The sequence below is a fragment of the Streptomyces katrae genome (assembly GCF_000717655.1).
Taxonomy (GTDB): domain Bacteria; phylum Actinomycetota; class Actinomycetes; order Streptomycetales; family Streptomycetaceae; genus Streptomyces; species Streptomyces katrae_B.
In genome coordinates this window covers 1-81,877 of record NZ_JNZY01000033.1, presented here as the reverse complement: position 1 = coordinate 81,877, position 81,877 = coordinate 1, and the positions used below count along the sequence as shown (strand labels likewise).

Genomic DNA, 81,877 nt, shown 5'->3' with positions numbered 1-81,877 from the left:
GGCGGGGTCTGCGTGCTCGGGGTCGGGAGGGTGGACCGGGGGGACGGGGGCGGGGTCTGCGTGCTCGGTGTCCGGAGAGTGGACCGGGGGGACGGGGGCGGGGTCTGCGTGAGCGGCGTCGGTGTGTGTCCGGGGGCGTCCCGCCAGTCCACTGTCCTTCCGTGTCGTGCCGGCCCCTCAAGGGCGCTCCTCCTTCGTCGTCGCGTCGCTTCGCGATGGCCTGCGGCCACCCTTGACCGACCGACCCGCCCCGGAAAGACAACAGACTGCCGGGAAGCCCCCGAAGGAATGGCCGGGGGGTTCATGTTCCGATTGACCCAGATCAGAGATGCTGACCGGCGGCCCCTGTCCATCCGCACCCAGGCCACCAGGACCACCGACCCCCGGCCGGTGCCGGGCCGCGGGGAGGGGAACGCCTCCCGCAAGGGCCCATAGGCACCCTTTCCGGGGCTGGGTGGGGTCAACCTGCACCGGACAGCGTTCAGATGGCCATGTCGGTAGTGGGCCCGCGAACGCAGCAAATCGCTACGCGCTCCGCCCGGTTTGGCGTCCGGCGGCCGTCTGGGGCTTGGCATAGGCCGCCCACGACCGGCAGGAGCCGGCCTGGGATGCGACTGCGGGTTGTTTGTCCCCTTTTGGTGGCTGGTTGAGACGTGAACGGGTCCGTCTGGCCCGCTTTTCGCCCCCAGCAGCGTGCAGACGCCCGAAAACCCGCCCCCGGAGGCGTCTGGGCGGCCTATGTCCAGCCCCAGACGGCCGTCGGACGCCGAGAGATGGGAGCGCGTAGCGATTTGGGGCGCCCGCGGGCCCACTCCTACCGGCCTGGTCATCTGGTCGCTGTCTCGTGCAGGTTGACCCTGCCCGGGCCCGGAAAGTGCTTCCTATGGGCCCTTCAGGGGACCGTGGCCTCCCTGTGGCCCCATCCTGCTCCGGCTCGGTGGTCCTGGGGACTGGCTCCGGACGACAGGGGCCGGGCGGCATCTCTGATCTGGGCTGGTCGGAATCCGAACCCCCTGAAGGCCATCGCGAAGCGACGCGACGACGAAGGAGGAGCGCCCTTGACGGACCGGCACGACACGGAAGGACAGTGGACTGACGGGACGCCCCCGGACACTCCTTCGACACCCTCACACATACCCCGCCCCCTATATCCCGGCTCGCCTTGCCGACGCTGAGCACACAGACCCCGCTCCCAAACTCCGCCCGCCCCACCCCAACGCCGAGCACACGGATTCCGCCTCCTGATCCCCGGCCACCCCTCCCGCCCCCCTCCGCCACACCACCCCCACCCCCGACAACCCGTTGAAAGATCCCCGGTCTCCTGTAAGTTTCTCTTGGGAACTAACTGTCGGCGAGCATGACAGCGAAGGGGAGCGGGAGCACATATGGCTCAGCAACAGCAGACGTGGACCGCCGTCGACGACTACTTCGGCGGGCTGCTCGTCGAGGAGGACGAGGCGTTGGCCGCCGCGAACGTCGACTCCGGTGCCGCGGGGCTGCCCGCGCATCAAGTGGCTCCGAATCAGGGGAAACTGCTCAACCTCCTCGCGCGCATCCACGGCGCCCGCACCATCCTCGAGATCGGCACGCTCGGCGGCTACAGCACGATCTGGCTGGCGCGGGCCCTGCCCGCCGGCGGGCGGCTCGTCACGCTCGAGGTCGACGAGCACTGCGCCGACGTCGCCGCCGCGAACATCGCCCGGGCGGGGCTGGACGGGGTCGTCGACATCCGGCGCGGCCGGGCCGTCGACCTGCTGCCCGGGCTCCATGACCAGGCCCCGTTCGACCTCGTCTTCATCGACGCCGACAAGCCGTCGAACCCGGACTACCTCAAGTGGGCCCTCGAACTCACCCGCCCCGGCAGCATCATCGTCGGCGACAACGTCGTCCGCGACGGCGCCGTCGCCGACCCCGACAGCACCGACCCGCGCGTGCAGGGCGTCCGCCGGTTCACCGAACTCATCGCCGAGCACCCGAGGCTGACGGCCACCGCCCTCCAGACCGTCGGCAGCAAGGGCTACGACGGCTTCGTCCTGGCCCTGGTCACCGGCTGACCTGCACCCCTTCGTATGCTCGCGTCGACCAACGACCCACGGGGGAACGACATGAGCACGATCGCGGAAGACAACAAGCGGACCGTTCTCGGCTTCTTCGAGGCCGTCAGCGAGCGCCGGCCGGATGATCTGGCGAAGTTCATGGCCGCTGACGTCATCGACCACAACAAGATCATCCACGGCGAGGCCGACGAACCCGGCGCCGCCTTCGACGGCATCCGCAGCCAGCTTGCCGCCTTCGACCCGCTCGTCGTCGACGTGGAGGAACTCGTCGGCGAGGACGACCGCGTCGTCGCGCGCGTCACCCAGCGCGGCACCCACAAGGGCACCCATCCGCGGATGCCTGAGCCGACCGGCCGCGAGTTCGAGGTGGAGGCCGTCTGGATCTTCACGCTCGCCGAAGGGAAGATCGCCCAGCTCCGGGCGGTCAGCGACCGCCTCGGGCTCTTCCTCCAGCTGGGCTGGGACTGGCCGCAGGCCGACTGACGGGCGCTGCCGCGCCGAGGGGCCTCGAGCCAGTAACCTCACCCGAATGACGGCACTTTCCCACCACGGTTCCGACCCCATCGAGCAGCCCGGGCGCGGCGGGGCCACCGCCACCGCCGAGGCCGATCCGCATGCCATCGGGCCGGTGCGCACCGAGTACGCGCCCGACAAGGACGGTGACCCTGACCCGGGCGAGATCGTCTGGACCTGGGTCCCCTACGAGGAGAACGACGGCCGCGGCAAGGACCGCCCGGTGCTGGTCGTCGCCCGGGAGGCGGGCGGGCGGACGCTGCTGGCCGTACAGCTGTCCAGCAAGCGGCACGACAACGACCGGGAGTGGGTGCCGATCGGGACCGGGCCGTGGGACGGTGCCGGGCGGGAGTCCTGGGTCGACGTGGACCGGGTGCTGCGCGTGCACGAGGCGGGCATGCGGCGCGAGGCGTGCGCCCTGGACCGGGGCCGGTTCCAGCTGGTCGTGAACCGGCTCCGCGAGCGCTACGGCTGGCGGTAGCCGGCCGGCCGGCCGCAGTGGCTGCCACGGCCTCGGATCAGCCGCCGAGGCCGGTCAGCCCGGTCTCGGCGTAGTGCGGCCAGGTGCCGGCCTGTGCAGCGGGCAGGGCGACCCAGTCGTTGAAGGGGCGTCCCGCCCCGGAGGGGTCGAAGAGTTCGGCGCCGGGCAGGGACAGCGCTTCGGTGTGCGCGGGGGTGCCCACGCCGAGTTTCACGGCGAGGGCATCGCCGTTGAGGCAGGCGAAGACCTTCCCGTGGGCCTTGAGGGCGCGCGCGCCGAACAGGGCACCCGCGGTGACGCCGCGCGGCGCGAGGTCGGCGGCGATGTGGTCGAACAACGTGTCGGGGTCGGTCACACGGCGAGTATGGCGGCCTCACAGACATCAGCCCGGCAGGACCCGGCCCGGCCCCGCCAGACCCTGCCCGCCCTCCCCCGCCGTCCCCTTCACCCACTCGACCGAGCCCGCCCCTACGCCCCGAACCCCGCGAAAGCCCGCTCGAACGCCTCCCGGGGTCCCGGATTGCGGTCCAGCACCCCGAACACCACCCGTTCGAAGACCCCCGCGAAGCGCCCCGCCAGCAGGGCCCGGAAGGCCTCCGCGACCTCCGCGGGGTCGTTCTGGAACACCCCGCATCCCCACGCCCCCAGCACCAGCCGCGGATACCCGTGCAGCGTCGCCGTCTCCAGGACGCGCTCCGCGCGCCGGGCCAGCGCCGCCGGGATCTCGGCGGCGCGCTCCGGCTCCTGGCGGCGGATGGTGCCCGCGTTCGGTGCCGGGGAGGTGAGGAAGCCCGCCCGGAAGGGGGTGTCGAGCAGTTCGCCGCGGTCGTCGCGGAAGACGGGCACCCCGGGCGAGTGAATCACCCGGTCGGTGTAGAAGGTGCTGATCCCCGCCCGGTGGATCTCGTAGTACTGCGGGGCCTCCAGCAGCGTCTCGTACAGGGCCGAGGCGCGGCACAGCGCCTCCTCCTGGGCCTTGGCCCCCCGGACGTAGCCGCCCCCGGGATTACGGGCCGAGGCGAAGTTCAGGACGGCCACCGCAGCCCCGCAGACCGTCGCCGGAGCGTCCGCCGCGAGCCTACGGGCTGCGACCGTGCTGCTCTCCCCGGTGACCTCGACGGCCGTTTCACCGCGCTCGACGGGGAGGTCCTTGTCTGGAATGACCTGGTTTGGCCCATATATTCTGGTTCCGGCCCTGGCTTCCGCCAGGGCGGCGGCGAGGGAGACCTGCCGCCCCGACCGCGTCCGGTACCCGCCGGCCGCCAGGATGGTCGCGTTTTCCCGCGCGATCTCGCGCAATCTGCTGCTCACGTCGCCATCATCGGCAGTGCGGTTCACCCGCGGCCAGAGATTTTCCGCGCAGTGGCCCGCTCCCACCTTTCAGGCCGACAAGGACGGGTAGGCATGGTCAAGTCACACCACTGGACAGGAGACCCGTCCATGCCTCAGGACTCACCTGCACCACCGGCCCCCCTGACAGCAGACGCTTCAACCGCGCTCAGCGAGACCGCCGCCGAGGATCTGATCCACGGCATCTGTTTCAAGACCGGCCCGCCCCGCACCCTCGGTGCCGAGCTCGAATGGCTCGTACTGGATGCCGAGCGGCCCGGTCGGACATTGCCGCCTGAGCGGCTGACCGCCGCGCACGACGCGGCCCGCGCCCTGCCCCTGAATTCCCGGCTCAGCATCGAGCCCGGCGGCCAGCTGGAGCTCAGCTCGGCCCCCGCCCCCACCCTCTCCGGCTGCCTGGACGGCCTGCAGGCCGATCTGACCGCCGTACGGTCCGCCCTGAGATCCCAGGGCCTGATCCTCCACGGGACCGGCCGGGATCCGCGTCTGCCACTGCACCGGCTGTTGTCCAGCCCGCGCTACGACGCGATGGAGACCCACTTCGACCGCACCGGCCCGGCCGGCCGCGCCATGATGTGTTCCTCCGCCTCCGTGCAGGTCTGCGTGGACGCGGGGTACGAGGAACCGGGCCCCCTCGGGTACGGCAGGCGCTGGCGGCTGGCCCATCTGCTGGGCGCCGTGTTCGTGGCGGCCTTCGCCAACTCCCCCGCGCACGAGGGCCCGTACGCCGGCTGGCGGTGCGCCCGCCAGGGGATCTGGCGCGACATCGACGCCCGGCGGGCGCTCGCCCCGCCGCCGGACGCCGAACCGCGGGCCGGGTGGACCCGGCACGCGCTGGACACCGACGTGATGTGCGTACGGTCGCACGACGGCGGGCCCTGGACGGCACCGCGCGGGCTGACCTTCCGCGAGTGGATCCGGGCCGGCGCGGGCGCCGACGGCGCCCGCGGCCCGAACGGCACCCGCGGCCCGAACGGCACCCGGAACACGGACGGCCTGCGGTCGCCCACCGCCGAGGACCTGGAGTACCACCTGACCACCCTGTTCCCGCCGGTGCGCCCGCGCGGCCACCTGGAGTTCCGGATGATCGACGCCCAGCCCGGCGACGACGGCTGGCTGGTCCCGGTGGCGGTCGTGCACGCCCTGTTCGACGACCCGGAGGCCGCCGAGAGCGCGTACCGGGTGGCGAAGGCACTGGCCGACACGCACGGTTCGTGGCCCGCTCCGCGCAACCCGCTGTGGCAGTCCGCCGCGCAGCACGGCCTGGCCGATCCGGAGCTGCGCACGGCCGCGGCCGCCTGTTTCCGGGCCGCTGCCGAGGCGCTGCCGCGGCTCGGCGCGAGCCGGCACGTCCAGGACGTGGTCGGCGCGTTCACGGAACGCTTCGTACTCCGCGGCCGCTGCCCGGCCGACGACGGATTCCTGCAGCTCACCGGGACGGGGGCCCGCTCATGACCGCATCACCTTCCGCCGGTTCCGCGGATCGGACACACAGGGGCCCGGCGCCCGCGGACACGACGCCCGCGGACCTGCGCGAGCGCGCCTTCGCGGCCCTCACAGCCGCCCGCGCCCGTACGGCGCTGCTCACCGATGCGGTGAGCGACCGGGACCTCACCGAACAGCACTCCCCGCTGATGTCCCCGCTGGTGTGGGACCTGGCACACATCGGGAACCAGGAGGAGCTCTGGCTGCTGCGCAACGTGGCCGGGCACGAGTCCCTGCACCCGGAGATCGACCCCCTCTACGACGCCTTCCGGCATCCGCGCTCGGAGCGGCCGAAGCTGCCCCTGCTGGGCCCTGCCGAGGCCCGGCGCTACACGGCCGAGGTGCGCGACCGGGTCTTCCACCTGCTGGAGCGCACTGCGCTGGAGGGCTCCGTACTGCTGGACGACGGCTTCGCCTTCGGGATGATCGCCCAGCACGAACAGCAGCACGACGAGACCATGCTGATCACCCATCAGCTGCGCCGGGGCGGGCCGGTGCTCACAGCCCCGGATCCGGATCCGCCCCAGGGCGCGGCCCCGCCCGCACCCGAAGTCCTGGTCCCCGGCGGCCCGTTCACGATGGGCACGTCGGCCGAGCCGTGGTCGCTGGACAACGAGCGGCCCGCACACACCCGGGACACCGGGCCGTTCTGGATCGACACGGTGCCGGTGACCAATGCCGCGTACCAGGTGTTCATCGCGGACGGCGGCTACCGGGACGACCGCTGGTGGGCCGCCGAAGGCTGGGACCAGATACGCCGGCACGGGATCGAGGCGCCGCTGTTCTGGCGCCGGGAGGCCGGCCAGTGGCTGCGCCGCCGCTTCGGCGTGAGCGAGCCGGTGCCCGCCGACGAGCCCGTGCTGCACGTCAGCTGGTACGAGGCGGACGCGTACGCCCGGTGGGCGGGGCGGCGGCTGCCCACGGAGGCGGAGTGGGAGAAGGCCGCCCGGCACGACCCCGCCACCGGCCGCTCCACCCGCTACCCCTGGGGCGACGAGGACCCGACCCCCGCGCACGCCAACCTCGGGCAGCGGCATCTGCGTCCGGCGCCGGCGGGCAGCTACCCGGCCGGGGCGTCCCCGCTCGGGGTGCGCCAGCTGATCGGCGACGTGTGGGAGTGGACCTCTTCCGACTTCCTGCCGTACCCGGGGTTCCGGGCCTTCCCGTACCGCGAGTACTCGGAGGTGTTCTTCGGCCCGGAGCACAAGGTGCTGCGCGGGGGCTCGTTCGCCGTGGACCCGGTGGCCTGCCGGGGTACCTTCCGCAACTGGGACCTGCCGGTGCGCCGGCAGATCTTCTCCGGCTTCCGGACCGCGAGGGACGTCTGATGTGCCGCCATATCGCGTTCCTGGGGCCGGAGGCGCCCCTGGCCCGGCTGCTGAGCGAGCCGGAGCACTCCCTCGTACGGCAGTCCTGGGAGCCGCGCCGGCAGCGCCACGGCACGGTCAACGCCGACGGCTTCGGCGTCGGCTGGTACGCGGAGGGCGACCCGGTCCCCGCCCGCTACCGGCGGGCCGGGCCGATCTGGGGCGACCTGAACTTCGCCGATCTGGCCCGCGTGGTACGGGCTCGGGCCGCGCTGGCAGCCGTACGGGACGCCACCGTGTTCGGCGCGGACGGGGAGGCCGCGGCGGCGCCGTTCGCATCCGGGCCGTGGCTGTTCAGCCACAACGGTGCGGTGCGCGGCTGGCCCGAGGCGGCGGCGCCGCTCACGGCCGTCCTGGGGCCCGAGGAGCTGCTGTCGCTGGCCGCGGGCACGGACTCCGCGCTGATCTGGGCGCTGGTGCTGCGCCGGCTGCAGCGGGGGGACGACCTCGGCACGGCGCTCGCCGAGCCGGCGCGGGAGGTCGCGGCGGCCTCGCCCGACTCCCGGCTCAACCTGCTGCTGACCGACGGCACCGGCATCGCCGCGACGGCCTGGGGCGATTCGCTCTGGTACCTGGCCGACACGGTGCATCCGGCCGACGGGGCGCGTCCCGGCGGTGCGCCGCGTCCGACCGACACGGCGCATCCCCCCGACACCACGGCGGAGCGCATCGTGGTGGCGTCCGAGCCGTACGACGACGACCCCCGCTGGTGCGAAGTACCCGACCGGACCCTGCTGACCACCCATGGCACACGCGTCGTCCTGACCCCGCTGAAGGAGACCTCCCAGTGAGCGACTTCCAGTTGACCCGCACCCTCGACGAGCACGCCGCCGAGACCGCGCTGCGCGCGGACGTCCAGCACGGACTGACGGTGTCCCCCAAGGTGCTGCCGCCCAAGTGGTTCTACGACGCCCGCGGCAGTGAACTCTTCGAGGAGATAACCCGGTTGCCGGAGTACTATCCGACGCGCGCGGAGCGGGAGATCCTGCTGGCACGGGCCGGGGAGATCGCCTCGGCGAGCGGGGCGCGCACGCTGGTGGAGCTGGGCTCCGGCTCCTCGGAGAAGACCCGGCACCTGATCGAGGCGATGCCCGCGCTGGACACGTACATCCCGGTGGACGTGAGCGGGAGCGCCCTGGAGGGGGCGGCCGAGACCCTGCTGGCGGAGCACCCGGGACTGCGGGTGCACGCGCTGGTGGCCGACTTCACGAAGCCGCTGCAGCTCCCGCCGTCTCCCGGGCCGCGGCTGGTGGTGTTCCTGGGCGGCACGATCGGCAATCTGCTGCCGCCGGAGCGTGCCGCGTTCCTGGCCTCCGTACGGGCGATGCTGTCGCCCGGGGACGCCCTGCTGGTGGGGACGGACCTGGTGAAGGACGAGGCGGTCCTGGTGGCGGCGTACGACGACGCTCAGGGGGTGACGGCCGCGTTCAACAAGAACGTCCTGGCCGTCGTCAACCGGGAGTTGGGCGCGGATTTCCACATCGACGACTTCGCGCACGTCGCGGTGTGGAATCGGGAGCACGAGTGGATCGAGATGCGGCTGCGGGCCCGGTCCGAACTGGTGGTGAAGGTCCGGGCGCTGGATCTGGTGGTGCCGTTCGCGGCGGGTGAGGAGATCCTGACGGAGGTCTCCGCGAAGTTCCGTCAGGAAGGCGTACGCAAGGAACTCGCCGAGGCCGGGCTGGAGTTGACGCAGTGGTGGACGGACGCCGAGGGCCGCTTCGCGCTGTCCCTGGCGGTGGCCGACGGCGAGGCCGGCTGGGCCGGCAGCCCTGCGAGCAGTGAGGAGGCGGGGACGGAGTCGGAGGCGAGCGCCGCCTGAGCCGCGGCCGCGAGTTCCCGCCGGTCCGTGTGACGGCCCGGCGGGATCCGCGGCAGCAGCCGGACCTCGGCCCGCACCCCGCGGGCCTTGGCGATCCGCCACAGGGAGGCGGTCAGCGTGTCGTCTCCGACGAAGGCGGGCGCAGCGGCGAGGCTCCCGTCCGGCAGCCGGTACGCGAGCCGGACGGGCTGTACGGGCACCCGGGCGTCCAGGGAGGACTGGAAGGCGGCCCGCCGGAAGGGGCCGTGGGCGCGCCCGCACCAGGTGCTGCCCTCGGGGAAGACGGTGACGCGGTCGCCGGCCAGCAGGGCGCGGGTGATGGTCTCGACGGTGTCGGGGAGGGCGCGGAGCCGGTCCCGCTCGATGAACAGGGTTCCGCTCTGCCGGGAGAGCGGGCCGAGCACCGGCCAGTCGCGGATGTCGCTCTTGGCCAGCATCCGGCAGGGAATGGCGGCGGCGACGAGCGGTATGTCCAGCCAGGAGATGTGGTTGGCGACGATCAGGCGGCCGCCGTCCGGGCCGGGACTTCCGTGCACGGTGACCCGTATGCCGAAGGCCCGGACCAGGGCGGTCGCCCAAGCCCGCACCAGCGCGTGGCGGGGGCGGGCGGGAAGCAGCCGGACCGGCGGGGCACTCAGGATGCCGAGCAGGATCAGGGCGATGGCGGCGGTGAGCCGGAGCACCGCGCGGGCAGCGCTCGCACTTTTCCCCTCGTGGCCGGCGCATGCCTCGGGGGTACAGGGCGAGGTGGGCAGCCAGACGCTCATGCGGCCGGGGCGAGCGAGAGGAAGTGCTTGAGGTAGCGCGGGTTGGTGCGCCGCAGGGAGAGCAGGACGTAGAGGTCGGCGCAGCCGAACTCGGCGTCGAGGGCGGGCTCGCCGCAGACCCAGGCGCCCAGGCGCAGGTAGCCGCGCAGCAGCGGGGGCAGCTCCGTGCGCGCCGGGAAGGTGATGCCCTCCGGGTTCCAGGGGAGGTGGGGGGTGACCCGGTACTCCTCGGGGGCGAGGTTGCGGGTGAGGACGTTCGCGCGGGTGGCTGCGGCCAGGACCCCGCCGTCGGCGAGCGGTATCGAGCAGCAGCCGGCGAGCCAGTTGTGGCCGGAGTGGTCCATGTAGCGGGCGAGGCCGGCCCAGATCAGGGCGATGACGGCGCCGTTGCGGTGGTCGGGGTGGACGCAGGAGCGGCCGACCTCGACGAGGTCGGGGCGGACCGGGGCGAGGGCGGAGAGGTCGAACTCGCTCTCGGAATAGAGCCGGCCGGCGACGGCGGCGCGCTCCGGGGGCAGCAGCCGGTAGGTGCCGACGACCTGCTCGGTCTCCTCCTCGACGACGAGGAGGTGGTCGCAGTACGCGTCGAAGGCGTCGGAGTCCAGGCCGGGCACGGGTCCGTCGAGGCGGGCGCCGAGCTCGCCGGCGAAGACCTGGTGGCGCAGCCGCTGGGCGGCGCGCACCTCGTCCTCGTTGCGGGCGAGGCGGACGGCGTAGCGGGGGGTGGCGGGGAGGTCGGCGGGTGCCGCGACGGGCGCGGGCGGGGCGACGGCGGCGGGGACGGCCGCGGCGGTGACGGTGGGCGTCACGGTGGGGGGAAGGGTGGACGGGGACAGGGGGGCGATGGTCATGGCGGCTCCTGATCCGGGCACGGAAGCCAGGCCGGCAGGTGTGGTGGCCTGGCTCCCTTACTTCTTCCGTGACCGGCTGGATTCGACATGACCGCTCAGCGGCACTTGGATGTGCGAACGCTGAACTCGGCGGGCTCAGCGGTCGGCGTTGAGGACCTTGGTGATCGCGTCCGAGGCCGCGTCGGCGGCCCGCCGGGGGTCCTGGCCGGTGAGTACGGCCGTCATGTAGGGCTTGATCGGGTTCTGGGCCTCGACCTGGGCCCAGAGGGCGGACTTCGGGGTGGCCCGGCCCTGGGCGGCCCCGGGCGCCATGCTCGCGGCGCCCTCGTTGCCGTCGACCACGTGCGCGAGGGTGGTCTTGTTCGGTACGTAGCTCATCGTGCGGGCGAGCTCGGTCTGCCAGGTTTCGCTGACCAGCGCGGTGATCACGTCGACGGCGTGGGCCCGCTGCTTCGTCCGTTCCGGGATGATCAGGTCGGAGCCGCCGGTGAAGACGGCGCCGGGCTTGTCGGAGGTCTTTCCGGGGATCGGGAAGAAGCCGAGCTTGCCCTTGAGCGCAGGGTTGGCGGCTTCGATCGCGCCGGCCTGGCCGGGCGGGGCGATGATCTGGGCGACCTGGCCGCGGGCGAAGACCTCGGACTGCGGGGGCGTCTCCTCGTCGGCGTCCTTGGGCCCGTCGCCGAGGGCCTGCAGCTGCTTGTAGAACTCCATGCCTGCCAGGGCCTTCTCGTCGCCGAGGGTGCCGGCCCACTGTCCGCTGGTCTCGACGGCGAGGTCGCCGCCCTCGTCCCAGATGAACCCGGAGAGGACGTACCAGTTCTGCCCGGCCAGGTAGATGCCCTGCTGGTCGCCCTTGTCGAGCTTCTGGGTGGCCTGGATCCAGTCCTGCCGGTTCCTGGGCGGGGTCTTGATCCCGGCGTTCGCGAAGAGGTCCTTGTTGTAGATCACCACCCGGTTGGCGGCGTACCAGGGGATTCCGTACTGGGCCCCGTTGATGCTTCCCGGGTCGGAGAGGCCCTTGAGCCAGTCCGTGTTGCCCCACTCGCGCAGCCCCTCGAGGGTCAGTTCGGACAGGCCGCCGGCCTCGATGTACTGGGCGACCTGCGTGTTGCCGACCTCGATGACGTCGGCGCCCTCGCTGCTCCTGCCGGCGAGCACGGCGTTGACCTTCTCGCCGATGCCCGTCCATTCCTGGATCTTGACGTCGAGGTCGACGCCGGGGTGGTCCTTCTCGAAGGAGGCGGTGAACTTCGTGATGAAGTCCTGCGACGCGCTGCCCTTCATCAGCCATAGCGTCACCTTCTGCGTCCCTTCGGCCGATCCTTCGAGCCGGCTGCATCCGGTGAGGGCGGTCGCGGCGACGAGGGTGGTGCACACGGCGAGGAGGCGCATCTTCACGAGGGGTCACCTTCTGGGGATCGATCTCAGACGGATCTCAGATGGCTTGAAATTGGCATAGACCAATGGGCGGGTCAAGGCCTTTCGCCCGGGACTGTTCACGCAAAGTTCGCGGAGACGGACTTACTGGGGCACCGTAGAACGAGGCACAAGCACCCACCGTCGGGAGACTCCATGTCCAACCACACCTACCGGGTGACCGAGATCGTCGGCACCTCCCCCGAGGGCATCGACCAGGCCATCCGCAACGGGATCACCCGGGCGGGCCAGACGCTGCGCAATCTGGACTGGTTCGAGGTCACACAGGTACGCGGCCACATCGAGAACGGCGCGGTGGCCCACTACCAGGTAGGCCTGAAGGTCGGCTTCCGCCTGGACGGCGAGGACTGAGCGCGGCGGAAACGCAATAGCCCGGGGGCCGGCGCCCCTGAGCGGCCGGCGACGCAGCACCGCCCTAACGCGGGGTGGTCTCGTCGCCCTTGAACGGCTCGCCGTGGCCGGGCACGATCAGGTCCGCCGCGGCCAGCACCCGCAGCCGGGAGGCGCGCAGCACCTCGCGGTCCGGGGCCACCGGATCGTCCGCCGGGCCGTTCGCGTGCCACCACAGGTCGCCGGCGAAGGCCACCACGCCCGAGTCCGTGCCCGCCAGCAGCGTGATGTCCTCGTGGCTGTGGCCTGGGGTGCGGATCAGCCGTAGCGACGGGGTGAGTTCGTAGCCCTCCGCGTCGCGGTTCGTCCACTGGTCACCCTGGTACTCCACCTTGTGGTCGTGCACCCGGGCACGGCCGAAGAGTCCCACGTTCATGGTGTTGTCCGGGTGGTGGTGGCTGAGCACCACGTCGGTGATGTCCTCGGGCCCGAGGCCCAGTTCCGCCAGCGGGGCAAGGATGTCGTCGTGGCTCGCCACCATGCCCGGGTCGAAGATCACGTGCCGTCCTGCATCGTGTACGTAGGACACGGTCGCAGCCACTCCCGGGCCGGTGGAGCCCACGTAGCCGGTGGTCAGGACCTTGTATGCGGCGCTGCGGCCGAGCGGTGCGTCTGTCATGGCCTCAATCCTGCCGAGCGTCGCGGGCGTTCACGAGTGGCACTGCTGCCAGCGATCGCAGGATTCGTGCCAGCGGTGTGCCACACTGCGACCGTGCCGCCTTTCAAGACCGTTGCCGCGTACGTCCCTCCCGGTGTCGGCATGCTCGCCGTCGGCATCGTCACCGAGGTGTTCGGTGCCCACGGAGCGGCGCTGCCCGGTTTCGACCTCGCCCTGTGCGCCGACCGGCCCGGCCCGGTGCCCACGGACTGCGGCGTCCCGGTCTCCATCACGCACGGACTGGACCGGCTCGCGGGCGCCGATCTGCTGATCGCCCTGCCCGGGGCGGAATTCCGTACCCCACCCGGTCCCGCCGTACTCGACGCACTGAGGGCCGCACACGGGCGCGGCGCCGTGGTCGCGGCCCACTGCGTCGGCACCTTCGCGCTCGCCGCCGCGGGACTGCTCGACGGCCGGAGGGCGACCACGCACTGGCGGTTCGCCGAACTCCTCGCCGACCGCCACCCGGAGATCACCGTGGAACCCGACGCGCTGTACATCGACGAAGGCAGCATCGTCACGGGCGCGGGAGCCGCCGCGGGCTTCGACCTGTGCCTGCACCTGCTGCGGCGGGAGCACGGCGCCGCGCTGGCCAACGGCGTCGCCCGGGACATGGTGCTGCCGTCCCACCGCGACGGCGGGCAGGCCCAGTACCTGGCCGCGCCGGTCCCCGAGAACGGCCAGGACGAACAGCTCGCCGCAGTCCTCGGCTGGGTCCGCGAACACCTCCACGAGCCCCTGCCCGTCACGGAACTGGCCCGCCGCGCGATGATGAGCAAACGCTCCTTCGCCCGCCGCTTCAACGCCGCGACCGGAACCACCCCGCACGCCTGGCTGCGGACCCTGCGACTGAGCAGAGCCGAGGAACTTCTCGAGACCACCGACCTCCCGGTCGAGGAGATCGCCCGCCAGGTCGGATACGGGAGCGCCGCGGTGCTGCGCGAACAATTCGTACGCCGCCGCGGTGTCCCGCCCCGCGCCTACCGCCGCGCCTTCGCCCGTACGGCGTAGGAACCGGTTCTCCGCCCGGCCGGGAGACCGGCCATCAGCTCCCTGGGGCCTTGCGGCTCAGAACACCCATCGCGTATGGCTGTACACGCCGTTGTCCCGGCCGAAGCCGTACGCCGTGGCCGGGGTCACCGCGAAGACCACCGCGTCGCCCTTCCGGAACGCATCCCCGATCCCGTGGAACGCGCCCTCGGGCGAGGTGATGTGGGCCCCGTACTTCGCCTCGTACGCCGCGATCACCTCCTCCAGCACCGCCGGATCGGCGACCGGCCCGGCCGTGCCCTCGACCACGAGGTCGAGCCCTTCGGTGAGGGAGTTTCCCCCGGTGGTCAGCGCACAGTGCCCGTCATGTGCGAGGTTCTTCGCCTTCTGCTCCCCCGCGCCGGTCGAGAAGTACAGCACTCCGTCGTGCCAGGCGGCGATCACGGGGGTGACGTGCAGTCGGCCGTCGGGTCGTACCGTGGACACCCAGAAGATCTCGGCGGCCTCCAACTGCCGCTGTGCCTCGGCCCATTGCGTCGCGGTGACGTCCGCGGCACCCGGGCGGGGATTGAGTGCGGAGCTGTAGCGGGCGTCGAGCTCGGCCGTGGGGTGCTTCGCAGGTCCCTGTGCTGGCATGCCGGACCTCCTTCCTCTCCCCATAACGACCGGCTGGCGACACGGAAACCGTCAACACGCCCGTTTGCGCGCGTCAGGCTCCGGGACCGACGCCGGTCCAACCCCGCTCGAGGAGGTCGAAGGCGCGGGCCACCCTTTCGCGGTCGTCGGCGCGTCCGCGGGCCGTGCGGGGGGCTTCCAGGACGAAGTGGGCGAGCGCCGCGCAGTGCGGATCGTCGGCGGGGGCTCCGGCCACCTCGGCGATGGCGTGCGCGAGCGCGGTTTCGTGGCGCAGCCACATGCGCTGGGCGTAGTCCCGCAAGGCCGGGGTGCTCTCCACGAGTTCGAGGAAGGCGGCGAAGTCCGCGTCGCCGTCCCGGGCACCGACCCGGTAGCGCAGTGCATGCTCGCGCAGGGCCGCGAGTACGGACTGGCCCTGGGGCCTTTCGCGTACGGCGGCCAGCAGCCGGGCTTCCTGGTCGGCGTCCTCGTCGAAGACGAGGGCCTCTTTCACGGGGAAGTGCTTGAAGAGGGTGGTGGTGGACACGTCTGCCGCGTCGGCGATGTCGCGAATGCCGACCTGGTCGTACCCGCGCTCGAGGAAGAGGCGCAGAGCGGCATCGGCCAGGGATTGCCGGGTGGCCGCCTTCTTGCGTTCGCGGCGCCCCGGCGGCGTGTGGTGCGTGGTCGTCTCGCTCATGCCTCGAGCCTACACCTTTAGTTGAGCAGCTTCAAAAGTTGAGTTGTTGCACTTTTGGACCGAGCGTGCTCTTCTGGGACGGCGCGGCCGCGTGGCACTGCCCGGTCGCAGCGCCTCTTCTTCCTGCCTGCCGAGCCCTCCCAGAACGGAGCACCACCATGAACAGCACCACCACACCCCGCATCGCGGTCATCGGTGCCGGACCCGGCGGCCTGACCTGCGCCCGGATCCTCCAGCAGCACGGCATGGCCGTCACCGTCCACGAACGGGACACCTCCCGCACCGCCCGCGACCAGGGCGGCACCCTCGACATGCACCCCGGCTCCGGCCAGGCTGCCCTGCGCGAAGCCGGCCTGCTGGAAGACTTCCTGGCACTGGCCCGGCCCGAAGGCCGGCAGATGCGCCTGGTCGGCCGTGACGGACGCGTCCTGCTCGACGTCATACCGCCCGAGGCCGAAGCCGGCACCTGTGCCGAAGGCGGCAACCCCGAAATCGACCGCGGCCAGCTCCGCGGCCTGCTGCTGGACTCACTCGATCCCGGCACCGTGCGCTGGAACCACAAGCTCGCACACGCCGAACCCCTGACGGGAGGCACCCACCGGCTGCACTTCGCCGACGGCACCGCCACCGAGGCCGACCTCGTCGTCGGAGCCGACGGCGCCCGGTCGCAAGTCCGCCGCCTGCTCTCCGGCGCAACACCGGTCTACACCGGCGTCACTTTCGTCGAAACCGGACTCGACGACGCCGACACCCGCCACCCCGCACTCGCCTCCCTCACCGGCGACGGCACCATGATGGCTCTCGACGACAACCGGGGCTTCGTCGCCCAGCGCAACAGCCACCGGCACATCCGCGTCTACATCGGCATGCGCACGGAAGAGGGCTGGTACCGGAAGGCCGATCTCGACCTGGCCGACGAAAGCGCCGTACGCGGAGCGCTGCTCGAGGAGTTCACCGGCTGGAGCCCTGACCTGCTCGGCTTCATCACCGACACCGACACCGGGTACGTCAACCGGCCGCTGTACGCACTGCCCGTCCCGCACACCTGGCAGCACACTCCCGGCCTCACCCTCCTCGGCGACGCCGCCCACCTCATGTCGCCGTTCTCCGGCATGGGCGCCAACCTCGCCATGCTCGACGGCGCCGACCTCGCCCGTGCCCTCATCGACAACGCCGCCGTCGACGACGCCGTCCGCGCCTACGAGGACCTTCTGCTGCCCCGCTCGAGGGAAGCGGCCGAAGGCGCCGCCGAGGGGATCGACAGTGCCTTCGCGCCCGACAGTGCCGCCCAGGTCCTCGCCCACATGTCCCGGAGCCACTGACGGCAGCCACGAACCGGCTCGGAGCAGGAACTCGGTAGCGAACTCCCGCCGTCGCAGCCGATCATGCAATCCATGAGCAACCAACCCGCGCGATGGACCCAGGCCACCGTCTACCCCGACATGTGGGCCGACCCGGACGACGACCTGCGCAACAACGAGGACAGCCCGGAGGGCGAACTCGCCACGCTGCAGGACTTCCTGACGAACTACCGCATCACCCTGCGGATGAAGTGCGAGGGTCTGGACACGGAGCAACTGGCCCGCCGGTCGGTCCCGCCGTCGACGATGTCGCTCCTCGGCCTGATCCGGCACCTCGCCGAAGTGGAACGGGACTGGCGCAACTGGATCAGTGACGGTGACCCGCTGCCGAAGCTGTACGGCGAGAAGGACGCGGACTTCCACGGGGCGGTCGCCGATCAGGCCGTCGTCGACGCCGCGTACGCCGACCTGGAGCGCGAGCAGGCCGCCACCGACGCCGCCCTGGCCGGGCATCCGGACCTGGGCCGGCGTGTGGGCAAGGACGGGATCGCGGTCCGGGAGCTGATGGTGCACCGGATCGAGGAGTACGCCCGTCACTCCGGGCACGCCGACCTGTTGCGCGAGTGCGTCGACGGAAGGGTGGGCCAGTGAGGCCGTCCTCGCGCCGCGAACCGCCTCAGGTGCGGCGGAGCCCGTCGCTTTGAGGTCCTCCCCCTGCGGCCGCGGGCCGGCGGATGGGGGGCTCGTCAGCGGACGACGTCGAAGACGTTCTTCTGCAGGCCGTTGGCGTAGGCCTCGTGCTCGACCAGCTTCAGCTTCTGGGCGTCCTTGTCCGTGGCGCTGAACAGACGCTTGCCCGCGCCGAGCAGGAGCGGGAAGACGAGCAGGTGGTAGCGGTCGATCAGGCCGGCGTCCGAAAGGCTCCGGTTCAGGGAGGCACTGCCGTGCACGATGATCGGGCCGCCATCGGTCTCCTTCAGCGCGGCGACCTCGTCGAGCGAGCGCAGGATCGTGGTCTCGCCCCAGTTCGTCACCAGGTCCTCCTCGGTGAGCGTGGTGGAGACGACGTACTTGGGCATTGCCTTGTAGTCGGCGAAGTCCGCCATGTCGGGCCACACCGGGCTGAAGGCCTCGTAGCTGGTCCGGCCCAGCATCATCGCGGTGGCTTCCTTCTGCTCCCGGCCCTTGATCTCGAACGCCTCGGGCAGGAACTCGATGTCCTTGAAGGTCCACCCGGAGTTCCGGTATCCGGGCTCGCCGCCCGGGGCCTCCACGACGCCGTCGAGCGAGATGAAGGCGGTGCTGATCAGGGTACGCATCTCAGGTTCCTCAGTGTCTCGTGTCTGGTTCTCAGCAGGTCACATCGGGTGCAGGCTGCGACCGCAGTCGCGGCTCCAGCGCACCATCCATGATCTATGACTGCGGATCGCGGAGAAACTCATCGGTCCCGATGACGGACGTTCCCTGATGAACGTTCAGGGGCTGCCGGGACGGGGGCCTGGGGGTGACTTCGTGCGCGTGGAGTGATCCGGCTCACACCCTGTCACAGCGATCGACCGCGCGGTGTCTTGATGCCGAAGCCAAGAAACGAAGGAGACACCGTGACCGGGACCGGGAACACCGAAGTGATCGTGATCGGCGGCGGGTACGCCGGGGTCATGGCGGCCAATCGACTGACGCAGCGCGACGACGTGAGCGTCACTCTGATCAACCCGCGCCCGAGCTTCGTCGAGCGGATCCGCCTGCACCAGGTGGTGGGCGGGTCCCACGACGCGGTCGTCGACTACCGGGAGGTGCTGGCCGAGGGCATCGGTCTGGTGGTGGACACCGTGACGCGGATCGACGCGGCCGGGCGCCGTGTGACCCTGGCGAGCGGCGGTGCGGTCGGCTACGACTACCTCATCTACGCGGTGGGCAGCGGCAGCGCCGACCCGCACGTGCCCGGAGCGGCCGAGTTCGCCCACCCCCTTGCCGACCTCGAGGAAGCACGGCAGCTGCGGCAGATCGTCGACGCCGCTCCCGCCACGGCTCCGGTGACCGTCGTCGGAGCCGGTCCGACGGGCATCGAGACCGCCGCCGAGCTGGCGGAGGCGGGCCGGACCGTGACCCTGGTCTGCGGCGACGTGCTGGGCCCCTACCTGCACCCGCGGGGCCGGCGCTCGGTCGCCGAGCGGCTGGCCGCACTCGGTGTGACCGTGATCGAAGGCCCCGGCGCGAAGGTGACGGCGGTGACGCGTGATGCCGTGGAACTCGCCGACGGCCGCAGGCTCCCTAGCACGGTGACCATCTGGACCGCCGGGTTCGGCGTGCCGGACCTGGCCGCGCGCAGCGGGCTGAGCACCGACGCCGTGGGCCGCCTGCTCACGGACGAGACCCTGACGAGCGTGGACGACGTACGCATCGTCGCGGCCGGTGATTCGGCGGCGCCGTCGGACCTGCCGTTCCGGATGAGCTGCCAGGCCGCCGGGCCGCTGGGCGGACACGCCGCCGACACCGTGCTCAACCGGATCGCGGGTGAGCAGCCCGCGCCGCTCGCCCTGGGGTTCGTCGGCCAGTGCATCAGCCTGGGCCGCCGGACCGGCATCTTCCAGGTCGCACGCAGGAACGACCGCGCGATGAGGCTCCACCTCGACGGTCGCCCTGCCGCGAAGCTCAAGGAGCTGATCTGCCGGGGCACCGTCAAGCAGCTGGCCAACGAGGCGAGCAACCCCGGTTCGTTCAAGTGGGCCTGGGCCAAGGACGCCAAGCGTCAGCCTGTGCTGGAAGCCAGGCGCAGCGAGGCACTGACCACCCGCTGACCGGACAGATGATCAGATCGAACCCCTACCCACGAACGAGAGGGCGAGACATGAGCGACCACGCCACCGACCCGGCGACCGAGACGTTCGTCGCCCACCGCAACCTGCTCTTCACCGTCGCCTACGAGATGCTCGGATCGGCGGCCGACGCGGAAGACGTCCTCCAGGAGACCTGGCTGCGGTGGGTCGAGGTCGACTTGGAGCAGGTGCGCGACCAGCGCGCGTACCTGGTCCGGATCACGACCCGGCAGGCGCTCAACCGGCTGCGTACGATGAGCCGCCGCAAGGAGGCGTACGTCGGCCCCTGGCTGCCCGAGCCGCTGCTCACCGCTCCGGACGTGGCCGAGGACGCCGAGCTCGCCGAGAGCGTGTCGATGGCGATGATGCTCGTCCTCGAGACGTTGTCGCCGACGGAGCGCGCCGTCTTCGTGCTGCGCGAGGCCTTCGACGTCAGCTACGAGGAGATCGCGGCGGCCGTCGACAAGAGCCCGGCGGCCGTCCGCCAGATCGCGCACCGCGCCCGCCGGCACGTCGATGCCCGCCGCCCTCGCGAGGTGGTCTCCCCGAGCCAGACCCGGGCGGTCCTGGAGTCGTTCCGGCGTGCGCTCGACACCGGGGACCTGCAGGGCCTCCTCGACGTGCTCGCCCCCGAGGCCGTCCTGGTGAGCGACGGCGGCGGCATCAAGCAGGCCGCGCCGCGGCCGATCATCAGCGCGGACAAGGTGGCCCGCTTCATCATCGGCGGCGCCGGCAAGAACGGAGGCGCGCTCACCAGCGACCCCACCGTGGTCAACGGCAACCCGGCACTCGTCCTGCGTCTGAACGGCGAGATCGACGGCATCCTGGCGATCCGTGTCGAGGACGCACGCATCACGGGCCTGTACTACGTCCGCAATCCGGAGAAGCTGTCCCGCGTCGAATCCGAGACCCCGCTCACCCTGCGGTGAGCTCTTGCTCCCACCGGCAAGCCGACCGCCCCGCGTGGGCTGCGGACCCCCGTCCCCCAGCCCACGGCCGGGGCGGTCCAGCTCCCGGGGCATCGCGCCCCCGGCAAGGGGGCGCGACGGCGGCTCAGTGAGCTAGACGTGAAGCGTCGAGCGTTGAGCCCCGTTGCATCTAGCGCACTAGATGGCTGGATGAACATACGTCGTCCCTCATACGCCCTGTCAAGCGACTGGCGAGGTGCGCGTGCACCGACGTGGCGTGGGTCACTTTCACCGGTGTCCGCTAGCCGGGTAGACGGACTTCGTTGCACTGTGTGGCGAGATCCATCTAGGCCGGTAGATAATGAGGGTGGTGGTCCAGCAGTGGACCAGGGGACCCAGCAGTAGACGGGAGCAGTGACGGTGATGGGTGAGGAGACCCCCACCGGCCGGCGAGACACCATGGGCGACCGCCTCGGTTTCTTGATCGAGACGATCCACCCGGCGGGCCGCGGTCCGTACACGTACCAAGAGATCGCCGACGGAACGAAGCAGATGCCCGGCCCCTCCGTCTCGCACGGCACGGTCCAGACCATCCGCTTGAACAACAATCCGAACCCCGGCATCGACTCGATCCGCGCGATCGCCAACTTCTTCGGCGTCACCGTCGGATACCTCGCCGACGGCGAGAACGCCGACGCGATCGAGCAGCGGATCGAGGAGAGGATCTCGCGGCTTCGGGAGGAGATGGGCAAGGCCGCCGCGGCCGACGAGTTCGCCCAGGTCCTGGAGGACGAGCAGGTCAAGGCCGCGGCCTTCCGCCTCAGTGGGCTGTCCGCCGGGTCCATGAGGTCCGTCACCGGCTTGATCAAGCAGCTCCGGAAGGCCGAAGGGCTGCCGGACGTGAAGCCCCGCCGTCGCCGCCCCAAGGAATCGTGAGACGCGATTCAGCCACACGACCCGCGTAAACAAGCGTGTTTCGGTCTGTCGATACGCCCTTTTTCCGCCACCGCACGCTTCCGGCTACCCTCGAGCCGATCAGGAGTGCGAAGCAAGCGAACGGCATGGAGCAGTTGAGCTCCACGCCGGAGAGAGCTGACGGGCGGGGAGTGCGGCTATGCGGCGGTGGTGGAAGCGCGCCGATGCGGAGTGCACCGCCGTTGCCGACCAACTCGTCATCCCCCAACCGTTCGACCTCGAGGTCTTCTGCGCGGGCATAGCCGAGCAGCGCGGCCGGCCGCTGATCCTGCTGCCTCTCGACGGGCCTCCCGACCCGGCCCTGCCCTGCGGGATCTGGCTCGGCCTGGAGGTCGCGGACCTCGTCTTCTACGACGCCGTCGCGGCGGAGATCCTCAAGGTGCAGATCGTCCTCCACGAGATCTCCCACATGCTGCTCGGTCACGTCGCTCCCGAACTCGACCTGCCGGCACAGCCGTCCGAGGACGAGATCGCCCGCGCCTCCGAGCACTTCCACCACCTGCTGGCGCGCACCCAGACGACCGTCTCCGGTCTCGACCGCCCCGACCTCCCCGTGGCTTCCATCATCCGCGCCGAGGCGGCCCGGATCAGGAGCGTGGCCCGCATGACCGAATCGATCGACGAGGAACTCGGCCTCGACATCGACCGCCTGGCGCACCTCATGGGGCGGAGCAAGTTCGCGAGCCCGCAGGAGCGACAGGCAGAGACCCTGGCCACGCTCATCCACGAGCGGGCCGGCCGCTACACGACGCACTCGACCTCCAGCGAGGCCGAGGACCGTCTCGTACGCCTCCATGACGCCCTCGGGCACCCCGTTCGAAACACGTGGTCGTGAAGTGAAGCACCTCGAAATCGCCGTCTTGGGCATGCTCTGGGCGGTGACGGCCTGGCGGGTCCCCTCAGCCGTCCGCACCGTCAAGCAACGAGCTCTGTGGATGGCGTTCGCCGCCCTGACCCTCTCCATGACGCTCCGTCTCCCCGGGCTGATGCACGCCTTGGACGACCGGGCGGGAGTCAACAACCTGTCCACCCTCGTCAAGCACTGGCTGGGCGTGATCGCGGCCGGCGCGGTCGTCGACTTCGTCGTCGCCATCGCCCGGCCGGAGACCGGCCGTCGGCTGCGAGCCCGCCACTACGTCGCCCTGACCGCGATGACGGCCATGGCGGTGCTCTTCGTCTTCTTCGTGCCGCGGCCCCACGAGATGACCGACTTCTTCGAGGAGAGCGCGGGCAACGGCTGGGCCACGGCTTACTACCTCGTCTTCGTCACCTACCTCGGCATCGCGATGGCCACCGCCACCTGGCTCTTCTGGGGCAGCGCGCGGCACGCCAGTGCCCGGTGGCTGCGGACCGGCGTACGCCTCATGGGCATCGGAACCGCCGTCGGCGTCCTCTACACCCTGGTGCGGTCCGGGTACATGACGAGCCGTGTCGCCGGCCTCACGGACAGCACCGGCGACATCGCGGTCGACAACGCCACCGATGCCCTGAAGTACGTCGCGATCGGCTTCATCCTCGTCGGAAGCAGCATCCCCGCGTTCGGCGTGGCCTGGCGCACCGTCCAGGACGGCCGGCACCACCGGCAGCTCCAGCCGCTGTGGCAGGACCTGACCGCGGTCACTCCCGACATCGTCCTCAGGACCGGGCTCCTGCGCAGCCCCCGCCTGCGGCTGTACCGGCGGGTGATCGAGATACGCGACGCCGCCCTGGCCCTCGACGCCTACGCCGACGACGACGTACGCGAGCGGGCGCAGCGCGCCGCGCGGCAGGCAGGGTTCGACCCGGCGACGAGTCCGGCGGCCGAAGCCCTCTGGATGCGAGCAGCACGCGAGGGCAAGGCCCGCGGCGCCCTGCCCGCCGGAAGCACCCAGGAGCCGGGCCCCGTCGGAATCGACGAACTCGACTTCGCCACAGAGGTTTCGCGGCTCATGCAGCTCGCCCGGGTCTACCACTCCCCCGTGGCCGACGCGTTCCTCACCACGACCAGCAAGGAGACGACGGCGTGACGACCACGATCACCCCGGTCACCCGGCCCGACGAGTCCCGCGCCGCGCGCCTGGTCACCGACGGTCTCGATCCCAAGACGTGGATCATCGCCGACACCGTCCTCATCGGCTGGCACACCGGCCGCTTCGCCGGGATCGGATGGGGGCTCCTCGGCTGCCTGTTCGCCGCGGTCATTCCGCTGGCCTTCATCAAGTACGGCATCCGCCGCGGCCGCTGGGCCGACCGGCACGTCGGCCAGCGGCAGCAGCGCATCATCGTGATGACCTTCATCATCGGCTCGGTCGCCACCGGTATCGCGTTGCTGGGTGCCTTCAGCGCACCCCGGACCATGATTGCGCTGATCGCGGCCATGCTGGTCACCCTGGCGGCCCTCCTCGCCGTGACCCCTGCCTGGAAGATCAGCGTGCATGCCGCCGTCTCCTCCGGAAGCGTCGCGATGCTCACCATGACGTACGGGCCCTGGGTGCTCCTCGCCTACGCGGTGGTCGCCGTCGTCGGCTGGTCCCGGGTCGAGCTCAAGGACCACACCCTGGCCCAGGTCCTCGTGGGCGCTGCCGTGGGCGGGGCCGTCGCAGCCGCTACCTTCGCGCTGGTCCGGTAGGCGGCGGGCACCGGCCCGCGGGCAGGGCCGTGGCCGACGAGGCGCGGCCCGCCACCGAGGAAGAGCGGAAAGACCGCGAGCGCCGGCGTCAGGTGCGGCCTTCGCCCTCCTGGGCGGACTCGAGCTCCGGCGCCTCCGCAGCCCAGTCCGCCAGGACCACCTTGAAGCCCGCGGCGCGCGCCGCCTGGCAGACGAGCTCGTCGTCGTCCACGAGCATCCGCACCTCGCGGCCCCGGGCGATCCGCCGCAGCACCTCCAGCTTGGTGGTCCGGGCCGGCCTGCGGTCCTGGTTCCCGCGCATCCACACCCGCCCCTCGGGCAGCCCGTGCCGGTCCAGCCACTCCTCCGTGTCCGCGCGGCACCGCTCCGGGCGCCCGGTCAGGTACACGACCTCGCAGTCGGCCGCCTGCCCGACCGCCAGCGCCACCCCGCGCGCGAGCGGCGGGTCGGCCGGGGCCGCGCCGAAGAAGCCGTCCCAGTCCCGGGGACGGCGCTCCAGGAAGTGCTGGCGGTGGTCGGTGTCGGCCAGGGTGTTGTCGATGTCGAAGACGGCCAGCGGCGGACGGTGGTTGCTGTCACTCATGCAGGCCAGAGTAGGCAGGGAATCGTTTCGGCGCGTGTGCGTTACAGCCTTGTGTGATCCGGAAACTCTCCATCCTCGACCGGTCCCGCACCCGCGAGGGGCACCCCGCCCCGCAGGCCCTGCGCGACACCGTGGAGCTCGCCCGTGCGGCGGAGCGGCTCGGCTACCACCGTTTCTGGGTGTCCGAGCACCACAGCGTCCCCGGAGTAGCGGGCTCCGCGCCCGCCGTCCTGGCCGCGGCCGTCGCCGGGGCCACCCGACGGATCCGGGTCGGCACCGGCGGGGTGATGCTGCCCAACCACCAACCGCTGGTGGTCGCCGAGCAGTTCGGGGTCCTGGAGTCGCTGTTCCCGGGCCGGATCGACATGGGGCTCGGCCGCTCGGTCGGCTTCACCGGCGGGATCCGCCGGGCGCTGGGCCGGGACACCGGGGACGCCGACCGGTTCGAGGAGCAGCTGGCGGAGCTCCTGGGCTGGCTCGACGGCACCCAGCAGACGCACCCCCAGGTGCACGCCCGCCCCGCGGAGGGGCTGCGGATACCGGCGTACGTGCTGGCCACCGGCGAGGGCGCCGGGATCGCGGCCCGGGCCGGACTGCCGCTGGTGGTGGGCGACCTGCGGGCCCGGGGCCGGGTCACGGAGGTCATCGGGCGCTACCGTGAGGAGTTCCGCCCCTCGGCCGGCGGCTCGGAGCCGTACGTGATGATCTCCGGGACGGTGGCCGTGGCGCCGACCCCGCAGGAGGCCCGGCGCATCCTGGTCCCGGAGGCGTGGTCCCTCGCGTACTCCCGCACCCGGGGCAGCTTCCCGGCGCTGCGCCCGGCGGAGGAGGTCGAGGCCCTCGCCATGACCCCGAAGGAGCGGGAGCTGTACGAGGGCGGCCTCGCCGGGCACGTCCACGGCACCGAGGAGCAGGTCGCGGCGCAACTCGCCGAGGTGGCCGAGCTGACCGGCGCGGACGAGCTGCTGGTCACCACGTCCACGTACGACCGCGTGGCGCTGCTGGACTCGTTCGAGCGGCTGGCCCGGGTGGCGGGGCTGTGATCCGGGGCGGACCGTCGACGCGGCCCGTACACGCCACCCGTGCGGGGGCCCCGTAAACTGGGGCGAATGCACCACTCCACCGCCACCGCACCCCAGGCCCACCACGACTCCTTCGTACGGGTGAGGGGTGCCCGGGAGCACAACCTGCGCGGCGTCGACGTGGACATTCCGCGCGACGCGCTGACCGTGTTCACCGGGGTCTCCGGCTCCGGCAAGAGCTCGCTCGCCTTCGGCACGCTCTACGCCGAGGCCCAGCGCCGGTACTTCGAGTCGGTGGCCCCGTACGCCCGCCGCCTGATCCACCAGATCGGCGCCCCGAAGGTGGATTCCGTCACCGGGCTGCCGCCCGCCGTCTCGCTGGAGCAGCGGCGCTCCTCCCCCGGCTCGCGGTCCTCGGTCGGGACGGTGACCCTGCTGTCCAACTCCCTGCGCATGCTGTACTCCCGCGCCGGGACCTATCCTCCGGGTGCCGAACGGCTCGACTCCGACGCCTTCTCCCCCAACACCGCCGCCGGGGCCTGCCCGTCCTGCCACGGCCTCGGCAGCATCCACCGCACCAGCGAGGACCTCCTCGTTCCGGACCCGGCGCTGTCGATCCGCCAGGGTGCGATCGCGGCCTGGCCCGGCGCCTGGCAGGGCAAGAACCTCCGGGACATCCTGGAGGCGCTCGGGTACGACGTGGACGCGCCCTGGCGGGAGCTGACGGCGAAGGACCGCGAGTGGATCCTGTTCACCGAGGAGCAGCCGGTGGTCACGGTGCACCCGGTGCGGGAGGCGGACCGGATCCAGCGGCCCTACCAGGGCACGTACATGAGCGCCCACCGCTATGTGATGCGGACCTTCTCGGACAGCAAGAGCGCCACGCTGCGCGCCCGCGCCGAGCGGTTCCTCGCCGATTCCCCGTGCCCGGTGTGCGCGGGGCGGCGGCTGCGGCCCGAGGCACTGGCCGTGACGTTCGCGGGCCGCACCATCGCGGAGCTGGCGGCGCTGCCGCTGACCGCCCTGGACGGCGTACTGGCCGGCGCGGCCCCGGACGGCGAAGCGTCCCGGGTGCTCGCCGAGGACCTGCGGTCCCGCATCGGGCCCGTCGTGGAGCTCGGGCTCGGCTACCTGAGCCTGGACCGCACCGCGCCCACCCTGTCGGCGGGCGAGCTGCAGCGGCTGAGGCTGGCGACGCAGCTGCGGTCCGGGCTGTTCGGGGTGGTGTACGTACTGGACGAGCCGTCGGCGGGGCTGCACCCGGCCGACACGGAGGCGCTGCTCGGCGTGCTGGACCGGCTCAAGGCGGCGGGGAACACCGTGTTCGTGGTGGAGCACCATCTGGATGTGGTGCGGCATGCGGACTGGCTGGTGGACGTGGGTCCGCTGGCCGGGGAGCACGGCGGGCAGGTGCTGTACAGCGGGCCGCCGCAGGAGCTGGCCGGTGTGGCGGCGTCGGCGACGGCCCGCCATCTGTTCGCCGAGCCGGGGGCAGGGCCGGTGCGGGAGGTTCGGGAGGTTCGGGAGGTTCGGGAGGCGACCGGTTCGGTCCGGCTCACCGGTGCCGACCGGCACAACCTGCAGGGCGTGGACGCGGAGTTCCCGCTCGGGGTGTTCACCGCCGTGACGGGCGTGTCGGGGTCGGGCAAGTCCACACTGGTGGGCCAGGTGCTCGCCCGGGAGGTCGGCGAGCGGCTCACCGACCCGGGGTATCCGGTGCGGCGGCTGGTGGAGGTGGACCAGAAGCCGATCGGCCGGACGCCGCGCTCCAACCTGGCGACGTACACGGGGCTGTTCGACGTGGTGCGCAAGCTGTTCACGGCGGCTCCGCAGGCACGGGCGCGCGGCTGGAAGGCGGGCCGGTTCTCCTTCAACGTGCCGGGCGGCCGGTGCGAGACCTGCACGGGCGAGGGATTCGTCTCGGTGGAGCTGCTGTTCCTGCCGAGTACGTACGCGCCATGCCCGGATTGCGCCGGGGCCCGCTACAACACCGAGACCCTGGAAGTGCGGTACGAGGGGCTCAGCATCGCGGAGGTGCTGGCGCTGACGGTGGAGTCCGCGGCCTCGTTCTTCGCGCAGGTCCCGGCGGCGGCGCGCAGCCTGCGGGCGCTGGAGGACATCGGGCTGGGCTATCTGCGACTGGGGCAGCCGGCCACGGAGCTGTCGGGCGGCGAGGCGCAGCGGATCAAGCTGGCCACGGAGCTCCAGCGGCAGCGCCGCGACCACACCCTGTACGTACTGGACGAGCCGACGACGGGGCTGCATCCGGCCGATGTGCAGGTGCTGCTGCGGCAGTTGCACGGGCTGGTGGAGGCCGGGCACTCGGTGGTGGTCGTCGAGCACGACATGGAGGTGGTGGCGGGCGCGGACTGGGTGATCGACCTGGGCCCGGGCGGCGGCGCCGACGGCGGCCGGATCGTCGCGTCGGGCCCGCCCGCTCGGGTGGCCCGCACGGCGGCGAGCCGCACAGCCCCTTACCTGGCCCGCGCGCTGGAGCGGGGATCCAGGTAGGACCGCCCGGATCCGGGGAGCAGGCCGAAGACGGCGATGCACGCGGCCCACACCACGGCCAGTCCGACCAGCACGAGCAGCAGCCACGGCCAGCCGCCCCGGACCTGTTCCAGCTCCCAGGCCCGCAGCTGCACCCTGCAGTGCGCGTTCACCGCGTCGTCGGTCATGCCGCACAGCGGCTCGGGTTCGGCCGCGGGGAGGACCGTCGCCTGTTCGTGGCCCGTGGGGGCGTGCGGCAGGAGTTCGGGGTGGGCGTCGAGCCAGGCGGTGAAGGTGTCGCGCATGGCTGCGTGCCCGCGTTCGTTCGGGTGCAGGCTGTTGTGGAGCCACTTGGCGGGGCTGAAGCGCTGTGCGGCGAGCCCGTTGACCGTCTCGATGTCCACGAAGTTGACTCCGGCTGCGCCCTTTCTGCGCTCGCACAGCTGGAGCCGGTGCGTGGCGAAGCTGTCCTTCATCTCGGCCATGTAGGTGATGCCCGCCGTGTCGGCCGCCTGGCGCATCGTGGTGTCGAGCTGTTCCACGAACGTGCGGATGAAATCGCGCTCGGCCTTCGTCAGGGCCACTCCGCTGCAGCGGCCGGCTGCGGCGATCGGCTGCGGGTAGGGCACGGCCACGATGGGCACGCCGGCGGGCACGGCCTGCCGCAGGGACCGGTAGGTCGCGATGAGGTCCTGCCGGACCTTCGGCAGGTTGTTCAGGAACAGGGACCTGCGGGTCTCGCAGTCGCCCGGCGCGAGGCACGCCTCTCCGAGGATGGCGAACCCGGCGTCGTTGCCGCCCAGGGCGACGATGACGAGGGCCGGGTGGAACGAGGACGCCACGCCTTTCAACTGGTCGATCTGGGTGCCCGGTTCGCCCGGCTGCACGCGGGAGCGGCCGCCTCCGGAGCGGGGGTTGACGTTGTAGGTCCGCGCGCCGGAGCAGGCGAGGAACAGCACGCGGTCGAACCGCGGGCCGGCGGTGCCGAGTCCGACCGCGTAGGCGGAGGGCGAGCGCCGGCATTCGTTGCGGCCGCCGTCGTCGGTTCCCTCGAAGTAGCTGCTCGCGCCCTCGCCCGACATGTAGGAGTCGCCCAGGGCCACGAGGACGCGCTGTCCGCCTGCGGGGTCGAGGGCCTGGGGGTGGCGGTGCTCCGGGGGCGCCGCCGCGAGGAGGCAGAGCCCCGCGAGGACGAGGGCGACGTCGGCGTGCGTGTTGGAGACGATGGCCGCCAGCAGGAACAGCGCCGCCCCGACGAGCACCGCACCCAGCACCCAGTCCCGCTGGACGAGCCACAGGCAGGACAGGACGACTGCGGCGGTGACGACGAGGCCGAGGATCCCGGTGACCCCCACACCGGCCCCGGGCCCCGCGGCGGAGCGCCGCGCCCGCAGGAGGCGCACGCCCCATTCGGACAGGAGGTTGAGGCTCAGCGGGAGGCACGCGAAGAGGGCCGCGCCGAGGCTGATGAGCAGGCCGACGTAGAGACCGCCCTTGGCCTTGGGCAGCACGAGGGCCGCGATGACCGCCACCACCGCGGTCAGGGCCATGAGGGCCGCGCCCCACAGCAGCAGCGCCCTCCTCGGCCGGCCCGGTTCGACTCCGCGCCACGCTTCGGCGAACCAGCCCAGACCGAGCAGCAGGAGCACCGACCCGACGAGCGGCAGGGCGTCCCCCTGCACTCCCGCCAGGTGGAGGACGAGTACCACCACTCCGGAAGCGGTCAGCAGGCCGGCCGCCCGGAGCAGCCAGCGCGGGATGTGCCCGCCGGGGCCCGGCTCGTGACCTGCGCCCAGCTGCCGTCCGACGAAGACTGCGCTGCAGACCCCGAAGAAGCCCAGAGCCGCGTACAGCTCGCGGAGCGGCACTCCGCGGCTGGACTCCACGACGAGCACCACGGCGCCCAGGACGAACAGCGCCCGCGGCCCCCACCACATCAGCATGGCGCGCCGGTCCCGCCTGCCGACCGGCGCTGCCGGCTCGCCACCGTGCATGTCCCTGCACCCTTCTGTGCCGGTCGGACGACGACGCTCGGACCACGTCGGCCTGCGCCTGACGGGCTACGCATCCCCCGGCAGCAGGTGCTGCGGAAGTTCGCGGAAGCTCCACCGGCCCTGCCGGCGGGTGAACAGCCAGACCAGGTCGTAGCGGTCGGGCCAGGCGGCGGGGATGCCGAGCACCTGGTGGGCGCCGAGGGAGTGGATCAGGCGGGGGACGCCGGTGTGCTCCCAGCAGACGAGTACGGGCATACGGGCGGCCAGCACGGCCTGGCCCAGGGCCGGTTCGGCTCCGACGGCGAACTCGCCGCGCAGCGGGGTGCGCAGGGTCGCGGCCAGCGGCTCGACCGTCTGGCGGCAGCGGGCGGGGGCTCCGGCAGGGCCGCCGGCCGCGAAGACGACCGCGGGGCGGGGCAGCGTGGAACCGCCGGCGGGCAGGAAGAGGCGGTGCAGTTCCTCGGCCCGCCGGCGGCCGCGTCCGGCGAGGGATCCGGGGTGCTCGTCGCCGTCCTCGTCTTCGCCCAGGTCCCCCGCGTACGGCTTCTCCGCGTGCCGGATCACCATGACGAGGGCGTCCTTCGGTGCGGGTTTCGGGCCATGGGCCGTGGTGCCGGACGGGTCCTCCGCGGAGCAGCCGGCCATCGCGAGCGGGGCGAGGGCGGCGGCCGCCAGGAGGGTGCGGCGGCGCGGTCCGGACCCGGCGGGGGCTTGTGGCATGGGGCCCACTGTCCCGCACGGGCCGGACGCGGGCGGGTGCGGCGCGTCGTACGGCGGCCACGAGCGCCCGGTCGGCCGATCGGATCCGCCGATCGGGTCAGCGCGTCGGGTCCGCCGGTCGGCTCAGCCGGTCGGCAGGGGCTTCTCGTACGGGGAGGGCACCGGGAAGTACGCCTCCAGGAACGCGGTGACCGCGCGCTGCTGTTCCCGGGGCGAAAGGCCGGGGCCGGCGTCGTCGTCGGCGAGGCAGAACGCGTCGGCCGAGCGGTCGGCGGCGAGGCCGGGCAGCCGGTGGATCTCGTCGGCCCGGCCCGTGCTGACGTACGCGTGGACCAGTTCGCCCTCGACCGCGCGGGCGTCGGCGAGGGCGAGGTGGGAGGCGAGAGTGACGGGCGCGAGGTCCTCGGCGCTGCGGAAGACGGAGCGGCTGGTGGTGGTGAGCCGGCCGGGCAGCCGTTCCTCGACGTGGGCGAAGAGGGAGCGGCTGAGCGGGTACGGGGTGTGGGCCAGGATGTGCGGATAGGTGCGGCCCACGGCCTGTTCCACCGCGCGGCGGGTGGCCTTCTGGGAGGCGGTGAAGACGTCGTCGTCATCGCTCGGGTCGTCGGGGGCCACGGCCCGCCGGTCGTGGAAGACCTTGGGCAGCCCGGAGGAGAGGAAGTAGTTCTGCGGGCACTGCGGGCGGCCGAGGAAGATGTCGTCGTTGAAGTAGAGGAAGTGCTCGGCGAGGCCGGGGATGCGGTGGAGCTGGCTCTCGATGGCGTGGGAGTTGAACACCGGAAGGCCGGTGGGGTCGGCGAACAGTTCGCGGTGGTCGACGACGGTCAGCCGGGGGTGGTCGGTGGCGAGCCAGGGCGGGGTCTGGTCGTCGGTGACGATGAAGACGCGGCGGATCCATGGCGCGTGGGCGGCGATGGAGCGCAGGCAGTAGCGGAGTTCGCCTCGGTCGCGGTAGCGGTTCTCGGCGTGGTCGACGAGGGCGTGGCCACGGGTGCCGGCCTCGGCCGCGGCGGCATGGTCCCGGCGGCGGCGCCAGGCGGCGTCGCCGGCGTCGACCCAGGTGATCACGGCGTCGACGGGGAAGTCGATGTCGTCGGGGAAGCGGCCTGCGAAGGCGTCGACGACGGGGTGGTCGCGGTCGCCGACGCGGAGGGTGGCGGTGGCTTCGAGGGTCGGCACCCACCAGCCGTACGGGGTCTCGCGCAGGCCGGCGATCGCGCCGATGCCGGAATCGGCGGCTTCCCAGAATTCCAGGTCGCAGCCGGTGTCGGGGCCGTAGGCCAGGGTCCGGCCGGAGGTGACGACCGGCTGGAAGAGGCGGATGCCCTTGATCTTCGGGTGCGGCGGGTCGGCGGGCCCGGACTCCCGGGCCGCGACCGCTTCGGGGAGTGCTTCGGCGAGGACCTCGCCCGCTTCCCCGCCGTCGCCGAAGAGCAGGGCGTACACGGGGAGCCCGGTGAAGGCCGCGGCGCATGCCTTCAGGGCGGCGGCGCGGTCGTCCGGGGCGATGGCCACCCGGTGCCGCAGCCCGCCGTCGGGGACCAGTCCGTACGGGACGGCCGCCGCTTCGAGTGCCTCGGCGACCGCGTTCAGGCCGGCGTCCCGGGCGCCGGCGGGCAGCAGGTCGTCGCGGACCCGGGCGAGCCGGCCGCGGTGCCGGACCAGGCCCGGCGTTTGCCCCAGCAGCTCGTCCTCACGGGTCCGGCCGGCCGGGGGCGGCGCCTGGCCCCCGCTCCCGGTGCGCTCCCGGTGGGCGGCGTCCGGCTGTTTCGGTACGCCGCCGGGCCGGCGCAGCGTCCGTACGATCCGGCGCAGGCCGACGGGAAAGGGGAAACGGGAAGGGCCCTGCATATACGACCTCGCGAGACGGCGCCGGTGTGCGGCACCCGAGGATGCGGGCGGCACCCGGCGTGAGGGGGTGCGGTGCCGTCCGGCAGGCAGGGGCGGATGCCTCGTTCACCTCCACCTTTCCCGTCGTTCATTTTTCACGCAAGTGTCTGAAGTCTCTTTGTCCGCATCTCACAGGACCTTCTCAGATTCGGCGGTCGCGGTGATCCTGCGTGATCCTCGGTGCTCGTGGCCCCCTCATGCTCCGTTCTTGCGGACCGCCCGCAGCCACTCGCGGTTCATGGCGGCGATGGACGGCAGCGGGATGCCCTTGGGGCAGGCCGTGGCGCACTCCCCGGTGAGGGTGCAGCCGCCGAAACCCTCGCCGTCCATCTGGGCCACCATGTCCAGTACGCGGGTCTCCCGCTCGGGCGAGCCCTGCGGCAGCACGTTGAGGTGGTTGACCTTGGCGGAGGTGAAGAGCATCGCGGAACCGTTGGGGCAGGCCGCCACGCAGGCCCCGCAGCCGATGCACTCGGCGTGCTCGAACGCGAAGTCGGCGTCGGCCTTGGGCACGGCGGTGGCGTGCGCCTCGGGGGCCGATCCGGTCGGGGCGGTGACGTAACCACCTGCCTGGATGATCCGGTCGAAGGCGCTGCGGTCCACGACGAGGTCCTTGACCACGGGGAAGGCGGCGGCCCGCCAGGGCTCGACGTCGATGGTGTCGCCGTCGGCGAAGGACCGCATGTGGAGCTGGCAGGTGGTGGTGCGCTCGGGACCGTGGGCATCGCCGTTGATCACGAGGCTGCACGCGCCGCAGATGCCCTCGCGGCAGTCGTGGTCGAAGGCGACCGGGTCCTCGCCGCGCAGGATGAGGTCCTCGTTGAGGGTGTCGAGCATCTCCAGGAACGACATGTCGCGGGATATGCCGTCGACCTCGTACGTGACCATGGCGCCGGGGGTGTCGGGGTTCTGCTGGCGCCAGACGCGCAGGTTGAGCCTCATGCGTAGCTCCGCTGGGTGGGGTGGACGTACTCGAAGACGAGGTCTTCCTTGTGCAGGACGGGGGCCGCGCCGGTGCCCTGGTACTGCCAGGCGGCGACGTAGCCGAACTCCTCGTCGCGGCGGGCGGCCTCGCCGTCGGGGGTCTGGGACTCCTCGCGGAAGTGGCCGCCGCAGGACTCGGCGCGGTGCAGGGCGTCGAGGCACATCAGCTCGGCGAGCTCCAGGTAGTCGACGATGCGGTTGGCCTTCTCGAGGGACTGGTTGAACTCCTCGCCGCTGCCCGGGACCTTGATCCGCTTCCAGAACTCCTCGCGGATGTGCGGGATCCGGTCCAGCGCCTTGCGCAGGCCCTCCTCGGTGCGGGACATGCCGCAGTACTCCCACATGAGCTCGCCGATCTCGCGGTGGAAGGAGTCGGGGGTGCGGTCGCCGTCGACGGCGAGCAGCTTGGCGAGGCAGTCGCGGGTCTCGCGGATCGCGGCCGCGGCCTCGGGGTGGCCGTCGTCGACGGCTTCCCGGTGCGGGTGGCGGGCCAGGTAGTCGTTGATGGTGGAGGGGAGGACGAAGTAGCCGTCGCCCAGGCCCTGCATCAGGGCGGAGGCGCCGAGGCGGTTGGCCCCGTGGTCGGAGAAGTTGGCCTCGCCGATCGCGAAGAGGCCGGGGACGGTGGTCTGGAGGTCGTAGTCGACCCACAGTCCGCCCATCGTGTAGTGCACGGCGGGGTAGATCCGCATGGGAACCTCGTACGGGTTCTCCGCGGTGATCCGCTCGTACATCTCGAAGAGGTTGCCGTACTTCTCGGCGACCTTGTCCCGGCCCATACGGCGGATGGCGTCGGCGAAGTCGAGGTAGACGCCCTGGCCGCCGGGGCCGACGCCGCGGCCCTCGTCGCAGACGTTCTTGGCGGCGCGGGAGGCGATGTCGCGGGGCACGAGGTTGCCGAAGGAGGGGTAGATCCGCTCCAGGTAGTAGTCGCGCTCCGCCTCGGGGATCTCGGCGGCGGGGCGGGTGTCGCCCTGGGCCTTGGGGACCCAGATGCGGCCGTCGTTGCGCAGGGACTCGCTCATCAGCGTGAGCTTGGACTGGTGGTCGCCGGTGCGCGGGATGCAGGTGGGGTGGATCTGGGTGAAGCAGGGATTGGCGAAGTACGCGCCGCGCCGGTGCGCCCGCCAGATGGCGGTCGCGTTGGAGTTCATGGCGTTGGTGGAGAGGTAGAAGACGTTGCCGTAGCCGCCGCTGGCCAGGACGACGGCGTCGGCGTAGTACGTGTCGATGCTGCCGGTGACCAGGTCGCGGGCGACGATGCCGCGGGCCACGCCGTCGACCGTGATCAGGTCGAGCATCTCGGTGCGGGCGTGCATCTCGACGTTGCCGGCGGCGATCTGCCGGGACAGCGCCTGGTAGGCGCCGAGGAGGAGCTGCTGGCCCGTCTGGCCGCGGGCGTAAAAGGTACGGGAGACCTGGACGCCGCCGAAGGAGCGGGTGTCGAGGAGGCCGCCGTACTCGCGGGCGAAGGGGACGCCCTGGGCCACGCACTGGTCGATGATCTCGACGGAGATCTGGGCGAGGCGGTGGACGTTGGACTCGCGGGCGCGGAAGTCGCCGCCCTTGACGGTGTCGTAGAAGAGGCGGTGCACCGAGTCGCCGTCGTTGCGGTAGTTCTTGGCAGCGTTGATGCCGCCCTGCGCGGCGATGGAGTGGGCCCGGCGCGGGGAGTCGGAAAAGCAGAACTGGACGACGTGGTAGCCCTGTTCGGCGAGGGTCGCGCCGGCCGCCCCGCCGGCCAGGCCGGTACCTACGACGATCACGGTGTGCTTGCGGCGGTTGGCCGGGTTGACGAGCTTGGCCTCGAAGCGGCGGCGGTCCCAGCGTTCGGCGATGGGGCCTGCGGGGGCCTTGGTGTCGGCGATCGGCTCGCCGGTGCCGTAGCGGGTGTAGTCGGTGTGGGCGTAGGCGTTGCTCATGTCAGCTCACCACTCCGGTCATGACGGCGACGGGTACGGAGACGAAGCCCGCGAAGAGGACGAGGGCCAGGGCGTTGGCGAGGAGCTTCAGTGCCCGGTCGCGGCGGGCGTTGCCCGCGCCGAGGGTCTGGGCGGCGCTCCAGAAGCCGTGCCGGACGTGCATCGCGAGGGCGGCCATCGCCACGATGTAGATGCTGTTCCCGTACCAGGTGGAGAAGGTGGCGAGGACGTTCTCGTAGGGGTGGCCGGCCCATGCGCGCTCGTTGACGGTGAGCGTGGTGAGGTCGAGCAGGTGCCAGACGATGAACAGGGCGAGTATGACACCGCCCCAGCGCATGGTGCGCGTGGCGTAGCTCGCTCGGCGGCGCTTGTGGGCGTACCTGACCGGGCGGGCCCTGATGTCGCGGCGGCTGAGCTGGTACGCGGACACGGCGTGTGCGACGACGGCGGCGAGCAGGATGACGCGGGCCGCCCACAGGCCCCAGTGGCTGTGCAGGAAGGGCTCGCCCATGTGGCGGAGCCAGTGCGCGTACCCGTTGAAATCCCCCGGTCCAAAGAAGATCTTGAGGTTGCCGATCATGTGGACGACCAGGTATCCGAGCATGATCAGCCCGGACACCGCCATCACGGACTTCTTGCCGACGGTGGAGTCCCAGAGCGTTCGCGTGGTGGACGGCCGTCGGCCCGTCCGCGTTGCCAGAGCCATGTCACAGACGGTAAGGACCGAAGTCCCGAGAGGTCCAAGACATGATGGCGCTGATCTCGATAGGGGATCGCTATGTAGGGCGTAGCCTGGGGTGATGCAGTTCCAGCAGCTCCTGTACTTCGTGGCCGTCGCCGAGACCCGGCACTTCACCCGGGCCGCGGAGCGGGTGCACGTCGCCCAGCCGTCGCTCTCGCAGCAGATCAAGGCGCTCGAACGGGAGCTGGGGGCGGAGCTCTTCAGCCGGGCGCGGGGCAACATCGCGCTCACCGACGCCGGCGAGGCGCTCCTGCCGCTGGCCCGGCGGATCCTGGCCGACGCGGACACCGCGCGGCTCGAGGTGCAGGAACTGGCGCAGCTGCGGCGCGGGCGGGTCCGGCTGGGGGCCACGCCGAGCGTGTGCACGGGCCTGCTGCCGCATGTGCTCCGGGCCTTCCACACCGCCCATCCGGGGATCGAGCTGCTGATCGAGGAGAGCGGTTCGCTGGACCTCGTACGGGAACTCGCGCGCGGGGCCCTGGACTTGGCGCTGATCGCGCTGCCGCTGCCGCCTTCGGCTCCGGCCCTGACCACGGTGGAGCTTCTGACGGAGGACCTGGTGGTGGTCTCCTCGGCGGGACTGCCGCCTCCGGCGGGCGGCGGCCCGCTCACGGTGTCCGCGCTGCGCGACGAGCCGATGGTGATGTTCCGCCACGGCTACGACCTGCGGGACCTGACGGTGGCCGCCTGCAGGGCGGAGGGCTTCGAGCCCGTGTTCACGGTGGAGGGCGGGGAGATGGACGCGATCCTGGGCTTCGTCCGCGCCGGGCTCGGCGTCGCGGTGGTCCCGGCGATGGTCGTCGACCACGCCGGCCCGGGGCTGCGCGCCACCCCTCTGGCGGGCTCTCCACTGCGCCGCACGATCGCCCTGGCCCACCGCACGGACGTCGCTCCCCCACGCGCGGCCCGCGAGCTGAAGCGCATCCTGCTGGGCTGAGCCCGCCGCGCCTCGCCCAGGGCGGAGTGCGGCCCTCCGTCAGGGCCGCGCCGGGGCCATGGGGAGGGCTTCGTCGAGGCCGTCGGCCAGCATCGCGAAGGCCTGGTCGGCATCGGCCACGGCGGCCGGCTGGGCCTCGTCGGCGCTCTGACCCGCCTCCATGCGGCGATAGTTCTCCCGGCCCAGCTCGTGGCGGACCGCCACCAGGTGCACCGCCGCCAGCCGGGCGATGAGCGGCGGGGCCGACTCCGCCTCGAGCACGGCGGCGAGCAGTTCCACCTCACGGTCGGTGTAGTGAGCCATCCGGCTCTCCAGGCTGGCGGTGGAGTAGAGCAGCCGCTGGAAGGCGACCACCCCGGGGTGGTCGCACAGCCCCGTGATCGGGTCCCGTTCGGCGAGGGCCGCCAGGAAGTGCGCACGCACCGCGCCCACCGGCGTCTGGCCGGCAGGGCGCTCGCGCACGATGCGCGCCGCCTCGTCCTGATGGTCGGCGAACCGGTCGAGCACCAGGTCCTCCTTGCTCGGGAAGTACCGGAAGAGGGTGGGCTTGGAGACCTCGGCCGCGGCGGCGACATCCGCCACCGACACGGCATCGAAGCCCCGCTCCAGGAAGAGTTCCAGCGCCGTGGCCGCCAGCTGGCGACGCGTACGGAGCTTCTTGTTCTCGCGCAGACCCGTCGTGTTCTCCATGCGCACAGCGTACCACCATGCGTGACCCGGTAACTTTCTTAACCGGGTTGCATTTTCGGGCGGGAGCCGCTTTCCTTGAGACATCGATGAGCACATCGACACACATCGATGAGGAGAGGACATCCGATGACCGACGTACTGATCGTGGGCTCCGGCCCCACGGGACTGACCCTGGCTTGTGAACTCGCCCTGGGCGGAGCCTCCTCCGTCCGCGTCATCGAGGGACGCGCCGCACCGCACCGCGAGTCCCGTGGCAAGGGGCTCTGGCCGAGCAGCCTCGACGTCTTGGAGGGGCTCGGCGTGGCCGAGTCCCTGACGGCCGTCGGCAACAGGGAGGTGGTCCTGCGCAAGTACTTCGACGGAGCGCACGTCAACGACACCCCCATGCCCGGCAGCGGCCTGCTGATAGGGCAGTGGCAGATCCAGGAGGCGCTGCGCGACCGGCTCGCCGGCCTGGGAGTACAGGTCGAGTACGGCTCCCGGCTCGCCGGGATCAGCCAGGACGCGGCCGGGGTCCGCGCGGAGCTGGCGGACGGCACCGTGATCGGGGCCCGCTATCTCGCCGGGTGCGACGGCGGGCGCAGCACCACCCGCAAGCTCCTCGGCATCCCCTTCGAGGGCAGTGGGGAGGAGGAGCCCGCGATGGTCATCGGGGACGTCCGGGCCCCAGGGCTCAGCCGGGACTTCTGGCACCAGTGGTTCACCTCGGAAGGCGGCGGGATACTGCTCTGCCCGATGCCGGGCACGGACACCTTCCAGCTGCAGGCCTCACCCGAGCAGGACGAGCAGGGCGGACTGCTGCCGCCCTCGCTGGAAAGTTTCCAGCGACTGTTCGACCGCCATGCCCGGATGCCGGGGATCCGGCTCGCGGATGCCACCTGGCTCTCCGCCTGGCGGGTCAACGTCCGCATGGCCACCCGGATACGGGAGGGCCGGGTGTTCCTCGCCGGGGACGCCGCGCACGTCCACCCCATAGCCGGCGGGCTCGGCATGAACACCGGTATCCAGGACGCGGCCGCCCTCGGCCGGACGCTGGCCGCGGCCCTGGCCGGGCGGGCCGGTGCGGAGGTGCTCGACGCGTACGAGACGGAGCGGCTTGCGGTGGCCGCCGAGGTCCTGGCCGACACGTCACGGCGGTACGAGCGGGTCGTGGCTGCCGTCCGGACTCCCGGCCGGGGAACGGAGGCCGGCCTGGACTGACCGGCCCGGCCGGGCCGCCGTCGGCCGCGGCGGGCTCCGGATCCGGCCGTGCGGCGCGGTGGCGTCAGGAGGGTGTGGGCACGGCGTCCGACAGTGAGAGGGTATGGATGCGGTCGGGGGCGCCGGGGCGGGCGTAGTACCAGCCCTGGGCGGTGTCGCAGCCGAGTTCGCGCAGCTGGGCGGCCTGGGCTCCGGTCTCCACGCCCTCGACCGTGACGGCGAGTTCGAGGCTGTGGGCCAGCGCGACGATGCCTTCCACGATCTTGACATCGACCGGGTTGGCGGGCTGCTGCTGCATCCCCTTGGTGAAGGAGCGGTCCAGCTTCAGGACGCTGACCGGGAGGCGGCGCAGGTTCGCCAGGTTCGAGTAGCCCGTGCCGAAGTCGTCGAGCGCGATGTCCACGCCGAGGGCGGCGAGCCGGCGCAGGGGCTCCAGGAGTTCGTCGTCGGCGCCGATCAGAGCCGATTCGGTGACCTCCAGGCACAGAGCACCCGGGGCGAGGCCCGAGTTCTCCAGCACCGCGACGGTGTCGGCGACCAGGCCGGGGTGGTGCAGCTGGGTCGGCGAGAGGTTGACGTTGATCCGCAGGGCCGAGCCGCCGTGCTGGCGCTGCCAGTTGCGGGCCTGGCGGACGGCCTCCTCCAGGACCCAGCGGCCGAGCGGAACGATCAGCCCGGTCCGTTCGGCGAGCGGGATGAAGCGGTCCGGCCCGAGTACCCCGTACTGCGGGTGCGACCAGCGCACCAGCGCCTCGGCGCCATGGACGCTGCCGTCGTGCATGTGGACCAGCGGCTGGTACTCGATGAAGAACTCGCCGCGTTCCAGCGCCGCCGGGAGGGCGTTGGTGAGGCCGTGCCGGGTGATGGCGCGGGCGTCGGCCTCGGCGTCGGCGAACTCGAAGCGGTTGCCGCCGGCCGCCTTGGCCCGGTACATGGTGATGTCGGCGCTGCGCAGCACCTCCGCCGGGGTCCGCTCCCGGGCCGGGCCCTCCACGATGCCGATGCTGCCGCGGACCGACAGCTCGCGGCCCTCGATCCGGATGGGCACCGACAGGGCGGACAGGATCCGGACGGCGAGTTCGGTCACCTCCTCCTCGGTGTCCGAGCCGGTCGTCAGCGCCACGAACTCGTCGCCGCCGAGTCGGGCGACGACCTCGCCGGGGCCCGTCGCGCAGCTCTGCAGCCGGTCGGCGACCTCCACCAGGAGCCGGTCGCCCGCCGAGTGGCCGAGGCTGTCGTTGACCGCCTTGAACCCGTCGAGGTCCAGGTAGCACAGGCCGAAGCGGCTGCCGCCGGCCCCGCTCAGGGCCTTCTCCAGGCGTTCGAAGAACAGCGTCCGGTTCGGCAGTCCGGTCAGGGCGTCATGGGTGGCCTCGTAGCGGAGCCGCAGGTTCAGCAGCCGCCGCTCGGTGGTGTCCTCCATCAGCGCCAGCTGGTACTGCGGCACGCCCTCGGCGTCGCGCAGCAGCGACACGGTCAGGTTGGTCCACAGCACGGTCCCGTCGTGGCGGTAGTACGGCTTCTCGACGCGGTAACTCTCGCGCTCTCCACGCACGAGTTCCCCGTACATCCGCCAGACGTGCGGGGCGTCGTCGGGGTGACCCCACTCGCTGACGTTGCGGCCCCGGACGTGCCCGCCCATCCCGCCGAACATCTGCAGCAGCGCGTCGTTGACCTCGAGGACGTTGCCCTGAAGGTCGGCTATGCCGATGCCGATGGCCGCGCCCTCGAAGACCGCCTTGAAGCGCTCCTCGCTCGCGTGCAGGGCCTGCTGGGCGTCGATGCGGGCCGTCAGCGCGGAGCGGGCGATGGCCTCCTGCTCCTTGAGGGTCCGCTCGCGCAGCGCGCGGGCGAAGCCCGCCGCGATCCCGTGCTGCAGCCGGGCGCAGCGGGACCGGTACTCCTCGGTGCCCTCCACGCCCACGCCGTCAGGTCCGCAGTACAGCACGAGGTACGACTCGACCACGCCGAGCGTACCGGCCAGCGCCTCGGGGTCGGTGCAGTGCACGGCGACGAGTTCGGCCCCCACGCGCTGGGCGACGCCCGCGTCGAAGGGCCGGGCGTGCAGGGCCTCGGCAAGGGTTCTGGCCAGCGGAATGAGGTGCTGCTCGAACTCGACGCGGGTCAGCGAGGTCGCCGTGACGGGGAAGATCGCCCGTCCCCAGATGGTCGCGAAGCGCCCGATCCGGTCCTCCAGCCCGCTCCGCAGGGCGGCGGGACCGGCCGACAGGCCCGCCGGAGCCGACGGGCCCGTGGACGCGGACGGAGGCTCTGCCCCCTGCGCGGGCCCGGCGGCCTGCGCGGGTTCTGCCTTCTTCGGGGTCGGTGTGCCGGAAGGCACCGCGGCCGGGGATCTCACGCCTTGCGTCCCACTCCGCCGAAGCCCGAGAACGCGTACGGGTCCTCGGGCGCCTCGCCGTCCTCCGGGTCCTCGGTGCCCTCGGCCTGCCACAGCGGCATCGACACGACACCGGGATCGACCAGTTCGAACCCGTCGAAGAAGCGGGTGATCTGCTCACCGCTGCGCATGACGAGCGGGTTGCGGATGTCCCGGTAGACGCCGACCATCCCGCCCGCGACCTCCTGGGAGAGCGGGATGCCCTCGTAGGAGGCGTGGGTGAGCACCAGGAGGCTGCCGGGGGCCAGTGCGTCGCGCAGTTCGGCGACGGCGGCGTACGGGTCGTCCGCGTCCTCCAGGAAGTGCAGGACGGCGACGAGCAGCAGGGCGACCGGGCGTTCGAGGTCAAGCAGCTGCCCGACCTCGGGGGCGGCGAGAACGTCCCGCGGCTTGCGCAGGTCGGCGGCGACGATGGCGGTGCGGTCGTCGCCGGCCAGGACGGCGCGGCTGTGTGCGACGGCGACCGGGTCGTGGTCCACGTAGACCACGCGGGCCTCGGGGCTGGCGGCCTGGGCGATCTCGTGGACGTTGCCGAAGGTCGGGATGCCGGAGCCGATGTCGAGGAACTGGGTGACGCCCTGGGCCACGGCGTAGCGGACGGCACGGCGCATGAAGGCGCGGTTGGCCTGCATGATCTTGGGCAGGCCCGGCAGGAACTCCATGGCGCGGCGGGCGGCCTGGCGGTCGACCTCGAAGTTGTGGGAGCCGCCCAGGTAGTAGTCGTAGATGCGGGACACGCTCGGCACCGATATGTCGATACCTGGCGGGGCCCAGGCGGGGCGCTCCATCGGGGTCTCCAAGCCGTAGTCCTGCGCGGTCGTCCGGGGTCGGACGCCTGTCCGAGCCGAATGTACTGATCATTGCCCAACGGAGCGAGCAAAAGCGGAAATTGGTGATCCGTTCTTCATCACACACCAAAGGCCTCGACGGCCTCTCCCGCAGCGAATGACCGAAACCGACAAGTCGCTTATGAGAATGCACAGGTACGTGACCGGACTGGATCGTTCCGTGGCTCAAACCTCTACGGTCTGCGCTCCACCCGTTCAGGCGAACCATGGCCGGGCCCCGCGTGCGCGAGCGCACGTGAGCCCATGCTCCCCGGGTGAACAGAGCCTGTACCAGACGCCTGCTGGCGGTCCCGGTCCTGCTGTGGGCGGCGTTGTCCGCCACGCCGGCCGTGGCTGATAGCTGCGCCTACGCCACGATCGGCACCGGAGACGGCGCGGCCGCCCTCCGGCTGGTCGCGGCCGCCGGAAGCAGTGCGGCCGCGAGCGGCCGGGGTGGCGGACATCACGGCGACGGGCCTCCCGGCGGCCAGGGCGGCGGCCGCGGCAACGGGCACGGCAACGGCCACGGCGGCCACAGCGGCCACCACGGCGGCGGCGGACACGGCGGCCACGGGCGGCACCATTGCCCGCCGCCGCCTCCCCCTCCGTGCCCGCCGAAGCCGACCCCCACGCCGACCCCCACGCCGCCGCCGACCCCACCGCCGCCCCCGGTGCCGAAGCCGCCCCCGAAGCCGGCTCCGCCGCCCGCGCCGCCTCCTCCGCCTGCCCCGAAGCCCGCTCCCCCGCCGCCGCCCGCTCCGCAGGCGAAGCCGAAGCCGCCCGCGCCGGCCCCGCCGAAGCCGGTACCGCCCCCGCCGCTCGAGGTGGAGGCGCCGGCCCCCGCAGTGACGCCCCCGGCCCCGCCCCCGAAGAAGCCGGTGGCCAGGCCGGCCTACCGCACGGCGGCCGCCAAACGGCCCGAGCACCACATCTCACCGGTGACCTTCACCTTGATGACCGCGGCTCCCGCGGTGCTCGCGATCGTCGCGCTGCGCCCGCGCTAGGGGGTGTCGTCGAAGTAACTTCGTCCGCCCGCGGGGGCGGCCTGGGGGCACCTCCCAGCGCTAGCTGGGGGAGGGACTTTGACGACACTCCCCGGACCCACCCGCTACCCACCTCGTGACCGATCGGGAGTCATCTTGTCGGAATGGCTCGTCCTGTCCCTCGCGATGGCCGCGGCCTGCGCCGTGGTGCTGTCCATCGCCTTCTTCAACCACCGCCGGATCGGCGACGACGACGATCCCAACGAGACCCCGGACGTCATCGAGTACATGACCATGATGATCGGGGTGATCTACGCGATCGTGCTGGGCCTGGCGATCGCCGGCGTCTGGGAGGGCCGCGGGGCCGCCCAGGAGTACGTCCGCCAGGAGGCCCAGGCCCTGCACGAGATCAGCGTCCGCTCCGAGGTCTATCCGGCCGAGGTGCGCAAGAAGATCAGGTCCGACGTCGACGCGTACGTGACGTACGTGGTGGACACGGAGTGGAAGGAGATGGCCGACAACGGCAATCTCGCCGACCGCAGCGGGGAACTGCTGGACCGCATCCGCCGGGACGTCACGGACTACGAACCGCAGACCGACCACGAGGGGCAGGCGTACCAGCCGCTGGTGGACCAGGTCGCCCTGGTGGACGACGCGCGCAGCGCCCGCGGCCAGAGCGCGGGGGCGACGATGCCGGGGGTCGTGTGGTTCGGGCTGATCGCCGGCGCGCTGGTGACGGTGGGCCTGGTCTTCACCCTGCAGATCCGCCGCTCGTTCCGGGAGCTTCTGCTGGCGGGGCTGTTCAGCGCTCTGATCGCCTTCCTGCTGTTCCTGATCTGGGACTTCGACGCGCCGTTCGGGCGGGGCATCGCGGCGACCGCCGAGCCCTTCCTTGCACAGTTCCCGCATCTGGGACTCGGCGACTGAGACGACCGGGGCATCGGCGGCCCCGGGGGCCCGAGGGGGGGCACCGGCGTGCCCCCGCAGCCGCCCGGCAAACCGGGGACGGGCCTCCCGTCCCCGGTTCGGCCCATCCCCGTGCCCCATTCGCCCGTTCCTGATCGCGGGTCACCGTGGCCGCGCCTAGCGTGGCGGGCATCGAGGCGCACGACCCCCCACGTGCGGAAACCGTTCCGCGGCTGCTCCTCGGGGATCCGGAGAACAACCATGGGTGCGATACGTACCAACGCCACAGCCCTGCTGAGCGCCGGCGCCACGGGCGCCGTCCTCGCGCTCGGCGTCCTCGGCGCGCCCTCCGCGACCGCGGCCGAGGCCCAGCCCATCACCTCGTTCGGCTTCGCCATCACCCCGTCGACGGTCGCCCCGGGCGGCCAGACGGTGCTCTCGGTCACCGGCTGCAACGCCGCCTATGCCACCGCTTCCTCCGGGGTCTTCGACACCGTGAGCATCGCGCGCGGCCAGACCGCGCGCGTGACCGTCGACCGCGACGCCCGGCGCGGAGCCGTGTACTCCGTGTCCTTCACCTGCAACGGGGAGACCGGTTCGGCCGACCTCACCATCACCGGCGGTACCACCCGGCCCACCACCAGTTCCACGTCGACGGCCACTGCGAGGGCCAACACGACCGTCACCTCCACCTCCACCGGCGGCGCCTCCCTCGGCGTCCGCGGCGGCCTGGGCGGCAGTGTGGCCGGGATGGATCCCCGGGAGCTCGGCGCGGGCGCCGGGCTCTTCCTCGCGGCCGCCGGCGGTACGGCGTACGCGCTCCGACGCCGCCGTGCCGCACGCGGCCACTGAGCGCCCCCGGCCGCGCCCCGCACCACATCTGAGCGTCCCCGGCAGTGCACCCCCGCACCACACCACCACAGAGCACCGACCGCCGGTCGCCCCGAGTCCTGGCCGAGGATTCGGGGCGACCGGCGGTTCCCGGGCCGCGGCCGGGGCGGCCGCGCCGTCAGGCCCGCCCGCGGAGGGGACGGCGCCGGCGCATCACGTGGACGCCCGCGCCCAGCGCCGAAGCGCCGACGAGGCTCGCCCCGATGGCGGTCTCGGCGGTGGACGGGCCGAACGAGCCGCCGATACCGCCCTGTGCGCCGTTGCCCCGGAGGATCGTGAACCGGTGCGTGGCGACCAGGCTGTTGTCGTGGCACTTGACCGACAGCGTGTGGTTGCCGGGCGTGGCGTGGTTGAAGATCCGGACGGTGGCGAACCCGATGGAGCCGGCCGAGAGGTTCGCCTGGGGAAAGTTGCCGGCCGACCAGACGGTGCCGCCGTGGCGGCAGCCGGCCGCGCTGACCTGCATCGTCGATCCCTGGTGCACGGAGTACGGGTTGACGGTGACATTGCTCGGTCCGTTGCCGGTGTTGCCCCCGTTGCCGCCCTGGCCCGACGGGGATCCGCCCAGCGGGTCCGACGGGTTCGCGGCGGCGAACGGGGTACTGAGCCCGACGGCGACGAAGGCCGCCGCGGCCACGGTGAGGGCGCGGAGAACACGCATGGTGGAACCTCCAGCGGGAAGCGCCCCGGAGCGGTCGCCCGGGAAGATCGACGAGAACGCCTCCCACGACGAACCCTCGGGGCGGCTCGCAACCAGCGCATTTCCGGCTTTGGGCCGCAAGGTTGAGCGACACGCCGAGGCGCGCGCGGCCCGGCTGACGGAGCCGCAGGTCACGACCCGTCAGGCATTTATGTGACGAATACCTGGATGGGCGCACCCCTTCCGGCCCCGCCACCCGTTCGCCCTTCACCGATCGCCGTCTTGCGCAGGCAGCCTTAGCGTGCCTGGAGAAGGGCGTACAGGGGTGGGACAAGAACGCGGGTCGGGACCCCCGCGTCGGGAAGGGAGAGCCATGACCGAGGACGAGAGCGAGCAGCCACCGAGAAGACGATCCCCCTGGGGCGTGCTCGCACTGGTCATGCTCAGCGGCCTCGCCATGATGCGCAACGGGGCGGAGGTCGGCGACGGGCCGCCGCAGCCGACGGCCGCCGCCGCGGTCGGGGTGCCTGCCGAGCAGCTGCCGGCGTATCCGCCGGGGCAGGGCGAGCAGCCCATGCAGCACCAGCCCGCGCCGCCGGTGGAGGTGGAGCCGCTCGAGCACTCGTCGGTCCAGCGCATCCGGATCCCCGACATCCGGGTGGACGCGCCGACGATGACGGTCGGGCTGGACCGGCAGGGCTGGATCGAGGCCCCGCCGCCGCAGGACCCGAATCTGGCCGGCTGGTACCTGAACGGCATCTCGCCGGGCCAGCGCGGCTCGGCGGTGATCGTGGGCCACGTCGACAACGCACGCGGCCCGGCGGTCTTCTACGGCCTGGGTTCGCTGCACAAGGGCAACCACATCGAGGTGGAGCGGTACGACGGACGCACGGCGGTGTTCGAGGTGTACGGGGTGGAGGTGTTCTCGAAGGAGACCTTCCCCGGGGCCCGGGTGTACGGGGACACCGGGCACGCGGAGCTCCGGGTGATCACCTGCGGCGGCGGCTACTCCAAGGCGCGGGGCTACGACGGCAACGTCGTCGTCTTCGCCCGGATGGTGGCGACGCGCTGAGGGGCTTGCGCACCGCCCCGCCGGACGGCCCGGGGCCCGGACCGCCGGGGAGAGGCGCCCTCAGCGGGGCGGCAGCGCCGGCAGCGTCATCCGGTAGCCCCGGGCGAGGAGTTGGGGCAGGTAGGTGCTCACCGCCTGGACACTCTGCGAGCGGTCGCCGCCCGCGTCGTGGTTCAGCACGATCACGCCGGGCGCCGCGCCCTTGAGGACGCGCGAGACGATCGTCGTGGTGCCCGGCTCCTTCCAGTCCAGCGTGTCCACGGTCCAGGCGAGCGGTTCCATGCCGAGCTCGGCCCCGATCTCGAACGCGGCCCGGTTCCACGCCCCGTACGGCGCCCGGAACCACAGGGGCGCCTCCCCCACCGCCTGTTGTACGACCTCGCTGGTGCGGGCGATCTCGGAGGCGAGGTCGGGCCGGCTGAGCGTGGGGATGAGCGGATGGGTCCAGGTGTGGTTGCCGATGACGTGGCCCTCGGCGCTCATCCGGCGCAGCAGGTCCCGGTTGTCGGTGGCCATCTCCCCGCAGACGAAGAACATGGCGCGGACGCCGTACCGGGAGAGGGTGTCCAGGATGGCGGGGGTGTAGCGGGGGTCGGGCCCGTCGTCGAAGGTGAGCACCATGGCGCCGGCCGTGCTCGCGTCGGGGGGCAGTTCCAGGATGGGCCGGGTCCGTACGGCGGGCTTCGCGGCGGGCGGGCGCAGTGGGGTCTCGGAGGTCATGGGGCTCAGCCGGTACGCGGCCTGCCCGGGCGCCTGGGGCTGCAGGGCGCGGACTCCGCCCGGTCCGGCGGCTCCGCCGGGTCCCGGCTGTCCGACGGCCGGGCCGCCGACGGGGCCGGCTCCGAGGCCTGCGCCCGGGTCGCCGCCCGCCGTGTTCTGTCCGGGTGCTCCGGTCTCGCCGCCGGTGAGGAGTCCGGAGGCGGCGGCGACTCCGAGGAAGACGGCGGTACGCAGGAGCATGCGTCGCCCTACTGTCAGCTCGTCATTTTTCATTATTACTACGTATCAACGACATCCCGGCAGATGTCGAGAGGCGCGAACGCGCGGACTTCCCCTCACCCGATCAGCCGCGCCTCACCAGGGGGAACGGCAGCGTCTCGCGGATCGTCAGGCCCGTGAGGAACATGACCAGCCGGTCGACGCCGATGCCCAGACCACCGGTCGGCGGCATGGCGTACTCCAGGGCGTCCAGGAAGTCGTTGTCGAGTTCCATCGCCTCCGGGTCGCCGCCCGCCGCGAGCAGCGACTGGGCGGTGAGCCGGCGCCGCTGCTCCACCGGGTCGGTGAGCTCGGAGTACGCGGTGCCCAGTTCCGTCCCGAACGCCACCAGGTCCCAGCGCTCGGCGAGGCGCGGGTCCTTGCGGTGCTGCCGGGTGAGGGGGGAGACGTCGGTGGGGAAGTCCTTGTAGAAGGTCGGCAGCTTGGTCTTCTCCTCCACCAGCCGCTCGTACATCTCCAGCACCACGTCGCCGCGGGTGTCCTCACGCGCGTGCGGTACGCCGGCCCGGTCGCAGAACCGGCGCAGCACGGGTTCTTCGGTGTCGGCGTCGACCTCCTCGCCGAGCGCCTCGCTGATCGCCCCGTACATCGTCTTGACCGGCCAGATCCCGGAGATGTCGTGGACGACGAGCTGTCCGTCCGGGCCGGCCTTGTGGGCGATCGGCGAGCCGAAGGCGGCGGTCGCGGCGCCCTGGATCAGCTCGCGCGTGAGGTCGAGCATCACGTCGTAGTCGGCGAAGGCCTGGTAGGCCTCCAGCATCGTGAACTCGGGGTTGTGCTTGTATGAGACGCCCTCGTTGCGGAAGGTGCGGCCCATCTCGAAGACCTTCTCCAGGCCGCCGACGCACAGCCGCTTCAGGTACAGCTCGGGTGCGATGCGCAGGTACAGGTCGAGGTCGTAGGCGTTGATGTGGGTCCGGAAGGGCCGGGCGTTGGCCCCGCCGTGGATCTGCTGGAGCATCGGGGTCTCGACCTCGAGGTAGCCGCGGTCCAGCAGCCCCTGGCGCAGTGCCTGGACGGCCGAGGAGCGGGCCCGTACGACGTCCCGCGCCTCGGGGCTCGCGACGAGGTCGAGGTAGCGGCGCCGGACGCGGGCCTCGGGGTCGGCGAGGCCCTTGCGCTTGTCGGGCAGCGGGCGCAGGCATTTGCCGGTGAGCTGCCAGGAGGAGACCACGAGGGAGGGCTCGCCGCTGCGGCTGGCGCCGATCTCGCCGCTCGCCACCACGTGGTCGCCGAAGTCGACCTGGGAGGTGAAGGAGTCCAGTACGCCGGCGCCGCCCTCGTCGCGGGTGAACATCAGCTGTATGTCCCCGGACCAGTCGCGCAGGACGGCGAAGACCACGCCGCCGAGGTCGCGTACGAGCATCACGCGGCCGGCGAGCGTGGCCTGCTCCCCGGAGCGGGCTCCGGGCGGGTGGTCCGGGTGGGCGGCCAGCAGATCGGCCACGGTGTGGGTGCGCTCGCGGATGCCGACCGGGTACGGGTCGGTGCCGGCCGCCCGGATCCGCTCCATCTTGTCGTGCCGGACCCGGACCTGGTCGGGCAGCCGCGCGGCGCCTGCGGCCTCCTGCCCCACGAGGTCCAGGCCGAGGGCGTCGAGCGGGGGCAGCCCCTCGGTGGAGGCGGGCGCGGTGAGCCCCCTGGTGTGCGCGTTGCCCCAGAGTTTGCGCAGGCTGGGTACGGAGACGAAGCCCTCGGCGATGCCGGAGGCGAGGCTGACCCGGGCCAGCGAGCCGGCGTCCTGGTAGCAGAGGAACCGCGGGTACCACTCGGGCCCGTACTTGACGTTCGAGCGGTACAGGGCCTCCAGCTGCCACCAGCGGGAGAAGAACAGCAGCAGTTTGCGCCACAGCTTGAGGACGGGGCCGGCGCCGATCCGGCCGCCCTCCTCGAAGGCGGAGCGGAAGACGGCGAAGTTGAGGGAGATCCGGCGCACGCCGAGGCCGGGCGCGGCGGCGCACAGCTCGGCGACCATGAACTCCATGACGCCGTTGGGGGCGGTGCGGTCGCGGCGCATCAGGTCGAGGGAGATGCCGTCCTTGCCCCAGGGGACGAAGGACAGCAGGGCGATCAGGCCGCCCTGGGCGTCGAAGGCCTCGACGAGCAGGCAGTCCCCGTCGGCGGGGTCGCCGAGCCGGTCCAGGGCCATGGAGAACCCGCGCTCGGTCTCGGTGTCGCGCCAGGTGTCGGCCCGCTCGATGATCCGCTGCATCTCCTCCTCGCTGAGGGCGGAGTGGCGGCGGATGACGGTGGTGGCTCCGGTGCGCTTGACGCGGTTGACGGCCTGGCGGGTGACGCGCATGTCGCGGCCGTCGAGGTCGAAGTGGGCGACGTGGAGGATCGCCTCGTCGCCGAGCTGGAGGGCGCTCAGCCCGGAGCGGGCGTACGCCGTGGCCCCCTCCTCGGAGGCGCCCATCACGGCGGGCTGCCAGCCGTGGCGGCGGGCGACGGTGAGCCAGGCGTCGACGGCGGGGGTCCAGGCGGCGGGGTCGCCGACCGGGTCGCCGCTGGCGAGGCAGACTCCGGCCTCGACGCGGTAGGTGACGCCGGCCCGGCCGTTGGGGGCGAAGACGACGGCCTTGTCGCGGCGGGTGGCGAAGTAGCCGAGGGAGTCGCCGCGGCCGTAGGCGCCGAGCAGGGCGCGGATGCGGGGCTCCTCGTCCCCGTGCAGGGCGGCGGTCAGCCGCTGGGAGCGGAAGAGGGTCGTGGCGGCGTTCAGCAGGGCGAGGGCGCCGAAGAGGCCGAGGAAGAAGTAGAGGGGGCGGGGCGGGTGGCCGTCGAACTGGCGGGGCGAGACGAGGCCGCCGAAGACCTGCCGGGCGGCCCAGTCCAGCCACTGCTCCTTGGGCAGGGTGCCGGGGAACAGGGCGACCAGGCCCCAGCCGAGGAGCACGGCGGTGAGCAGGCCGAGGCCCAGGACGAGCAGGGCCCGCCAGAACGCGCCGGGCCGGGAGGCGGCGTAGAACTCCTTGCGGGCGGCGACCAGGACCCCGAGGGCGGCGACGGCGATGGCCATCGAGGGGCCGCCGATCCAGTAGTAGTCGTCGGCGATGATCAGGAGGTCGACCAGGACGAGCAGGGCCAGATAGGTGACGACGATCCACCAGGCGACCTTCTTGCGGGTGCCGAGGGCGGCGGCGAGCAGGAAGAGGAAGACGGCGTAGGCCAGGTTGGCGCTGACGGGCACCACGATCTCGTCGAGGAAGCGCACGATGTGCCGCAGGAGGTGCCGCAGCGTCGGGGAGAGCGCCAGTACGGCGCACAGCAGTCCGAGCGCTCCGAAGAACGCGGCGAATGCGTCGGGCACCCGGTTCAGGAAGCGGTTCCGGGTGCCCCGGGTCTCCTCCACGGTGGCACTCATGGTTCGCACTGTAGGGAGGCCGACGCCGCTCCGCGCGGCGAGCCGGGTACCCCCTAAGCTCGGAAAGGTGACGGAGCACGTGAACGCGGGATTCGAACGCGGTACGGACGGCCCCAAGGTGATCCTCGCCGGGGTGGACGGGTCGGAGTCCTCGCTGCGGGCGGCCGCGTACGCGGCGGGGCTGGCCCGGCGGCAGAACGCGCTGCTGGCGCTCGTGTACGTCCAGCCCGTGATGCCGGCCGGGGCCTCGCTGGGCGCGCCGGTGGCCGACACCACCGGGGAGATCGCGGAGGGGCTGGTGGCCGAGATCCGGGACGCGGCGGAGCGGCTCAAGGGCATCTACGAGGTGCGCTGGCAGTTCCACACCTTCCGCGGCGACCCGTATGCGGGCCTGGTGAGCGCGGCGGAGGAGCTGACGGCGGACGCGGTGGTGGTCGGCGCCTCCGAGCAGGCCGGGCACCGCTTCGTCGGTTCGGTTGCGGTCCGCTTGGTCAAGGCCGGCCGCTGGCCCGTCACGGTGGTCCCGTGACGGGACGGCGGCGGGAGGAGCCAGGGGCAGCGGCGGGCTACTTGGCCATCGTCAGGCCGTCCTTGGCCGCGCCGCGGCTGAGGACGGCCTCGCTGACGGCGTCCTGCGCCTCCGCGTAATCCCCGTCCGGGGACAGCGCCAGGGCGGCGGGCAGGTTGACGACCTTGCCGGCGGACAGGTCCATCATCTGCGGGATGAACTCCGCCTTGGTGACCTGCCAGCGCCCGCCCGCGGCGGCCGGCGGGGCGAAGGTGAAGCGGCCGATCGAACCGTAGTTGCCGCGCATGTCCCGCGCGCCCGAGTAGTTGAACATCTCGCCGGCGACCTGGTCGCCCATGCCGTAGATGATCCACGTCCCGTTGACCTTCTCGTAGGCCTGCGGGATGTGCGCGTGGGTGCCCAGGATCATGTCGATGTCGGGGCGGGCGCCGGTCTGCGACGCCGTCAGCGCCTTGCCGAGTGCGAGCTGCTTCTCGTCCGGCTCGGTCTGCCACTCCGTGCCCCAGTGCACGCTCACCAGGACCACGTCCGCGCCCGCCTTCCGGGCGGCCCGCGCATCCGCGATGATCTTGTCCTTCTCCATCAGGTTGACGGCCCAGGGCCGGTCCTCCGGCAGCGGGTAGCCGTTCGTGTCGTACGTGTACGCCAGGTGCGCGACCTTCGCGGAGCCCGCCGTGTACAGGGTCGGCGTGGCCGCCTCGGTCGCCGTACGGGCCGAACCAGCGTGCTTCAGCCCGGCCTTGTCGAACTTGTCGAGGGTGCGCTTCAGACCGTCGGCCCCGGCGTCCAGGGTGTGGTTCGAGGCCGTGGAACAGCCGTCGTACCCGGCGTCCTTGAGCCCGTCGGCCACCTCGGGCGGGGACTGGAAGGCGGGGTAGCCGGTGAACGGCCCGCCGTCCTCCCCGTACACGGTCTCCATGTGGCAGATGGCCAGGTCGGCGGTCGAGACCACCGGCTTGACCAGGGAGAACATCGGCCTGAAGTCGTGGCCGTCGCCGTCCGCGTCGGCTGCCGCCCGCTTGATGACGGAGTCGTGCGGCAGCACGTCACCGGTCGCGACCAGGGTGAAGCCCTTCGCGGCGCCGTCCGGGGCCGTGTTGGACCCTGAGTCGCTGGACGGCGCCGGGGCGCGGGAGTTGCCGAGGCGGGCCGGCGCGGGCTCCTTCCCGGCGGAGCATCCCGCGGCGGCCGCCGCCAGGAGGACAGCCGACAGGAGTGCGAGGGCCTGTCGGGCGTGCTTGGTCATCTAGGCCAGCTCTCATTAGTAGGACTATCTGACCATCTGTAATCCATGGAGGTGGACGTCACCAGTCGGGGAACGGCTCCGGGCGCCCGCCCCCGCCCGGGCGGCCGTTCGCCGCGCCGTTCGACCGTTCACCGCCGGGCGCGGCCGCCCACCGGACGACCGGGGTGCTTGGGCGCAACGCCGGGACAGGACGGTTCCCGGGGCGCTCCGTGCAGGTGAGGGTGGGTCCGTCGGACCCGAACGGACCCAGGAAGGAGCCACCCGTGCCCCTCTCCCCCACCCTCCTGCGCACGGATCCCGAGGCGCTGGCCGAACTCCAGCGCGACCACGGGCGGGCCCTGTTCGGTTTCCTGCTCGGCCTCACGGCCGGGGACTCCCAGCGCGCCGAGGACCTCGTGCAGGAGACCCTGGTCCGGGCGTGGCAGCACCCGGAGGTGCTGGAGAGCCACCACGAATCCATGCGGCCGTGGCTGTTCACCGTGGCCCGGCGCCTGGCGATCGACGCCCGGCGGGCACGGCTGTCCCGGCCTCAGGAGGTGGACCCGGAGGGGCTGGAGCAGGCGCCCGCGCCCGAGGACGCGGTGGCCGGCTCGGTCACGGCGATCGATGTCCGGCGGGCGGTGGGCTCGCTCGGGCCGGAGCACCGCGAGGTGCTGATGCAGGTCTACTTCCAGGACCGCTCGGTGGCCGAGGCGGCGGCAGAACTCGGGATTCCGGCAGGAACGGTCAAATCCCGTACGTACTACGCACTGCGCGCCCTGAAGAAGGGGCTCCAGGGATACGGGTACGGTCTCGGCGCCTGAGCACCGGGGGGAACCACGCAGTGAACGAACCGAATGCACGCGGATCGGACACAAAGCACATCGAAATCGGCCTCAGAGCGTTCAAGTTGGGTAAACATCCCCCGTTCCGCGCGTCGCTCGGTGAAGGCTCATGGCTGACGACGGGAAGCTCGATGCGCGGGAGAAGGTGGAACGGTGCAGCCCGAGGGTACGAACGGCACCAGTGACGGCGGGCTCGCGGTGCCCATGGCGTGGCTCTACGCGGAGTACATCGCCGACGAACTGCTGCGCACGGGCCGGCTGATCCCGGCCAGTACCCTGGAGTTCCGCGCCGGGCGGGACACGCTCGCGCTGACGATCTACCTCTCCGACGCGGCCGGCGAGCTCTCCGGGATCCGGGTGGTCTCGCAGCTCGACGAATGGCTGTCGCTGACGGCGTACGGGCACCCCTGGCGCGACTGGGTGCACACCCGGTTCCTCGCGCTGGGCGAGGACGCGCGGGAACACGGCCGCGGTGAGGACCCGGACCTCGAACTGGCCCGGGCGGCCTGGCGCTGGCTGGACCGCACCGAACTGTTCGCCACCAACCTCGACCCGGGCCGGCACGGCCACGCCGAGACCCCGCCGGGCCTGGACGAGAACGCGCGGGTGTGGACCCCGGCGTGGCAGCTCGGGCTGCCGCTGGGCCACTTGGCGATGCACCTGTTCTGACGCGGGCTGCGGGGGCCGGACTCAGCCGGGCCGTTGATGCGAGCCCGGCGCCTCGGCCGGATCCATCACCAGGCCGGTGAAATCGGCCTCGTTGCGCTCGGCCCGGGTGACGTACCACCGGGCGATCAGCCACATCACCGGGTACACCACCAGGCCGAGCGCCACCCAGACCAGCGGCCCCGACGCGGAGCGCGGCAGCGCGAACAGCACCGGCAGCGTCCCGACGAGCAGGGCGAGGGCGCCCAGGGCGCCGAGCCCGGCCCGGAGCTGGCTGCGCATCAGGGCCCGTACGTAGGTGGCGCCGAGGGTGGTCTGCTCGGAGATCTCCGAACGGGCCGGGGTGTGCGCGGGCGGGCGGCGGCGGGTGCCCCGGGGCACGCCCGTGACGATCTCCCGCCGGGGCGAGGGCGGCTGCTGGTGCTGCGGCTCGGCCATGGAGCCGGAGTCTACGCAGGGGGGGCGTCATTTCAGGAGACGGGACAGCCTCCGGTCGGCGAGCGGCTTGCCGCCGGTCTGGCAGGTCGGGCAGTACTGGAGCGAGGAGTCGGCGAACGAGACCGAGCGGACGGTGTCCCCGCACACCGGGCACGGCTCCCCGTCCCGGCCGTGCACCCGCAGTCCGCTCTTCTTCTCGGCCTTGAGGTTGCCGGCGGCCACGCCGTGCGCGCGGTCGACGGCCTCGCGCAAGGTCCGCCGGACGGCCTCGTACAGGTGGGTGACCTGCTCCTCGTCGAAGGAGGCGGCCAGCTTGAAGGGCGAGACCCTGGCCGCGTGCAGGATCTCGTCGCTGTAGGCGTTCCCGATGCCCGCGATGACGCCCTGATCGCGCAGGACGCCCTTGATCTGCCGCCGCTCCCCGGCGAGGAGCGCGGCGAACGCGTCCCGGTCGAAGCCCCCGGCGAGCGGGTCCGGGCCGAGGCGGGCGACGCCGGGGACCTCCTGGGGGTCGCGCACGACGTACACCGCGAGGCGCTTCTGGGTGCCCGCCTCGGTGAGGTCGAAGCCGCCGCCGCCCTCCAGGACGACGCGCAGCGCGAGCGGCCCCTTGCCGGGGCGCGGGGGCCGCTCGGGCAGCGTGTCCTGCCAGCGGAGCCAGCCGGCCCGGGCCAGGTGGGTGACGAGGTGGAGCTCGCCGATCCGGATCGCCAGGAACTTGCCGTGCCGGGCGGTGGCCCCGGCCGGCTGCCCTTCGAGGGCGCTCAGCGGGGGGTCGTACGTCTTGAGCACGCTGACGGCGAGCGGGAGGACGCGCTCCACCACCCGCCCGGCGAGGTGTTCGTCGAGGAACTCCCGCAGGGCCTCGACCTCGGGCAACTCGGGCATGCCCCCAGCCTGCCGCGCGAGCCCCGCCGCGGCTACCCGAAGCGGGAGCTGCGTACCGGACCGCAGGAGCGGACGCGGTCGCGCGGCCCGTCGAGCCATCCCGCGGCGACGGCGGCGGTGAAGCCGCGCAGCGCCTCGTCGGGGTCGGCGGGGGTCTGCCCGTCGCCCCCGTCCGGGGCCGGGTCTGCGGTGACGATGTCGCGGGCGATCTCCTCCACGGGCCGGGTGTCGGCGGGCCGCTGCCCGTTCTCCGCCCAGGGTGCCACGGTGTGCTGGGCCAGCACGCCGCTGACGTCGGCGGTCACCGCCGGCGGGTCGGTCCAGCAGGTGGCGTGCTCGTACAGCACGTTGCCGTCCGTGCGCTCGTGCAGGCTGAACAGCAGCTCGGGGTCGTGGGCGTTCAGGTCGTACGCGACGACGAGGGTGTCCGGGCGCGCCGGGTCGTACGGTACGGCGGGCAGCCCGAGCAGCTCGGCGGCCGCCAGCCCGATGACCGTGCAGGCCCGGCCGGGCAGGACCGACACGCTGGCGGGACGACGGCCGGCCGCGTCCAGGACGAGCCCGAGCCGGTCGATGCCGCGACGGCAGAGGGCGGCGTCGTCGCCGAGGTAGGCGTAGCGGCCGGTCATGCCGGCGTCGAAGCCGTACGGGGAGAGGGTGGCCAGGAGGCCGCCGGTCAGGGCGAAGTGCCAGCCGCGCAGGTCCTGACCGCCGAGGCCGCCGGCCGCCTCGGCGAGGGCGGCCCGGGAGAGGATCCGCCGCTGGCGGGCCCGGGCGCCGAGCCACATGGGGTCCTCGGGGTCCGGCAGGCCGGCGGCCGCCCGGCGCGCGGTGTCGAGGTCGCCCGCGAAGAGGGCGTTGTGGACCAGCAGGTACCCCTCGGGCCAGGGCGCCAGCCCGGGCCCGCGCCCCGCGAGCAACGCGGCGGCCTCGCCGTGCCGCTGCTCGCCCTCGAGGGCGGAGACCAGCTCCTGGAGCAGCTGCCGGGAATCGGGTACCAGGCCGAGCGCCTGGCGCAGCGGGGCCACGGCGAGGAAGGGGATCCCGCGCTCGACGCAGCCGTAGCCGAAGTCGTAGAGCGCCTGGGGGCTCCGGGGTTTCTTGGCGGCGGCCTTCGCGGCCTTGGCGAGATCGTCGAACCCGGCTGCTTCGGCCAGGTATCCCGTCGCCTTCGCGAGGTCGGCGAGGGGCGCGGTCTCCGCGTGCGGTCGCAGGCTCCGTGCGGCCCCGGGAAGATCTCCGGCCTTGATCAGCCGGCGGACGTCATCAGTCATCTGGGTCATCACGATGATCGTCCGGCATCGCCGCGCGCCGCAGCAACGCATTTTGTGCCGGCCGGGAAACTCGCGACGCGGGTCAGGACATGATGAACTCGCACCAGATGCATTTGCCGCTGCCCCGGGGTTCCACGCCCCAGACGTCCGCCAGGCGGTCCACCAGCATCAGGCCGCGGCCCGAGACGCCCGATTCGCCTGCCTCGCGGCGGCGCGGCAGGGCACTGGAGCGGTCCTCGACCTCGACGCGGAGCCTGCGCTGCGCGCCCGGCAGGACCCGGAGGGTCACGATCGCCGGGCCGTCCGTGTGCATCAGGGCGTTCACGATGAGCTCGTCCGCGACGAGTTCGATCTCGTCGGACCGTTCCCGCGCGCCCCACGAACGGACCGCCGCGCCGATCATGTGGCGGGCCGCGACCAGGGCTTCCGGGTCTCCCGGGGCCACGTGCTGCTGCAGGCGGCCGCCGCCCCCTGGGGCCTCCTCCGCCTGGCGGCGCAGCAGGAGCAGCGCCATGTCGTCGTCGCCGCCCCGCTCGTCGATCACCCCGCACAGCCGGTCCGCCAGCCGTGGCAGGTCCGCCGGTCCGCTCCGGACGAGCGCGGTCAGCAGCCGGATCCCGTCGTCCAGGTCGGCGCCGGGATGTTCCACCAGGCCGTCCGTGCAGAGCAGGAGCGTTTCCCCCGGGTCCAGTTCCAGGGTGGTCACCGGGTACTCCAGGCGGCCGAACTCCGCCGAGAGGCCCAGCGGCATCCCGCCCTCCACCGGCAGCCGCCGGCAGTCCCCGTCCCGGGTGCGCAGCAGCGGGTCGATGTGCCCGGCCCGGACCAGCTGCAGCACGCCCGTGGTGAGGTCGGCCTCCACGTACGTGCAGGTCGCGAAGCGGTCGGTGTCGAGTTCGTGCAGGAAGACCGAGGCCCGGGCCATGACGGTGCCCGGCGAGTGGCCTTCTGCTGCGTACGCGCGCAGCACGATCCGCAGTTGGCCCATGACCGCCGCCGCGTGCGTGTCGTGGCCCTGGACGTCGCCGATGACCGCCCCGACCCGGCCTCCCGGCAGCGGGACGACGTCGTACCAGTCGCCGCCGATGTCCTGGCCCATCCGGGCGGAGCGGTACCGTACGGCGATCTCCCCGCCCGGCACGGAGGGGATACGGCGCGGGAGCATCGCCTGCTGGAGGCCTTCCGCCAGGTCGTGCTCCTGTTCCAGCAGCATCGCCCGCTGGAGGCTCTGCGCGATGCTGCTGCCCAGTGCGACCAGCAGGTTCCGCTCTTCCTGGGTGAAGCCGTCCTTGTCCTGGTAGAGCAGTCCGATCGCGCCGATGGGGCGGGCCTGGGCGATCAGCGGCAGGTAGGCGGCCGCCGAGATCTCCATGGAAGAGATCTTCGACCACAACTCGGGATAGCCCTCGGCGAACTCCTTCGCGGAGTCGAGGAACCGCGGTTGCAGCGAGCGGACGACCTCGCTCATCGGGTACTGCTCGTCGATCCGGGTGTACCGGGTGCCGGGTACGAAACTGTCCTGCGGTCCCTCGGCCACGAGGTGGATCCGCCCGGCCTCGACCAGGCCCATGACCATGCCCATGGAGCCGAGCCGCTCCAGGCCGTGGGCGTCGCCGATGACGTCGATGACGTCCTGCACCGTCCGGGCGTGGGCGAGCGCGGCGGTGGTGCTCTCGACGACCGAGGTCTGGCGGCGCCGTTCCTCGTCGAGGCCGAGGCGTTCCGCCGAGTGGCTGAGCTCCTCGGTGGCGTCGCGGACGATGCCGATGATCCGGAACGGGCGGCCGTCGGGGCCGCGCATGACCCGGCCCTGGGTGTGCGTCCAGCGCAGCCGGCCGTCATGGCAGCGGATCCGGAAGTAGGCGCCGTAGTTGTCCTCGGCGCTCTTGAGTGCGCTGGAGACGAGGGCGTCGAGCCGGGTCGCCTCGCTGTGCGGGACGCGCGGGGCGAGGGATTCGGGCCGTCCGTCGTATTCCTCGGGCGTCATGTCGTAGACGTCGAGGGCCGCTGCGTCCATGTGCAGGAGACCGGTGTCCAGGTCCCAGTCGAAACTGCCCATGCGGTTCAGCGAGAGCGACCGGTCCGGGTGTGCGGGCCAGTCGTCCGGCAGCGATACGGTGGTCGGCACCGATCCACCATGACACACGGGCCGGTCAGGCGCTCTCCAGCGTGCGGGCGGCGTCCGCGAGCGGCTTCCGCAGGTCCGGGGCGCCGAAAGGGTCGTGCGGGGCGAACGGGTCGTCGGTGTCGTACGGGGCGTTCGGCGGCTGCATCGGGCCGCCGGAGTCCGGCGGGATCCCCGGGTCGCCCGGGCCCTGCGGGGGCAGGTCGGAGGGGACGTCCGAGAGGGCGTCCGGGGGGACGTCGCCCGGCTGGTTCCCGGGAGCATCGCCCGGCTGGTTCCCGGGGGCGTCGCCCGGCTGGTTCCCGGGGGCGTCGCCCGGCTGGTTCCCGGGGGCGTCGGACCGCGGACGCGCCGGCGGCTGCGCGGGCTGCTGTCGCTGCGGGGCCGGCTGCGTGCCCGCGTCAGGCCGGTCCGGCCCGGCCTGCTCGCCCTGCGGTACGCAGTCCGTGGCCTGGGGGGCCGGGACGCCGGCGGGACCGGCCGGCGGCTTCGGCGGGGCGGGCGGGGCGGTCCGGGCCAGGCCGTTTGTGCCCGCGTTCGCGCCGGTGTCCGTCTCGGGCGGCGCACACGGCTCCGGCGAGGCGGCGCCGGGCGACACGGGGCCCACGGGGATGCCGTCCGCCGGGTTGTACGCGGGCACGACCTGCGGGGTGCGGTCCTGGGCGCCGTTGTCGCCGGTCTTGCGCTCGAGCCAGGTGTTGTCGGCGATGTTGGCGATGACCAGGCTCTTGACCGGGTTCGGGGTCGGTTCGATGACGATGACCTGCTGGGTCTGGTAGCCGCTCCACTGGTCTCCCTTGACCACCGGGGAGCCCTTGGGGGCGCGCGGCGCGAGCAGCGGATTGCCGCAGGCGCACCGGACGCGCGGCATGCCGTGGTCGTCGACGAGGACGGCGGTGCCTGCCTGCAGGACGGACTGGAAGCCGGCCGCGCGGCCGTCGCGGAAGGCGTGGCTCGTGAGCCGGGTGTCGGCGCGGAGCACGACCGGGGTGAGGCCGCGCAGGAACTCGGGGATCTTCGACGTCTCGATGGAGGCGGCCTCGGCGAAGGCCTTTGCCTTGGTGTCGTCCTCGGTGAGGGTGCGCAGCTGCTGCTCCACGTCGCAGCTGCCCAGCCGCTGGGTGCCGCCGTACAGGCCGGGGGTGGCCGCGTTGACGGTCCGGATGCCCTGGCCGGTCGGATTGGGCAGCGGGGGCTGCGCGGGGGCGGACTCGCGGGTGGCGGATGAGGTGGTGAAGGGGTCGGGCCCGGCCGTGGCCACGGGCTGGAGCAGCACCTCTTGGCTCTCGGGTCCGGGCGCGCTCTTGGGCTCCTCGGTGCTGCCGCAGGCCGCGGCGAGCAGACCGAGGAGGGTGAAGAGGGCTGCGCGGGCCGGTGTATGACGACGCGGCGCCTGACGGGGTGTCCGTACGTGCACTTTAAATCTCCCTTTTCGCCCCGGTTGCTCCCTCTTGTCTGCCGCATCTACGGGAGGGCCGCAACCGGAGCGCCGGGACGGAAGCAGGGCGAGGTCTTGAACAAGTTCAAATAACCTCGTAGGGTCACGCCCGTGAGTTGAACGCGTTCAAAGCGTTCGGGCTGCGTCCGGAGGGGAGTCCACGGTGACGGTACTGGTACATCTGATCGTCACGTTCGGCATGCTCTACGTCGTCCCCGCCGGCCTCCGCCTGATCGACCCGGCCGGGCTGCGCGGGATCGCGCGGATCTGGCCGCTGCTCGCCGCCCCCGGGGCCCTGTGCCTCTGGCTGCCGCGCGGCGCCGCCGCGACGGTGCTCGCCGCTCTGTACGCCGCGGCCGCCCTGGCGCTCGCCACCCGGGCCCCGGCCCGGCTGGTGCGGGCCCTGCGGATGCCGGCCACCGGAACGCGCACGCCCGCGCCGGCCGAGATCGCCGTGTTCACCGCGCTGGTCTCGCCCTCGGTCGCCGGGACCGCCCTCGTCGCCGAGCGGGCCGGGTACCGGCTGTTCGGCTTCGGCCTGGACATCCTGGCGCTGACCGTGCCGCACTTCCACTTCGCCGGGTTCACGGCCGCCCTGGTCGCCGGGCTGGTGTGCCGGGCCGGCACGCCCGCGCACGGCACGGCACTGTCTCGCTGGGCGGCGTACAGCGTCCCCGCCGGGACCCTGCTCGTCCTCCTCGGCTACTTCGTCGACGACTGGGCGGAGCTGGCGGGCGCGGTCGTGCTGACCGGCGGGATGTGGGTGGTGGCGCTGCTGACCTGGCGGGAGATCCGGCCCGCCGCCGGGAACCGCACCACCGGGGCGCTGCTCGCGACCTCGGCCGCGGTCCTGGTGGCCACGATGCTGCTCGCCCTGTGGTGGGCGCTCGGCGAGGCGACCGGGATCACGCACCCCACCCTGACCTGGATGGCCGCCACCCACGGCCTCGGCAATGCGCTCGGTTTCGCCCTGTGCTCGGTGCTGGCCTGGCGCCGGCTGACCATCGACCGAATGGAGATCACGCCATGACCCGCCTCATCAGCGCCGGCCGTGACACCGTCAACTACCCCGACCGAGGTGCGACGCGGCGGCGCCCGCTGCCCGCCGGATACCACCACCTGCACCACCGCACCCGGATCGGCCACGGGCAGGCCGTCTTCGAGGCCGCCGGGACCGCCGTCACCACCTTCGCAGCCCACCGGGCCTCGGGCCTGCTGGTCCGGGCCGGCCACGGCGCCGTGCAGCCCGGGAGCCGGGTGGTGGTCGGGATCGGCTTCGGGCCGCTGCGGATCGACGCCCCGTGCGAGGTGATCTGGACCGCCTACGAACCCCACCGGGCCGGTTTCGCGTACGGGACGCTCGCCGGCCACCCGGAGTGCGGGGAGGAGTCCTTCATGGTGCACCGGGACCCGGACGGCACGGTGTGGTTCGAGGTCACCGCCTTCAGCCGGCCCGCCGTCTGGTACACCCGGCTCGCGGACCCGGTGATCCCCTTCCTCCAGCTGTGCTACGCCCGCCGGCTGGGCCGAACCGTGCGCAGGGTGGCCGCCGCGGGCTGATCCGCCCGATACTGGAGGGGATGGACTGGTTCACGGCGCCCGGCTACTGGCTCGGCCGGCTGGTCTTCCAGCGGGCCCTCGCCGGCGTCTACCTCTTCGCCTTCGTCGCGGCCGCCCTGCAGTTCCGGGCACTGATCGGGGCGCACGGCATGCTGCCCGTGCCGCGCTACGTGCGGTACGTGCCGTTCAAACACGCCCCGAGCCTGTTCCAACTGCGCTACTCGGACCGGCTCTTCGCCTGCTGCGCCTGGGCGGGGGCCGCGGTGGCCGCGGCCCTGGCCGCGGGGGCGGGGGACGCCGTTCCGCTGGGCGCGGCCATGGGGATGTGGGCGCTGCTGTGGCTGCTGTACCTGTCGATCGTGAACGTGGGGCAGACCTGGTACTCCTTCGGCTGGGAGTCACTGCTCCTGGAGGTGGGCTTCCTCGCGGTCTTCCTCGGCAATGCGCAGGTCGGGCCCCCGGTTCTGGTGCTGTGGCTGCTGCGCTGGGTGGTGTTCCGGGTGGAGTTCGGCGCGGGGCTGATCAAGATGCGCGGGGACTCGTGCTGGCGCAAGCTGACCTGCCTCTACTACCACCACGAGACGCAGCCGATGCCGGGGCCGCTGAGCTGGTTCTTCCACCACCTGCCGAAGCCGCTGCACCGGGTGGAGTGCGCAGCCAACCACGTGACCCAACTGGTGGTCCCGGTGCTGCTGTTCACTCCGCAGCCGGTGGCCTCGTACGCCGCCGGGATCATCGTGGCGACGCAGCTGTGGCTGGTGCTGTCGGGCAACTTCGCCTGGCTGAACTGGATCACCATCACGGCGGCCCTGCCGGCGGTCGACTTCACGGGGCTCACGGGGCCGCCGCCGGCCGACGCGTCACGCCCGGCGCCCGTCTGGTACGCGGTCCTGGTGTGTGCGGTGACCGTGCTGGTGCTGGTGCTGAGCCGGCATCCGGTGCTCAACATGGTCTCGCGGCGCCAGGTGATGAACCGGTCCTTCGACCCCCTGCACCTGGTCAACACGTACGGTGCCTTCGGCTCGGTCGGCCGGATCCGCGACGAGGTGGTGGTCGAGGGCACCGCGGACCGGGTCCCGCGGGAGGACGGCGCGTGGCGGGAGTACGGGTTCAGGGGCAAACCGGGTGATCTGCGCCGGATGCCGCGCCAGTTCGCCCCGTACCATCTGCGGCTGGACTGGCTGATGTGGTTCGCGGCGCTCTCCCCCGGCTATGCGCGGGACTGGTTCGGGCCGTTCGTCGAACGGCTGCTGGCGGGCGACCGGGACACGCTGCGGCTGATCCGCCACAACCCCTTCCCGGACGCCCCGCCGGTGTACGTGCGGGCCAGGCTGTACCGCTACCGGTTCACCACCTGGCGGGAGCTGCGCGAGACGGGCGCCTGGTGGCACCGCAGACTGCTGCGCGAATACCTCCCGCCGACCCGCCTCACCGAAGCGTCCTGGTCAGAGCCCGAGTAGCGCCGCCTCGCGTTCGGGGTCGATGCCGGGGGCCGGGCGGTCGGGGCGTTGGGGTGCGGCGCCGCCGAGGGAACGGAGCCAGGCCCAGGTGTCGGCCACGGTCTCCTCCACCGGGCGGCACTTCAGGCCCGCCGCCTGCGCCTTGGTGACGTCGCCGCCGTACATGTGGTGGTGCGGCTCGCCCTCGAGGAGCCAGATCGGCAGTTCGGTCCAGGGCTGCACACCGGCCGACTCGATCCGGGCGGGGTCGGTCCAGCGGAGCTCGGCGCCGCCGCCGGTGACGGCCGAGCAGGCTTCGAGCAGGCTGCCCATCGTGGCGTGCCCGGGCGGGGAGACCGCGTTGTACGGGCCGCCGAGCCCGGCCTCCGCGGCGTCCAGCGTCCAGGCGGCGAGGTCGCGTACGTCGATGTACTGGAGCGGGAGTTCCGGCCGGCCGGGGGCCAGGGTGGGGCCGCCGCGGGCGGTCCGGTTCAACCACCAGGGCAGCCGGCCGACGTTCTCGTACGGGCCGATGATCAGGCCGGCGCGCACTAGCAGGGCCCGGTCACCGAAGGCGTCGGCGGCGGCGATCTCACCGCCCCGCTTGTCCTCGGCGTAGGCGGTGCCGTCGGCGTCGGCCGAGCCGTCGACCAGCGGGCCGTCCTCCGCCAGGCCCGCCGGGGCCGGGTACTTGTACACCGAGCGGCTGGAGACGTACGCGTACCCCGCGGCCCGGCCGCTCAGCAGCCGGGCGCTGTCGCGCACGGCGGTGGGGGCGCCGCCCCAGGTGTCGGCGACGAGGTCCCACTCGCCCGTGGCGAGGGCGTCCAGACCGCCGGGCGCGGTGCGGTCGCCGTGCAGGGCGGAGGTGCCCGGCGGGGGCGCGTGGTGGCCGCGGTGGAAGACGGTGACCTCCCAGCCCCGGGCCAGGGCGTCCTCGGTGATCGCGCGTCCGACGAATTCGGTGCCGCCCAGCATCAGTAGCTTCATGCGGCCAGCGTGCCGGGGGCGGGGACCGGCCGGAAGTCTTGATCGCCCACAGCGATGACGCTCACGGCGTACGGCCGACGGGAACCCGTCCAGGGCTTCGGACGATCGGGCTCAGCACCGCGCCCCCGTCGCGGGTCGGCTCGGGGGCGCTGTGTGACGTCCTGGGGAACGGACGTCGTGGGACTAGTCGATGCCGCGCAGGATGTGGGACTCCGCCAGGTCGTCCTCGTAGCCCGCGAGCCGGATGGGGGCGGACCGGGCCCAGACTTCGAGGCTGCCGAGCTCGTCGGTGTGGGGGCGGACCCGTCCTGCGGGGCGCTCTCCCAGCGTCTCGTCGGGCTTCGTCGTCGTGTCTGTCACCGCGCACTCCTTTGTGTCGCGTAACCCGGAGGGCGAGCCGCGCGCCGGGCACAAGGGATAAAGGGTTTCCGGACGCGGTGGCGCCTTGGTGGAGCGTGGCCTGGATGCGGCCGTCTTGTGCCACTCAGAGTACACATATGAGCGCGTCCCTGCTCAATAGACTGGCAAAATCCACTCGACGGCTTGATTTCTCCGCGAGTTCAGGAAGTCGTACGCCGGTGGGCCCGTGACGGGTGGTCTGCTCGACCCGAGTAGCAGGACCGGAGTGAGGGCGGCGGAAGGAGCGGCGGTGGCGAGGTCCGGAGTGCCGGAGGTGCCGAGGGTCGACAGCGTCGAGGAGCTGATGGAGCTGCTGCTCGCGTGCCGAGGGGCGTGGGACACGCCCGGCCGCAGCGGAGACCCGGTCGATCTGCACGATCATGGGCTCCAGACTGCTGCACTGCTGCGCCGCTCGCATCCGTTCGACAAGGAGCTCCAGGTCGCCGGACTCGTCCACGACCTCGGTCATCTGCTCTTCCCCGGAGACGACGCGGGCCACGCCGACCATGCGGCGGAGGCGATCCGTCCGCTGCTCGGGGAACGGGTGGCCCGGCTGGTGCGGCTGCACGTCCCGGCCAAACGCTACCTGGCGGCCGTGGAGCCCGGCCGGGCACTGTCCCCGCAGAGCGCGCTGACGCTGCGCGCGCAGGGCGGGCTGATGGACGGCGCGGAGGTCCGGGCCTTCGCGGCCGACCCCGATGCGGAGGCTGCCGTGACGTTGCGCCAAGCGGATGACGCGGGCAAGGTCGTCGGGCTCGACGCGGGCGCGATGGAGGACTGGCGTCCGGTACTCGAACTGGTGGCGGCCGGGGCGTACGAGCGCACGCCGTGAAACGACCGTGCCCCGGCCCCCTCGAGAGGGACCGGGGCACGGGACGGCCGGCCTACCAGTTGGCCGGCGCGTAGTCCTTGAGGAAGACTCCGTACAGGTCCTCGCCGGACTCGCCGCGGACGACGGGGTCGTAGACCCGGGCCGCACCGTCGACCAGGTCGAGCGGGGCGTGGAAGCCCTCCTCGGCCAGGCGCAGCTTGTCGAAGTGCGGGCGCTCGTCGGTGATCCAGCCGGTGTCGACCGAGGTCATGAGGATGCGGTCGGTCTCGAACATCTCCTGGCCGCTGGTCCGCGTCACCATGTTCATCGCGGCCTTGGCGGCATTGGTGTTCGGGTGCCCCGCGCCCTTGTAACCGCGGCTGAACACCCCCTCCATGGCCGACACGTTGACCACGTACGCCCGCCCGCTGGACGCCTTGCGGGCGGCCTCGGCCATCGACGGCCGGAGCGCGCTGATCAGGATGAACGGCGACGTGTAATTGCACAGCTGGGTCTCGAGCAGCTCCACCGGGGAGATCTGGTCGATGGTCTGCACCCAGGTGTTGGTCTCGACCACGTCGGGCAGCAGGCCGCCCGCGTCGATGGCGGTGCCGTCGAGGTGCCGTTCGATGCTCGCGTTGCCCGCGACCAGGGCGAGGTCGGCGACCTTCTGCGCGTCGAGCCCGCTCACGCCGACGGGCAGCGCCGCCAAGCCGTCGACCGCACCGGAGTTGAACGCGCCGATGACGTGGTGGGCGGGGAGCTCGCCGGCCGGCAGCGGGGCGCTCTCCCCCTCGACCAGCGCGGCGTACGCGCTGGGCAGGCGGCGGACGGTCTGCGTCGCGTTGTTGATCAGGATGTCGAGCGGGCCGGCCTCGGCCACCTGGTCGGCGAGCGCCACGGCCTGGCCCGGGTCACGCAGATCCAGTCCGACGACCTCCAGGCGGTGCATCCAGTCCGCCGAGTCGTCCATCGCCTTGAAGCGGCGGATGGCGTCCTTGGGGAAGCGGGTGGTGATCGTCGTGTGGGCGCCGTCGCGCAGCAGCCGCAGCGCGATGTACATGCCGATCTTGGCCCGGCCGCCGGTGAGCAGCGCGCGCTTGCCGGTGAGGTCGGCGCGGGCCTCTCTTTTCACGCGGTTCTCGGTGGCGCACTCCTGGCAGAGCTGGTGGTAGAAGTAGTCGACCTCGACGTAGCGCGTCTTGCAGACGTAGCAGGAGCGCGGGCGCTGGAGTATCCCGGCGATCCGGCCGGCCTCCGTGACCGAGGAGGGCAGGATGCCCTCGGTCTCGTCGTCGATGCGCTCGGCGGAGCCCGTCGCGGTGGCCTCGGTGACGGCCTTGTCGTTGGCGGTCTTGGCGGCGCGGCGCTCCTGGCGGCGGCGCTGCTTGACCGTGCGGTAGATGCCCGCGGTGGCACGGCGTACGGTGATGGCGTCCGGGTGGTCGACGTCGAGCTGGTCGAGCTCGTCGAGCACGCTGAGGCAGACGGCCATGCGGTCCGGGTCGATGCCCGGCCCGTAGCCGTGGTCGTCCCCGGTCACGTGGTTGTCTTCGGTCACCGTCATGGCCGTTGCCGTTCCTTGATCACTCGTCCGCAACCGCCTGCTGCGGAAGTCCCCAAAACCGCCACTGTACGGATCCGACGCGCCCGGGACCAAACCCGTTCTCCCGCGTCTCACGCACCGCGACGGGGCCGTCACCTTGGGCAGGACCCGAGGGGGCATGTACTCCTTTCGGAGTATGCCCGAGGTATGACCGATGACCGCCTGTAGGGGGAGGAATAGGCAGCTCAGGTCGGGCATTGTGGCATTCATGAGTGCCCTAGCGCTGTCGGTCCTGCTCTGCCTGGTGTCCGCCGTCGCGTACGCGGGCGGCGCGATCGTCCAGGAACAGGTCGCGGCGAGCACCCCGGACCGCCCGTACGCGCCGCTGCGCCGGGCCGGCTGGTGGTGCGCGGTCGGGCTGAACGGCCTGGGCGCGCTGCTGCACGTGGTGGCCCTCGCGTACGGACCGCTGAGCCTGGTGCAGCCGCTCGGCGCGCTGACCATCGTCTTCGCGCTGCCGATGGCGGCGGTCCTCGTACACCGGCGGGCGGGTGCGGCGGCCTGGCGGGGCGCGGTGCTGGCCACGGTGGGGCTGGCCGGACTGCTGGCGCTGACGGGCGGGGACGGGGATACGGAGCAGCCCCTGGCGGGCGGGGAGCGGAGCCTGCTGCTGATCGTCACCGGGGCCGGGGTGGCCGCGCTCTTCGTGGCGGCGCACCGGATGCACCGGCCGGTGTTGCGCAGCGTGCTGCTGGCGGCCGCGGCGGGTACGGCCTTCGGCATGGCATCCGTGTTCACCAAGGCGGTGGCCGAGGGCTTCTCCCCGGGGGGCGAGCTCGGCCCGCTGTGGCCCGACCTGGCGGCGATCGCCGTCCTGGCGTCCGGCGGACTGCTGCTGTCGCAGGCGGCCTACCGGGGCGCGGGGCTGACCGCGCCGCTGGCGACGGTGACCGTGGTGAACCCGGTGGTCGCGGCCGCTGTGGGCATCTCCGTGTTCGATGAGGGCTTCCGGTACGGGGCCGCGGGCACGGCGGCGGCACTGGCGAGTGCCGTGCTGGCGGTGGCCGGCCTGATCCTGCTCATGGTCGTTCCGCCGCACGCACGGGGGTCAGATGCCGACGCCGCGGCCGCGGAGGTACTTCAGCGGGTCGATGTCGGAGCCGTAGCCGGGGGACGTGCGCATCTCGAAGTGGAGGTGCGGTCCGCTGGTGTTGCCGGTGGAGCCGGAGCGGCCGATCCGCTGGCCGCCCGAGACCTGCTGCCCGGCCTTGACCCCGAGCGCCGACAGGTGCGCGTACTGGGAGTACCGGCCGTCGGCGTGCCGGATGACGACCTGGTATCCGTACGCACCGGCCCAGCCGGCGGAGACCACGTCGCCGGGGCCGACGGCCTTGACGGAGGTCCCGGTGGCCACCGGGAAGTCGACGCCCGTGTGGTAGCCGCTGGACCAGGAGGAACCCGCGACGTGGTACGAGGTGCCGACGGCGGCGTCCACGGGGGCGACGAAGCCGCCCGGGGCGGGCTTCTGCTGCACTGAGGCGGGGGCAGGTTTTTCGGCGGGCTTCGCGGCAGGCTTCTCCGCCGGTTTTTCTGCGGGCTTCTCCGCCGGCTTCTGCGCGTTCGGCTCCACGGGCTTGACCGGCTCGGCCGTCCGCGGCGGCTTCTCGGGGTTCTGCGCGGGCGGGGCCGTGGGCGGGGCGGGAGCGGCGGTGATGCGCAGGGTGAGCCGCTGACCGGGGAAGATCAGGTTCGGGTTGCTGCCCACGGTGGCCCGGTTGGTCTCGTACAGCGCCTGCCAGCCGCCCTCGACGTGCTGGCTCGTGGCGATCGCCGAGAGGGAGTCGCCGGGCGCGACGACGTACGGGTTGGGCAGCACCGAAGTCCCGGTCGGGCGGGGGGTGCTGGTCTGCGGGACGGCGGGCTTCGCCTCCTGGACCTTGACCTGGACCTTCACGCCCTGGCCCTGGCCCTGCGGGGAGACGGCGGGCGCCGGGCCGCTGCGCGAGAGGCCGGCCTGCTTCCCGCAGACCGGCCAGGCCTGCGGGCCCTGTCCCTTGAGGACCTTCTCGGCGACGGCGATCTGCTGGTCCTTGGTGGCCTGGTCGGCGCGGGCGGCGTACGCGGTGCCGCCGAAGGCGCGCCAAGTGCTCTGGCTGAACTGGAGTCCGCCGTAGTAGCCGTTGCCGGTGTTGATGTGCCAGCTGCTGGTGGACTCGCAGTCGGCGACCTTGTTCCAGGTGTCCACCGAGGCGGCGTGGGCGCTTCCGGCACTGATCAGAGGGAGTGCAAGCCCGGCGCCACCGGCGGTGACGACGAGCGAGGCGCGGTTGATGCTGCTCGGCTGGTACCGGCGGTGCCGACCCCGTACACCCATGGGAGCCCCCATTGAAGACATCAGGAACCGCACAACCTAACGGCGCGATCAGAGCATGACAAGGGGCGCAACAGGGCTCACTTCCAAGGAAGTTGACATTCTTTCGCACGGCGCGAGATCTCCGGGCATCTCTGCCCATGTAGCGTCGCTTCCACCCGCACATCGAAGCACTCAGGAGCGCACGCATGAGCAGCACGGCCCAGATCGGCGTCACCGGGCTCGCGGTGATGGGAAGCAACCTCGCCCGGAACTTCGCCCGCAACGGCTACACCGTCGCCGTCCACAACCGCACGGCCGCGAAGACCACCGCACTGGTGGAGGAGTTCGGGCACGAGGGGAGCTTCGTCGCCGCCGGGTCCGCCAAGGAATTCGTGGACGCGCTGGAGCGGCCGCGCCGTCTGATCATCATGGTGAAGGCCGGGGATCCGACGGATGCGGTGATCCGCGAGTTCGCCCCGCTGCTGGAGCCGGGTGACATCGTCATCGACGGCGGCAACGCGCACTTCGAGGACACCCGGCGGCGCGAGAAGGAGCTGCGCGAGCAGGGCATCCACTTCGTGGGTGCGGGCATCTCGGGCGGCGAGGAGGGTGCGCTGCTCGGCCCGAGCATCATGCCGGGCGGCTCGGCCGAGTCGTACGCGTCCCTCGGTCCGATGCTGGAGAAGATCTCGGCGAAGGCCAAGGACGGTACGCCGTGCGTCTCGCACGTCGGCCCCGACGGCGCCGGACACTTCGTCAAGATGGTGCACAACGGCATCGAGTACGCCGACATGCAGCTCATCGCCGAGGCCTACCACCTGCTGCGCGAGGTCGCCGGCTACTCCCCCGCGAAGATCGCGGAGACCTTCCGGGAGTGGAACCGGGGCCGGCTGGACTCGTACCTGATCGAGATCACGGCGGAGGTGCTGGCCCACACGGACGCCGGGACCGGGCAGCCGTTCGTCGACGTCGTGGCGGACGCGGCCGAGCAGAAGGGCACCGGCCGCTGGACCGTGCAGATCGCGCTGGACCTGGGCGTGCCGGTGTCGGGTATCGCTGAGGCGGTCTTCGCCCGTTCGGTGTCGGGCCACGCGGAGCTGCGTACGGCCGCCCGAGGGCTCGCGGGCCCGGCGGCGGCGCCGCTGTCGGCGGAGGCGGCGGACGCGTTCGCCGCCCGGGTGGAGCAGGCCCTCTACGCCTCGAAGATCGTTTCGTACACCCAGGGCTTCCACCAGATCCTGGCGGGCAGCGAGGAGTACGGCTGGGGCGTGGACCCGGGCGCGGTGGCCTCGCTGTGGCGGGGCGGCTGCATCATCCGGGCGGCGTTCCTGGACCGGATCCGCACGGCCTACGACGCGCAGCCGGACCTGCCGAGCCTGCTGGCGGACGCGGGCTTCGCGCAGGAGATCGGCGCGGCGCAGGACGACTGGCGGGAGGTCCTTGCGGCGGCGGTGCGCCACGGCATCCCGGCTCCGGCGTTCGCGGCCTCACTGGCGTACTACGACGCGCTGCGCGCGGAGCGGCTCCCGGCGGCCCTCACCCAGGGGCAGCGGGACTTCTTCGGGGCGCACACCTACCGGCGCACCGACCGCGAGGGCTCGTTCCACACCCTCTGGAGCGGCGACCGCTCGGAGGTCCGTACGGCCTAGCTGCGTACGGCCCGGCTCCGGACGGCCCAGCTCCGGGCCACCTGGCCCCGCGCCCGGTCCCGGCTGAGCGGCCCGGGCTGCGGGATCGGCGCGGGCCCGGGCGGCGGAGGTACCGGATCGGGCTCGGGCACCGGCGCGGGTACCGGCGGCACCGGCCGCGGGATGGGCTCGGGGTCGGGGAAGGGATGCGGCTCGGGCGTGGGCGGCACAGGATCCGGCCCGGGGACGGGCGGCTGCGTCTGTTCTTCGTTTCGCACCATATGACCCACCTTCCCCGGATCCTGCCCGGTACGCCCGGCGGCCTCTCGGATCACCCGGGCTGCGCGAGGAGCGCCGCCGCGAGGCCCGGGGCCGGGCTCGAGAGGGTCGGCGTGGGCGTCGTGGTCAGGGCTCCCGCGCCGGCCATCGAGGCCTGGGCCAGAACGATGACGTCCGCGTCCGTGACGGCGTCGGCCGCCTCGGCCACGAGGTCGAGGGAGCCGGCGGTGTCCCCGGCCGCGAAGCGGTCCCAGGCTCCGGCGACCAGGTGCGTACGGACCGACACCGGGCGGCCGGCGCGCTCGGCCTCCTCCGCCACGAGGGCGGCCGTCGGGGCCAGCGTCGACTCCACGGTGGCCAGGACCACGATGCGCGGGCCCGTGCGGACGGCCTCGGCGGCCATCGGGCGGTCGACGCGGAGCACCGGGACCCCCAGCTCGGGGGCCAGGGACTCCGCGACGCCGCCGATGCTCGAGCAGGTGACGAGGACCGGGCCGTCGGAGCCGGCCAGCAGGGCCCGCAGGTCCGGAGCCACCGCGTCCGGGCCCTGCGTACGGGCCCGGTCCAGCAGCTCCGGCACCACGAGGTGACGCAGCACGGCACCGGGGTGCTCCCGGTCCCGCAGGGCGTCGAAGACCGGCACGTGGACCGGTGAGGTGTGCAGCAGCGTCAGGCTCGTCACCAGAGGTCGGGGCTCGCGTCGAGCTGCGCCTTCGCCGCCGCGACGAGACCGGCCGGCGCCTCGGGCGCCCGGTCGGGGTGGCGGGCGGCCCAGCTCGCCGCGTACGGGCACAGCGGAACCACCGGCACCCCCTCGGCGGCGGCGATCCCGTAGAACCCCTTCACCAGGTCCCCGGCGATACCCCGCCCCTCGTGCCCCGGCTCGACGATGGTGTGCACCGCCACCAGGGCGTGGGGCGCCGCATCGAGCACGAAGTACGCGATGAGGCCGACGACCTCCCCGTCCTCGACGGCGAGCAGCCGTCCGGCCTTGCGATCGTCCTTGAACTCGATGGTCCCGGTCTGCGACATGGTCCCCGACTCCCTCAGACAGCCACCGCGTGGGGGCTGCGCTCCTGGTCCGTTCCCGGCACCGGGGCGGACGGGTCCGCGCCCAGTTCGACGATGCGGTTGTCCGCGTCGACGTGCACGACGCGGGGCTTCAACACCCGCGCCTCGGCGTCCTCGACCTGTGCGTAGCTGATCAGGATGACGAGGTCCCCGGGGTGCACGAGGTGCGCGGCGGCTCCGTTGATCCCGATGACCCCGGAACCGCGCTCGCCCTCGATGACGTACGTCTCCAGCCGCGCCCCGTTGGTGATGTCCACGATGTGGACGAGCTCCCCGGGCAGCAGATCCGCCGCATCGAGCAGATCGGCATCGATGGTCACGGACCCGACGTAGTGCAGGTCGGCCTGGGTGACCGTGGCACGGTGGATCTTGGACTTGAACATGGTACGAAGCATGCGAATACTCCCGATATGTCAGCTCCCTGCCTGCTTCACGCAGGTCAAGGGCGGTCTCCGGAGCCTACAACGATTCGCATGTTCGGTCAGCTGTCCTCAGGTCTTTCAGGACTCATGCTGACCACTCGCTGACTTCTCCGACACACCATCGGGTGGGTCCAGAGAGCTCCGTCCGTTTACCTAGACCCGCTGAGGCGACTACACAAGCCTGCGCAGCGCCTCTGAGGGGAGCCCCTGATCATCCTCTCTCTGGCGGTCTGGCGGCCACCCGGAGCGAAGGCGGTCGACCGGGAGCCGGGCCGCGCACCTCCATAGACCGGCCGAGCGCGCGCGAACTAAGCCTTGCAGAAGGCCGTGACAAGCAGTTTCCACAGTCAGCACCTCCACCGGCCAGATATAAAACTGCCAGACGTTGGTTACACATGGGTCTCCGACCGTGACGGAGATCTACCATGCCCCCCTTCGCCGCAACAGCAGCAGGACCGCCAGGCCCAGCGACGTCTGGCGGTCCTGCGACACGCCGAGGAAGTCACCGGGAATGTCTCACTGACCTGTCGGTACTACGGGATCAGCCGCAACTGCTTCTACAAGTGGCAGCGGCGCTACCAGGAGGAAGGCGTCGAAGGGCTGCGCGACCGCTCCAGCGCGCCGCACCACAGCCCAAACGCCACCGACGCCAGACATCGTGAACAAGATTGTCCGCCTTCGGGGAACTACCACTTCGGCCCGATGAAGATCAGGATGTACCTCAAGCGGACCACAACATCGGCATCGCCTGTTCCGCCGTTCACCGCATCCTCAAACGGCTGGGCCTTCACCGGCTGCCCGCCTCAGCGCTACAAGCGCCACGACCGGCGCCACATCCGCTACGAGAAGCAGCTCCCTGGCAACCGCGTCCAGATCGACGTCAAGTTCATCGAGCCCATCGGCGCCCCGGCCGCGTCGCAGAGCCCGGCTCCGGTCACCGGTATAGCCCCCCAAGACCCCTCGCCGGGCCAAGTACTACCGGTTCACCGCGATCGACGACTGCACCAGGCTGCGGGTACTGCGGATCTACCCGCGGTGCGACCAGACGGCTGCGAGCCCCAAGCTCAGGGGCTGGGGCGCGTGCCCGGCGGGGCTTTCGGCGCAGCGCCCGGGGAGCCTGCGGGGCGGAGCATCTGGCCCGTGGCCAGCGCCCGGTACGAGGGGCTGGTGGCAAGCAGTTCCCCGTGGCAGCCTGCGGCGACGCTGCGGCCGTTGTCCAGCACGATGATCCGGTCGGCGTGCTGGACCGTGGACAGCCGGTGCGCGATCACCAGAAGGGCGCATTCCCCGGCGACGTCCCGCATCACCTTGGCGAGGGCGTTCTCGTTGATCGCGTCCAGGTGGGACGTCGGCTCGTCGAGCAGCAGGAGGGCCGGTCGGGCGAGGAGTGCCCTGGCCAGGGCGACCCGTTGCCGTTCTCCGGCCGACAGCGTGCTCCCGCGCTCACCGAGGACTCCAGACAGGCCGCCAGGCAGCCGCCTGACCACCCCATCCAGCCTGGCGAGTTCGACCACGCGCCGGACTTCGGCCTCGTCGGCGTCGGGTACGGCGTACGTGATGTTGTCCCGGAGGGTGCCATGGACGACATGGGTGCTCTGGTCGACGACGGCGATGCGGGCCCGGCACTCGCTGCGGCTCAGCTCTACTGCGGGCCGTCCGCCGAACAGCAGGGTTCCGGAGTCCGGTTCGTAGAATCTGGCGGCCAGCGCGAAGATCGTGCTCTTGCCCGTGCCCGACCGGCCGACGAGGGCGACCTGCCTGCGGTGCGGGACGGCGAACGAGACGCCGTGCAGCACTGGCCGGTCCGGGTCGTACCCGAAGTGGACGTCACGCAGGGCCAGCGCCGGCGGCGTCCCGGCCTGCCCCGTGTACGGCGACTGCGGGAGCGTGCGGGCGCCAACGGCCGGAGTGGCCTGCTCCGCGGGTTCCGCGGGTTCCACGGGCAGGTCCAGCACGTGCTCGATCCGCTGGTAGGCACCCATCCCCCGCTGCATCAGCCCGACGGCGCGGAACACCGACGACAGCGGCAGCACCAGGTAGGACGCGTAGAGCAGGAAGGCGACCAGGTCGCCGAGCGAGGTGTCGTGCCCGTTCACCCGCAGACCGCCGATGACCAGCACGAGCAGGAAGGATCCCTGGACGGCGAGTTCGACCGCTGGACTCATCACCGACGCCAGTTTCGCGGTCTGCACGCCCGCGCTGTACGCCGATTCGACGCGCTCACCGATACGCGCCGCCTCGCGGCCCTCGGCACGGTGCACGCGGACCATCGGCAAGGCGCCGAGGGCGCGTTCCAGATCGGCTGCGATCGCCCCGACGGAACTCTGCATCCGTTCGGAAGCCGCCCGGATGCCCTTCAGCAGCGAGGCCACGACCGCGGCGGCGGCGGCCACGGTCAAGGCGACCAAGAGCAGCAGCAGCGGGTCGATCCACACCATCAGCGCGACCGCTCCCGCCGCGACGAGAGCCCCCGTCACCAGATCGACCAGCGCCTGGGACACCACCTCCCTGAGCAGGGTGGTGTCGGCGGTGACGCGGGAGATCAGATCGCCGCCCCGGTGCCGTCCGTGCTCCTTCATCTCCAGCCGCAACAGCCGCGCCACCAGGCCGTGGCGCAGCTGGCGCACGACGCCTTCACCCATGCGCTCCAGTACGAAGCGTCCCACCGCCCCTGTCGCGGCTTCGGCGACGAACAGCACCGCCAGCAGCGCGAGGAGCGGCCCGAGTGCCCGTCCGTGTCCGCTCGCGTCCACGGCGTTCTTGGCGACGAGCGGCTGGGCCAGTCCGAGGGCCGAACCGACCAGCGTGAGCACGGCGGCCGTGACGGCGGCGGCCCGGTGCCCGGCGGTGAGACCGTACATGGTCGCGACCGCGCCCCACACCGAGGGCTCGCGTGGCCCCTGCGCAGGCTCGGTCACCGAGCCGGTCGACTCACCGGGGCGACCGCCATCAGCCGGGTGAAGTAGTCGTCCGGCACCCCCTCGTCGACAGGGCGGCCCTCGGCCTCGATCCAGGCGTGCGCGGTGAAGGGGGGCACGACTCGTACCCCGGTGCACCACGTCGGCCAGCTGCCCGTCAGCCGGCACAGCAGTGCGGCGCCCAGCGACCGGGGCAGGCAGCCACGCGGCCCGGCACAGCGCAGGCTGACCGCGCACATCGCGTCCCGGGCCCCCTTGGCCTCGGCGGCGGCGGCGGGCCGGGCACCGCGCCGGAGGACGCCCAGCACGGCACGAATGCGGCGCGGCGGCAGCAGCGACAGGACGATGGCGGGCAGCAGGACCAGCCGCGCGGCCGTGCGCCGGGCGAAGGGCACTCCGGGCGGCCGCTCCAGGGCGCTCGGCGTGGTCATACGGCCAGCCCCGAGGCACGCAGTTCGGTGACGAGGGCGGCGATGTCCTGCTCCGCCTGCGAGCGGTCGATGTCGAACTCCGCGACGAGCGCATCTGCTGCGGCCGCCTCGTCGCCGCCCCCCATCAGGGTCTGGACCACCAGGGTGCCGGTGGGGTTCAGCTCCCAGTACTGGCCGTTGCGTTCGTCGAGAAGGACCGTGCCGTAGTCGGTGTCGGCCGTGGAGACGTCGGCGCCGAAACGCAGGGGCATGGTGTGTTCCGTTCTGTCGAGGGCCTGGTCGAGGGCCTGGTCTAAGACCGCGCGGACTACAGCGGGGCCGCCGCCGGCTCCGCCCCGGACTTCTTCACGGGCGGAAGGCCGCGCAGCCATACCTCGCAGGCGATCGTGGAGTAAAGGATGGCGTCGCGCAGCCCGGGCGTGGACGGCCGTTGGGCAAGGCGGCGCAGCACGTCGCCGTCCACCAAGCCGAGCCGTTCGAGCCGGGAGTCCTCCCAGAGCGCCATGAGATCGGCCCGGTGCGCGCGCAGGCCGTCTGCCGCGTCCATGGAGGCCGCAGCCTTGTTGGTCCGCCGCAGACACGGCTCGGGCACGATGCCGTGCATGGCGGCGGTCAGGAGGGGCTTGTACGCCCAGGGTGTGACCCGTTCGTGGGGGCGGACCGCGAGGCACGCCTCGATGACACGGTCGTCGAGGAAGGGCGAGGCCATCGGTACGCCGGCACGGGCCGCCATCCGGTCCCACTGCCGGATGATGCGCGTGCCGGAGCGGATCTGTTCCAGGTCGGAGTGCAGGCCACGGTCCGGGTGGTGCGGGGACACGCCCCGGGCGGCCTCGCGCAGTGCCCGACTCGCCGCACGCTCCGCGTCGGGGGTGACCCAGTCGAAGAGGCGCGGCGGCATGCCCCACGCGAGGCTGGTGCTGACGGTGGCGGGCTGCGGATCACGCAGCCGGCCGGCGGCGTCCGCCAGCCACGCCCCGTAGGGACGCGAGTCGGCCAGCGCACGGACCGTGCCGCTGAGCGGCCATTGCCAGAGGGCTCGGAAGCCGCGCAGCTGGCGCACGGCGGTGAGCGGGCGGGTGCGCAGCAGGCGGTGGTAGTACGCCTCGGAGCACCAGGCCACGTGGTCGCCGCCGATGCCCGTCAGATGCAGGCGGCTGCCCCGCTCTGCCATGCCCGGCAGGTGGTGCAGGACCCTGGAGCGGTCCATGACGCCGATGGTGGGTTCGTCGAGCAGGTCGTCGATGGACAGCAGGTCGTCGTAGACGAGCGGGGAGGCATCGGCATCCCACACCACGTGCTCGACGTCCGGGAGGAAGCCGACGGCCTGCTCGGCCCACTGCAGATCGGTGTCGGCGGGGTCGCGCCCGGGCCAGGTACTGGCCACCACACGGGCCGGCGAGCGGTCGGCGAGGAAACAGATCGAAGTGGAGTCGAGTCCGCCGGACAGGTCGCAGCTGACCACGCCGCCCTTGCGGGTGCGGGCATCGACGGCCTCGGTGAGGGCCTCGCGGACCTGCGGCGCTCCGTCCGCGAGTGTCCGTACGGGCTCCGGCGGTGACCACCAGCGCGAGTGTCGTACCGTACGCCCGTCGGCGGCCACGATCAGAGCATCCTGCGGAGGCACAGCGGTGATGCCGCGCCACATCGGTTCCTCGCCGAGGGGGTGGGGCACCGGCCAGAGCAGTCGGACGGCCAGCCGCTCCTCGTCCGGTTCGCGGCCGAGCCCGGCGGCGAGTACGTCGGCGCGGGTGGCGGCGACTGCGACGCCGTCGATGTGCGCGTGGAACACCAGCCGCAGTCCGGACGCGGTGCCCTGCACCCTGAGCCGCCCGTCGAGAGCGGCCGCCAGGTGGAAGCTGCCGGGCAGCGCGCGGGCCAGCGCGTCGAGCTGCGTGACGTCCTGCACTTTTGCGGCGTGGCGCTGCAGCCCGGAGGCGTCGAGCGGGCAGCAGCCGATGAGGGTGAGGGCGGTGGAGCCGGCGCGGGCGGTGACGATTTCGTCGTCGTGCCAGTGGCCGACCAGCCAGGGCCGACCCGACGGGTGGGACAGCGTGCGCAGGCCGGGGCGGGCGAAGCGCCGGGCCACGGCGGCTGCGTCCTCGCGGTCGGGAAAGACCGCGAAGTTCGCGTCGCCGGGGCCCGGAGCCGCACTTTCGTGCGATTCAGTCATGGCTTCGGATCGACGAGCCGTCGACCGTCAGTTCTTGCTGAGGACCAGGCGGTCATTGCCGGAGCGACCCAGCAGCCCGGTCTTCTTCCTGAAGGAACCCAGTCGCGCGAGCGTCGGAGCTTCGTACGCCTTCTTCATGACGTCTCCTCATGTCGGCCTCCGCCACCGCATCCGCGGCGGCATACGGCCCAAGCTAGCTGCACGTCACCGGCACATAGCAACCGAACGCGCATAAATCATACGGTACGAAATGCTTTGCGCTGGATGGCCATTCCGACGCATCGGACGATCGCGGTTGCAGCTTGAACAGCATTGACGCAAGCACTTTCTGGCCAGGAGAAACCTTTCCAACCCCATGCATCCCTCTCAGCCACCCTCGGCTCAGCCGAGGGTTCCACCAGCGCGCGGCGATCACCCAGGGGGCGCGCGACACTCCCCCACGCACTCCCCTCCGCGTCGGCGTAGCCGGGAGTCGTCGGCTACTGGGAGCCGGGGCCGGGGAGTTCAGCGTTGGCCATGGCCGTTCCTCCCTCGCTCGCGCCAGATGAAGAGGTGAGGTGGACCGGCCTGGAGCACCGGCTGGGCGCCCCGGTGGCGAAGCAGATTACGCCTGCTCCCGAGGGCAGATTCTTCGACGGCCCCGAAGGGCCCTCGTTGGTCGATTCGAGGCCGCGCGTGACGTCGGTCCGCGAAACCTCTACCGCAGCGACAGCTGACCACCGCTCGCCTCTGGTGATGCGAGTGGACATCCGAGAGGCACCATCCAGTCACCGGCTTCAGGCTGCCCATGCGGAGGCGGCGTCAGCCACGGCCGTACAGACAGCCGGCGTCGTACACCGAGTGCGCATCGCACTGGACTCCGGCACCCCGTTGGCCGCCGTCCGCCTGCCCACCGCCGAGTACCCGCCGACCGCCAACCGTTCGCAGGGCGCGAAGGAAGCCGCGCATGTCCATGGTGAGCCGTCGGACCAGCGGTCGAGCGTTTCCGGCGCGGACCGGGAGGCCAGGGAAGCCCAGCCACTGCTGCCGTGCCACGGGGTCAGGATCCGTAGGACACAGCCCGGACACCACCCTGCCCGTCCTCGACGGCGATGGCCCCTTCGAACTCCGGCGCCTTCGTTCCCGCGGCACCGAGGCCCGCGTATGCATCGTCGGCGCGATGAGCGCCCCCCTCGGCGGCGACCGGCTCCGCATCGAAGCCATCGCCCAGCATCACTCGCAGCTCCACATCGCCTCGACCCCCGCAACCCTCGCCCTCAAAGGGCCCACCACGGCACACGCCACCTACGACGTGCACCTGACCGTGGAAGAGCACGCGGAGCTCCACTGGCTGCCCAAGCCGCTGATCTGCGCAGCCGGCAGCAACCTTCACCAGCCGTGGACCATCGATCTCGCTCCCACCGCACGGCTCCTCCTGGGCGAAGAGCAGGTACTCGGACGCACCGGTGAACTTCCGGGCCACGTGGTTACCCGGCTCACCGTCCGACACGGAGAACACGTACTCCTTGACCAGGAAGCCGAATACGGCCCAGGCGCACCAGGCTGGGACGGGCCTGCCGTCCTGGGCCACCACCGAGCGACCGGACAAATCCTCAGCGTCGATCCCGCCTTCGAGAACAAGCCACCCAAGATCCAGGTGCTCAGGGACGCGCCGGAAGACGGCCAAGCCATCCTCACCCCACTGGCAGGGCCTGCCGCACTCGTCACCACCGTCGCCCCAGACGGCCTCCGCCTGCGCCACCTCATGAACACGGTCCACAGCACCCATCGACGCCCTGCCACGGCGGACCACACCCTCGCAGAAGGCCCTCCCGCAGAGGCACCTCCCGGCATACCGGCGAACCGCACCCGCACGCCGTCCAGTCGATGACGGCCAACCCGGGCCAGGATGGCGAGGAGGCGGAAGGGTCCACCGGTGACACACGGGCCCGGTGTGTGCCGATCGCCCCTGCAGGGGGCGTGAGTGCGACGGGATACGAGACGAAAGTCCGTGCATAGGAGTTCAGTTCGGGCCGAGGCTGCACAACCCGCCGGCGACTGGACCCGTCACGCATCAAGGCCTCCGCATCACCGAGTCGTCATCCTCAGGCGGAGCGGAGGGATTCCTCACTGCTCGTAACAGGAGGAATTCGGCCGGTAGGAAATAGGTGAATCACTGACTGAATTGCCGTCAACAAGCCTCATCGATTATCTCGATTCCATAACGACGCCATCGAAAAAGCCTGGACCTTTCTTGGTCTACACGCATAACTAGCTTGCTGCTAAACAGAGTTGACGGTTCATCAAATTTGACCGCCAAGGTAACGGTCAGATACCTCAAAGCCCATTCCCGTTTGTCCGAATTCTCCACCTCGCCCGTCTGGCAGGGTTTCGTGCACCCACTCCTCCGACCAAGGATTTGAGGTGCGCATGACGGGTAACCGTCGAAAGAGACGTGAACACCGGCGCAAGCCCCGCCGGTTGATACTCCTCACCGCCGCCATGGCATCGGCGGCAGTGATAGCGGGGGGCATCGCCTACTCCGGACTGGGCGACAACGCCCAGGCGGGGACCACCACTCAGGCCGACGCAGCCGCGGACACCCTCGTACCGGCCGCCGCACCAGTCCGCGACGCGGAGCCGGCGCCCATCGCAGACGCGCCCGCCAACGACACCGCGCGCGGCATGGTCTTCGACGGCCTCAAGGCCGCGCCGAAGGGCGACAAGTGCGTCGGCGTCTACCGCACGGAAGCCGGGCTCTGCAGCCACGGCCCCGACGCCCCGCCGAAGGACGTCGACATCAAGGCCGACGTCGCCCCTGCGGTCAAGACGAAGGCCGTGGCGGCCGATCCGGCCCGCCCGGAGTCCGGCGAAGCAGCTGCCGCCGGAGGCGGCGGGCGTCCTCAGGACGCGCCCGCCGCCGACGCCGCCACCGCCAAGGCCCCGGCGTCGAAGGCCCCGGCGCCCGCCGGCGGCAGCGGCCAGGCCGTGGCCGCCGGGCCCGCCGGCCAGACCGTCCAGTGCGACGGTGACGGCAGCACCGGCAACCGCGTCCAGGTCGTGTACGTCCACGGCCCCGACCGCGACCGCTACTCCGAATACGTCGCC

The 81,877-nt window shown here is 72.3% G+C and carries 73 protein-coding genes and 4 pseudogenes; 37 read left to right on the top strand and 40 right to left on the bottom strand.

Features of this window, described 5'->3' with window-relative positions; translation table 11 throughout:
• Positions 1-1,385: 1,385 nt before the first annotated feature.
• The 3 genes from IF09_RS0130720 to IF09_RS0130710 are packed head-to-tail and all read left to right on the top strand — an operon-like array spanning position 1,386 to position 3,051.
• Complete coding sequence (locus IF09_RS0130720) at positions 1,386-2,054, top strand: O-methyltransferase (RefSeq protein ID WP_030301274.1); 669 nt, start codon at positions 1,386-1,388, stop codon at positions 2,052-2,054.
• Between the two features lie 51 nt (positions 2,055-2,105).
• Positions 2,106-2,540: an ester cyclase gene (locus IF09_RS0130715; protein WP_030301273.1), complete on the top strand. Its 435-nt coding sequence runs from the start codon at positions 2,106-2,108 to the stop codon at positions 2,538-2,540.
• A gap of 46 nt (positions 2,541-2,586) precedes the next feature.
• A complete protein-coding gene (locus tag IF09_RS0130710) occupies positions 2,587-3,051 on the top strand; it encodes a type II toxin-antitoxin system PemK/MazF family toxin (RefSeq protein ID WP_030301271.1) in 465 nt (154 codons plus the stop codon).
• A 37-nt stretch (positions 3,052-3,088) separates the two neighbouring features.
• Here IF09_RS0130710 and IF09_RS40835 read toward each other — a convergent pair whose 3' ends face one another.
• Together IF09_RS40835 and IF09_RS0130700 are read right to left on the bottom strand one after the other, a co-directional pair.
• Positions 3,089-3,406 (bottom strand): hypothetical protein, encoded by a 318-nt coding sequence (locus tag IF09_RS40835; protein ID WP_051833151.1) that lies wholly within the window; start codon positions 3,404-3,406, stop codon positions 3,089-3,091.
• Between the two features lie 113 nt (positions 3,407-3,519).
• Complete coding sequence (locus tag IF09_RS0130700; RefSeq protein ID WP_030301267.1) at positions 3,520-4,362, bottom strand: TIGR02452 family protein; 843 nt, start codon at positions 4,360-4,362, stop codon at positions 3,520-3,522.
• Positions 4,363-4,491: 129 nt separating this feature from the next.
• Here IF09_RS0130700 and egtA point away from each other — a divergent pair, with 129 nt between their 5' ends.
• The 4 genes from egtA to egtD are packed head-to-tail and all read left to right on the top strand — an operon-like array spanning position 4,492 to position 9,075.
• Complete coding sequence (gene egtA, locus IF09_RS0130695) at positions 4,492-5,856, top strand: ergothioneine biosynthesis glutamate--cysteine ligase EgtA (protein ID WP_051833149.1); 1,365 nt, start codon at positions 4,492-4,494, stop codon at positions 5,854-5,856.
• Positions 5,853-7,214 (top strand): ergothioneine biosynthesis protein EgtB, encoded by a 1,362-nt coding sequence (gene egtB / locus IF09_RS0130690; protein WP_030301264.1) that lies wholly within the window; start codon positions 5,853-5,855, stop codon positions 7,212-7,214. The genes egtA and egtB overlap by 4 nt, the downstream gene beginning before the upstream one ends.
• Complete coding sequence (gene egtC / locus IF09_RS0130685; RefSeq protein WP_030301262.1) at positions 7,214-8,044, top strand: ergothioneine biosynthesis protein EgtC; 831 nt, start codon at positions 7,214-7,216, stop codon at positions 8,042-8,044. The genes egtB and egtC overlap by 1 nt, the downstream gene beginning before the upstream one ends.
• A complete protein-coding gene (gene egtD / locus IF09_RS0130680; protein ID WP_030301261.1) occupies positions 8,041-9,075 on the top strand; it encodes an L-histidine N(alpha)-methyltransferase in 1,035 nt (344 codons plus the stop codon). Before egtC ends, egtD begins: the two co-directional genes overlap by 4 nt.
• A gap of 239 nt (positions 9,076-9,314) precedes the next feature.
• On the opposite strand, the pseudogene IF09_RS48350 reads toward egtD, so the two are convergent.
• The 3 genes and pseudogenes from IF09_RS48350 to IF09_RS0130665 all read right to left on the bottom strand — a co-directional run.
• A pseudogene (locus tag IF09_RS48350) lies at positions 9,315-9,842 on the bottom strand (lysophospholipid acyltransferase family protein); the annotation flags it as partial.
• Positions 9,839-10,693 (bottom strand): GNAT family N-acetyltransferase, encoded by an 855-nt coding sequence (locus tag IF09_RS0130670; protein ID WP_234321200.1) that lies wholly within the window; start codon positions 10,691-10,693, stop codon positions 9,839-9,841. The gene IF09_RS0130670 and the pseudogene IF09_RS48350, both read right to left, overlap by 4 nt.
• Positions 10,694-10,828: 135 nt before the next feature.
• Complete coding sequence (locus tag IF09_RS0130665; RefSeq protein WP_030301255.1) at positions 10,829-12,091, bottom strand: extracellular solute-binding protein; 1,263 nt, start codon at positions 12,089-12,091, stop codon at positions 10,829-10,831.
• Between the two features lie 174 nt (positions 12,092-12,265).
• On the opposite strand from IF09_RS0130665, the gene IF09_RS0130660 reads away from it, so the two are divergent.
• On the top strand, positions 12,266-12,481 hold the full coding sequence (locus tag IF09_RS0130660) for a dodecin (protein WP_030301252.1): 216 nt from the start codon (positions 12,266-12,268) through the stop codon (positions 12,479-12,481).
• Between the two features lie 64 nt (positions 12,482-12,545).
• Here IF09_RS0130660 and IF09_RS0130655 read toward each other — a convergent pair whose 3' ends face one another.
• Positions 12,546-13,139 carry an MBL fold metallo-hydrolase gene (locus IF09_RS0130655; RefSeq protein WP_030301250.1) on the bottom strand — a complete coding sequence of 198 codons (594 nt, stop codon included), beginning with the start codon at positions 13,137-13,139 and terminating at the stop codon, positions 12,546-12,548.
• Positions 13,140-13,280: 141 nt separating this feature from the next.
• On the opposite strand from IF09_RS0130655, the gene IF09_RS0130650 reads away from it, so the two are divergent.
• Positions 13,281-14,189: a GlxA family transcriptional regulator gene (locus tag IF09_RS0130650; RefSeq protein ID WP_051833155.1), complete on the top strand. Its 909-nt coding sequence runs from the start codon at positions 13,281-13,283 to the stop codon at positions 14,187-14,189.
• A gap of 57 nt (positions 14,190-14,246) precedes the next feature.
• Here IF09_RS0130650 and IF09_RS0130645 read toward each other — a convergent pair whose 3' ends face one another.
• Positions 14,247-14,804 carry a pyridoxamine 5'-phosphate oxidase family protein gene (locus IF09_RS0130645; protein ID WP_030301246.1) on the bottom strand — a complete coding sequence of 186 codons (558 nt, stop codon included), beginning with the start codon at positions 14,802-14,804 and terminating at the stop codon, positions 14,247-14,249.
• Between the two features lie 73 nt (positions 14,805-14,877).
• Positions 14,878-15,483: a TetR/AcrR family transcriptional regulator gene (locus IF09_RS0130640; RefSeq protein WP_030301244.1), complete on the bottom strand. Its 606-nt coding sequence runs from the start codon at positions 15,481-15,483 to the stop codon at positions 14,878-14,880.
• Positions 15,484-15,641: 158 nt separating this feature from the next.
• Here IF09_RS0130640 and IF09_RS0130635 point away from each other — a divergent pair, with 158 nt between their 5' ends.
• Both IF09_RS0130635 and IF09_RS0130630 read left to right on the top strand, forming a co-directional pair.
• Positions 15,642-16,805 carry an FAD-dependent oxidoreductase gene (locus tag IF09_RS0130635; RefSeq protein WP_030301243.1) on the top strand — a complete coding sequence of 388 codons (1,164 nt, stop codon included), beginning with the start codon at positions 15,642-15,644 and terminating at the stop codon, positions 16,803-16,805.
• A 63-nt stretch (positions 16,806-16,868) separates the two neighbouring features.
• Positions 16,869-17,435 carry a DinB family protein gene (locus IF09_RS0130630; RefSeq protein WP_030301240.1) on the top strand — a complete coding sequence of 189 codons (567 nt, stop codon included), beginning with the start codon at positions 16,869-16,871 and terminating at the stop codon, positions 17,433-17,435.
• A gap of 95 nt (positions 17,436-17,530) precedes the next feature.
• Here IF09_RS0130630 and IF09_RS0130625 read toward each other — a convergent pair whose 3' ends face one another.
• A complete protein-coding gene (locus IF09_RS0130625; RefSeq protein ID WP_030301238.1) occupies positions 17,531-18,103 on the bottom strand; it encodes a dihydrofolate reductase family protein in 573 nt (190 codons plus the stop codon).
• A gap of 282 nt (positions 18,104-18,385) precedes the next feature.
• Here IF09_RS0130625 and IF09_RS0130620 point away from each other — a divergent pair, with 282 nt between their 5' ends.
• From IF09_RS0130620 to IF09_RS0130595, 6 genes are all read left to right on the top strand, one after another.
• On the top strand, positions 18,386-19,582 hold the full coding sequence (locus tag IF09_RS0130620) for an NAD(P)/FAD-dependent oxidoreductase (protein ID WP_030301236.1): 1,197 nt from the start codon (positions 18,386-18,388) through the stop codon (positions 19,580-19,582).
• Between the two features lie 50 nt (positions 19,583-19,632).
• On the top strand, positions 19,633-20,529 hold the full coding sequence (locus IF09_RS0130615) for an RNA polymerase sigma-70 factor (protein WP_030301234.1): 897 nt from the start codon (positions 19,633-19,635) through the stop codon (positions 20,527-20,529).
• 402 nt (positions 20,530-20,931) lie between these two features.
• Entirely contained in the window at positions 20,932-21,444 is a 513-nt protein-coding gene (locus IF09_RS0130610) for a hypothetical protein (protein WP_030301232.1), read from the top strand.
• 178 nt (positions 21,445-21,622) lie between these two features.
• Positions 21,623-22,318: a hypothetical protein gene (locus IF09_RS0130605; RefSeq protein WP_030301229.1), complete on the top strand. Its 696-nt coding sequence runs from the start codon at positions 21,623-21,625 to the stop codon at positions 22,316-22,318.
• A 1-nt stretch (position 22,319) separates the two neighbouring features.
• Positions 22,320-23,489, top strand: coding sequence for an MAB_1171c family putative transporter (locus IF09_RS0130600; RefSeq protein ID WP_051833143.1), 1,170 nt, complete (start codon positions 22,320-22,322; stop codon positions 23,487-23,489).
• A complete protein-coding gene (locus tag IF09_RS0130595) occupies positions 23,486-24,091 on the top strand; it encodes a hypothetical protein (RefSeq protein ID WP_030301225.1) in 606 nt (201 codons plus the stop codon). The genes IF09_RS0130600 and IF09_RS0130595 overlap by 4 nt, the downstream gene beginning before the upstream one ends.
• An 88-nt stretch (positions 24,092-24,179) precedes the next feature.
• Here the strand turns inward: IF09_RS0130595 and IF09_RS0130590 are convergent, their stop codons facing one another.
• On the bottom strand, positions 24,180-24,674 hold the full coding sequence (locus tag IF09_RS0130590) for a nucleotidase (protein WP_030301223.1): 495 nt from the start codon (positions 24,672-24,674) through the stop codon (positions 24,180-24,182).
• Positions 24,675-24,727: 53 nt separating this feature from the next.
• Between IF09_RS0130590 and IF09_RS0130585 the strand changes: the two genes are divergently transcribed.
• Together IF09_RS0130585 and IF09_RS0130580 are read left to right on the top strand one after the other, a co-directional pair.
• On the top strand, positions 24,728-25,717 hold the full coding sequence (locus IF09_RS0130585; protein ID WP_030301221.1) for an LLM class flavin-dependent oxidoreductase: 990 nt from the start codon (positions 24,728-24,730) through the stop codon (positions 25,715-25,717).
• 66 nt (positions 25,718-25,783) lie between these two features.
• Positions 25,784-28,207, top strand: a complete 2,424-nt coding sequence (locus IF09_RS0130580; RefSeq protein ID WP_030301219.1) for an excinuclease ABC subunit UvrA — start codon at positions 25,784-25,786, stop codon at positions 28,205-28,207.
• Here the strand turns inward: IF09_RS0130580 and IF09_RS42090 are convergent.
• The 6 genes from IF09_RS42090 to IF09_RS0130550 form a co-directional block, all read right to left on the bottom strand.
• The gene (locus IF09_RS42090; protein ID WP_030301217.1) at positions 28,171-30,180 is read right to left on the bottom strand and encodes an SGNH/GDSL hydrolase family protein; all 2,010 of its coding nucleotides are present in this window, start codon (positions 30,178-30,180) and stop codon (positions 28,171-28,173) included. The two genes, IF09_RS0130580 and IF09_RS42090, sit on opposite strands and share 37 nt — an antisense overlap.
• A gap of 66 nt (positions 30,181-30,246) precedes the next feature.
• On the bottom strand, positions 30,247-30,900 hold the full coding sequence (locus tag IF09_RS0130570) for a hypothetical protein (protein WP_234321199.1): 654 nt from the start codon (positions 30,898-30,900) through the stop codon (positions 30,247-30,249).
• 123 nt (positions 30,901-31,023) lie between these two features.
• Positions 31,024-32,751: a stealth conserved region 3 domain-containing protein gene (locus IF09_RS0130565; RefSeq protein WP_051833141.1), complete on the bottom strand. Its 1,728-nt coding sequence runs from the start codon at positions 32,749-32,751 to the stop codon at positions 31,024-31,026.
• Positions 32,752-32,985: 234 nt separating this feature from the next.
• Positions 32,986-33,732: a succinate dehydrogenase/fumarate reductase iron-sulfur subunit gene (locus tag IF09_RS0130560; protein WP_030301212.1), complete on the bottom strand. Its 747-nt coding sequence runs from the start codon at positions 33,730-33,732 to the stop codon at positions 32,986-32,988.
• Positions 33,729-35,696, bottom strand: a complete 1,968-nt coding sequence (locus IF09_RS0130555) for a fumarate reductase/succinate dehydrogenase flavoprotein subunit (protein WP_030301210.1) — start codon at positions 35,694-35,696, stop codon at positions 33,729-33,731. The genes IF09_RS0130560 and IF09_RS0130555 overlap by 4 nt, the downstream gene beginning before the upstream one ends.
• A 1-nt stretch (position 35,697) precedes the next feature.
• Positions 35,698-36,402 carry a succinate dehydrogenase cytochrome b subunit gene (locus tag IF09_RS0130550; protein WP_063607449.1) on the bottom strand — a complete coding sequence of 235 codons (705 nt, stop codon included), beginning with the start codon at positions 36,400-36,402 and terminating at the stop codon, positions 35,698-35,700.
• A gap of 94 nt (positions 36,403-36,496) precedes the next feature.
• Here IF09_RS0130550 and IF09_RS0130545 point away from each other — a divergent pair, with 94 nt between their 5' ends.
• Positions 36,497-37,375, top strand: a complete 879-nt coding sequence (locus tag IF09_RS0130545) for a LysR family transcriptional regulator (RefSeq protein WP_030301207.1) — start codon at positions 36,497-36,499, stop codon at positions 37,373-37,375.
• Between the two features lie 39 nt (positions 37,376-37,414).
• On the opposite strand, the gene IF09_RS0130540 is transcribed toward IF09_RS0130545, so the two are convergent.
• Positions 37,415-38,065 (bottom strand): TetR/AcrR family transcriptional regulator, encoded by a 651-nt coding sequence (locus IF09_RS0130540; protein ID WP_030301205.1) that lies wholly within the window; start codon positions 38,063-38,065, stop codon positions 37,415-37,417.
• 126 nt (positions 38,066-38,191) lie between these two features.
• On the opposite strand from IF09_RS0130540, the gene IF09_RS0130535 reads away from it, so the two are divergent.
• Complete coding sequence (locus IF09_RS0130535) at positions 38,192-39,265, top strand: FAD-dependent monooxygenase (protein WP_051833139.1); 1,074 nt, start codon at positions 38,192-38,194, stop codon at positions 39,263-39,265.
• Between the two features lie 64 nt (positions 39,266-39,329).
• Here the strand turns inward: IF09_RS0130535 and IF09_RS0130530 are convergent, their stop codons facing one another.
• Positions 39,330-41,495 carry a putative bifunctional diguanylate cyclase/phosphodiesterase gene (locus IF09_RS0130530; RefSeq protein WP_030301201.1) on the bottom strand — a complete coding sequence of 722 codons (2,166 nt, stop codon included), beginning with the start codon at positions 41,493-41,495 and terminating at the stop codon, positions 39,330-39,332.
• A gap of 125 nt (positions 41,496-41,620) precedes the next feature.
• Positions 41,621-42,451: an SAM-dependent methyltransferase gene (locus tag IF09_RS0130525; protein WP_030301200.1), complete on the bottom strand. Its 831-nt coding sequence runs from the start codon at positions 42,449-42,451 to the stop codon at positions 41,621-41,623.
• A 314-nt stretch (positions 42,452-42,765) separates the two neighbouring features.
• Between IF09_RS0130525 and IF09_RS45920 the strand changes: the two genes are divergently transcribed.
• The 3 genes from IF09_RS45920 to IF09_RS0130505 all read left to right on the top strand — a co-directional run bounded on the left by IF09_RS45920 (position 42,766) and on the right by IF09_RS0130505 (position 45,231).
• Entirely contained in the window at positions 42,766-43,494 is a 729-nt protein-coding gene (locus IF09_RS45920) for a hypothetical protein (RefSeq protein WP_158710088.1), read from the top strand.
• A gap of 135 nt (positions 43,495-43,629) precedes the next feature.
• Entirely contained in the window at positions 43,630-44,400 is a 771-nt protein-coding gene (locus IF09_RS0130510) for a DUF4239 domain-containing protein (RefSeq protein WP_030301197.1), read from the top strand.
• 240 nt (positions 44,401-44,640) lie between these two features.
• Positions 44,641-45,231, top strand: a complete 591-nt coding sequence (locus tag IF09_RS0130505; protein ID WP_030301195.1) for a hypothetical protein — start codon at positions 44,641-44,643, stop codon at positions 45,229-45,231.
• A 157-nt stretch (positions 45,232-45,388) separates the two neighbouring features.
• Here the strand turns inward: IF09_RS0130505 and IF09_RS0130500 are convergent, their stop codons facing one another.
• Complete coding sequence (locus IF09_RS0130500; protein ID WP_030301193.1) at positions 45,389-45,931, bottom strand: hypothetical protein; 543 nt, start codon at positions 45,929-45,931, stop codon at positions 45,389-45,391.
• Between the two features lie 352 nt (positions 45,932-46,283).
• Here IF09_RS0130500 and IF09_RS0130495 point away from each other — a divergent pair, with 352 nt between their 5' ends.
• On the top strand, positions 46,284-46,982 hold the full coding sequence (locus IF09_RS0130495) for a class F sortase (protein ID WP_030301190.1): 699 nt from the start codon (positions 46,284-46,286) through the stop codon (positions 46,980-46,982).
• Positions 46,983-47,042: 60 nt separating this feature from the next.
• Here IF09_RS0130495 and IF09_RS0130490 read toward each other — a convergent pair whose 3' ends face one another.
• Both IF09_RS0130490 and lysX read right to left on the bottom strand, forming a co-directional pair.
• Positions 47,043-47,942: a polysaccharide deacetylase family protein gene (locus IF09_RS0130490; protein ID WP_234321198.1), complete on the bottom strand. Its 900-nt coding sequence runs from the start codon at positions 47,940-47,942 to the stop codon at positions 47,043-47,045.
• A gap of 103 nt (positions 47,943-48,045) precedes the next feature.
• Positions 48,046-51,342 carry a bifunctional lysylphosphatidylglycerol synthetase/lysine--tRNA ligase LysX gene (gene lysX, locus IF09_RS0130485; protein WP_030301186.1) on the bottom strand — a complete coding sequence of 1,099 codons (3,297 nt, stop codon included), beginning with the start codon at positions 51,340-51,342 and terminating at the stop codon, positions 48,046-48,048.
• Positions 51,343-51,409: 67 nt separating this feature from the next.
• On the opposite strand from lysX, the gene IF09_RS0130480 reads away from it, so the two are divergent.
• On the top strand, positions 51,410-51,871 hold the full coding sequence (locus tag IF09_RS0130480; protein WP_030301183.1) for a universal stress protein: 462 nt from the start codon (positions 51,410-51,412) through the stop codon (positions 51,869-51,871).
• A 37-nt stretch (positions 51,872-51,908) separates the two neighbouring features.
• On the opposite strand, the gene IF09_RS0130475 is transcribed toward IF09_RS0130480, so the two are convergent.
• Positions 51,909-53,117, bottom strand: coding sequence for a CapA family protein (locus IF09_RS0130475; protein WP_030301181.1), 1,209 nt, complete (start codon positions 53,115-53,117; stop codon positions 51,909-51,911).
• Between the two features lie 263 nt (positions 53,118-53,380).
• Between IF09_RS0130475 and IF09_RS0130470 the strand changes: the two genes are divergently transcribed.
• Together IF09_RS0130470 and IF09_RS0130465 are read left to right on the top strand one after the other, a co-directional pair.
• On the top strand, positions 53,381-53,920 hold the full coding sequence (locus IF09_RS0130470; RefSeq protein WP_030301179.1) for a sigma-70 family RNA polymerase sigma factor: 540 nt from the start codon (positions 53,381-53,383) through the stop codon (positions 53,918-53,920).
• A gap of 225 nt (positions 53,921-54,145) precedes the next feature.
• Positions 54,146-54,610, top strand: a complete 465-nt coding sequence (locus tag IF09_RS0130465) for a hypothetical protein (RefSeq protein WP_051833153.1) — start codon at positions 54,146-54,148, stop codon at positions 54,608-54,610.
• A gap of 21 nt (positions 54,611-54,631) precedes the next feature.
• Here IF09_RS0130465 and IF09_RS0130460 read toward each other — a convergent pair whose 3' ends face one another.
• From IF09_RS0130460 to IF09_RS42085, 5 genes are all read right to left on the bottom strand, one after another.
• Positions 54,632-55,045, bottom strand: coding sequence for a hypothetical protein (locus tag IF09_RS0130460; RefSeq protein ID WP_030301175.1), 414 nt, complete (start codon positions 55,043-55,045; stop codon positions 54,632-54,634).
• Positions 55,046-55,072: 27 nt separating this feature from the next.
• A complete protein-coding gene (locus IF09_RS0130455; RefSeq protein ID WP_030301173.1) occupies positions 55,073-55,933 on the bottom strand; it encodes an Fpg/Nei family DNA glycosylase in 861 nt (286 codons plus the stop codon).
• A gap of 32 nt (positions 55,934-55,965) precedes the next feature.
• Positions 55,966-57,216, bottom strand: a complete 1,251-nt coding sequence (locus IF09_RS0130450; RefSeq protein ID WP_030301171.1) for a hypothetical protein — start codon at positions 57,214-57,216, stop codon at positions 55,966-55,968.
• Between the two features lie 73 nt (positions 57,217-57,289).
• Positions 57,290-59,353, bottom strand: coding sequence for a SpoIIE family protein phosphatase (locus IF09_RS0130445; protein ID WP_030301169.1), 2,064 nt, complete (start codon positions 59,351-59,353; stop codon positions 57,290-57,292).
• Between the two features lie 7 nt (positions 59,354-59,360).
• Complete coding sequence (locus tag IF09_RS42085) at positions 59,361-60,749, bottom strand: DUF6777 domain-containing protein (RefSeq protein WP_158710087.1); 1,389 nt, start codon at positions 60,747-60,749, stop codon at positions 59,361-59,363.
• Between the two features lie 184 nt (positions 60,750-60,933).
• Between IF09_RS42085 and IF09_RS0130435 the strand changes: the two genes are divergently transcribed.
• The 3 genes from IF09_RS0130435 to IF09_RS0130425 are packed head-to-tail and all read left to right on the top strand — an operon-like array spanning position 60,934 to position 63,790.
• Positions 60,934-61,800 carry a YndJ family protein gene (locus IF09_RS0130435; protein ID WP_030301165.1) on the top strand — a complete coding sequence of 289 codons (867 nt, stop codon included), beginning with the start codon at positions 60,934-60,936 and terminating at the stop codon, positions 61,798-61,800.
• Positions 61,797-62,330, top strand: a complete 534-nt coding sequence (locus IF09_RS0130430; protein WP_030301163.1) for a DUF1990 family protein — start codon at positions 61,797-61,799, stop codon at positions 62,328-62,330. The genes IF09_RS0130435 and IF09_RS0130430 overlap by 4 nt, the downstream gene beginning before the upstream one ends.
• A gap of 20 nt (positions 62,331-62,350) precedes the next feature.
• A complete protein-coding gene (locus IF09_RS0130425) occupies positions 62,351-63,790 on the top strand; it encodes a lipase maturation factor family protein (protein ID WP_030301161.1) in 1,440 nt (479 codons plus the stop codon).
• Here IF09_RS0130425 and IF09_RS0130420 read toward each other — a convergent pair.
• On the bottom strand, positions 63,776-64,759 hold the full coding sequence (locus tag IF09_RS0130420) for an NAD-dependent epimerase/dehydratase family protein (RefSeq protein ID WP_030301159.1): 984 nt from the start codon (positions 64,757-64,759) through the stop codon (positions 63,776-63,778). The genes IF09_RS0130425 and IF09_RS0130420 overlap by 15 nt on opposite strands.
• Before the next feature lie 183 nt (positions 64,760-64,942).
• Positions 64,943-65,119: a hypothetical protein gene (locus IF09_RS46450; protein WP_199920502.1), complete on the bottom strand. Its 177-nt coding sequence runs from the start codon at positions 65,117-65,119 to the stop codon at positions 64,943-64,945.
• Positions 65,120-65,462: 343 nt separating this feature from the next.
• Here IF09_RS46450 and IF09_RS0130410 point away from each other — a divergent pair, with 343 nt between their 5' ends.
• Positions 65,463-65,990 (top strand): HD domain-containing protein, encoded by a 528-nt coding sequence (locus tag IF09_RS0130410; RefSeq protein WP_030301157.1) that lies wholly within the window; start codon positions 65,463-65,465, stop codon positions 65,988-65,990.
• Positions 65,991-66,042: 52 nt separating this feature from the next.
• Here the strand turns inward: IF09_RS0130410 and IF09_RS0130405 are convergent, their stop codons facing one another.
• Positions 66,043-67,536 carry an SDR family NAD(P)-dependent oxidoreductase gene (locus IF09_RS0130405; RefSeq protein WP_030301155.1) on the bottom strand — a complete coding sequence of 498 codons (1,494 nt, stop codon included), beginning with the start codon at positions 67,534-67,536 and terminating at the stop codon, positions 66,043-66,045.
• A gap of 193 nt (positions 67,537-67,729) precedes the next feature.
• Between IF09_RS0130405 and IF09_RS46445 the strand changes: the two are divergent.
• Positions 67,730-68,521, top strand: a pseudogene (locus tag IF09_RS46445) (DMT family transporter); the annotation flags it as partial.
• Positions 68,522-68,623: 102 nt separating this feature from the next.
• Here IF09_RS46445 and IF09_RS0130390 read toward each other — a convergent pair.
• Positions 68,624-69,889: a transglycosylase family protein gene (locus IF09_RS0130390; RefSeq protein WP_030301152.1), complete on the bottom strand. Its 1,266-nt coding sequence runs from the start codon at positions 69,887-69,889 to the stop codon at positions 68,624-68,626.
• Positions 69,890-70,074: 185 nt separating this feature from the next.
• Between IF09_RS0130390 and gndA the strand changes: the two genes are divergently transcribed.
• Entirely contained in the window at positions 70,075-71,517 is a 1,443-nt protein-coding gene (gene gndA, locus IF09_RS0130385; RefSeq protein ID WP_030301151.1) for an NADP-dependent phosphogluconate dehydrogenase, read from the top strand.
• Between the two features lie 310 nt (positions 71,518-71,827).
• Here the strand turns inward: gndA and IF09_RS0130380 are convergent, their stop codons facing one another.
• The 3 genes from IF09_RS0130380 to panD are packed head-to-tail and all read right to left on the bottom strand — an operon-like array spanning position 71,828 to position 73,241.
• Complete coding sequence (locus IF09_RS0130380; RefSeq protein ID WP_030301149.1) at positions 71,828-72,460, bottom strand: aspartate/glutamate racemase family protein; 633 nt, start codon at positions 72,458-72,460, stop codon at positions 71,828-71,830.
• Positions 72,454-72,807, bottom strand: a complete 354-nt coding sequence (locus tag IF09_RS0130375; protein WP_030301147.1) for a GNAT family N-acetyltransferase — start codon at positions 72,805-72,807, stop codon at positions 72,454-72,456. The genes IF09_RS0130380 and IF09_RS0130375 overlap by 7 nt, the downstream gene beginning before the upstream one ends.
• A gap of 14 nt (positions 72,808-72,821) precedes the next feature.
• Positions 72,822-73,241, bottom strand: coding sequence for an aspartate 1-decarboxylase (gene panD, locus IF09_RS0130370; RefSeq protein WP_030301145.1), 420 nt, complete (start codon positions 73,239-73,241; stop codon positions 72,822-72,824).
• A gap of 354 nt (positions 73,242-73,595) precedes the next feature.
• Here panD and IF09_RS43660 point away from each other — a divergent pair.
• Positions 73,596-73,865, top strand: a pseudogene (locus IF09_RS43660) (helix-turn-helix domain-containing protein); the annotation flags it as partial.
• Positions 73,866-74,332: 467 nt separating this feature from the next.
• Here IF09_RS43660 and IF09_RS0130360 read toward each other — a convergent pair.
• From IF09_RS0130360 to IF09_RS45020, 5 genes are read right to left on the bottom strand one after another with little or no spacing between them, the layout of a single operon-like run.
• A complete protein-coding gene (locus IF09_RS0130360; RefSeq protein WP_078613549.1) occupies positions 74,333-76,129 on the bottom strand; it encodes an ABC transporter ATP-binding protein in 1,797 nt (598 codons plus the stop codon).
• A gap of 53 nt (positions 76,130-76,182) precedes the next feature.
• Positions 76,183-76,617 (bottom strand): lasso peptide biosynthesis B2 protein, encoded by a 435-nt coding sequence (locus IF09_RS0130355; RefSeq protein ID WP_030301138.1) that lies wholly within the window; start codon positions 76,615-76,617, stop codon positions 76,183-76,185.
• Positions 76,614-76,868 carry a lasso peptide biosynthesis PqqD family chaperone gene (locus IF09_RS0130350; protein ID WP_030301136.1) on the bottom strand — a complete coding sequence of 85 codons (255 nt, stop codon included), beginning with the start codon at positions 76,866-76,868 and terminating at the stop codon, positions 76,614-76,616. The genes IF09_RS0130355 and IF09_RS0130350 overlap by 4 nt, the downstream gene beginning before the upstream one ends.
• A 56-nt stretch (positions 76,869-76,924) precedes the next feature.
• Entirely contained in the window at positions 76,925-78,790 is a 1,866-nt protein-coding gene (locus IF09_RS0130345; protein WP_037636388.1) for a lasso peptide isopeptide bond-forming cyclase, read from the bottom strand.
• A 27-nt stretch (positions 78,791-78,817) separates the two neighbouring features.
• Entirely contained in the window at positions 78,818-78,928 is a 111-nt protein-coding gene (locus IF09_RS45020; RefSeq protein WP_106975170.1) for a keywimysin-related RiPP, read from the bottom strand.
• Positions 78,929-79,577: 649 nt separating this feature from the next.
• On the opposite strand from IF09_RS45020, the gene IF09_RS43655 reads away from it, so the two are divergent.
• Complete coding sequence (locus tag IF09_RS43655; RefSeq protein ID WP_324606877.1) at positions 79,578-80,660, top strand: urease accessory protein UreD; 1,083 nt, start codon at positions 79,578-79,580, stop codon at positions 80,658-80,660.
• A 611-nt stretch (positions 80,661-81,271) separates the two neighbouring features.
• A pseudogene (locus IF09_RS0130330) lies at positions 81,272-81,877 on the top strand (hypothetical protein); the annotation flags it as partial.

Bases quoted from the DNA above. Each gene is read 5' to 3' on its own strand.
- IF09_RS0130490 (WP_234321198.1), bottom strand. From the start codon at position 47,942: ATGCTCCTGCGTACCGCCGTCTTCCTCGGAGTCGCCGCCGCCTCCGGA.
- egtC (WP_030301262.1), top strand. From the start codon at position 7,214: ATGTGCCGCCATATCGCGTTCCTGGGGCCGGAGGCGCCCCTGGCCCGG.
- IF09_RS0130375 (WP_030301147.1), bottom strand. From the start codon at position 72,807: ATGTCGCAGACCGGGACCATCGAGTTCAAGGACGATCGCAAGGCCGGA.
- IF09_RS0130500 (WP_030301193.1), bottom strand. From the start codon at position 45,931: ATGCGTGTTCTCCGCGCCCTCACCGTGGCCGCGGCGGCCTTCGTCGCC.
- IF09_RS0130360 (WP_078613549.1), bottom strand. From the start codon at position 76,129: ATGTACGGTCTCACCGCCGGGCACCGGGCCGCCGCCGTCACGGCCGCC.
- IF09_RS0130625 (WP_030301238.1), bottom strand. From the start codon at position 18,103: ATGCGTACCCTGATCAGCACCGCCTTCATCTCGCTCGACGGCGTCGTG.
- IF09_RS0130465 (WP_051833153.1), top strand. From the start codon at position 54,146: ATGGCGTGGCTCTACGCGGAGTACATCGCCGACGAACTGCTGCGCACG.
- IF09_RS0130590 (WP_030301223.1), bottom strand. From the start codon at position 24,674: ATGAGTGACAGCAACCACCGTCCGCCGCTGGCCGTCTTCGACATCGAC.
- IF09_RS0130565 (WP_051833141.1), bottom strand. From the start codon at position 32,751: ATGCAGGGCCCTTCCCGTTTCCCCTTTCCCGTCGGCCTGCGCCGGATC.
- IF09_RS0130525 (WP_030301200.1), bottom strand. From the start codon at position 42,451: ATGGAGCGCCCCGCCTGGGCCCCGCCAGGTATCGACATATCGGTGCCG.
- IF09_RS0130570 (WP_234321199.1), bottom strand. From the start codon at position 30,900: ATGCCACAAGCCCCCGCCGGGTCCGGACCGCGCCGCCGCACCCTCCTG.
- IF09_RS0130425 (WP_030301161.1), top strand. From the start codon at position 62,351: ATGGACTGGTTCACGGCGCCCGGCTACTGGCTCGGCCGGCTGGTCTTC.
- IF09_RS0130550 (WP_063607449.1), bottom strand. From the start codon at position 36,402: ATGGCTCTGGCAACGCGGACGGGCCGACGGCCGTCCACCACGCGAACG.
- IF09_RS0130640 (WP_030301244.1), bottom strand. From the start codon at position 15,483: ATGAGCGAGACGACCACGCACCACACGCCGCCGGGGCGCCGCGAACGC.
- IF09_RS0130610 (WP_030301232.1), top strand. From the start codon at position 20,932: ATGGGTGAGGAGACCCCCACCGGCCGGCGAGACACCATGGGCGACCGC.
- IF09_RS0130710 (WP_030301271.1), top strand. From the start codon at position 2,587: ATGACGGCACTTTCCCACCACGGTTCCGACCCCATCGAGCAGCCCGGG.
- IF09_RS0130540 (WP_030301205.1), bottom strand. From the start codon at position 38,065: ATGGAGAACACGACGGGTCTGCGCGAGAACAAGAAGCTCCGTACGCGT.
- IF09_RS0130455 (WP_030301173.1), bottom strand. From the start codon at position 55,933: ATGCCCGAGTTGCCCGAGGTCGAGGCCCTGCGGGAGTTCCTCGACGAA.
- IF09_RS0130420 (WP_030301159.1), bottom strand. From the start codon at position 64,759: ATGAAGCTACTGATGCTGGGCGGCACCGAATTCGTCGGACGCGCGATC.
- IF09_RS0130430 (WP_030301163.1), top strand. From the start codon at position 61,797: ATGACCCGCCTCATCAGCGCCGGCCGTGACACCGTCAACTACCCCGAC.
- IF09_RS0130655 (WP_030301250.1), bottom strand. From the start codon at position 13,139: ATGACAGACGCACCGCTCGGCCGCAGCGCCGCATACAAGGTCCTGACC.
- IF09_RS0130645 (WP_030301246.1), bottom strand. From the start codon at position 14,804: ATGCCAGCACAGGGACCTGCGAAGCACCCCACGGCCGAGCTCGACGCC.
- IF09_RS0130505 (WP_030301195.1), top strand. From the start codon at position 44,641: ATGGGTGCGATACGTACCAACGCCACAGCCCTGCTGAGCGCCGGCGCC.
- IF09_RS0130670 (WP_234321200.1), bottom strand. From the start codon at position 10,693: ATGACCATCGCCCCCCTGTCCCCGTCCACCCTTCCCCCCACCGTGACG.
- IF09_RS43655 (WP_324606877.1), top strand. From the start codon at position 79,578: ATGCGGAGGCGGCGTCAGCCACGGCCGTACAGACAGCCGGCGTCGTAC.
- IF09_RS0130715 (WP_030301273.1), top strand. From the start codon at position 2,106: ATGAGCACGATCGCGGAAGACAACAAGCGGACCGTTCTCGGCTTCTTC.
- IF09_RS0130545 (WP_030301207.1), top strand. From the start codon at position 36,497: ATGCAGTTCCAGCAGCTCCTGTACTTCGTGGCCGTCGCCGAGACCCGG.
- IF09_RS42090 (WP_030301217.1), bottom strand. From the start codon at position 30,180: ATGCACGGTGGCGAGCCGGCAGCGCCGGTCGGCAGGCGGGACCGGCGC.
- IF09_RS0130460 (WP_030301175.1), bottom strand. From the start codon at position 55,045: ATGGCCGAGCCGCAGCACCAGCAGCCGCCCTCGCCCCGGCGGGAGATC.
- IF09_RS0130450 (WP_030301171.1), bottom strand. From the start codon at position 57,216: ATGACCCAGATGACTGATGACGTCCGCCGGCTGATCAAGGCCGGAGAT.
- IF09_RS0130555 (WP_030301210.1), bottom strand. From the start codon at position 35,696: ATGAGCAACGCCTACGCCCACACCGACTACACCCGCTACGGCACCGGC.
- IF09_RS0130475 (WP_030301181.1), bottom strand. From the start codon at position 53,117: ATGACCAAGCACGCCCGACAGGCCCTCGCACTCCTGTCGGCTGTCCTC.
- IF09_RS0130635 (WP_030301243.1), top strand. From the start codon at position 15,642: ATGAACAGCACCACCACACCCCGCATCGCGGTCATCGGTGCCGGACCC.
- IF09_RS0130350 (WP_030301136.1), bottom strand. From the start codon at position 76,868: ATGCCCCTGCGTTTCGGCGCCGACGTCTCCACGGCCGACACCGACTAC.
- IF09_RS0130410 (WP_030301157.1), top strand. From the start codon at position 65,463: ATGGAGCTGCTGCTCGCGTGCCGAGGGGCGTGGGACACGCCCGGCCGC.
- IF09_RS0130405 (WP_030301155.1), bottom strand. From the start codon at position 67,536: ATGACGGTGACCGAAGACAACCACGTGACCGGGGACGACCACGGCTAC.
- IF09_RS0130605 (WP_030301229.1), top strand. From the start codon at position 21,623: ATGCGGCGGTGGTGGAAGCGCGCCGATGCGGAGTGCACCGCCGTTGCC.
- IF09_RS0130560 (WP_030301212.1), bottom strand. From the start codon at position 33,732: ATGAGGCTCAACCTGCGCGTCTGGCGCCAGCAGAACCCCGACACCCCC.
- IF09_RS0130355 (WP_030301138.1), bottom strand. From the start codon at position 76,617: ATGACCACGCCGAGCGCCCTGGAGCGGCCGCCCGGAGTGCCCTTCGCC.
- IF09_RS0130495 (WP_030301190.1), top strand. From the start codon at position 46,284: ATGACCGAGGACGAGAGCGAGCAGCCACCGAGAAGACGATCCCCCTGG.
- panD (WP_030301145.1), bottom strand. From the start codon at position 73,241: ATGCTTCGTACCATGTTCAAGTCCAAGATCCACCGTGCCACGGTCACC.
- IF09_RS0130650 (WP_051833155.1), top strand. From the start codon at position 13,281: ATGCTCGCCGTCGGCATCGTCACCGAGGTGTTCGGTGCCCACGGAGCG.
- IF09_RS0130660 (WP_030301252.1), top strand. From the start codon at position 12,266: ATGTCCAACCACACCTACCGGGTGACCGAGATCGTCGGCACCTCCCCC.
- IF09_RS0130580 (WP_030301219.1), top strand. From the start codon at position 25,784: ATGCACCACTCCACCGCCACCGCACCCCAGGCCCACCACGACTCCTTC.
- IF09_RS0130630 (WP_030301240.1), top strand. From the start codon at position 16,869: ATGCAATCCATGAGCAACCAACCCGCGCGATGGACCCAGGCCACCGTC.
- IF09_RS0130615 (WP_030301234.1), top strand. From the start codon at position 19,633: ATGAGCGACCACGCCACCGACCCGGCGACCGAGACGTTCGTCGCCCAC.
- IF09_RS0130345 (WP_037636388.1), bottom strand. From the start codon at position 78,790: ATGACTGAATCGCACGAAAGTGCGGCTCCGGGCCCCGGCGACGCGAAC.
- IF09_RS0130720 (WP_030301274.1), top strand. From the start codon at position 1,386: ATGGCTCAGCAACAGCAGACGTGGACCGCCGTCGACGACTACTTCGGC.
- IF09_RS45020 (WP_106975170.1), bottom strand. From the start codon at position 78,928: ATGAAGAAGGCGTACGAAGCTCCGACGCTCGCGCGACTGGGTTCCTTC.
- IF09_RS0130390 (WP_030301152.1), bottom strand. From the start codon at position 69,889: ATGGGTGTACGGGGTCGGCACCGCCGGTACCAGCCGAGCAGCATCAAC.
- egtB (WP_030301264.1), top strand. From the start codon at position 5,853: ATGACCGCATCACCTTCCGCCGGTTCCGCGGATCGGACACACAGGGGC.
- IF09_RS0130535 (WP_051833139.1), top strand. From the start codon at position 38,192: ATGACCGACGTACTGATCGTGGGCTCCGGCCCCACGGGACTGACCCTG.
- gndA (WP_030301151.1), top strand. From the start codon at position 70,075: ATGAGCAGCACGGCCCAGATCGGCGTCACCGGGCTCGCGGTGATGGGA.
- egtA (WP_051833149.1), top strand. From the start codon at position 4,492: ATGCCTCAGGACTCACCTGCACCACCGGCCCCCCTGACAGCAGACGCT.
- lysX (WP_030301186.1), bottom strand. From the start codon at position 51,342: ATGAGTGCCACCGTGGAGGAGACCCGGGGCACCCGGAACCGCTTCCTG.